This window comes from Streptomyces sp. MMG1121 (assembly GCF_001280015.1).
GTDB lineage: Bacteria > Actinomycetota > Actinomycetes > Streptomycetales > Streptomycetaceae > Streptomyces.
Genome location: NZ_LGDV01000189.1, coordinates 56,591 through 170,288, shown reverse-complemented (window position 1 = coordinate 170,288; position 113,698 = coordinate 56,591). Strand labels below are relative to the sequence as shown.

Here is a 113,698-nt window from a genome sequence, read left to right as displayed (position 1 = left end):
GCCCACTGAAGAGGAAAGGATCCGGCCACGCCGGGCGACACGGCGACGACGGGTGGTAACCCCACCCGTGCGGCGCAACACACCCTCAGATGCACCCGTACGCCTCCGCCAATCGCTGCACACGCCTTCACATCGGCACGTGTGGCGCGCAACACTCCAAGGCGCATGAACGTAGCCGCCCAAGGCCCGCCGGACCCGCGGAAGTGAGGACACGTCATGTCCGTACACGACGACATCACCTCGGTCCAGCGCTCCCTCGACGAACTCAGCCGGTCGCTGGGGCGCCTGGAGCACCAGCTCGGCGGCGAAGGCCTGGAGATGCGCCGGGTCCGTATGGACGCCGACCATCTGCGCGAGAGCCTCGGGCTGCTCCGGGACGCGGCCGACACCCGGACCGCACCCCGCCGGCCCGACCTCGTCACCATCTCCGACACGCCGTACGACCGCTCCCTGTGGATCGATACGGACGACGAGGGGCTGGGGGCCCGCGACCGCCGCGCCCCCTGAACCGACCCGAACCGACCGGAGTCATCCTTGGCCACTGGTACGGAACCCCAACAGAACAGCGGCGGCGTACGAACCGGTACGCGCGCCGCGATCGCCGCACCGCATCTGCGGACCGACCGCTGGTGGCTGGCGCCCGCCGTCACCGCGGCCGGTCTGTTCGCCTTCGTCGTCTACTCGACCTGGCGGGCCTTCGCGAACGCGCACTACTACGCGGCGCCGTACGTCTCGCCGTTCTACTCGCCCTGTCTGGCGCAGAACTGCAAGACCATGCACGCCGGCCCGAACGCCGACCTCTTCGGGAGCTGGTGGGGCATCTCCCCCGCCGTCATCATCCTGATCTTCCCGCTCGGCTTCCGGCTGACCTGCTACTACTACCGCAAGGCGTACTACCGCAGCTTCTGGGCGTCCCCGCCCGCCTGCGCCGTCGCCGAGCCGCACCGGAAGTACACCGGTGAGACCCGCTTCCCGCTGATCCTGCAGAACGTCCACCGGTACTTCTTCTACGCCGCCCTGCTGGTCGCGGCCGTGCTGACCTACGACACCGTGCTGTCCTTCCGGGACACGCACTACCGCTGGGGCCACATGGGCCTCGGCACCCTCGTCTTCCTGGTCAACATCGTGCTGATCTGGGCGTACACGGTCTCCTGCCACTCGTGCCGGCACATCGTCGGCGGCAAGCTCAAGCACTTCTCCAAGCATCCCGTGCGCTACCGGGCATGGCAGTTCGTCGGCCGGCTCAACGCCCGGCACATGCAGCTGGCGTGGGCGTCGCTGTTCAGCGTGTGGCTGGCCGACTTCTACGTCTATCTGGTCGCGTCCGGGGTCTTCGCCGACCCGCGCTTCTTCTAGGAACAGGTGAGCCGTCTGATGTCCGTGGTGGACCGGCAGGAGTGGGACGTCGTCGTGGTCGGGGCCGGCGGCGCCGGGCTGCGGGCCGCGATCGAGGCGCGCGAGCGGGGCGCCCGTACGGCGGTGATCTGCAAGTCGTTGTTCGGCAAGGCGCACACGGTGATGGCCGAGGGCGGTATCGCGGCGGCGATGGCCAACGCCAACGAGCACGACACCTGGCAGGTCCACTTCCGCGACACGATGCGCGGCGGGAAGTTCCTGAACCAGTGGCGGATGGCCGAGCTGCACGCGCAGGAGGCCCCGGACCGGGTGTGGGAGCTGGAGACCTGGGGCGCACTGTTCGACCGGACGAAGGACGGCCGGATCTCGCAGCGCAACTTCGGCGGCCACGAGTACCCGCGCCTCGCGCACGTCGGCGACCGTACGGGCCTCGAACTGATCCGCACGCTCCAGCAGAAGATCGTCGCCCTCCAGCAGGAGGACTTCAAGGAGACCGGGGACCACGAGTCACGGCTGAAGGTCTTCCAGGAGTGCACGGTCACCAGGATCCTGAAGACCGTGCCCGACGGCGGCTCCGCCGCGGGGGACCGGGTCTCGGGGGTCTTCGCCTACGAGCGCGAGTCGGGCCGTTTCTTCGTCCTGCAGGCCCCCGCCGTGGTCGTCGCGACCGGCGGCATCGGCAAGTCCTTCAAGGTCACCTCGAACTCGTGGGAGTACACGGGTGACGGCCACGCGTTGGCCCTGCTCGCCGGCGCGCCGCTACTCAACATGGAGTTCGTGCAGTTCCACCCGACGGGCATGGTCTGGCCGCCGTCGGTGAAGGGCATCCTCGTCACCGAGTCCGTGCGCGGCGACGGCGGGGTGCTGCGCAACTCCGACGGCAAGCGGTTCATGTTCGACTACATCCCGGACGTGTTCAAGGAGAAGTACGCCGAGTCGGAGGAGGAGGGCGACCGGTGGTACGAGGACCCGGACAACAACCGGCGTCCACCGGAGCTGCTCCCGCGTGACGAGGTGGCCCGCGCGATCAACTCCGAGGTGAAGGCGGGCCGGGGCTCGCCGCACGGCGGGGTCTTCCTGGACGTCTCGACCCGTATGCCGGCGGAGGTGATCCGGCGCCGGCTGCCGTCCATGTACCACCAGTTCAAGGAGCTGGCCGACGTCGACATCACGGCGGAGGCGATGGAGGTCGGCCCGACCTGTCACTACGTGATGGGCGGCATCGCGGTCGACTCCGACACGGCGGCGGTACGCGGGGTGCCGGGGCTGTTCGCGGCCGGTGAGGTGGCCGGCGGCATGCACGGCTCCAACCGGCTCGGCGGCAACTCCCTGTCCGACCTGCTGGTGTTCGGGCGCCGGGCGGGCTGGCACGCGGCGGAACACGCCCAGACGCAGCAGCGTCCGGCGGTGGACGACGCCCAGGTCAACACGGCGTCCGCGGAGGCCCTGCGCCCGTTCTCCGCGGAGGCGGACCGGGCGGGCGAGGCGGGCCCGCCGGAGAACCCGTACACCCTGCACCAGGAACTCCAGCAGACCATGAACGACCTGGTCGGCATCATCCGCCGCGAGGGCGAGATGGAGCAGGCCCTGGAGAAACTCGCCGAGCTGCGGGTACGCGCCCGCCGGGCCGGCGTGGAGGGCCACCGCCAGTTCAACCCGGGCTGGCATCTCGCCCTGGACCTCAGGAACATGCTGCTGGTCAGCGAGTGCGTGGCCCGCGCGGCCCTGGAGCGCACCGAGTCGCGCGGCGGGCACACCCGCGAGGACCATCCGACGATGGAGCGCTCCTGGCGCAACGCGAACCTGCTGTGCGCGCTGGCCGATCCCAGCAGAGGCCTCGCCGCGACCGACCCCGCCCGGGGCCAGATCCGCCTCACCCGGGAGAACACCGACCCCATCCGCCCGGACCTGCTCGCCCTCTTCGAGAAGGAGGAGCTGGTCAAGTACCTCGCCGAAGAGGAGCTGTACGAGTGAGCAGCTACGAGGCCCGCTTCAAGGTGTGGCGGGGTGACGTCGAGGGCGGGGGCCTCACGGACTTCGCCGTCGAGGTGAACGACGGCGAGGTGGTCCTGGACATCATCCACCGCCTCCAGGCCACCCAGGCCCCCGACCTGGCCGTGCGCTGGAACTGCAAGGCGGGCAAGTGCGGTTCGTGCTCGGCGGAGATCAACGGCCGCCCCCGGCTGATGTGCATGACCCGCATGTCGGTCTTCGACCGCGCCGAGACCATCACCGTCACCCCCCTGCGCGCGTTCCCGGTGATCCGCGATCTGGTCACGGACGTCGGCTTCAACTACCAGAAGGCCCGGGAGGTCCCGGCGTTCGTGCCGCCGGCCGGACTGGGCCCCGGCGAGTACCGGATGATGCAGGAGGACGTGGACCGCTCGCAGGAGTTCCGCAAGTGCATCGAGTGCTTCCTGTGCCAGGACACCTGCCATGTCGTCCGCGACCACGAGGAGAACAAGCCGGCGTTCGCCGGCCCGCGCTTCCTGATGCGGGTCGCCGAACTCGACATGCATCCGCTGGACGCGGCCGCCGAGACCGGCCTGGACCGGGGACGTACGGCCCAGGACGAACACGGCCTCGGCTACTGCAACATCACCAAGTGCTGCACGGAGGTCTGCCCCGAGGGCATCCACATCACGGACAACGCCCTGATCCCCCTGAAGGAGCGGGCGGTCGACCGCAAGTACGACCCGTTGGTGTGGCTCGGCTCGAAGATCAGGAGGCGGACGCCGTAGCAGTACGGCCTGGGCGCCGGGCCGGCGTCTGCGGGCCCGGCCCGGCCATGAAGCCGGCCCGGCCGAGCCGGGGCACAGGACCGTACCCGCGGGCGGCGGCCCCCGCATACGTGTACATGACGATCAGTCTCCCGCCAGGTGCCGTCGTGTGCCGGTCACCGGACCCAGTCGTCCTCGTAGGCGCGCCAGTCGGCGTCCGTCGCCGCGAAGTCGACGTACAGGGCGACACCGAAGCGGGCCCGGTCGGCGTCGGTGCGGGACAGGCCGAGGCGCACACCGCGTACGGCGGCCGGGACGGTCTCCGCGTGGGCCCAGTGGCCGAACCGGTTCTCGTGGTAGAAGGGCAGGCCCATGAGGAGGCCGGTGGTGTCGGGGGTGACCTCCAGGGCGAGGCTCGTCTGCTGGGCCACGTAGCCGCCGTACAGGCTCTGCAGCGGCTGCATGGTGTCGTACGACATGACGGCGATCTGGTCCACCCGGCGGGCCACCTGCCCGAAGTAGGCCTGCGACCACCATTTGGGGTGGTTGGTGGTCGCGCCCCAGAAGGCGTGGAACCCGGGCAGCGGGTCGATCTGGTGGGCGGCGACGGACAACAGCGCGTGCCGGGCGTGGGTGAGGGCGTGCAGACGGTCCAGCAGGGAGAGGTAGTGGCGGTCGCCGGAGTGCAGCGGCTCCAGGTCGAAGTGCACGCCGTCGTAGCCGGCGGCGAGGACCCGGCGGGTGCTCGCGACGATCGCCTCGCGCGTGGCGGCGCGTTCCAGGTGCATCCCGTCCGGGCTCTCCGTGGCCAGCTCGTCCCCCAGCCAGGCCTGGACGCGGACGCCGGGCAGCTCCCGGTGCACGGCCGAGATCAGCCAACGGGCCTTCGGATACGCCGAGTCGGGCAGGGTGCCGTCGTCCTCCAGCGGGCCGGAGTGGACGAACAGGTCGCGGATGCCGGTGGTCCTCAGACGCTGGGCGAGTTTCCGGACGTCCTGGTCGGTCTTGCGGCCGTCGACCCAGGTGTGGCCGAGCCAGAGGGCGTCCTGGTGGCGGGTGGTGGTGCCGGGCTTGGGAGTGCCTGTGTAGTTGACACGGAGGGCTGCCTCGGCGGTGAGGAGGGGGAGCAGAAGGAGGGTGAGGGCGGCGAGGACGCAGCGCAGGACGCGGCGGCGGATCCTGCGCTTCTTCCCCTCCGCGTCACTGGTGCGGCTCTCGTCGCCGGGTGCTGCGGATGGCTCCCGCGGGGCGTCCTCACCGCCGGCGGGCTGTGGGGCGAAGGGGCCGTCCGTCCCCGGCTCACGGCCCTCGGATGTGCCGGGCCCCGGCTCGCGCCCCGCTTGCCGGTCGCTTTCGTTGTCCAATTCCTGCCCCCTCTTCCCTCGTCCCCCGCCCGTATCCGTCCCGCTCGCGTGGGGGCCTACCTGCCCATACGCTCCGAAATGTGACGTCCTCCCTGATCCGGGGCCGGCCCCGGCGCGCCAAGGCGCACATACGGGTGCGGGTGACGCATGCCGTGCTGGGTGCCCTGGTCGGGGTCGGGTGGCTGGTGTTGCCGGTGATGACGGTCGTCGCCCGAGATCCGGTTCCCGTGGCGCCGGCCGGGCCGGTCGCGAGCGCCGCCGCGCCGCCGCAGGGCGGTACGTCCGCCGTCGACCTGGTACTGCCCCTCGTCGCCGTGGTCGCGGCCGTGGTGCTGGCCGGCTACGGCTATCTGCGTCGCACCCGCCGCGCCCGCACCCGTACGACCCCGGGAGTCGTCTCCGCCGTCCCGCCCGCCCCCACGCCGGCCGACTCCGAACGCCAGGCCCGCGCCGCGCTGGTGATGGCCGACGACTGTGTCCGTACGAGCCGGGAGGAACTCTTCTTCGTCCAGGAGCGGTTCGGGATACCGGACACCGAGGTCTTCGTACACGCCCTGCGCGCCGCGGAGACCGAGCTGGCGGCCGCGTGCGCGATCTGGCGGCGCTACGAGCAGGGGATACCGAGGGACACCGCGGCCCGGCAGCAGGCGTTGGTGGGGGTGATCGGCCGGTGCGCGGAGGCGGGGCGCCGGCTGGACTCGGAGGCGGCGGAACTGGACGTGCTGCGCGGACTGGAGGGGCCGGGGCTGAGCGGGGCGCTGGAGGTGGCCGAGGGGCGGTTCCGCGAGCTGACGGGGCGGACGGTGGCCGCGCAGGACACGCTGGCGGCGCTGCACGAGCACTACACGCCCTCGGCCCTCGATTCGGTCACCGGGTACGTCGAACAGGCCAAGGACCGGTTGGTGTTCGCCACCGCCCGGCTCAACGAGGCCCGCCAGGCCGCCGACGCGGACGACGGCGAACGGGCCGCCCGGCACCTGCGCGCCGCCGAGGGTGCCGTGGCCCAGGCCGGGGTCCTGATCTCCGGGGTGGAGCGGCTCGCGACACAGCTGCCGGAGGCGGCACGGCTGGTACCGGCCACGCTGACCGGCGCGGAGGCGGAGCTGGCGGCGACCCGGCAAGGGGGTGCGCGCAAGTCTCTGACCAGCGGTGAGCTGCACGCCCGGCTGGCCCACGCGGACACCGTGCTGGCCGGCGTGCGGGACGAGCTGACGGCAGGCCCGTACGACCCGCTGGACGCGCTGCACCGGATCACGCGGGCGGTGCGGCGGCTGGAGGACGGCAGCTCGGGTGCCGTGTCCGCGGCGGCGCTGCTGGTGGCGCGCGGTTCCGTCGCCGGGGCGGAGGAGTTCATCGCCGTGCACCGGGGCGCGGTGGGCCCGGAACCGCGGGCCGGCCTGGCGGAGGCGGTACGCGAACTGGCCGCGGGAGACACCGACCGGTCCGACACGGCGGCCCGTGCGGCCCGCGACCGGGCAGAGCGGGACGTCCGGACCCACGGCAACCCGTACCCGGGCACCGCCGAGTCCTCCCCGGGCCTGGCCGGCGCGGTCCTGGGCGGAGTCCTCCTGGCGGAGAACCAGCACGGAGGCCCTCCGGCAAGCTACGGGGGGCCGGAGACGAGGGGCCGCCACAGCGCACCGCTGCCGCCCTGACCCAGGCCAAGGCGGTGCCTTCCCGGGCGAGCGGGTCGAGTGGGGGCGGGCAAGACGTCTCAGAAGAGGCTCAGCAGTGCCTCCGCCGGGTCCGTCAGCCCCGTCTCGCCACCGGGCAACGGCAGCTCGAACCACACCGTCTTGCCGCGGGGCGTCCGGCGGGAGCCCCACGCCGCGCTGAGCAACCCCACCAGCTGCAGCCCCCGGCCCCCCTCGTCCGTGTCCCGGGCACGTCGTCGCCGAGGTTGCACCAGCCCGGAGTCCCAGACCTCGCAGACCAGCGTGCGGTCCAGCAGCAGCCGTAGCCGGATCTCCCCCTCGCCGTACCGCAGCGCGTTGGTGACCAGCTCGCTGACGAGCAGTTCCGCCGTGTCGACCAGCGCCTCCAGGTCCCAGTCCACCAGCTGCGTCCGCGCGTACTCCCGCGCCCGCCCCACACTGCGCGGCTCGCGCGGCAGCGTCCAGTCACCGACGGACTCGGCCGGCAGCCCCTGCACCCGCGCCATCAGCAGCGCGATGTCGTCCTCGCCGTGGTGGGTGTCGAGGGTGTTGAGGACGTGGTCGCAGACGTCCTCCAGCTGCCGTGCCGGATCGGTGAGCGCGCCGACGAACGCCTGGAGCCCCTCGTCCAGCGGATGGTCGCGGGACTCGACCAGGCCGTCCGTGTAGAGAGCCAGCAACGCCCCCTCCGGCAGCTCGACCTCGACCTCCTCGAAGGGCTCGCCGCCCACTCCGAGCGGCATTCCGGGCGGCACATCCAGCATCAGCGCCGGTTCACCGGGCTCGACCAGGACCGGAGGCAGATGCCCGGCGTTGGCGAACGTACAGCGTCTGGTGACCGAGTCGTACACCGCGTACACGCACGTCGCGAGGTACACCTCGGACAGATCGGCGTCACGCGACTGCCGCGCCGTACGCGTCGCCTGCTGGACGCCCCCCGGAGTGCCGAGGCCCCGCGCGATCTCGTCCAGCGCCGAGAGCACCTCGGCCGGTTCGAGATCCAGCAGCGCCAACGTCCGTACCGCCGTGCGGAGTTCACCCATCGCCACGGCCGCCCGCAGACCCCGCCCCATCACATCGCCCACGACCAGCGCCGTACGGTGACCCGGCAGTTCGATCACGTCGAACCAGTCGCCGCCCACCTCGGTGGCCGCGTTGCCCGGCAGATAACGGCAGGCGATGTCCAGCCCGGAGGCCTCGGGGTCGCCGGGCGGGAGCAGGGACCGCTGCAGGATCAGCGCCCGCTCGTGCTCCCGGCGGTACAGCCGTGCGTTGTCGATACAGACGGCCGCACGCGCCGCCAGCTCCACCGCCAGGTCCCGGTCGCGGTCGCCGAAGGGCTCGCTGCCCTTGGTGCGGGCGAACCGGGCGAGCCCGACGACGGTGTCGTGGGCGACCATCGGCACGGCCAGCGTGGACTGCACGAGGCCGCCGTCCTGCGCGGGCACGTGCTGCGGCCGGGCGGTGCGCAGCGCGTCGGCGCTGGGCGAGGCGAAGGGGAAGTGGTGGACGGCGCCGACGGCGACGGGTTCGCCGCTGCCGCCGAAGGGGACGTCGGAGACCGCGCTGGCGAAGGCGACGCGGCGCAGTGCGGCACTGCCGTCCGCGCGGCCGGGCGGCGTCTCGTCGCCGGTGAGCAGTCCCTGGTAGAGGTCGACGGTGGCGAGGTCGCAGAAGCCGGGGACGACGACGTCGAGGAGTTCGCGGGCGGTGGTCTCCAGGTCCAGGGAATTCCCTATGCGGGCCCCGGCCTCGTTGAGCAGGGCGAGATTGCGCCGGGCGGCGGCGGCCTCACGGGCGGCGGCCCGGCGGGCGGTGATGTCGGTGCCGAGCCAGGCGATCCCGATGGGCCGGCCGCTGCCGCCGTGCACACGGTAGAGGTTGACCGACCAGTGCCGGCGCTCGGCCGAGTCCGGGACGTGTCCCGTGACATGCATGTCGGTGATGGTCTGGCCGCTCTCCAGCACCCGCCGCAGCGTGGCCGAAACCCGCTCGGCCTCACCGCGCGGCAGATAGTCGTGCACGCCCCTGCCCCGGTGGTCGTCCGGGCTGCCGCCGAAGATGGAGGCGAAGCGCTCGTTGGCCCGACGGACCCTCAGATCGGTGTCGATCAGCAGGAATCCGAACGGGGACTGACCGAAAATCGCCTGGGACGCGGCGAGGTCGGTCTCGATGGTGCGGAGCGTGCGGACGTCTACGACGATGCACACGGCGGCCTTGTCGCCCTCGGCGGTCCGGGTGGGCATGACGTAGACCTCGGCCAGCCCCTCCTCACCGCGCGTACCGTCGGGCCCGTCCGGCATCCGGAAGGGCACGACCCCGGTCCACTCGCGCCCGTCGAGGATCTCGGCCATCTTGCGCTGACCGCGCTCGCGCAGGTCGGGATCGATGAAAGCCTCTATGGGATCCATGCCGACGGCACGTTCGGCGGAGATGCCGAAGAGCTGCTCGGCGCGCAGGCTCCACTGGTCGACCAGGCCGCCGGGACTGATGGAGAAGGACGCGACCCGGATGTAGTCGTAGATCGAACCGGGCGGACTGCTCTGCCACATGGCGTCGCCGGGCACCGCGGCAGCCTCCGCGGCCTGGTTCCTCGCGCCGTCCGACGGGTCCTCGGACTCCGTGGCCTTCGCTGGTATCTCGCTCACGCGAACCGTCCCCTCCAGCTCACCGCGCCCGGCACCGGTCACCGGGGGCGGCTGCCCGCAGTATCCAGCACTACGGCGCCGCACGACACGGTGTTCACGATCACAGCATGGTCCAGGTGTTTTTCGGACCACTCCGTGACAACACTTCCACTCTTCTAACCAGGGAACACGCCCTCGAATCACGCGCTCCGGGACAGGCCGCGTGACCGGGGCGCACGTTGGGCGGTCCGTCGTCCGATGTACACCCCTGCGCCCCCTCCCGTGCTTCCGTGTCACCCTGGCCCCGCCGGTTCGTCACCCCGGCACCGCCAGTTCGAACCAGACGGTCTTTCCGCTCGCGCCGGGCCGGGTGCCCCAGCGGCGCGTGGAGCCGGCGACCAGTTGCAGGCCGCGCCCGTTCTCGTCCTCGGGGCGGGCGACGCGCTCGCGCGGCGGGTCCGGGAGCGGGTCCGAGACCTCCACCAGCAGCGTTCCGTCGAGTTTGGCGGGACGGACCAGCCGTACGCCGATGGGGCCGGTGGCGTGCCGCAGCGAGTTGGTGACCAGTTCGCTGACGAGCAGCGCGGCGAGATCGGAGACACAGTCGAGGTCCCAGCCGTGCAACTGACCGCGGACCGCGGCGCGCGCGGTGCGCACGGCACCCGGTTCCGCGGGAAAAGTCCACTCGGCGCAGTCACCATCGGTGTCGATCACGCCGATCACTTCCCAGGCCAGTGAGCCGCCTACCCATGTCCGATTTCATGGGGTTAATGGGCACATACCCGATATCGAGTCGGCAGTACCGTGCGACGGGGCGCACAGTGGCACGAACGGCGTACGCGGGGCCCGAGGGATGCAGGCGAGGGCGTACGCGCGGCTCAATGGATACCTACGGTCGGCGTACGCGCGGTCGGTGGATACCGGCACTCGGTGCATGCGCGGCTCAATGGATCCCGGCCACCGACGCATGCGCGGCTCAATGAGTCCCGCGCGATCGGCGTGTGCGCGGCCCAGCGGTTCACGACGGTCGGCGTGTGCGCGGCTCAGTGGATCCCTGCGGTGAGGTGCGGGGCGACCGCGCGGACGGCGGGAACGTCCTGGTCCAGCCAGGCGACGTCCCAGATCTCGGCGGGGGCCAGCCAGCGCAGTTCGTCATGGTCCTGGAGGGGCCGGGGTTCGGGCGAGCCGGGGCACAGACGGGCGGTCCACACCCGCAGGACGTACGGCGCCCGCAGCGGCCACTCCCCCGGCACACGCTCGACCGGCTCGGCGTCGATGCCGAGTTCCTCGCGCAGCTCGCGCACCAGGGCGTCCTCGGGGCCCTCGCCCGGCTCGACCTTGCCGCCGGGCAGTTCCCAGCGTCCGGCCAGATCGGCGGGCGCGCTGCGGCGTGCGGCGAGCAGCCGGCCGCCGTCGAGCAGGGCGGCTCCCACCACCACGATCCGGTCCGTCCTGGGTGTCATGGGTGCGCTGCGCGTCATGAGACGGAGCCTACGGGAGGCCGCCGAGGGTCAGTTGCGCGTGCCGTCCCCGTTCTGGCCGATGCGCTCGACCCAGTAGACCTGCCTGTGCCCCCGGTCGTCGAGGCTGTCGGCGATCTTCTCGGCCTCGGCCCGCGTCGCGTACCGGCCGACGCGGTAGCGATTGCCGCTGTCGTCCTGCCGTATCACGATCCAGGGCAGAGAGACCGTCCCCTCACTCATGGCCCCCGCCGCCCCCGACACTCCTTCTCGCACCGCCCCACCTGCTTCCCGTCTCGGGCCCCCGCCGCGCCCCGCCTAAGGAAACCGCAATCCGCATATGCCCGAGCGTACGCCCAACCTTTACGCAGCGAATACGCCTTTTCACAAAGAGGTACGCAACCAGCCAGAACGCCGGGGGCGCACGGATGCAAACGCGCCGTCGTGAGCGCCGCCGTCGCACGTCGGGGGGATACCTGAGTGACCCCTGACCACCTGGGAAAACGGCCGGATCGCGGCGGCACGCCAAGGGCCGACGGCGGGCGCACGGCCGGGAACCCGCTCACACGGAGCGCCGAGGGTGTGCGCTACCTCACGCGAAGGGGCGCACACGCGGGCCCGGAGTGCCACTGCCGGGCCGTTGCCGGGCCGCTGTCATGTGACGGGCAGCCATTCACGAGGGCGCCGTACACCGCCACTTGAGCGGCAGCCGCACACGTGACCGTACGCCGTCACCTCACCGGCAAGTGGTACGCCACCCGGTACCGGTCCGCCGGGATCACCACGTCGGCGGTCTCCACCGGGCGGCCGGAGGCGTAGTAGGTGCGCTGGATGACGAGGACGACATGGCCGGGAACACCGCCGAGCAGGTGCAGTTCCTCCGCGAGGCCGGGGCGGGCGCCGACCTCCTCGGTGACGTTGTCCACGATGACGTCGATGGCCCGCATGCGCTCGGCCACGCCCATGCCGCCGAGCGGTCCCTCCTCGGGCAGCATCACGGGCGTGCGGCCGGTGACGACGAGGGGCTCCCAGGAGGTGGAGAGCATCATCGGCTCACCGGCCTCCCGGAACAGGTACTTGGTGCGCATGACCCGGTCGCCGGCCTGGATCGCGAGCCGCTCGGCGATGGCGGCCCCGGCCTGGGCCTGCTCGCTGCTGGACTCCCACGTGCCGCGCGCCGAGGCGTCGGCCTGCTCCTGCCGGAAGGGCGTGGCGCCGCCGGTCGGGCGGTATCCGGAGCGGGACACCCGGCGCGGCACCGGCCGCTCGCGCACATACGTCCCCGAGCCGGAGCGGCCCTCGACCAGCCCCTCGGCCATCAGTACCTTGCGGGCCTCCAGCGCGACCGTGTCCGAGACGCCGTACTCCTCGCGGATGCGGGCCTGCGAGGGGAGGCGGGTGTGGGGCGGCAGTGAACCGTCGACGATCTTCTTGCGGAGATCACCCGCGACGCGCAGGTACGCCGGCTGCTCACCGAAAGTCACTGGCCGCTCCCATCAGGTTGTACAGACAGCAACAGCCTGGCAACCGTGGGTTGTGCCTTGCAAGCAAAGGCCAGAGAATCACTCGATGTGATGACATGAGGCGGGGGAGGGCTTTACCCAGGCACTTTCTCCCCCGTATAGGCGCGCTCACACCTCGGCCGGGCACGCTGCCACCCCGTCCGGGCGCGTTCGTCACCTCGGCCGGGGCGCGGGAGCCGGGCGCCGGCACCGGTACGGTGCTCCTGGGCCGGGGAAGTGACGCAACGGGGGCGGAATGACGGGGACGACCCTGACGGGGAGTCGGGCGGGCGCGGAGGCCGTCCGGGCGGTGAACCGGCTCACCCGGCGGTGGGCGGCGGCGAGCGCGCAGGACGGCACGGTCTTCTCGGCGGCGGGTGTCTGGCCCCTGCTGGCCTTCCTGGCCGAGGGTGCGGCGGGCCGGGCGCGCGCGGAGCCGGCTGGTGCTGGCGGCGGGGTGGGTGACGGATCCGCTGCGTTTCCCGACCACTCGGGCGACGCAGACCCCAACGGCGCGTACCCGGACAACGAATACCCGGACAACGAGTACGCGAACGACGCGGGGGAGAGCGACAAGCAGTGAGCAAGGTGAACGCCGAGACGGTGCGGCGGGTGAACGGCCTGACGGCCCGCTGGGCACAGTCCCTGCCCGAGGGCACGGCCCTGTCCGCGCCCGGGGTCTGGCCCCTGCTGGCCTTCCTGGCCGACGGAGCGGCGGGACCGGCGCGGGCGGAGCTGAGCGAGGCGCTGGGCGTGCCCGCCGGTCAAGCCGCGGCTGCCGCACGGGAGTTGCTGGCGGCGCTCGCGTCGGTGTCCGGCCTGGACGCGGCGCTCGGTCTGTGGACGCACCAGGGGCTGGCCCTGCGCGAGGAGTGGCGGGCCGGGCTGCCGGCCGGAACGTACGGGGTGTTCGGGGACGACCTCGTCACCGCGCAGGAGCGGCTGGACGCCTGGGCCGTCGAGCGGACCGGCGGGCTGGTCGAGCGGATGCCGGTGACGCTGACCCGGGACGCGCGGATGGTGCTGGCCAGCGCCCTCGCGCTGCGCACGACCTGGCGGCAGCCCTTCGACGAGCAGTCGCTCCGGCCGGACACCGGCCCCTGGCAGGGCCGTAGCCTGCGCGGACTGCGCAGGCGCGGCCCACGGCCCGACCGGGTGGGCGTGACGGGCACGCCGGACGGTTTCGTGACGGCGCTGACGGTGCCCGGCGACAACGGCATCGACGTGCATCTGGTGCTCGGCGAGGACCACATGACGCCGGGCCAGGTGCTCGCGGCCGGGGTGGGGATCGTGGAGCGGTCGCTGCCGCTCACCGGGGGCGGCTCGCTGCCGCACGGGCATGTGGGGCCGGGCCTGTACGTGGAGCAGCAGCCGGCCGTCGAGCCGGCGCCGTTGACGCTGGACGTGCGGACGGTGGCGTACGAGGTGCGCGCCGATCACGATCTGCTGGCCCTGGCCCCGCTGTTCGGGCTGACGACGGCATCGGACGCGGGCCACGGCCACTTCCCCGGCATCAGCGCCTACCCGCTCGCGATCGGCCAGGCCCGCCAGTCGGCGCTGGCCCAGTTCGGTCCGCTGGGCTTCCGGGCCGCGGCGGTGACCGCCGTGGCTGCGCGGTACGGCAGCGCGCCGCCGCAGTACCGCTACGAGTCGACGGTCGTCCGGGCCGTCTTCGACCGCCCCTTCGCCTTCCTCGCCGTCGACCGCGAGTCCCGGCTGGTGCTGGTGGCGGGCTGGGTGACGGATCCGGCGCCGGAGACGGTCACGAGCTTCCCGGGCGCTGTTCCTCCAGGACTCTGACGCAACGGGCGATCAGCCCGGTCAGGGTGTCCCGCTCGGCGTCGGTGAACTCGGCGCCGAGGGCCCGCTCGACGCGTACGGCGGCGGTGTCGGCCTCGGTCATGACGGCCCGGCCCTCGTCCGTGAGGCGGGTCTCGAGGACGTTGCGGTGCCACTCGTGCGGGCTGCGCATGATCAGGCCACGATCCTGGAGGTTCTTCAGGACCGTGTTCATGGTCGGCGGGGTGACCCCGCACAGCCGGGCGAGGGCGGCCGCGGAGATGCCGGGGTGCTCGTCGAGGTGGAGCAGCGCGGCGTACTGGGCGACGGTCAGGCCCGCCGGTTTCAGGACCGCCGTCTTGGTCGCGTTGAGGGCCTGCTCGGCCCGCTTGAGGTGGGAGCCGAGGCGCTCGGAAGCGGGCATGGAGGTCACCGCCCCAGATTAGTGCCCCCTCCCCCGGCGAGGATTCACACGCTGGCGACGATCAATGCACAGCCGAAGATTAATGCACTGGCGATGATTAGAGTCCTAATCTAGATTAGGCATCCGTCATACAGTGAGTAGCCGAACCGAGAGGCACCGCCGTGTCCCGTTCGATCCACCGCCGCACCTTCCTGACCGGCGCGGCCGCCACGGCCCTGGCCGTGGCCGCACCGAGGGCGGCCGCGGCCACCGGTCGCCGTATCAGCACCGCCTTCACCCTCCCCGACGACCGGGCCTACCCCGAGGGCATCGCACTCGATCCGCGCACGGGCGACGCGTACGTCGGCTCCTTCACTACCGGCGCGGTCTACCGGGCCACGGCCGGCAGCCGCGCCGCCCGAGTCTTCCTGCCGGCGGGCACGGACGGCCGTACGACGGCCAACGGCCTGAAGGCCGACCGGGCGGGCCGCCTGTGGGTCATCGACCACACCGCCGGCATCGACGTCTACGACCTGCGCGACCGTTCCCTGCTGGCCCGTTTCGAGGTGCCTCAGGGCGAGGCGCGCTTCCTGAACGACCTCGTGATCACGGCGGACGGCACGGTGTACGCCACCGACAGCGTCCGCCCCGTCGTCTACCGCGTCACCCCGGCCGACCTGACCCGCGCCCACGGCGGCCGCGCACCGCTGACCGCGCACTTCGACCTGAGCGGATCGGTCCCCCCGCACGCGCCGGACGCCTTCACCCTGAACGGCATCGCCGCCGACCCCACCGGACACCTGCTGTTCGTGGTCGACATGACCGGCGGCGGGCTGTACCGGGTCGACGTACGCGACGGCTCGGTCCGCCAAGTAGCCCTGCACGGAGGCGACTTGACGCACGGGGACGGCCTGGTCCTGTCCCACCGCACCCTGTGGGCCGCCCACAACGCGACCAACACCCTGACCCGCTGGCACCTCTCCCCCGACGGCACCACCGCCCACCTGGCCCGCACCCTGACCGACCCGGCCCTCCAGATCCCCACCACCCTGGCCCACGACCACCACGGCCTCCTCGTCGTCCGCTCCCAGTTCGACAAGGGCGGCCCGATGGGCCCGGGGACACCGACACCGCCGTTCACCGTGGCGCGGGTGACGGGGATGTGACCTCGCGGTCGGGGCATCGCCAAGTCGCCACGGTCGCAGCGTGACCGCGCACCCCGGCCGGGTGCGCCCGCCTCGCTACGAGGGCTTGCTCGCGAAGGCGGAGGCCGGCATCCAGCACACCGGCACACCGAGCGCGAGAGCGGCGCCCTGAAGTGCCCGGTGCCGTCCGAGACCAGCCTCGACCTCGACAATCCCGCCCCTCGGCAGGGCACGTACCGAAAGGGGGCCGAGCCCCGCCAGGCCCGGCCCCCCTTTCGGCCGCTTGCGCGGGTGTTGGTCACACGTTGAACCGGAACTCCACCACAACCCGTTTGACCTGCGGAAATGCGAAGTCATCCCAGCACCATCCCAGCACGGGATTCGCGACAAAGTACGAGAAGGCTCGGGACCGCCAACACTGCACAACAGCGTTGGCAAGAGATCGAGGTCGATGGACTTCTCCGCGACGCCCTTTCAGCACAGCGGCCAGGCTGTCAGCAAATGGCCGGGGCCGTAGGCGGCGTCGAGCCCCGGACAGTCGACTCCGCTGCGCGAGACCGCCACGATGGGAACAGGTTCATGGGTGAGGGCGACCCGGTGTCGATGGAGGGCGGCCAGGTCGTGCCGGTCGAAGGGCGACTGCTCTAGCCACTTGATGGAGCCCACGAAAAGCAGCTCCTTGGCAATGGGGGCGCGGTCCGCCCCGACGATATCGATTTCGACATCGTTGGTGCGCGTCCAGTAGCCGCCCACCGCGGAGGCTGCGGGCAGTTGGCCGTCGGGCAGTATCCGGGCAAGCGCCTCGCGGATGAGCGGCTCGATCGCCCGGCCGCGCCAGCTGGTCCAGTTCTCCCGGATGCGCGCCAAGGTCAAATCGCCCCGCCCTCGCTCGATCTCTTGCATGGACGGGCCGAGCAAGTGCAGCCAAAATCGCAGGTAGGGATCTGTCACCCGGTAGCGGCGATCCTTCGACGAACGCAGCGATACAGGCAGTTCCCCAGCGACGATCCGTTTGTCCGTAAGCAGCTCCAGAGCTCGCTGCAGCGGCGTAGCCCCAATCCCGCCGGCTGCACGGGCGATGTTGGTGAAGGTCCGCTCGCCACTACCGATGGCCGCCAGCACCGTACGCGCCTGCGCCTGCGGGGGGAATTCGGCAGCCAGCGAGCGCTCGGCCGACACAAGCAGGGCTGAGACCGGATCACTCAATGCCTCACCGAGGAAGTCCCACAACCCTGCGCCGCGCGGCCACTCAGCGCAGATCAGCGGCAGCCCGCCAGTGACCAGCGCAGCGTCGAAAGCTTCCGCCGGATCCAGCCCAAGCATCTGTCCCACCTCGGCGGGGTTGAGGGGCCCCAGCACCATCTCCCGGCCGCGCTGATGGAAGGGTCGCCCGTAGCTATTCAGTGCCTCCATCATCGACAGATCAGAGCCGATGAGGACCAGCAGCACCGGCTTGGTCTCCAGCACCCGGTCCCAGGCCCGCTGCAGCATCCCCTCAAAGGCGCCATCGGTATCCATCAGGTACGGCAATTCGTCGATGACCAGCACGCTCGCCCGGTCGGCGGGCAGCGCCGCAGCCAGGACATCGAAGGCGGCATCCCAGCTCTCCGGCCGCGCGGCGGCCACCAGCCCCGCCAACGGCAGCGTCGACGCCTGGGCGTCCCGAGCCAGCCGCGCCAGATCATCTCTGGGGGACGCACCGGTCGCCGCGTAGAACAAGAACGGGGCCCCGGAGCGCTCCGCAAACCGCTCGACCAGTCGCGATTTGCCCACCCGGCGCCGCCCACGCAACATCACGCACCGACCGGGCCGCTCCCCACCAACCCCTGCCGCGACCTTCTGCAGCTCTCGCTCCAACGTCGCCAGTTCCTGCCGGCGGCCTACGAAGTCCACCATGCCTACCCACCTCCCCATAATACTAACTTGAATGTTAGCAACATTGACGTTAGTGCGGCACCTTTACCGGTGTCGCTCACGGTCACGAGTCGTGGATCCGACGTCCCTCCGCGTGCGGCACCGGGCCGGTCGTGCCACGCAGGGGCAAAGGCCGCATCGAAGCCGAGTAGCGCGGCCGTCGAGCCGCACGTCGAGTGGCCCGGGGAGGCGCGTGTCCGCTCGGCGACCAGACGGCAGACGGGATGCGTCCAGGCCGTCGCGCCGGGCGATGCGCGCAACCGAGGTCGTAGCGGCTGAGAGCGGCGGGGCCGGCAAGGTGGAAGAGGCCGGACCCATCCGATCGCGTGAGTTCCCACAAGGCGGCCAGGTCCTTGACGTGCACGGGGCAGCGCACGTCGTCGGTCACGAAGTATCGCGGTCGGCACTACGTGGAGGTATGGCTCGTGATGGACGGAAGGGTCATCGCCAGCGATCACCATGACGTCGAGGTCCGCTGACCCCATGGTGGTCTCCCGAGCAGGAATCCGATGAGCGCACCCTCGATGGCATCCCACGCGGCCCAGCCGGGACACTGCCGGCACGGCCACCAGGATGCCGCCCCGCCTCTAGCATCGCGACGGGTACGTCTAGGGTCTGAAAGTCCGGAATCGGTCCCCAAAGATGGTGCCTGCTGGGCCCGTTAGTGGACGCGCCCCTGGCCGCCAGCCTCAAGCGGGATGGGTCCACCGACTTGGGGACGATGCTGGCCGCGCTGCGGGGAGCAGAAGGCGTCAGTCAGCGCTCCGGGGTCCATCTGTGGATCAGCTCGTGCTGTGCCAGGTCCTTGAAGTAGCGGTGTCGCGACCAGGCATCGAAGTCGCCGATGACGATGAGGCGCCGACGGGCGCGGGTGACCGCGACGTTGAGGAGGTTGGGCTTTTGAGCGGCCCAGTTCCGAGACCCCACCTGGCCGGCACCGGTGCCCAGGACCAGGATCACGACGTCCGCTTCCTTGCCTTGCGTGGTGTGCACCGTGCCGTAGCGCTTGGAAGTGAGAGTCCTGCCCACAACCTTGCCGAGGCCATGGACGACGTCGCGGAACGGGCTGATGACAAAGACAGAATCGTTCAGACGGCGCTTTCGCGCTGCGTCATGGTCGCCTCCCAGGGCCTCGCCGGGGAATGCCTCGCCGGTGTGCAGGCGCTCCTGCCGGATCGCCTCGTCAATACGGGTGCGGATCCGGTCAAGGGTGACTTCCAGGGCCCTTCCTTCCTCGGGGTTCCACTTCTCCTCGCCCGGCAGGGCGCGGACGTCCCACCACACACTGCGCTGCGCCAGCGGGAAGTCGTCCTGATCCCGATGCACTCCGTAGACCATCATCCCGTCGTAGGCGATCTTGTTGCTGATGTCGAACATCAGGCGATCGCAGCGGCGGTGTACCCGCAGGGGCGAGCCGAGCCAGATGTCCTCGCCGTCCTGGTCCTTCAGCCAGGTGCCGTACGGGTTGAGGCGGTCGGCGAGGGCCTGGACGGAAGCGGCGGCCGGGGCCCACTGCCGGTCCACCGCGAAGTGTCCGGCCAGGCGCTGCTGGCCGGTCCACGGGAGAGTGACCACAGGTTCGAGCTGCAGCGGGTCACCGACGACGACGGCGCGGCGGGCTCGCCACAGGGCGCCGACCACCTCCTGCGGGGCGGCTTGGCCGGCCTCGTCGACGAACAGCCAGCCCAGGGCCTCGCTGCCCAGCTGCGCGAACATACGGCCCATCGAAGCGAAAGTCGTCGAGACCACAGGGACAACCAGGAACAGCAACTGCCAGGCGGCCAGCACTGTTTCAGCGTCCAGATCTGCCGGCGCGTGGCCTTTGACCACCTCCATCACGGCCTGCAGATTTCTGCGCATGCGCTCGGGCGCGGTAGCCAGCAGCGCGCGGTGCAGATCCAGGGCCGCGAGGAAGAGTTCCGAGCGTGCCTCGGCGAATGCGGCGTCCATCCAGGGCGCTGACTGCTCGCGCGCCTCCATCGCCTCACGGTCATCGAGGGCCGCCTGCCATTCGGCTCCCGGCACCCGGTCGCCCCACCGCTCCTTGGCCGTGGCCAGCCGGCGTTGCTCGGCTTCCCGCTCGCGGCGTCGTCGGGTCACCTGCTGTCCGGCCTCAGCGGTAGTCGTGACCTGTCGCGCGCGGGCCTGCTCGCAGGCGGTCAGCCATGCCTGGGCGCGCACAATGGCAGACAGTGCCTGGTCCAGATGTCCCTGGGCGGTGCGCAAAGCGGCGTGCCGAGCGGCCCGTACGGATTGCAACTCGGCGAGACGCACGTCCGCAGCGTCCAGATCCGCCTGGAGGGCGAGACGCCCGGCCTCAAAGCGGCGCATGGGCTCGCGGGTGACCAGTCTTCTGATCAGGCCGGGTTTGGCCGCGTCGTAGGCGTGGAGTGCCGACTCCGCTGTCCTGACGCCCTCCTCGCCGTGGCGGACCGCGGCTTCGGCCAGGTCGAGCCGCGTTCGCTCGGCGGACATCGCTTCCTGGCACCGGGCATGCTCCTCCCGGTGGCCGACAAGTTCGACTTCGATACGCTGCTGCTCCTGTTGCAGGAGCAGCAGCGCGTCACGGGCTCCGGACTCCCGGGCCACCAGCTCATCCAGGAGGGCATCGGGGCCGGCGAGCCGAGTGAGCAGATCCGCGATCTCCTGCCGCTCTGCGGCCAGCGCGCGCACGTGGTTGCGGGCTTGGGTGAAGCGCTGGACCGCCTGCGCCCAGGTCTCTCGTCCCAACGGCGGCGCCGTGTCGGCATCAGGGCTCGTGCCCTGGGCGCTCTGTGAGGAGGCAGAAGGGTGGTTGCCCTGCAGCTGCAGAATCTTGTGGAGGCCCAGGAGTGGGCGGTCCTCGCTCGCTTCCGGTCTTGGCCGGCTGTTGCCCTTGGGCTGCTCGCCCCACCAGAAGCGCTGGACGAAGTCTGAGCGGTTGCTGCGCCGCCCCAGGCGCGCGGCGATCGCACCCCAGGCATCTTCCTCCAGCGCCAGGCTGGCTGGGCCAGCAAGGTAGTCGGCGCGTCCTTGCCATGCGCCGCCGATTGCGCGTGCTCCGGGAACTTCCAGAGTGACGTTCTCCACCGCTCCGTTGTTGGACGAAGCGATCACGATCTCGAAGCCGGTGAGTTCGGGGATCAGGGGATGGATGGTGCGCGGGTAGGTCTTGCCGGCGGTCTCCTCCGTGCGCCAAGTGCGCGGTTTTCGGGCGAAGGCGTCCTCCGGCCGCTCCAGGGCCGCCAACCGTTCGGCCCGCTGGACCACCAGGGCCGCGATCAGGTCACGCAGCATGGTCGTCTTGCCGGTTCCGGGTGGTCCGTTGACCGCGTAAAGGCCGCGGCCATCATCCTGCCCGAGACTTGCCAGGATGCGGTTGACTGCAAACTGCTGGCTGAGCACCAGCGGCTTGTCGGCATCCGCCAGCCATCGGCCCAAGGGCATGCTCGACGGCTGCACGCTCTCCAGCACGATCTCGGGCAGGCGTCGCACGTCAAAGCGGTTCATGGCATCCAGATCCGCCTCAGCCCGCAGGTAATCCAGCAGGGCGGTGCCGGCCTGGCCGGCCTCAAGGACACCGGCGACCCGTTCCAGATCGTCGGCGTAGAAGCTGTTGAGGAAGACATCACCGCCCGCCTCATCCGCATGCCGGGCCGCAACCTGATAGCTCTTGATACGGATCGCGTTGGGTGTGAGGGCCTCGGCGACGCCGAGCTGCTCGACCGCCCACCGAGTGATGGCCGCCAGGTCGAACACATCCAGGACCTTTGTGCCCACCTCGGGCGGAGGTCCCTCCGGCTCCGCCTCGTGCTGCTCCGCTTCCTCCACTTCACCGCTGCCCAGACCTTGGCCGGGTACTGCGCTGTCGCCCGGGGTGTGGTCGGTGAGCCGGGCAGCAGCGGAATCGATCAAGTCACCGCCGACCTGCTCGATCACCTTCGCGGCCACCGCCCCCGCCACAGGCCCCAGCCCGGCACCCACCGCACCGGCCGCCGCTCCCAGCCCACCCTTCGCCGCGCTGACGACGAGGCGGGACATCAGCCCCGCGACCGGACCAAGCCCCGACTGTGGCGACTCAGGCCCGACCACGGGCCGGTGATCGACTTCGATCTTCCCGTCGCCAAGGTCCAGCAGCTGCTGCAGCAGAACCGTGCTCTGCTCGTCGAAGCCGGTCAGCCACTGGTCGCTGTGCGGCCCGGGGTCCAGGGTCTGCCCGACTGCCCAGGCGCACGAGGACAGGGTGACACTGTCCTTGATCAGCAGCCCGTCTTGGTTCACGGTGCAGCACAGCACGGCGCTGTCCCCGCCGATCCGGCCATCGAAGTCCCGTTCGGACTCCGGAGCACGGAAAGCCTGTAGCAAGACGTCACGCACCTTGTCGACCGCGAAGATCCCGGCGTAAACCGTGTGCTGCCACACAAGGCTCGGCCGGGACTGAGTCCGGCTGATCGCGGAGTCGAGCTCCCAGGGCAGTGGGCGATGCGACCCCACAGCGAAGAGGTTCTTACGCGGATTTACCGGGTCGACCTTCGGCGGGCTGAAGTACTCAACGGCGCGCCAAAAGCGCAGGATCTGCGCTTGACGCTGCCGCTCAGCCTTCGACCGATTGACCGCACCCATCCGCCCCCCTGTGGTCGTCAATCAAAAGGCACCGTAGCAGAGGCCAGGGAAGGCAATCGCGGTTGCCCACATGGTCGTTGCGATACGTCCGCCGGGCACCGGGCGAGGCGCGCCATCGCTGCAAAAGCTATGGCGCGCAACCCCGACGCCTGCGGCAGGGTCAGAAACCGGACCGGGCGGCTTGGATGCTCTCACCGAGTGCGTCCTGGAGTTGGCCTACAACCTGTTCCGGCCCTCCCGGGTGACGGGCTGATCGCGTCCCCCGTCAAACATCGCCAAGGAAGGGGTGCTGGTCCATACACTCCCTGCTGCCAGGCACTGGACAGTGCGCGACCCAGCACCGGCGTCCCCGTAACGTCCCAGCACGATCCCAGCACGGGGGAAAAGCAAAGGGTCCGACTCCCAAGAGCCGGACCCTCCCTGACCTGCATGTTTCCCAGATCAGCGACGTGGTGATACGTCAGTCGCTACACGTTGAACCGGAACTCCACCACGTCCCCGTCCTGCATCACATAGTCCTTGCCCTCCATCCGCGCCTTCCCCTTAGCGCGGGCCTCGGCCACCGAACCCGTTTCGACCAGGTCCTCGAAGGAGATGACCTCGGCCTTGATGAAGCCCTTCTGGAAGTCGGTGTGGATCACGCCGGCCGCCTCGGGGGCCGTGGCGCCCTTCTTGATCGTCCAGGCGCGGGACTCCTTGGGGCCGGCGGTCAGATAGGTCTGCAGGCCGAGGGTGACGAAGCCGACGCGGGCGAGGGTGGCGAGGCCGGGCTCCTCGGCGCCGACCGACTCCAGCAGCTCCAGCGCGTCCTCCTCGTCCAGCTCGGCGAGGTCCGCCTCCAGCTTGGCGTTGAGGAAGATCGCCTCGGCGGGGGCGACCAGGGCGCGCTGCTCGTCCTTGAACGCGTCGTCCGTCAGCTCGTCCTCGTCGACGTTGAAGACGTAGAGGAAGGGCTTGGTCGTCAGAAGGTGCAGGTCGTGGAGGAGCTCCGCGCGCTCGCTGCCCTGGACGATGCCCTGGGAGAACAGCGTGTCGCCCTTCTCCAGGATCTCCTTGGCCTCCTCGACCGCCTTGACCTTGGGGGCCACGTCCTTCTTGATGCGCGACTCCTTCTGGAGGCGCGGGAGGACCTTCTCGATGGTCTGGAGGTCGGCGAGGATCAGCTCGGTGTTGATCGTCTCGATGTCGTCCTTCGGCGAGACCTTGCCGTCGACGTGGACGACGTTCTCGTCCTTGAAGGCACGGATCACCTGGCAGATCGCGTCGGACTCACGGATGTTCGCGAGGAACTTGTTGCCGAGGCCCTCGCCCTCCGAGGCACCGCGCACGATGCCGGCGATGTCGACGAAGTCGACCGTGGCCGGAAGGATGCGCTCGGAGGAGAAGATCGAGGCCAGCTTGGCCAGGCGGGCGTCGGGGACGCCGACCACGCCGACGTTCGGCTCGATCGTGGCGAACGGGTAGTTGGCCGCCAGCACGTCGTTCTTGGTCAGGGCGTTGAACAGGGTCGACTTGCCGACATTGGGCAGGCCGACGATTCCGATCGTGAGCGACACGTTGCGACTTCCCGTAGATGAGTGGGCCAGGATTGCCATTGCCAGGGGCCAGAGACTGGCACTGACCGATCCCCCAGTTTACGGCGTCCCCGCACCGCCGCTCGCGGGAGCGTCGCACCCCCGGCCGAGCACTTCTCACCGGCGTGTCTGAGGAGTGATTCGGCACATAAACAGACCTAAGTTGGTCCAGTGGAGCAACGCAGAACACGACCCCCGAACGGCGGCCCGCGACGCGGCAAGCAGCCCCCGGCACAGCTGCCCCCGCAGGCCCGGCACAGGCCCGGGCCGGGAGCGGACCGCGGCGTACGGCAGCCTGGTGCCGCCCGGCCGGCATCGCCTGGGCCGTGGCTGCCGAGCCCCCGGCTCACCGGGCTCGGCAGTGGGCTGTTCTGCCTCGTCGTGATGTTCCTCCTCGGCTGCCTGGACCACTTACTGTTCGGCGCCTCCATGACGGTGTACGGCGTGCTGTTCGTGCCGGTGTGTGTCCTGACCGCGCTGTGGGTGCGCGGCGGGGATCTGCTGACCGCTCCCGTCGTCGTACCGATCGCGTTCGCCGTCGGGCTCCTCCCCGTCGCCGACGGCAAAGGGGGGCTGCTCGGCCGTCTGATGGGGCTGTTCACGGGGCTCGCCACGCAGGCCGGCTGGCTGTACGGCGGGACGCTCGTCGCGGGGGTGATCGTGCTCGTACGCCGGGTGCGCTGGGTACGGCGGCGCCGGCGCCGGATCTGAGGGGCCGGCCCCAGCGCCGGACCGGGTACGGCTACCGGTCCGCTCTCATCGCCGCGCCCACGATCCCCGCGTCGTTCTGCAGCTGCGCGGGGACGATATCGGCTCTGATGCCCTCGATGAGATGCAGGAACTTGTCCGCCTTGCGGCTGACCCCGCCACCGATGATGAACAGCTCGGGCGAGAAGAGCATCTCCACATGGGCCAGGTACTTCTGGACCCGATGCGCCCAGCGCTCCCAGGTCAGCTCGTGGTCCTCCTTGGCCTTGCTGGAGGCACGCTTCTCGGCGTCGTGGCCGTTCAGCTCCAGATGGCCCAGCTCCGTGTTCGGCACGAGGACGCCGTCGACGAAGACGGCGCTGCCGATGCCGGTGCCGAAGGTGAGCATGATGACCGTGCCCTTGCGGTCCTGACCGGCGCCGAAGCGCATCTCGGCGACACCCGCCGCGTCCGCGTCGTTGATCACCGTCACCGGCAGCCCGCCCAGTCTGCCGCCGAACAACACGCGCGCGTCCGTGTCGATCCAGCTCTTGTCGACGTTCGCCGCCGTACGGACCATGGCGCCGCCCGTGACCACTCCGGGGAAGGTCAGGCCCACCGGGCCGGTCCAGCCGAAGTGGTCCACGACCTGCTTGACCCCGTCGGCCACGCCGTCGGGCGTCGCCGGGTGCGGGGTGAGCACCTTGCAGCGCTCCTGGGTCAGGTCGCCCCTGTCCAGGTCCACAGGGGCGCCCTTGATCCCGGATCCGCCGATGTCCACACCGAAGATCTCCATGGCACTACGTTACGACGGACCACTGACAGTCACGCCTCGGTAGCACCGCTCCCGCCGCGCTCGGCGACCAGCGTGGCCGCCTCTTCGCGCAGGTCACGGCGGAGTTCCTTGGGCAGCGAGAACGTGATGGATTCCTCGGCCGCCTTGACCAGCTCCACGTCGCCGTAGCCGCGCTCGGCGAGCCGCTCCAGCACCTGCTCGACCAGGACCTCCGGGACGGAGGCGCCGGAGGTGACCCCGACCGTGGTGACGCCCTCCAGCCAGGCCTCGTCGATCTCGTCGGCGAAGTCCACCAGGTAGGCCTCGCGGGCGCCGGCCAGCTTGGCGACCTCGACCAGCCGCTTGGAGTTGGAGGAGTTGCGCGAGCCGACGACGATGACCAGCTCGGCCTCGGCGCCCATCTGCTTCACCGCGAGCTGACGGTTCTGCGTGGCGTAGCAGATGTCGTCGCTCGGCGGGGAGACGAGCCCCGGGAACTTGGTCTTCAGGGCGTCGACGGTCTCCATGGTCTCGTCCACGGAGAGGGTGGTCTGGGAGAGCCAGACGACCCTGGAGGGGTCGCGGACCTCGACCTTGGCGACATCCTCGGGGCCGTCGACCAGCTGGATGTGGTCGGGGGCCTCGCCGGAGGTGCCGATGACCTCCTCGTGGCCCTCGTGGCCGATCAGGAGGATGTCGTAGTCCTCGTTGGCGTAGCGGACGGCTTCCTTGTGGACCTTGGTGACCAGGGGGCAGGTGGCGTCGATCGTGGCGAGGCGCCCGCGCTCGGCCTCCTCGTGCACGACCGGGGCGACACCGTGGGCCGAGAACATCACGATGTTGCCGGGCGGCACCTCCTCCGTCCGCTCGACGAAGACGGCACCCTTCTTCTCCAGGGTCTGCACGACGTACTTGTTGTGGACGATCTCGTGCCGGACGTAGATCGGGGCCCCGTACTGTTCGAGGGCCTTCTCGACGGCGATCACGGCGCGGTCCACGCCCGCGCAGTAGCCACGGGGGGCGGCGAGCAGGACACGGCGGCCAGTCGAAGAGGTCATGGGTCCCATCGTAAGGCCCTTGTTCGGCCGCGTTCGGCCGTGCAGAGATCGCGTGCCGACGACCCCGCGGGGAAGACTGGTTGCCATGTCCGACACGGAGACGTCGGCTTCCCCGACCGACGAGCGGCACCGGCTGCGACGCAGCCTCGGCTTCCGGGACCTCGTGGTCTACGGACTCCTCTTCATCGCCCCGATGGCACCGGTGGGGGTGTTCGGCACGCTGGACGCCAGGTCGCACGGCGCGGTGGCACTGGTGTACGTGGTGGCGACGGTCGCCATGGCGTTCACCGCGTTCAGCTACGCGCAGATGGTGCGGGTCGTACCTCAGGCGGGGTCGGTGTTCGCCTACGCGCGCGCGGGGCTCGGCAGGGGGGCCGGGTTCATCGCGGGCTGGATGGCGATGCTGGACTACGTCCTCATCCCGGCCGTCGCCTACCTCTTCTCCGGCATCGCGATGAACGCGCTGGTCCCGGAGGTGTCCCGCTGGGTGTGGACGGCGCTCGCGGTCGTCGTCACGACCCTGCTGAACCTGTGGGGCGTACGGGCCGCCGCGCGCGTGGGCTTCCTCGTGCTGGCCCTGGAGGTCGTCGTCCTGCTGGTCTTCGTGGTGGCGGCGGTCGTCGTCCTCGCACGGGACGGGGCGGCGCGGGGCGTGCTGTCGCCGCTGTCGGGTGACGGCACGCAGGGCGCGTTCGCGTGGTCGGCGGTGCTCGGCGCCGTGTCGGTGGCCGTGTTGTCGTACCTGGGCTTCGACGCGATCGCGACCTTCGCCGAGGAGGTCACCGGGGGCTCGGCGAAGGTGGCGCGGGCGCTGCTGTTCTGCCTGGCGCTGGCCGGTGTGCTGTTCGTGGCGCAGACGTACCTGGTGGCGCTGCTGGAGCCGACGACGTCCGCGCGGCTGGCCGCCGATCCCGGCAAGCAGGGCGCGGCCTTCTACGACGCCGTGGACGTCTCCGTCGGCGGCTGGCTGCACGACCTGGTGGCCGCGAGCAAGGCCGTCGGGGCGGCGTTCGCCGCGTTGGCGGGGCAGGCGGCGGCGGGACGTCTGCTGTTCGCGATGGGCAGGGACCGCCGGCTGCCCCGGGCCCTGTCCCGCACGGACGCCGGGGTGCCGCGGGTCGCTCTGCTGTGCGCCGCGGTGATCACGCTGCTCGCCGCGGGGTGGGCGGCGCGCCGCGACGACGGGCTGGACAAGCTGGTCTCCGTGGTCGACATCGGCGCGCTGACGGCGTTCACGCTGCTGCACGCGAGCGTGGTGGGCTTTTTCGCGGTGCGGCGGCGGGGACGGGAGCGGGTGAGCTGGTGGCGGCATGTGCTGGTGCCGGTGGCCGGGGCGGCGATCACAGTGGCGGTGATCGTGGAGGCGAGCGGGGTGGCTCAGGTGGTGGGCGCGGTGTGGCTGGTCATCGGGGTGCTGGTGCTCGTGGGACAGCGGGGGCGGGTGGCTGTTCCCGGGTAGCGGGGCGCCCCGACGGGGCGCACGGCCGTATCGATGGGCGGGTCCCCGCGCGGGCGCGCGCGACCACGACGCGGCCGCGGCCGAAGGACGGCCCGCGGACCAGCCGCGAGTTGTCAGTACCGGCCGTTAGTCTCGACCGCATGGCTGTGAACACCTCTCCCGAAGCGCCGCTCCCCGTCGGTGAGGTCTCCCGGCTGATCGGGGGGTGGATCGACCGGCTCGGGGCGGTGTGGGTCGAGGGGCAGATCACGCAGCTGTCGCGGCGGCCCGGCGCCGGGGTCGTGTTTTTGACGTTGCGGGATCCGTCGTACGACATCTCCGTGAGCGTCACCTGTTATCGGCAGGTGTTCGACGCCGTCGCCGATGTGGTCGGCGAGGGCGCCCGTGTCGTCGTTCTGGCGAAGCCCGAGTGGTACGCCCCGCGGGGGCAGCTGTCGCTGCGGGCCGCCGAGATAAAGCCGGTCGGAGTCGGGGAGCTGCTGGCCCGGCTGGAGCAGCTGAAGAAGGCGCTGACGGCCGAGGGCCTGTTCGCGCCGGAGCGGAAGAGGCCGCTGCCGTTCCTGCCGCAGTTGATCGGGCTCGTCTGCGGCCGGGCCTCCGCCGCGGAGCGGGACGTGCTGGAGAACGCCCGGCACCGCTGGCCCGCCGTCCGCTTCGAGGTGCGCAACGTCCCCGTGCAGGGTGTGCACGCCGTCCCGCAGGTCGTGCAGGCGGTGAAGGAGCTGGACGCGATGGAGGACGTGGACGTCATCGTCGTCGCCCGGGGCGGCGGCAGCGTCGAGGACCTGCTGCCGTTCTCCGACGAGCAGCTGGTGCGGGCCGTGGCGGCGTGCCGTACGCCCGTCGTCTCCGCCATCGGGCACGAGCCCGACACCCCGCTGCTGGACTACGTCGCCGACCTGCGCGCGTCCACGCCGACCGACGCGGCCAAGAAGGTCGTGCCGGACGTGGGCGAGGAGTTCGAGCGGGTGCGGATGCTGCGTGACCGGGCCCGGCGGTGTGTGCACGCGTTCGTGGAGCGCGAGGAGCGCGGGCTGGCGCACGCGCTGGCCCGGCCGGCGATGGAGGATCCGCACCGGATGCTCGACGAGCGGGCCGACCACGTGGCCGCGCTCACGGACCGCGGCCGGCGCACGCTCGGCCATCTCCTGGACCGCGCGGACTCGGAGCTGACGCACACGCACGCGCGCGTGGTGGCCCTCTCCCCCGCGGCGACACTCAGACGCGGTTACGCGGTGCTGCAGAAAGCGGACGGGCACGTGGTGCGCGACCCGGACGAGGTGACGGCGGGCGAGGCGCTGCGGGCCCGTGTCGCCGACGGCGAATTCACGGTGAAGGTGGGCGAATGACGAGCAAGACGGAAGAGGCTCTCTCCTACGAGCAGGCGCGGGACGAGTTGATCGAGGTCGTACGGCGCCTGGAGGCGGGTGGTACGACGCTGGAGGAGTCCCTGGCGCTGTGGGAGCGCGGTGAGGAGCTGGCCAAGGTGTGCCGGCGCTGGCTGGAGGGGGCGCGGGCCCGGCTGGACGCGGCGCTCGCCGAGGAGGAGGAAGAGGCCGAGGGCGGCAGGGGGTAGCGGGGACCCGCGCCTGTGAAGCGAATCACCACGCATCGGCTTTTGTTGAAGGTTAAACCTCACCTGGCGTATGGTCGCTGACGTCAGCCGGTCCAGCCACCCCCGGACCGGACGCGCACGTCCAGGAAGTCCACGCATGTCTCTCGTTCTTGACCCCGCCGCCCAGGACCTGCTGTTCCGCGAGGCCCGTACCGCGAACACCTTCACCGACGAGCCGGTGACCGACGAGCAGGTCCAGGCGATCTACGACCTGGTCAAGTACGGCCCGACCGCCTTCAACCAGACCCCGCTGCGCATCACCCTGGTCCGCTCCCCCGAGGCCCGCGAGCGCCTGGTGCAGCACATGGCCGAGGGCAACCAGCCCAAGACGGCTGCCGCCCCGCTGGTCGCGATCCTCTCCGCGGACAACGAGTTCCACGAGGAGCTGCCGGGCCTGTTCCCCGCCTTCCCGCAGGCCAAGGACGTCTTCTTCGCCGAGCGCCCGGCCCGTGAGGGCTCCGCCGCGCTGAACGCCGCCCTGCAGGCCGCGTACTTCATCGTCGGCGTCCGCGCCGCGGGCCTCGCCGCCGGCCCGATGACCGGTTTCGACTTCGAGGGCGTCCGCAAGGAGTTCCTGGACGACGACCACACCCCGCTGATGGTCGTCAACATCGGCAAGCCGGGCGCGGACGCCTGGTACCCGCGCTCGCCGCGCCTGGCCTACGAGGACGTCATCACGACCGTCTGAGCCGGACGGCGCGACACGGAAGAGGCCCCCAGCACCGCCGGGGGCCTCTTCCGCATGTCGTCCGGGTGTCGGGCCGGGCTCACTTCGTGCGCAGCGCCGTCGCCATCTTCGTCAGCTCGTCGAAGGACCCCGTGCCCGCGACCACCGTCGTGGAGCCGTGCGTGCCCTCCAGGACGAGGGCGTCGTAGCGGCCGCCGGTGTAGCGGGTCCAGGTGCGGCCGTCGATCGTCTCGGTCTTCTGCGTCGCCGAGGCGCCCTGGCTGGCGTCGTCGATGAAGTCGGCGGGCTTCTGCGTGGACTGCTCGACCTGTACGTACTGGCCGTCCGGGGTCTGGAAGCCGATGTGCCAGCGCTGGTCCTTCTCGCCGTCGTACGTGACGGAGGTCGCCTTCCAGGTGCTCGGCAGACCCTCGGGAGCCGCGACCGGGTAGCTCGCCACCCGGCGGGCGCCGATCAGCTCGACCCGGTAGTCCACCCGCTTGAGGTCGGGAGCGTGATCGTCGTGCGGGATCGTCACGAAGTAGACGACCAGCGCCGCCATGCCGACCAGAGCCAGGGAGAGGATCATGTCCCGGGCCGTCTTCTGCTTGCCGTTGGAACCTGCCACGCCCCCTATCGTCGCAGGTGCCCCAACCGCTCATCCGTGGGGGCCCCTGCTCATTTTGTCTGCCTAACGATAGAGTCGTGGCCAACACCCTCATCCGGCCGTCGTCGTATCAGAAAGGTGCGCTCCGATGACCGAAAATCATCATCTTCCGTCCGAGCTCGATGTTCCCTCCGAGGCTCCCGACCGCAACCTCGCCCTGGAGCTCGTCCGGGTGACCGAAGCCGCCGCCATGGCCGCGGGCCGCTGGGTGGGGCGTGGTGACAAGATCGGCGCCGACGGTGCCGCGGTGCGCGCCATGCGGACCCTCGTCTCCACCGTGTCGATGAACGGCGTCGTCGTCATCGGCGAGGGCGAGAAGGACGAGGCCCCGATGCTCTTCAACGGAGAGCGCGTGGGCGACGGCACCGGTCCCGAGGTCGACATCGCCGTCGACCCCATCGACGGCACCACGCTGACGGCCAAGGGCATGCCGAACGCGATCGCCGTCCTGGCCGCCGCCGAGCGCGGCGCCATGTTCGACCCGTCCGCCGTGTTCTACATGGACAAGCTGGTCACCGGCCCCGAGGCCGCGGACTTCGTCGACATCGACGCGCCGGTCGGCGTGAACATCCGGCGCATCGCCAAGGCCAAGCGGTCCGCGCCCGAGGACGTCACCGTCGTCATCCTCGACCGGCCGCGGCACGAGGGCCTGATCAAGGAGGTCCGGGAGGCCGGCGCGCGCATCAAGCTGATCTCCGACGGCGATGTCGCCGGCTCGGTGTACGCGCTGCGCGAGGGCACCGGCGTCGACCTGCTGCTCGGCATCGGCGGTACCCCCGAGGGCATCATCTCGGCCTGTGCCGTGAAGTGCCTCGGCGGCACCATCCAGGGCAAGCTGTGGCCGAAGGACGACGCGGAGCGTCAGCGGGCGATCGACGCCGGGCACGATCTGGACCGGGTGCTGACGACCGACGACCTGGTGTCCGGGGAGAACGTGTTCTTCGTGGCGACCGGCATCACCGACGGGGAACTGCTGCGGGGGGTCCAGTACCGGTCGGAGACCGCGCTGACCGAGTCGATCGTGATGCGGTCGAAGTCGGGAACGGTGCGGAGGATCTACTCCGAGCACCGGCTGAGCAAGCTGCGGGCCTACAGCGCGATCGACTTCGACAAGGCCAAGTAGTTCCGTCGGCCGGCAGCACCTGAGGGCAGGGGGCTGCGCGTCCGCGGGCGAGTGCGGGTCGCCCGCGGACGGTCGCGCCCACGCGGCGGAGCCGCACATCGAACGCGGCCCCGCGCCCCTTCGGGGCGCTCAGCCCGCCATGCGGTCCGGCGTCGCCGTCCTTGTCGCCTTCTTCAGTTCCATCTCCCTGCGCCGGCGCCGGGCCAGGACCACGCGGCGTTCCGCTGCCGTGAGGCCGCCCCAGACGCCGTACGGCTCGGGCTGGAGCAGGGCGTGTTCGCGACACTCGACCATCACCGGGCAGCGGGCACAGACACGCTTGGCCGCTTCCTCCCGGGACAGCCGTGCGGCGGTCGGCTCCTTCGACGGCGCGAAGAACAGGCCGGCCTCGTCACGCCGGCACACCGCCTCGGTGTGCCAGGGTGCGTCTTGGTCCCTGTCTCGCACTGGCACCCGCTGGGCCGGAACGGCAGCGACCTGCAGGGACGAATGCGGCGGTTGCAGCACGGTCTACTCCTGACGACGGCTTCGCGAGCGAGAGACGATGCAGCAAGGCCTACCCGCTGTGCGCGTGCCTATGCACTGCGTTCCCAACAGCGGGCGTGCGGCGGCTCGTTCACGCCCCCGGGCTCGCCGCGCGGGAGGGCCGATTCGCGACTGTCAACGGTCCAGGTGTTTGCGCAGCTTCCTGTCGACCTTGTCCTGAACCCGCTCCAGCTTCCGGTCGACCCTGCCCTGGACCCGGTCCAGGATGTCGCCTATGCGCTTGCCGCGCTTGGGCCGCGCCTCCACGTTGCCGAGGACGGCCCAGCCGTCGACGTAGACCACGGGGGCGTCGTCGTCGACCGAGTCCAGCGTGTCCACCTCGAAGTTGCCGAGGACGCCGCCGCCGGTGCCGCGCAGCGACACGTTCTCCGGGACGCGGATCTGGACGTCGCCGAAGACCGAGACGGCCTTGATCACGACCTGCTGGTACTCGAAGATCGCCTCGCTGAGGTCGATCTCGACGCTGCCGAAGACCGAGTACGCATGCAGTCGGCGCCCGGCGCGCCAGCGGCCACGGCGCACGGCGCTGCTGAAGACGGCGACCACGTTGGCGTCCGCCTCCTGCGGTATCGCGCCCGGGGCGGGGCGGGGCGGAACGGGCTCGTAGGCGCGCGCGGCCTGCTGGTGGGCGGCGGGCAGGTCCCGGATGAAGACCTCCAGGTCACCCACCGTCTTGGCGTGCAGCACTCCCTCGACGCGCTCGGCGTGCTCGTCGGCGGTCAGCCGGCCCTCGGCGAGGGCCTCGCGCAGGATGTCGGCGACCCGGTCGCGGTCGGCGTCCGAGGCGCGCAGTTCGGTGACGCTCGGTGCGGCGTCCTGGGTTCGGGCGGGCTTCTGAAGGTCCACGGGAGCAGGGTACCGAAACGCGATAGATCGCGACTAGGGGTGTGGACAACTCCGGGCGTGTCGCCGCTGAGCCCCACCTCACACGTGCTGAGCCCCACCTCACACGTACTGAGCCTTACCTCACAGGTTCCGTGTCGGTGGCAGGTTCTACGCTGGTGGAGCCCGCCAGCGTCGGCGGGCGGCCGTCCGTCACAGTGAGGAATGGGCTGAGATGCCTGAGTTCGCGTACACCGATCTGCTCCCCCAGGGAGAGGACACCACCCCGTACCGGCTGGTGACCTCCGAGGGCGTGTCCACCGTCGAGGGACCGGACGGGCGGACGTTCCTCACGGTGGAGCCGGAGGCGCTGCGCAAGCTGGCCGAGGAGGCCATCCACGACATCCAGCACTACCTGCGGCCCGCGCACCTGGCCCAGCTGCGACGCATCATCGACGACCCCGAGGCGTCGAACAACGACAAGTTCGTCGCGCTGGACCTGCTGAAGAACGCGAACATCGCGGCGGCGGGCGTGCTGCCGATGTGCCAGGACACCGGCACGGCGATCGTCATGGGCAAGCGCGGCCAGAACGTGCTGACCGAGGGCGGCGACGAGGCGGCCCTCTCGCGCGGCATCTACGACGCGTACCTGAACCTCAACCTGCGCTACTCGCAGATGGCTCCGCTCACCATGTGGGAGGAGAAGAACACCGGCTCCAACCTGCCGGCACAGATCGAGCTGTACGCGACGGACGGCGGCGCCTACAAGTTCCTGTTCATGGCGAAGGGCGGCGGAAGCGCCAACAAGTCCTTCCTCTACCAGGAGACGAAGGCGGTCCTGAACGAGGCCTCCATGATGAAGTTCCTGGAGGAGAAGATCCGTTCGCTGGGTACGGCCGCCTGCCCGCCGTACCACCTGGCGATCGTCGTCGGCGGTACGAGCGCCGAGTACGCGCTGAAGACCGCGAAGTACGCCTCCGCGCACTACCTGGACGAGATCCCGGCCGAGGGTTCGGAGCTGGGCCACGGGTTCCGGGACAAGGAGCTGGAGCAGAAGGTCTTCGAGCTGACGCAGAAGATCGGTATCGGCGCGCAGTTCGGCGGCAAGTACTTCTGCCACGACGTCCGCGTGGTCCGGCTGCCGCGGCACGGCGCGTCCTGCCCGGTCGCGATCGCCGTCTCCTGCTCGGCCGACCGCCAGGCCGTCGCGAAGATCACCGCCGAGGGTGTCTTCCTGGAGCAGCTGGAGACCGACCCGGCGCGCTTCCTGCCGGAGACGACCGACGAGCACCTGGACGAGTCCTCGGACGTGGTGAAGATCGACCTGAACCAGCCGATGGACACGATCCTCGCCGAGCTGACCAAGTACCCGGTCAAGACCCGGCTGTCCCTCACCGGCCCGCTGGTCGTGGCCCGTGACATCGCGCACGCCAAGATCAAGGAGCGGCTGGACGCGGGCGAGGAGATGCCGCAGTACCTGAAGGACCACCCGGTGTACTACGCGGGTCCGGCGAAGACCCCCGAGGGCTACGCCTCCGGTTCCTTCGGTCCGACGACGGCCGGCCGCATGGACTCCTACGTGGAGCAGTTCCAGGCGGCGGGCGGCTCCAAGGTGATGCTCGCGAAGGGCAACCGCAGCAAGCAGGTCACCGACGCGTGCGACGCCCACGGCGGTTTCTACCTCGGCTCCATCGGCGGCCCCGCCGCCCGTCTCGCCCAGGACTGCATCAAGAAGGTCGAGGTCCTGGAGTACGAGGAGCTGGGCATGGAGGCCGTCTGGAAGATCGAGGTCGAGGACTTCCCGGCGTTCATCGTCGTGGACGACAAGGGCAACGACTTCTTCCAGGACCCGGCCCCCCAGCCGACGTTCACCTCGATCCCGGTGCGGGGTCCCGGCCTCGCCTGACCCGTCGTGGACCACCCGAGGAGCCCCCGGCCGGCGGCCGGGGGCTCCCGTGCGTTGGGGCCCGGATCGGAAGCGCATCGGAAGCGGTGAAACCGGCTCCAGCCCGGTGGTTGTCGGGCAAGGTGGCTGCGTTCGTACCGAAGAGACGCGCGAGACCCGGCGGTCTGCCGGGAGCTGCGAGGAACCATGGACCACACCCACAGGCCGCCGAGCCTGTTACCCGCTGCCGGCCAGGAGCGGACGTACGCGCTGATCATCGCCGGTGTCCCGCTTCTGCTGATCCTGCTGGCCGGCTTCGTGCCCCGACTCGCCTCGGACGGCGCCGGATCCGGGGGCACCGCCGTGGACGGTCAGGGCGGCTACTCGTACCAGCCCTCCGCCCAGCCCTCCTACCAGCCCTCGTCCGAGGCCTCCGCCACGGATCCGGTGACGCCGGACGCCACCACGGCACCCACCTCCGGCACCGACCTCTCCCCGAGCCCGGCCGACACCGGGAGCGCGACGGGCCCAGCAGGTGCGGACGATCCCGCCACGACCGTCGACGACTACTTCACGGCCATCAACGACCGTGATTTCCGTACCGCCTGGAACCTCGGCGGCAAGAACCTCGACTCGTCCCACTCCGCGTTCGTCTCGGGCTTCGGCACGACCGAGCGGGACGACGTCACCGTCGGCTCCGTCGACGGCACGACCGTCTCGGTGAGCCTGGTCGCCACGCAGACGGACGGCACACAGAAGTCGTACAGCGGCCGGTACACGGTGGTGGACGGGGTCATCACCGACGCCTCGGTGACCCCTACCGGCTGAGCAGAGCGGAGCAAAGAACATGGCGAGTGACATCCTTTCCCTCCCCGCTCCACCGCCGGAGCCGACCGGTCCGTCCCCGGACCGCCCGCCCTCGGACGGCACGAGCGACGCCACCCGGCTGCTGTGCGCCGGCACCTATCTCGACCCGGTGTACCGCGCCACCGTCATCCGCGAGCTGCTGACCCACCGGTTCCGGGTGGTGGCACCGTCGTACGGGTACGACGCGGTTCCCGTGCTCGCGCACGCCCTGGCGGCACGCCGGCTGCACCGCGCCCGGCTGGCCGTTCTCGGTGCGGGCCTGGTCGTCACGTTCGTCCTCATGGGCGTCGGCGTCCTGAACGCGGTCGCCGGGTGGCTGACGGCCCTGTGGCTGGTGTGGGTCACCGCGTATCTGCGCCGGGTCGTCACCCTGCAGACCCTGACAGCCCGGCTGCGCGGCCGTACCGACGCGGCGGGCCGGACGAGCGGGTTCGACGGCTCCTATCCCGAACACCCCCTGCTGACGGCCGAGTTGGTGGCCAAGATCGACCGGGAGCAGACGTCGGACGGCAGTCTGGTCCGCTACGGCGGCTACAAACCGTTCGTCGGCGCGGGCGAGCCGGTGCGGCGCTGGTCCACCGCCGAGCTGCTGATCGGAGCCCCGGCCACCACGTTCGAGCACCAGCGCGTACCCGGCATACCCCCGGCCGCCACCGCGAGCGGCCGGGAGCCGAAACGGAAGGAGGTCGTCGCCTTCACCGCCGAGGAGATCACCGCCTGCGTCGCCGAGCGCATGACCGCGCAACTGCGCGACCAGGCACGCCGTTCGGAGCGGATCGACGGGCTCGCCGTCGAGCGGAGCACGTTCACCACGGCCGTCACGACGCGTCTCGGTGTGCGGGAGCCGGAGCGGGACGACCGCGACGGCCACTGGGCGGACGGCTACGACGCGCAGCGCACGTACCTGTGCGTCCGGGTGGGCTCGTGGAACCAGGAGCTGGTCACCACGGCCTTCGTCGGCTTCGACCTCAAGGGGAACACCCTTCACACCGAGTTCTACTCGTACGTGCTGGCGCCGATCCGGGCGAGCTTCCACCTGGTGGACCGGCTGCCCGCCGCCCTGGACGGCCGGCTGCTGCTCAGGGTCGCGTGGCACACCCTGCGCGGTACGCCCGAGGCCGCTCTGCGCGCCTTCGTCACCCGGCTGGCCGACGTCCTGCCCCGGTGGGGGAACACGACCCGGATCCGGGTGCTCCAGGCGCCCGACACCAGTGAGTTCCGCCTCGGCCGCTACGCGGACACCGTGCTGAACCGCGGGGCGCTCACCAGCATCCGGGAGATGGCGACCAGCGCCGGCTTCCACGTCTTCTTCCAGGAGACGGACACGATCAAGTACACGCAGATCGTGGAGCGCCAGCTGCTCCAGGTCGTCCGTGACTTCCTGCACGAGCACAACGTGGACGTGGCGGAGCACGAGGCCCGGCAGACGAACATCCTCAACGACTACGGGCGCAACAACAGCTTCGTGAACGAGAACAGCGGCACCGTCAACTCGGGGACGCAGAACATCCAGCGCGGCTCCGACGGCGGGCAGGGAGGGGGACCCTCATGACCGGCGGCGACTACGGGCACAACAACAACTTCGTGAACAGCAACACGGGCACGGTCAACTCGGGGACGCAGAACTTCCACGGCGGCGCCCCGGCCACCGCTGACCCCGCCGCCACACCCCCGGCCGCCACCGCCCCGGCCACCGCTCACCCGGGCCGGTTCCAGGGCGGCACCGGTCCCGCCCCGGACCGCGGCCGCAACGTCTTCGTCGTCCACGGACGGGACGAGGAGGCGCGGATGAAGGTGTTCGACCTGCTGCGCCTGCTCGATCTGCGTCCGCTGGAGTGGGAGGACCTGGTCAGAGCGACCGGGAAGACGGCGCCGTTTCTCGGCGAGGTCATCGCGCAGGCCCCCGCGCAGGCCCAGGCGGCGCTGGTCCTGCTCACCCCGGACGACGTCGTCCAGCTGCATCCGGAGCTGCGGGGCACGAACGAGCCGCCCTACGAGACCGAGCCGACCGGTCAGCCCCGGCCGAACGTGCTGATCGAACTGGGCATGCTGCTGATGGCCTGCCCGGAGCGCACGCTGCTGGTGGAGATCGGCGCGCTGCGCACCATCTCCGACATCGGGGGCATGAACGTCATCCGGTTCGACGGCTCGGCGACCGCCCTGGGCAAGATCGTCGAACGGCTGAAGCTGGCCGGCTGCAAGGTCAACGACACCGGCTCCGACTGGCGCCAGACCTGGCCGTACCGCCATCTGTCGGCGTACGCCCGCACGGGGCGAGGCGTGCCGCCGACCCGCTGAAGCCGCGGTACGGGCCCGATGACAGGGGGAGGGGCCCGTACCGCTCCCCTGGCGGGTGCCCGGCGTCACACGTGACGGCGGGCACCCCCCGCCAGACCAGCCAGCAACCCGCCAGGCTCCGGCAGGCCGATCCCCCCCAGCTCCCCCCGGCGGACCACCACCCGCAGTTCGCGGCAGACCAGCCGCTCCCACGAGTGCGCGACGAACGACAGCAGGATCAGCCGCAGCAGGCTGTCCTCGTCGAGATCGTGCAGCCGGGCCAGCCCGGCGCCCGTCAACGGCATGGTGACGCGCTCCAGTTGGGCATGGCGGTGGACCGCGTCCCACAGCCGGTCCAGGCCGAACCACAGGTCGTGGACGCTGGAGGAGGCCACGCAGTCGTTGCCCATCCGGCTGTAGGCGACGGCGAAGACCAGCCGTGGCCGCTCGCCGAGGACGGCGACGGTCCCGACCGGATACCGGTCGCGCTTGCCTCGCGGCTTGTCCCGCGCCCGCTCCCGTCTCACCGGGGCCGCCCCGTCCAGCGCGGCGGCCAGCTCCGCGTCCAGTCGCCGGGCGTCGCCCGCGTAGCGACGGGCCAGCAACTGTCCCTGCACGCTTTCGTCGTTGATGACGACACCGCCGTCCACGAGGGTGTCGAAGGTGTCGGTGAACCCCACCACCAGGTGGCCCGGCCGGTCGAAGAGGTCGCCCTCCTCGACCACCACCGTCATACCGGGGCGCCCGAACTCCTGCCGCACCGCGGACTGGGGCCGTGCCCGGGCGATTCCCCAGGCCAGGCACAGGGCGACGGAGCCGGCCAGGACCGGTCCGGGCCGGGACACGGCACCCGGGAACAGCTGCCCGACGAACTGCACGACGGCCGAGACGGCGCCGAAGGCCGCCAGCACGCTGCCCGCGAACATCCGCTGCCCGCGCCGTGACCACGGAACCCGGAATCGCCAGGTGCGCGGCGACGGGGGCGAACCGGTCAATCGCATGCTGCCCTCCGGGCCCCCTTGGTACGCTGACGCACAGTCACGCGGCGGAGGGGGCGAAGCGCGTGCAGACCGGCACCTCGTGCGTTCGCGTGAGCGTCCTGGGCCCCGTACGGCTGGACGTGAACGGCACTCCGGTACGCCTCACGCCGCTGACGGCCCGGCTGCTGGTCCGTCTGGTCGCGGCCCAGGGCGAGGCCGTGACCGCGCGCCGGCTGTACCGGGACGTGTGGCAGCAGACCGTCGAACTGCCGCGCCAGGAGGTGCGCAACCGCAACGAGGTGCAGAAGCGGATCCTGGAGCTGCGGCGTGCGTTCGACCTCGCCGGGCCGGGTCACGGCGCCCGGATCATCCGTACCGGGCAGCTGCCGTCCGCACGCGGCGCGCAGAGCACCTATCAACTGGATCTCGCGGCAGGCGAGTTGGACAGCACGGAGTTCGTCCGCCTGGTCGGCGACGCGCTGCACGCGGCACCTGCCTCGGCCGTCCGGCTGCTCGCGGACGCGCTGCGGCTGTGGCGCGGCCGGCCGCTGGCCGAGGTGCACGACGAGGAGTTCGCGAGCGCGCCGGTCCGGCGGCTGGCCCAGCTCCGGGAGACCGCGCTGCGGGAACTGGTGGGCGGTCACATCGCGCTGGGCCGCTACGACCTCGCTCTGCCGGTGGCCGAACAGACGGTCCTGGAGCGGCCCGACGACCCCGAGGCCGCCGCCGTCCTCACCCGCCTGAACGCCCGGCTGCGCGAGCGGCACGGCGCCGAACTGCTGCGGCACACCCTGCGGGGGCTGCGGGTGGACGTCGTCGTGGTGCGCGGCGACCTGTTCGACCAGGCGGACGCCAATCTGGTCGTGGGGTTCTCCGACACGTTCGACACCTTCGCCGACGATGTCGTGATCAGCCGGGAGAGCGTGCAGGGCCAGCTGGTCGAGCGTCTCTTCGAGGGCCGGCACCGGCTCCTGGACGCCGTGCTGCGGCGCGGTCTGGGGGAGTTCACCCCGCTGTCCACGGAGAGCGCCCGGGGGAAACGGCGCGGTCGGCGTACCCGCTTTCCCATCGGTACGGTGGTGGCGGTGCCCGTCGGCCGACGCCGGGTCTTCGCCGTGGCCTACTCCCGTCTGGGCAACGATCTGCGCGCCCGGTCCGGCCCGGCGGACCTGCGTCTGAGCCTGGAGCGGCTGTGGCCGTCGGTGGCCCTGCACGGGCTGTTCAAGCCGGTGGCGATACCGCTGATCGGCGCGGGTCTGTCCCGCATCGTCGAACTGGACCGCACCCAGCTCGTGCTGCTGATCGTGGAGACCTTCACCCAGAGCCTCCGGCAGGATCCCGCGGTCTCCCCGGAGCTGCGCATCGTCATCCGCGCCGACGATCTGGAACGCACCGACCTCTCGGCGGTCGAGGCGTTCCTGCGCGGCGTGGACGAGCGCGGGCCGGCCTCCCCGCCGGCCACGGTGCCTTGATCTGTTCACTCCCCCAGCAAAGGTCCGCTCCCGCTTCCGCCGACAGCCGTCTGCCGCTTCCGGAACGCTTCCGATCCGCCCGGGTTCCGCGTCCCCCATGACCGCCTTCGGGGCCGCCCCGTCGGCACGGGCCTGCCGGCCGGCGGGAACCCCGCGTCAGGGGGCAGGGGCCGGGTCCGCCGGCCGGGGCCCCGTACGCCATCCCCCCACCCCCGCTGGTACCCGGCCCACAACGGCCCCCCAGCCAGCGCCAGCGCCTCCCCCACCGCGTTCATGAACACGTCTGCCCCCTCGGGCGTCCCCGTGATCGCCTCGGTCGCGCCCCCGGTCAGGCGGCTGTGCAGACCGGGCTCGGCCTCGGCCAGGCGTCGGGAGAGCCACTTGCCGCCGCCCAGCCAGTGCCCGCCCGCCAGCAGCGCCAGCTCGGAGGCGCGCCGTAGCAGGTCGGCCACCAGATAGGTGCGCTCCAGCGGGTCGGCGCAGCCGCGGAAGTCGTCCAGGGCGTCGGTCAGCTCGTAGCGCCGGTCCTCCAGCTCGGCGGCAGGCACCGCGGGCGGCCCGGCGGCCAGCCGCTCCCGTGGCTCGGCCTGCAACGCCGCCCCCAGGCCGTCCGCGTCGGCCAGCAGCACCCCGTCCGCGCACATGGCCAGCAACGGCGACTTGCGCTCGGCGCTCTCCCGGGCCGCGAACCCCCGCCAGTCGGCCTCGGTCTGCACGAACAGCTCCACCGGCCGGCCCTCGTGGACGAGGCTCTCCCGGAAGGGGGCGGGTGGCCCGGTGAGCAGCACCACGATGTCGAGGTCGGAGGTGGGCGTACGGCGGTCGGTCAGGATGCTTCCGGCGAGGAACGCGGCCCTGGCCCCGGGGAAACGGTTCCGCACCAGGTCCCGGGCGATCGTCAGGTAATTCATCGGCACAGTGTGCCGACGACGCGCCCACCCACCCGGCCCAACCCCGGAACAACCCCACCCCCTGGACCGCTGTACCGGACATGAGCGAATACCGCATCGAGCACGACTCCATGGGCGAGGTCCGGGTCCCGGCGCAGGCCAAGTGGCGGGCGCAGACGCAGCGGGCCGTGGAGAACTTTCCGGTGTCCGGGCAGCGGATCGAGCGGGCGCACATCGAGGCGCTGGCACGGATCAAGGCGGCGGCCGCGAAGGTGAACGCCCGGCTCGGGGTGTTGGACAAGGACGTCGCGCAGGCCATCGAGGAGGCGGCCGGGGAGGTCGCCGCGGGACAGTGGGACGAGCACTTCCCGGTGGACGTGTTCCAGACCGGGTCCGGGACCTCGTCCAACATGAATGCCAACGAGGTCATCGCGACGCTGGCCGGCGAGCGGCTCGGGCGGGATGTGCACCCCAACGACCACGTCAACGCCTCCCAGTCGTCCAACGACGTCTTCCCGTCGTCCCTCCACATCGCCGCCACCGGCGCCGTCACCCACGACCTGATCCCCGCGCTGGAGCACCTCGCCGCGTCCCTGACCCGCAAGTCCGAGGAGTTCGCCGATGTCGTGAAGTCCGGGCGGACGCATCTGATGGATGCCACGCCCGTGACCCTCGGCCAGGAGTTCGGCGGGTACGCGGCCCAGGTGCGGTACGGGATCGAGCGGCTGAGGGCCTCCCTGCCGCGGCTGGCCGAGCTGCCGCTCGGCGGTACGGCGGTCGGGACCGGGATCAACACCCCGCCCGGGTTCTCCGCCGCCGTGATCGAGGAGGTCGCCCGGGCCACCGGGCTGCCGCTCACCGAGGCCCGCGACCACTTCGAGGCGCAGGGGGCCCGGGACGGGGTCGTGGAGATCAGCGGGCAGTTGCGGACCATCGCCGTAGGGCTGACGAAGATCGCCAACGATCTGCGCTGGATGGCGTCGGGACCCAGGACCGGACTCGCCGAGATCCGGCTGCCCGACCTCCAGCCCGGGTCGTCCATCATGCCCGGCAAGGTCAACCCGGTCGTGCCCGAGGCCGTGTTGATGGTCGCCGCCCAGGTCATCGGCAACGACGCCACCATCACCACCGCCGGAGCCGCCGGCAACTTCGAGCTGAACGTCATGCTCCCGGTCATCGCCAAGAACGTCCTGGAGTCGGTCCGGCTGCTCGCCAACGTCTCCCGGCTGCTGGCCGACCGGACCATCGACGGCGTCACCGCCGACCGCGAACGGGCCCGCGAGTACGCCGAGTCGTCGCCCTCCGTGGTCACCCCGCTCAACAAGTACATCGGCTACGAGGAGGCCGCGAAGGTCGCCAAGAAGTCCCTCGCCGAACGGAGGACGATCCGGGACGTGGTGCTGGAGAGCGGGTACGTCGAGCGCGGCGACCTGACCCTGGAACAGCTCGACGAGGCGCTGGATGTCCTGCGGATGACGCGCCCGTAACCGCGAGCGAACCTTTCCGGCCACCGGCACACCACCGTGACGTGCACCGCAGCGTCGTGTGCCCACGGCACCTAATATCTGTCCATGACGGACGGCGGAGCGATGAGACGCGCGGCAGCGGGACCTGCGAGTTACTGGACCCCCGGGACCCCGATCCTGTGGCGCTACCGGGAGAACGCGGGCGAGCACGTCCACATCGCCCGGCCCGTCACCGTCGTACGCGACGACGCGGACCTGCTCGCCGTGTGGCTGGCGCCCGGCACCGACTGCGTGAAGCCGGCCCTGGCCGACGGTACGCCCGTCCATCTCGAACCGCTGGAGTCCCGCTACACCAAGCCGCGTACGGTGCAGCGGGACCACTGGTTCGGCACGGGCGTGCTGAAGCTCGCCCAGCCCGGCCGGCCCTGGTCGGTGTGGCTGTTCTGGGATCCGGGCTGGCGGTTCAAGAACTGGTACGTCAACCTCGAACAGCCGCTGGTCCGTTGGGCGGGCGGGGTGGACTCCGAGGACTACTTCCTGGACATCTCCGTGCACCCGGACGGCAGCTGGCACTGGCGCGACGAGGACGAGTTCGCGCAGGCCCAGCGGGACGGGCTGATGGACGCGTCGACCGCCGAGCGGGTGCGGGCGGCGGGCCGGGAGGCGGTCGAGGTCATCGAGTCCTGGGGGCCGCCGTTCTCGGACGGCTGGCAGCACTGGCGCCCGGATCCGTCCTGGGCGGTACCTTCTCTGCCCGGGGACTGGGACCGTACGCCCGCGCACGTGTCCTCATGAGACCCTTGATGCGCCCCCGGGCAATAAACGTAGGATCGTCCTCCGCAAGGGCGCGCAAGAGCGCGTGAGAGCAACTCCCGGAGCATGCGCCGGGCTTGATCGATCGTCACCGAGGGGCGGCAGGACGTGAGCGAGGGGCACCAGGGCACCACCACCGCCGGCCCGCCGGGCCTCGCCGGTGACACAGGAAGAACCTCTGAGCACGCGGGAATTCCGTTCCTGGGGCACGTATTGCGGGTATCGGGATTTCTGCGGGACCAACTGCGCGCCCGGCGCGCAGCCCCGGACGGATGGATGCGACACGCGTGACGGAGCAGCCCACCTCCTTCGAGCGCCCCCAGGGCGCCGACCCCGCGGAGGCCCGCGGGGCGCTCCTGCGTACCCAGAAGTCGCCCGGCAACCCCGCCTTACCGGTGCAGGCCCGGGCCGACGGCCCGCCGTCGGGACCGGGGACGGCCGCGCCCTGCGGCAAGGGAAAGGACGGCAAGGGGACCCAGCCCCCGGTCGGCAAGGGGAAGGAGCCCCCAGTCAACGGCCCCGAGCACTCCCAGTCCGACGCCGCGGAGCCCATGGGGACACCTCCCGCGCGAGCGAAGCCGAACGTGGGGGAGCACCGTCCCCGCCCGGCGCCGGAGGGCATTCCGCCACAGCCCGGTGCCGAGCAGGAGCGGGCGCAGGGCGGCCAGGACCGCCGTACCGGCCGCGGACTGCCGCCGGGCCGGCCGATGCCGATGCGGCGCGACGGGGACCGGCTCAGGTTCGTGGGCGCGGCCACCCGGCGCATCGCGCGCGGCCTCGATCTCGACGAGATCGTGATGGGGCTGTGCCGGGCCACCGTGCCGACGTTCTCGGACGCGATCCTGGTCTATCTGCGCGACCCGCTGCCGGTCGGCGACGAGCGGCCCACGGGTCCGGTGGTGCTGCGGCTGCGTCGTACCGACCGGATACCGGAGGAGCGGGACACCGACGGTGTGCTGCTGCCGCCGGCCTTCGACCCGGAGCCGGAGCCGAGCGCGCTGGCCGATCTGTCCTCGCTCACCACCGAGCTGTGCGAGGTGCGCCCCGGCGGCGCGCTGAACGAGGTGCTGCGCGGGGTACGGCCGGTGTTCGCCGACGCGCCCGCCGCCCGCTCCGCGCTGCCCGAACTGCTCGGCGACGGCAGCGAGGCGCTCGTGCCGTCCGGGCAGCACGCGATCCTCGCCCCACTGCGCGGCCGGCGCCGGGTGATCGGCGCGGCCCTGTTCCTGCGCCGCCCCGAGCGCCTGGCGTTCGAGGCGGACGACCTGCTGGTCGCGGCCCAGCTGGCCACCCACAGCGCGCTCGGCATCGACAAGGCGGTGCTCTACGGCCGGGAGGCCTACATCGCCGACGAGCTGCAGCGCACCATGCTGCCCGAGACCCTGCCCCGCCCGACCGGGGTGCGGCTGGCCTCGCGCTATCTGCCGGCCGCCGAGACGGCGCGGGTCGGCGGCGACTGGTACGACGCGATCCCGCTGCCCGGCAGCCGCGTCGCGCTGGTCGTCGGTGACGTCATGGGCCATTCCATGACGTCGGCGGCCATCATGGGCCAGCTGCGCACGACCGCGCAGACCCTGGCCGGTCTCGACCTGCCTCCGCAGGAGGTGCTGCACCACCTGGACGAGCAGGCGCAGCGGCTCGGCACCGACCGCATGGCGACCTGTCTGTACGCCGTCTACGACCCGGTCACGCACCGCATCACGATCGCCAACGCCGGCCATCCGCCGCCCGTGCTGCTGCACCTGGGCGGCCGGGCCGAGGTGCTGCGGGTGCCGCCGGGCGCGCCCATCGGGGTCGGCGGGGTCGACTTCGAGGCCGTCGAGCTGGACGCGCCCGCCGGGGCCACGCTGCTGCTCTACACCGACGGCCTGGTGGAGTCCCGGCTGCGGGACGTGTGGACCGGTATAGAGCAGCTGCGGGAGAAGCTCGCGGCCACCGCCCAGTTGACCGGCCCGGACCATCCGCCGCCGCTGGAAGCCCTGTGCGACGAGGTGCTGGACATGCTCGGGCCGGGTGACCGGGACGACGACATCGCGCTGCTCGCGGCCCGCTTCGACGGGATCGCGCCGAGCGATGTGGCGTACTGGCGGCTGGAGCCGGAGGACTCCGCGCCGGGCCAGGCCCGCCGGCTGGCCCGCCGCGCGCTCGCCCGCTGGGACCTGGAGGACCTGACGGACTCGGTGGAGCTGCTGGTCAGCGAGGTCGTGACGAACGCCGTACGGTACGCGTCCCGGCCGGTGACACTCCGGCTGCTGCGCACCGATGTGCTGCGCTGCGAGGTCGGCGACGACGTGCCGCAGCTGCCGCGGCTTCGGCAGGCCCGGGCCACGGACGAGGGCGGGCGCGGCCTGTACCTGGTCAACAAGCTGGCGCGGCGCTGGGGCGCGACCCGGCTGAGCACCGGCAAGGTGGTCTGGTTCGAGCTGAACCGGGGCTGAGGCCCGGCGGTGTGCGAAGGGCGCCCGGGGAGTCCCCGGGCGCCCTTCGCATGTGCGCTGCTACTGGCCGAAGTTACGGTCGCCGCCCGGATCGAGCGGATTGTCCGTGATGCCGTCCGTCGGTGTCTGCGTCGGCGACTGCGTGGGCGACTGGGTCGGGGACTGCGTGGGCGACTGGGTCGGCGTGTGCGACGGCGTGTGCGACGGGGGCGTGGACGTCGGCGGCTTGCTGCTCGGGCTCTGCGACGGCGTGTTGGACGGCGTCGAGGGGACCGTCGGCGTGTAGGACGGCTGGACCGCCGCGCCCTGCGTGGTGTCCAGGTCGAACTTGCTGACGTCGCCCATCGCGTCGAAGGTGTACGCGGCCCAGATCTTCGCCGGGTAGCCACCACCGGCGACCCGCCCGCTGCCCGGGATGAGGCCCGTGGCGCCCGTCAGCGGGACCTGGGCGTGGGACTTGTGGTCCTCGCCGAACAGGCCGACCGAGGTGACCAGGCCGGGCGTGTAGCCGGTGAACCAGGCCGACTTGTTGTTGTCGGACGTACCCGTCTTGCCGGCGACCTGCTGGCCGTCGCGCGCCGGGTTGTCCGCCACCGACTGGCTGGCCGTACCGTCGTCGACCACGCCGGTGAGCACCGAGGTGACGGTGTCGGCGGCCTGCCGGCTGATCACCTGGCCGCCGACGGGGTCCGGGAGGTTGACGGTGCGGTCCTTGTGCTCGGCCGACTTGATGATCGTCGGGGTGACCTTCTTGCCGTGGTTGTCGAGGGTCGCGTAGATGCCGGCCATCTCCAGCGGGCTCGCGCCCATGGAGCCCAGCGTCTGCGCGGGGACCGCCTCCATGCCCTTGGTGTCCATGCCGAGCTTGCCGGCCGTGGCCATCACCTTGTCCATGCCCACGTCGACGCCCATCTGCGCGAAGACGGAGTTGACGGACTGGTTCATCGCCGTCTGGACGGTGATGTTGCCGTAGTCGTGGTCGTCCTCGTTGGGCGGGCCGAAGCCGACCTTGGAGCCGTGGTCCACGGCCTGCCGGCCGCTCGTGCCGTCGTAGATCGTGTTCGCCGTGATGACCCGGCCGTCCTGCGTCGTGGCGCCCCCGTCCAGGGCGGCGGCGAGGATCACCGGTTTGAAGGTGGAGGCGGGCTGGTAGTCACGGCGGGTGGCGTTGTTGGTGTAGTGCTTGAAGTAGTCCGTGCCGCCGTACATGGCGAGGACCTTGCCGGTCGTCGGGTCGACGGACACGGCACCGGGCTGGACGTCGGCGTCGACGGAACGCGCCTTCGCGTTCAGCTTGCTGGTCAGCTGTTCCTTGACGGCCTGCTCCAGCCGGCTCTGCTTCTTCTTGTCGATGTTGAGGGTGACGGTCCAGCCGCCCTTCTTCACCAGCGCCTCGGCGTCACCGACGGTGGCGGCGTCGCCCTGGGACACGAGCTGCTTGTACAGCGCCGCGTTGGCCGCGTCCACCAGGTAGCCGGTCTGCCCCTTCATACCGGGCGCCGCCTTGGGCCCCTTCGGCACCGGGAAGTGCATGGCCTGGCGCTTGCCCGCGTCCAGCCAGTGCTGCTTGACCATGTTGTCCAGGACGTAGTTCCAGCGGGCCTGCGCCAGCTTCTTGCCCGTGTCGGTCGCGAGGCTCCAGTCGTACTGGTTCGGCGCCTGGAGGAGCGCCGCGAGGTAGGCGCCCTCCTGGACCGTGAGGTTCTTGGCGTCCTTGTGGTAGTACGCCTGGGCGGCGGCCTGGATGCCGTAGGCGCCGCGGCCGTAGTAGCTGGTGTTGATGTAGCCCGCGAGGATGTAGTCCTTGGACTTCTGGCGGTCCAGCTTCAGCGAGATGACCAGTTCCTTCAGCTTGCGCGTGACGGTCTGGTTCTGGTCCAGGTAGTAGTTCTTGACGTACTGCTGGGTGATCGTCGAACCGCCCTGCGTACCGCGTCCCATGGCGGTGTTGAGCAGACCGCGGGCGGTGCCCTTCAGGTCGACACCGGAGTCCTGGTAGAAGCTCTTGTTCTCGGCCGCGACGAAGGTGCGCTGGACGTCCTTGGGGACTTCGGCGAGGTCGACGCTCTCCCGGTTGAGTTCGCCGGTGCGGGCGAGGATCGTGCCGTCGCTGTACTTGTAGATGTTGCTCTGCAACTGGGCGGTGGCGTTCCCCGCCGGGATGTCGATCGTCATGTACAGCGCGACGAAGGCGCCGACGACGAGCAGCACGAGGCCGAAGAAGGTGCCGACGATCTTCTTCCAGGTGAAGAGCCTGCGTATTCGGCCCTTGGGCGGCTTGCCGCCGGCCGGGGCGGACGGCGAACCGGTGACGGCCTCCGTGGGCGTGGAGCGGCGGCGCTTGGGCGCCGCGCGGCGGCCACCGCGCTGTCGCGCTCGTCTCTCTTCCGCTCGTCCCATCGGTCCCTACGCTCGCTTCCGTCTCGGGGTCAGCTCCGAAAGCTAACACCCGTCTATATGACAAAGGGCGTCCGATCCGTTCTTTTACGGACGTGACAATCAGCACCCGCCCCAAGGGAACCGACGAATCTGGAGGCCGCGAGGTTGCCTCGGTGGCCACTCCGGGAGTAAAAGTGATATCACTTAGATAGACCGAAGTGAGCACGACCAGAACGGGGATCGCCCATGACCGCGAACGACTCCACGCCCGACGTACCGGAGATGCCCGCGCCACGCGTGCGGGAGTTCACCGCCCACAGCATCGGCGGCGGGCTCGCCCTGCTGCTCGGCCTGCTCGGGCTCGGCGCCACCGCCGCGCTGATCGCCGGCGCCTCGGCCGTCTCCGCCGACGGAGCCAAGGCCGGGCTGATCATCGCCGCGATCGTCGTCTTCCTCGCCGCGGTCATCTCGCTGCGCGGGCTGAACACCGTGGCGCCGGGCGAGGCCCGGGTCGTACAGCTCTTCGGGCGCTACCGGGGCACGATCCGGCAGGACGGGCTGCGCTGGGTGAACCCCTTCACCTCGCGGAGCCGGATCTCCACCCGGGTGCGCAACCACGAGACCGCCGTACTGAAGGTCAACGACGCCTACGGCAACCCGATCGAGCTGGCCGCGGTCGTGGTCTGGAAGGTGCAGGACACCGCGCAGGCCACCTTCGAGGTGGACGACTTCACCGAGTTCGTCGCCACCCAGACCGAGACGGCCGTGCGGCACATCGCGATCGAGTACCCCTACGACGCCCATGACGAGGACGGCCTGTCGCTGCGCGGCAACGCCGAGGAGATCACCGAGAAGCTGGCCGTCGAGCTGCAGGCGCGGGTGGAGGCGGCCGGCGTGCGGATCATCGAGTCGCGCTTCACGCATCTCGCGTACGCTCCCGAGATCGCGTCCGCGATGCTCCAGCGGCAGCAGGCCGGTGCGGTCGTGGCGGCCCGCCGGCAGATCGTGGACGGCGCGGTCGGCATGGTGGAGGCCGCGCTCGCCCGGATCGCCGAGCGCGACATCGTGGAACTGGACGAGGAGCGGAAGGCGGCGATGGTGTCGAACCTGATGGTCGTGCTGTGTGGTGACCGGGCCCCGCAGCCCGTGCTCAACACCGGGACGCTCTACCAGTGACGGACCCTTCGCAGACCCCGAAGCGACGGCCGCAGCAGCGCAAGCAGGTGCTGCTGCGGCTGGACCCGTCGGTGTACGAGGCGCTGGCCCGCTGGGCCGGGGACGAGCTGCGCTCGGCCAACGCGCAGATCGAGTTCCTGCTGCGCAAGGCACTGGCCGAGACGGGACGGCTGCCGAAGGACACGGGGCCCCTGCCGCGACGAGGCCGCCCGCCTGTCGCGGAACCGTGACAATCGGCCCTCACCCACGTCTCACCTGCACTGTCACACCCCCCGTGCACACCCCGCCATGATCTACACACGCCGCGTATACACACCACGTATACACCGTGTGTAGAGTGCTCTGCATGTCCATCGGTCACACCCTCCTAGGGCTCCTGGAGTCCGGCCCGCGCCACGGCTACGACCTGAAGCGGGCCTTCGACGAGAAGTTCGGTCACGACCGGCCGCTGCACTACGGCCAGGTCTACTCCACGATGTCCCGGCTGCTGAAACACGGCCTCGTGGAAGTCGACGGCATCGAGGCCGGCGGCGGCCCCGAGCGCAAGCGGTACGCCATCACCGACGCCGGCATCACCGACGTCGAGCGCTGGCTCGCCACCCCGGAGAAGCCCGAGGAGTACCTCCAGTCGACCCTGTACACCAAGGTCGTCCTCGCGCTGCTGACCCACCGGAACGCGGCCGGCGTCCTCGACACCCAGCGCTCCGAGCACCTGCGCAGCATGCGGATCCTGACCGACCGCAAGCGCAAGGGCGACCTCGCGGACCAGCTGATCTGCGACCACGCGCTGTTCCACCTGGAGGCCGACCTGCGCTGGCTGGAGCTGACCGCCGCGCGTCTGGACAAGCTCCGTGCGGAGGTGGCCCGATGACCCCTCCCGCCGGCTCCCTGCTCGCCGCCGACAACCTGCGCAAGGTCTACGGCCCCACGGTCGCGCTCGACGGCGCCGAGTTCTCCATCCACCCCGGCGAGGTCGTCGCCGTCATGGGCCCCTCCGGCTCCGGCAAGTCGACCCTGCTGCACTGCCTCGCCGGCATCGTGCCGCCCGACTCCGGGTCCATCCTCTACGACGGCCGGGAACTGGCCGGGATGAGCGATGCCCAGCGCAGCGCCCTCAGGCGCTCCGAGTTCGGGTTCGTCTTCCAGTTCGGCCAGCTGGTGCCCGAGTTGACCTGCGTGGAGAACGTGGCCCTTCCGCTGCGGCTGAACGGCACCTCGCGCAAGCAGGCCGAGCGGGCCGCGCTGACCTGGATGGAGCGGCTCGAGGTGGACGACCTCGGGGGCAAGCGGCCCGGTGAGGTCTCCGGCGGCCAGGGCCAGCGCGTCGCGGTGGCGCGGGCGCTGGTCACCGGGCCCCGGGTGGTCTTCGCCGACGAGCCGACCGGCGCGCTGGACTCCCTCAACGGCGAGCGTGTGATGGAGCTGCTGACCGACGCGGCCCGCTCCTCCAACGCGGCCGTCGTCCTCGTCACGCACGAGGTCCGGGTGGCCGCCTACTCCGACCGCGAGATCGTCGTACGCGACGGCAAGTCCCGGGACATGGAGCGCGCCCTGTGAACGCCCGTCAGTGGTCCAGGGATCTGGGCATGGGGGTCCGGTTCGCCTTCACCGGCGGGCGCGAGGGCTGGATCCGGGTGCTGCTGACGGCGGTCGGCGTCGGCCTGGGCGTGGCGCTGCTGCTGCTGACGACCGCGATCCCGAACGCGCTGGCTGTACGGCACGACCGCGACGAGGCCCGTCTCGACTACACCTACGGCTCGCAGCGGCACAAGGCCGCGAACACCCTGGTGATCTCGGACTCCGACACCACGTACCACGGCGACGACGTCCGGGGCCGGCTGGTGGAGCCCGAGGGCCCGCGAGCGCCGATCGCCCCGGGCCTGACGAAGTACCCGGCACCGGGCGAGATGGTCGTCTCCCCCGCGCTGAAGGAACTGCTCGGCTCCGATGCCGGGAAGCTGCTGCGCGAGCGGCTGCCGTACCGGGTCGTCGGGACGATCGGCGAGAGCGGCCTGGTCGGCGCGCGGGAACTGGCCTACTACGCCGGCGCGAAGAACCTGTCCGCGCGCATCGACGGCTATCGGACGGCCCGGATCAGCGCGTTCGGGCACCCGGAGGGAACGACCTCGTCGAACTCGATGGACCCGGTCCTGATCCTGCTGGTGCTGGTCGTCTTCGCCGTGCTGCTGATGCCGGTCGTGGTGTTCATCGCCACCGCCGTACGGTTCGGCGGCGAGCGGCGCGACCGCCGGTTGGCCGCGCTGCGGCTGGTGGGCTCCGACACGCGGATGACCCGGCGGATCGCGGCGGGCGAGGCGCTGGCAGGAGCGGTGGTCGGGCTGGTCTTCGGCACCGTCTTCTTCCTGCTCGGCCGGCAGCTCGCGGGCTCGGTCGACGTCGTGGGCATCAGCGTGTTCCCCAGCTACCTCAACCCCTCCCCCGCGCTGGCCGCCCTGGTCGCGGTCGCCGTGCCGGCAGCGGCGGTGCTCGTCACGCTGCTCGCACTGCGCGGAGTGGTCATCGAGCCGCTGGGCGTGGTCCGTACGGCCAAGCCCACACGTCGTCGGCTGTGGTGGCGGCTGCTGCTGCCGGTGGGCGGCCTCGGGCTGCTCGTCCCGATGATCGGCCAGGGCCGTTCGAACGGCGACTTCAACCCCTACATGGTGATCGGCGGCGTCCTGCTGCTGCTCGTCGGCGTGACGACACTGCTGCCGTGGGTCGTCGAGGCCGTGGTGGCCCGGCTGCACCGAGGTGGGATCGCCTGGCAACTGGCCGTGCGCCGACTGCAGTTGAGCAGCGGCTCGGCGGCACGCATGGTGAACGGCATCGCGGTCGCGGTGGCCGGGGCGATCGCCATGCAGATGCTGTTCGCGGGCATCCAGGGCGATTACACCAAGAACACCGGCCAGAACACCGAACGCACCCAGATGCAGGTCAACCTGTCGCAGGGCACCGGCTTCCTCCCGGCCGCCGCGAAGTTCTCCGCGACCGAAGGGGTACGGAAGGCGACCGTGCTCGCCAGCACCGAACTGGGCGACCGGGACTGGCAGAGCGGCCCCACGGGCACGGCGCTCGTGACCGTGGGCACCTGCGAGGCCCTGCGCGAGGTGGCCAGACTGACGTCCTGCCACGACGGGGACGCCTTCGTGGCCAAGGGCGGGGACAACGACGAGGACGTGACGAAGCTCGTCCGGCCGGGCCGCACGCTGCACATCGACACCGTCAACGGCACGGGCCGGGGCCCGGACGTCCAGTGGACCGTACCGAGCCACCTGAAGCAGGTCAGCGCGATCACCAGCCCCGGCGGAACCCGGGACAGCGGTGTGCTGCTGACCCCGGCCGCCGTGCCCGAGCGGATGAGCCGGCTGCTGCACGGGGCCGTCTTCCTCTCGGTGAACGAGTCGGTGCCGGACGTGGAGGAGCACGTCCGCAACACGGCCGCGCGGATCGACCCGTTGGCGGACACGATGGTGTGGACGTCCACCCAGCGGTCGAAGCAGTTCAGCTCGATCCGTACCGGTACGTTCGCCGGCGCCATCTGTGTGCTGGCGCTGATCGGCGCGAGCCTGCTGGTCTCGCAACTGGAGCAGTTGCGCGAGCGCAGGAAGCTGCTGTCGTCGCTGGTCGCCTTCGGCACCCGGCGGCGCACGCTGAGCCTGTCGGTGCTGTGGCAGACGGCGATCCCGATCACCCTGGGCCTGCTGCTCGCCTCGGCCGTCGGTCTGACGCTGGGCGTGGTACTGCTGAGGATGGTGGGCGTGACCGTGGGCGTGGACTGGACCGACGTGCTGTCGATGACCGGCGCCGGCGCGGTGGTGGTCCTCACGGTCACCGCACTGAGCCTGCCGCCGCTGATCCGCATGATGCGCCCGGAGGGCCTGCGCACGGAGTAGGCGGCGCAGCCGCCGCCTCCCGGGCCCCGGGCGACAGGCCCTAGTCCGCCCTAGTCCAGCACCCGTACCGGCAGCGGGCGCAGGGCGCCTCGCAACGCCTCGGCCAGCTCCTCGTACTCCGCCGAGCGCGCCGCCCCCGCCCGCATGGTGAGAGCGATCCGGCGGCTGGGGGCGGGCTCGGCGAAGTACCCGGTGAGCAGCTGGCTGCTGCGGGCGGTCTCCAGCTTCAGCGCCGTACGCGGCAGCAGTGTGCACCCGAGGCCGCCAGCCACCAGCTGGACCAGCGTCGAAAGACCGGCGGCCGTCGTGGTGACCGGTGCGTCCTCGCGGCCGGCCTCGCGACAGATGTCCAGGGCCTGGTCGCGAAGGCAGTGGCCCTCGTCCAGGAGCAGCAGATTCAGCTCCTTCAGCGCCTCGCGCGGGATGCCCTCGCGCCCGCCGAGCCAGTGGTCGAGCGGGGTGACGAGCGTGAAGTCCTCGTCGAACAGGGGGAGTTCGACGACTCCGGGCACGCCGAGCGGCACCGCCAGCAACAGCAGGTCCAGACGGCCGGAGTGGAGGCCGTCGAGCAGGCTGGCGGTCTGCTCCTCGTGCACCTGGAGGTCGAGCTGCGGATAGCGCTCGTGCACGAGCCGCAGCACGGTCGGCAGGAGGTACGGCGCGACCGTCGGGATCACCCCGAGGCGCAGGGCGCCCGTGAACGGAGCCCGGACCGCCTCGGCCTCCTCCAGCAGCGCGCCGACCGCCGCCAGCACCGCCTTCGCCCGCACCGCGAGGCGCTCACCGGCCGGCGAGAGCAGCACCTTGCGCGTCGTACGCTCGAGGAGGGTCACCCCGAGGGTCTCCTCCAGCGCCGAGACCGCGCCGGACAGGGCGGGCTGGCTCATCCCGATCGCGGCGGCCGCGTCCCGGAAGTGCAGATGCTCGGCGACGGCCGCGAAGGCACGCAGCTGCGCAAGGCTCGGCTGCCTCCGCTTGCCGTTACTGATGGTCACTGATAACTACCTCCGATCAATCCGACCGAGTGTAGCTATTTCCCTAATCAATGCACCATGTGCCACGATCGATCACGTCCAACCCATACGGGAAACACCCTCAAAAGGGGTGTTTCTTCGCTGCAAGGAGAGCGTGTGCTCACTGTCGGTGACAAGTTCCCCGAGTTCGAACTGACCGCCTGCGTCTCGCTGGAGAAGGGCGCGGAGTTCGAGCAGATCCACCACAAGTCCTACGAGGGCAAGTGGCTGGTCGTGTTCGCATGGCCGAAGGACTTCACCTTCGTCTGCCCGACCGAGATCGCCGCGTTCGGGAAGCTGAACGACGAGTTCGCCGACCGTGACGCCCAGATCCTCGGCTTCTCCGGTGACTCCGAGTTCGTCCACCACGCCTGGCGCAAGGACCACCCGGACCTGACCGACCTGCCGTTCCCGATGCTGGCCGACTCCAAGCACGAGCTGATGCGCGACCTCGGCATCGAGGGCGAGGACGGCTTCGCCCAGCGCGCCGTCTTCATCGTCGACCCGAACCGCGAGATCCAGTTCACGATGGTCACCGCCGGTTCCGTGGGCCGCAACCCCAAGGAGGTCCTGCGGGTGCTGGACGCCCTGCAGACCGACGAGCTGTGCCCGTGCAACTGGAGCAAGGGCGAGGACACCCTGGACCCGGTCGCGCTGCTGGCCGGTGAGTGACCCATGTCGCTCGACTCGCTGAAGTCCCGCGTCCCGGACTACGCCAAGGACCTGAAGCTCAACCTGGGCTCGGTCATCGGCAACTCCGACCTGCCGGCGCAGCAGCTGTGGGGCACGGTGCTGGCGACCGCCATCGCCTCCCGTTCCCCGATCGTGCTGCGTGAGCTGGAGCCGGAGGCGAAGGCGAACCTCACGCCCGAGGCGTACACGGCCGCCAAGTCGGCCGCCGCCATCATGGCGATGAACAACGTCTTCTACCGGACGCGTCACCTGCTGTCCGACCACGAGTACGGCACCCTGCGCGCGGGTCTGCGGATGAACGTCATCGGCAACCCGGGCGTGGACAAGGTCGACTTCGAGCTGTGGTCGTTCGCCGTCTCCGCGATCAACGGCTGTGGCATGTGCCTGGACTCGCACGAGCAGGTGCTGCGCAAGGCCGGCCTGGAGCGCGACGTGATCCAGGAGGCGTTCAAGATCGCCTCCGTGGTTCAGGCGGTCGGCGTCACGCTGGACGCGGAGGCCGTGCTGGCCGAATAGGCCGCACGGCCCAGGCCCCGCTCACCCTTGGTGGGCGGGGTCTTCCGCGTTCTGCTCCACGATGTCGTCGGCGGGCGGAGCGGCGGCCTTCTGCTGCTGGAGCTCCTCCGAGTACTGCCGCAGGTACCCCACCACCGTGTTGGTCACCGCCACCAGCGGTACGGCCACCACCGCGCCGCCGATGCCCGCCACCATGCCGCCGGCCGCCACGGTGAGGACGACCGCCAGCGGGTGCACGCGCACCGCGCGGCCGAGGATGAACGGCTGCAGGACGTGGCCCTCGATCTGCTGGACGGCGAGGACGACCACTAGGGTCATGACGGCCGTGAAGACGCCCTGGGTGACCAGCGCCACGATCACCGCGAGCGCACCGGAGGCGACGGCGCCGACGAGCGGGATGAACGAGAACAGGAAGATGAAGACCGCCAGCGGCACGGCCATCGGCACGTTCAGGAAGTAGATGCCGATACCGATGAAGGTGGCGTCTATGAGGGCGACCAGGACCGTGCCGCGGACGTAGGCGGTCAGGGTGCGCCAGGCGCGCGGGCCGGCGCCGGCCACGCCCGGACGGGCGGCGGAGGGCACCAGCTTGAGGAACCACTCCCAGATGCGCTTGCCGTCGTAGAGCAGGAACAGCGTCGAGAAGAACACCAGCAGGATGCCGGTGAGGGTCTCGACGATGACCTGAACGCCCTCCAGACCGGCGGAGGTTATCTGGTCGGCGTTGGCGCCGATCGCCTCGCGCAGGTTCTTGGCGATCTGGTTGATCTGCTTGTCGGTGACGTGGAAGGGGCTCTTCAGCAGCCAGTTGCGCAGGTCGTCGATGCCGGACTGGATCTGGTTGGAGAGCGTGTCGATGTTCTCCATGACCTGCCAGGTCACGAACCAGCCCATCAGCCCTATGACGACGAAACCGCTGATGGCGGTGAGCGCGGTGGCGATTCCGCGCGGCACCCCGCGCCGGGTGAGCCGGGCGACGGTGGGCTGGAGCAGCGCGGTGACGAGCAGGGCGATGACGAAGGCGAACACCACCAGCTGGACCGAGCTGATGACCTTCATCAGGATCCAGACGGTGCCGGCGAGCACCAGCAGCCGCCAGCCGGCCTCGGCGGCGACGCGTACACCCCAGGGAACGGCCTCGGCGGGGTCGGGGCGGGGGCCGGACCGCGGCGCGGGCGTGCGGACCGGGGGCGGCGTGTCGGCGGCCGGCTCCGGGGCCGGGGCGGCGGGTTCGGGCACGGTGAGCGGGGCGTCCGGGTCGTTCTCCTGCTCCACCTCCGCGCGGCGCTCGTCCAGGCGCTCACCCATCTCCGTGAGACCGGCGCCGAGTTTGCCGAGCCACCCTGGCACTCGCGACATGATCCGTCCTCTTCCCCCGCGTCCCCGCGTGCTCGCCACCTCTCCTCCCCCTGGAGGTATTCGGGTACGACCGTACAGTGCGAAAGCCCCTCCCCTAAGGACGGGGAGGGGCTGCGCGAGGTTGAGAGCGGCAGCGGCCGGGCCTCAGTAGTTGCCGTTCGCCTGCCAGTACGTCCAGGCGTCACAAGGACTGCCGTAACGCTGGTTCATGTAGTTCAGGCCCCACTTGATCTGGGTGGCCGGGTTGGTCTGCCAGTCGGCACCCGCGGAGGCCATCTTGCCGGCGGGCAGGGCCTGGACGAGGCCGTAGGCGCCGGAGGAGGCGTTGACCGCCTGGTAGTTCCACGTGGACTCGTGGTCCACGATGTTGCTGAAGCACTGGAACTGGCCGGCCGGCACGATCTGCCGCGCGATGGCCTGGACCTGCGCCACCGTGTACGAACTCTGGACGGGGAAGCTGGAGGAGTCGTCACGGGCGCTGTCACGGCTGGCCGCGGCCTTCGCCTCGATACGCTCCTTGGCCTCCTTGGCCGCCTTCTCCGCGGCCGCCTTCTTCGCGATGGCGGTCTCGGCGGCTGCCTTGCGGGCGGCCTCCTCGGCGTCCTTCTTGGCGCTCGTGTCCGCAGCGATGGCCTGGGCGTCGGCCTGCTGCGTAAGGGACGCGGACTGTACCTGGGCCTGCTGACCCTCGGGTATGTCCGCGAGGAGCGTGGTGTCGGCTGCCGTCGCCTCGGCGTCGTTGTTGTTCTGCGCGACGCTGCCCGAGGCAACTCCGACGACGCTTCCGACGGCGGTGACCGCGGTGGCCGAGGCCACTGCGAATCCCCGGACCGAAATCCGGCTCACACGGTTTCCTTCCAGCATCGCCCGCTTCGGTGACCCTGGCGGACGCAATCGTGCCCCTGACACTGGCCTCCCAACTGCGGGGTCACGGGAGGCACGGGCCCGGTGGGCAACTCTCCTGAAGGGAGCGCCGCGTGGTGCTCGGGCGGCATACGACGAACTCTATGGAGTTGATGGTGCTTCTGTGGTGCCGTACCGCTGGGGGTACAGGTGTGTCGTATGCGGGGCCTGACAGGAATGAGACTCTGCCGTAACCCGACGCCGTGTGGCAATTCTGTGTTGCGTGTGAAAGCTCACATCCCGTTTGGCCCTGGGGGTTTCGGGAAAGCTCCACGCGCGAAGGCGCCGTCCGGCTAGGCTCTTGGCCTTTACCGGACGGCGCCAACGGGCCTGTCAGATATGACCCTCTTCGAGCATTTCGGTCACGAGAGCCGCGATCTGGGACCTCTCGGACCGCGTCAGCGTGACATGGGCGAAGAGCGGGTGCCCCTTCAGCTTCTCCACGACGGCGACCACACCGTCGTAGCGACCGACCCGCAGATTGTCCCTTTGCGCCACATCATGGGTCAGAACAACCCGCGAATTGGCGCCGATCCGGGACAGAACGGTCAGCAGGACGTTCCGTTCGAGCGACTGCGCCTCGTCCACGATCACGAACGCGTCGTGCAGCGAGCGGCCCCGGATATGGGTGAGCGGGAGCACCTCCAGCATCCCGCGCGCGGTGACCTCCTCGATGACCTCACGGCTGGTGACCGCCGAGAGCGTGTCGAAGACGGCCTGCGCCCACGGGCTCATCTTCTCCGCCTCGGTGCCGGGCAGATAGCCCAACTCCTGCCCGCCGACCGCGTACAGCGGCCTGAAGACCATCACCTTCTGGTGCTGGCGGCGCTCCAGGACCGCCTCCAGGCCCGCGCACAGCGCCAGCGCCGACTTGCCGGTGCCGGCCCGGCCGCCCATCGAGACGATCCCGACGTCCGGATCGAGCAGCAGATCGAGCGCGATGCGCTGCTCGGCGCTGCGGCCCTTGATGCCGAACACCTCCCGGTCGCCGCGCACCAGCCGGACGTTGCCCTCGGCGGTGATCCGGCCGAGCGCCTTGCCGCGCTCGGACTGGATGGTCAGACCCGTGTGCACCGGGAAGTCGGAGGCCTCCGGGACGTACACGTGCCCTTCCTCGAACAGGATGTCCACCTGCTCACCGGACAGGGCGAGTTCGGACATCCCGGTCCAGCCGGAGTTCTCCGTGATGGCGAGTTCGGCCCGGTACTCCTCGGCGAGGAGGCCCACGGACGAGGCCTTGATCCTGAGCGGCAGGTCCTTCGACACGACGGTGACGTCGTACCCCTCGGCCTGCAGGTTCCGGGCCACCGCGAGGATGCGGGAGTCGTTGTCCCCCAGGCGGTAGCCGGTGGGCAGCACGCTGGGGTCCGAGTGGTTGAGCTCGACACGGATCGTCCCGCCCAGTTCCCCGATCGGGATGGGGGCGTCGAGGCGACCGTTCTTCACCCGGTAGTCGTCCAGCAGGCGTAGGGCCTGCCGGGCGAAGTAGCCGAGTTCGGGATGGTGCCGCTTGGCCTCCAGCTCCGTGACCACCACGATCGGGAGCACGACCTCGTGCTCGTCGAAGCGGGTCAGGGCGTTCGGGTCGGCCAGCAGGACGCTGGTGTCGATGACATAGGTGCGCCGGTCTGGCTTGTGGCGCTTTGTGCTGGTCACCACGGAAGGACGTACCCCCTCGGATGAGGTCGGGGAGCGACGAGGTGGAAGCAGGGCCGGGAGGACGGGACAGACCAGGCCGGTCGGCGGCCCCCGCGCGCGGCGGGCCGAGAACCGGCCCTCCACGGCTGCTTCCGTGCGGTGACCGCACGGTCGGGCTGGTGCAAAGGGCCTCCCGGGCGGACGGCCCCGTGCCGCCCGCTGAGATCCGACGCCCGTGGTTCGGGCGTCAACCTGTCTGGCTTATGCCCTCGAACATGCGCCGCCATGCAATTGCGGCCAACAGCGCGCCGGTGAACTCCTCGTGACGTCCGCCCGAACGGGGGTGCACGACAACGCCCCGTCACCGGGCGGCGACGGGGCGTATGACGAAGGTCAGCCGCCGTAACGGCGGTGACGTGCGGCGTAGTCGCGCAGGGCGCGCAGGAAGTCGACCTTGCGGAAGGCCGGCCAGAAGACCTCGCAGAAGTAGTACTCCGAGTGAGCGGTCTGCCAGAGCATGAAACCGGACAGCCGCTGTTCGCCGCTGGTGCGGATGACGAGGTCCGGATCGGGCTGGTGACTGGTGTAGAGATGACGGCCGATCATGTCGACGTCGACGGACTCGGCGAGGTCCTCCATCGACACGCCCCGGTCGTGCGCGTCGAGCATCATGGAGCGCACGGCGTCGGCGATCTCCTGCCGGCCGCCGTAGCCGATGGCCACGTTGACCACTATTCCGTCGATGTCGGCGGTGGCCTCCTCGGCCTCCTTCAGCGCGATCCGCATCGGCGTGGGCAGCAGATCGGGATTGCCGACGTGGTGCACGCGCCAGCGGCCGTCGGCGGCGAGGGCGCGGACCACGTTCTCGATGATGCCGAGCAGGGGGACGAGCTCCTCCTGCGGCCGGTCGAAGTTGTCCGTGGACAGCAGCCACAGGGTGACGACCTCGACGTCCGTCTCGGTGCACCAGCCGAGGAACTCCTCGATCTTCTCGGCGCCGGCCCGGTGGCCGTGGACGGTGGTGGAGCCGGACGCCTTCGCCCAGCGGCGGTTGCCGTCCATGATGACGCCGATGTGCTTGGGCACCTGAGCGTGGTCCAGGTGACCTTCCACCCGGCGTGCGTAGAGCCTGACGAGCAGGCTGCGCAGGTTGTCGCGCAGGTTCACGTGGCCCTCCGGGGGTTTGGCGCGGGGGTATGGGTGCCGGAGCCGTTGAGCCTACCGTTGCTCGAGGCTTGCTAGGGGCCCGGGGTTTGGGGGGTGGGAGGTTCGTTCCCCACGCCCCTTTTGATGGGGACGGCGGACCTGGGCCGAGAGGTTCCGGAGCTCGTCACAAAAAAACGGGCCGGTCCGTGGGGGGGAGACGGACCGGCCCGAGGGGGGGTTTCCACCATAACCCTTCGTAAGGGATGGCGCGCGCATCAGCGTGCAACAACTACTCTCCGGAATCGCCCGGCGACGCCTCGGTGGCCGCGGAAGGCTGGATTCAGGAGCGACTCATGGCTGATTCACAGCGGAATCCCAGGGAAAATCGATCCAATGCGAAGGGATTCGGAAAGTTTCGGGTGGATTGCTCCATCTTGAGGACTCTTCGGCGAGTTGCCCCGAGGGTCCCTCCGATGGGCTACGCGGCCCGCGAACGTTGACTTGACGGTCCCGCCACGGCGCCGCACGGCGATCGCCCGGCTCCACAGCACCGCGCAGCCCCCTCCACTGCGCGGTACCGGCCGCGCGGCTTTGCTCACGCGAATTACCTTGGTCTGAACTTACGTGACAGGTGAGGCTGATGTGAACCGCAGCCGATAACAATGTGGAAACCGCGAGCAGACTTCGGATGAAGCGCTGCCGCCCGCTTCCCGTTCTGCGAAGTTCATCCGTTTCGTCAGCGGGCCGGCTTGCGGGCGTCGAAGAGGTGCCGGGTGCTGTGCGCGACGAACGGGCCCTCCCGCTCGATCCGCTCGTGCAGCGCACGGAGTTGGGGCTCGTAGGCCTCCACCGTGAAGCCCGGGACCATCCACACCACCTTGCGCAGGAAATGGACGACGGCGGCGATGTCGTGGAACTCCATCCGCAGCCGCTCCGCCCGCAGCCCGACGATCTCCAGCCCCGCCGCCTCGGCGTCGGCCCGCTCGCCCTCGGGGTCACGACCGGCGCGCACCTGCGCGGGCAGCGGCCCGAGGAAGTACTCGACGAGCTCGAAGACGCTGGCCGGCCCGACGTGCTGGGCGAAGTACGTCCCGCCGGGGAGCAGCACCCGGGCGATCTCGTCCCAGTACGGGCGCACCGGGTGCCGGCTGAGCACCAGGTCGAAAGCCTCGTCGGCGAACGGCAGCGGCGCGTCGTCCGGGGCCGCGACGACCACTACACCGCGCGGCCGCAGCAGCGCGGTGGCCTTGGCCACGTTCGGCGGCCAGCCCTCGGTCGCGGCGGCGAGCACCGGCCGGGCCGGTTCGGCCCTGCCCAGAGCGAAGTCCAGCACCTCACCGCCGCCGGTCTGGATGTCGAGCGCCGCTTCCGCCCCGCCCAGCCGCTGCGCCGCCGACACGGCGTACCCCCACGAGGGCCGCTCCTCGCTGGCCCGCCCCGCGAACCACGAGAAGTCCCACCCCTCGGTCGGCACGGCGACGCCCGCGGCCACGAGATCCTCGAAGGAACGGTTCACTGCCATGCCCTCCATGATCGCAGGGCATTGTCGGAGCGGCCTGCTATTTTCCGCCCGTATGACGCCATACACCGCCGGGGAGAAGCAGACGCTGCGGGCGAGCCTCGACCGGCACCGGGACGCCGTGCTGTGGAAGCTGGAGGGCCTCGACGACGAGCAGCTGCGCCGGCCGATGACACCGACCGGCACCAGCCTGCTGGGCCTGGTGAAGCATCTGGCCTCGGTCGAGTACGGCTGGTTCGTGGAGACCTTCGGCGGGCGGGCCGAGCCGCGGTGGTTCGACCCGTACGACGACATGCGGGCCACCCCCGACGAGACCACGCAGCGGATCGTCGCCTTCTACGGCCGCGCCCGCGCCGCCGCCGACGCCGTGATCACCGAGCTGCCGCTGGCCGCGCAGGGCCGCCCGGCCTGGCGGGACATCACCGTCAGCCTGCGCTGGACCCTGGTGCACATGATCGAGGAGACCGCGCGGCACGCCGGGCACATGGACATCCTGCGGGAGCTGGCCGACGGCGCGACCGGCGACCACCCGCGGCTCACCGGCACGGGCTGACCAGGTCCGCACCGGCCGGCTCGAAGGGAAGCCGCCGGCGGGCGGGGTCTGCCGTCATGAGCGGATCCCGCCGCGCTGCCCGCCGAGGACGAGCAGGAGCCGCTCGTCCGCTCCATCGCGGTCAGGGCGACGTTCCGGAGCGGGACGGGCAGCAGTCCGACACCGGCCCGCACCCGCTCCGTCCAGGCGAGCGCGGCGACGGCGGTCGAGATCGCGCCCTCCCGGAAGCATTCCTCCCACCGTCACAGTTCTTCGATCCCCGCGTCGTCCGCGGCCCGGGCGGCGGCGCGCAGCCGCTCGGAGGGAAGCCGAGGGCGGAACACGGCACCGAGTCCAGTCATATCGGCCTTCCTGGTGGGGAGGAAGGGAGACGGCAACGTGTGTACGGATCGGGCGTGTTGAGCGGTCTGAGCGGGAGGGCGGGCGGGACATGGGACGACGACGCTGGCGGGACGGGCGGGGCAGGCTGGTCGTGGGGGCGGACTCCGCCGATACGGTCGCGGCCGTCGTGCCCCTGGAGATCGCGGCCTCCTACCGGGCCCGGACGAAGGGGCTGCTGGGCCGGGACGCGGTCGACGGGGCGATGCTGTTGTCACCGGCGAGCGGGGTGCACACGTTCGGGATGCGGATCCCGATCGACGTCGCGTACCTGAACCGCCGGCTGACCGTGATCGCCGTCCGCACGATGCGCCCGGGCCGCATGGGCCTGCCCCGGCTGCGGGCCCGGCACGTCCTGGAGGCCGGGGCGGGGACGATGGCGGGGGGGGGAGTGGAGGTGGGCGTTCGGGTCACCGTCGAGCCCGGCCCACGGCGCGCATGACGCGTGACCACCCCGGCGCAGGTCGCCCGGGACATGAACCGTCCTCAGTTCTGCGTGCGGGGGAACGACACCTCCACGCGCCGGTTCTTCCTGCGGCCCTCCTCCGTGGAGTTGTCGGCGATCGGGTACTGCTCGCCGTAGCCGCGGACCTCGAAGGTGACGTTCGGGTCGTTCAGGTCCTGGTCCAGGACGGCCTGGACGGCGTTGGCGCGCTGCTTGGACAGGATGTCGCCGTGGGCGGCGGAGCCGAGGTTGTCGGTGAAGCCGAAGACGCGGATCTGGTTCGCGTTCTGCTTCCTGATCTCCTCGGCGATGGTGGCGATCCGGGCCTTCGCGTCGTCGCCGAGCTTGGCACTGTCCTTGCTGAACAGGACCTCGGCCTGGAGCGCGAAGGTGACGTCGGCGTTGGTGTCCTCCCGCCGCTCGTCCCCGCTCTGGTCCTCCACGACCGACTTGATGTCCAGCACCTTGGGCGCGGCGAGGGTGGCGCCTTCGGGGAGCTTGAGGTTGGGGTCGGTGGGGTCGATCTTCACGGGGGCGGCGGCGGAGGGGGCGGTGTCGGGGGGCTGACTCGGGTCCGTGCCGTCCGCCTGGGCCGGGGTGGCGGCGAGGAGGAGGGTCACTGCGGTGAGGGTGAGCGCGAGGCGGGTGGTGGTCACTGCTGCCTCATCCGGAGATCTTGATGGTGGCGGAAGTGAAGGTCGGCAGCTGGAGATCCACCTCGGACGTGTTCGCCGGCGGTGCCGGGAACTGCATGAACACCGCCAGGGTGTCGCCGGCCTTGAGCGTCGAGAATCCGGTGGTGGTCAGCGGGCGGCCCTCGGTGTCCCGCAGTACGTAGTACCGCTTCTTGCCCACCGGATCGACCAGCGTGGCCCCGCCGAGGGACTTGCCGTTCTTGATGATCTCGGTTTCGTTTCCGCTCAGGGCGGAGGGGATCACCAAGGTCTGCGCGCCGTCGTTCTTGATCGTGCCGTTGACGGTGACGAATCCACCCGAATCCCGTTCAGCGGAGGTGATCTGAAGGGTCAGGCCGTCCGACCCCCTCACCTCGGCCAGGGGCTGGTCCGACTGCCCCTCCTGGGTGGTCGGACCGGAGTCGGTCGTCCTGGAGGCGGACGGCGAGCTGTCCGGCTTCTTGGCATCACCGCCACTTCCACCGCAACCGGCCACACCGACGGCCAGACCGACCGCGAGAGCCCATGCGGCCATCCCCCTGCGGGCCTTCGCAGTGAACCGAATGCTCATCGCTCCGCTTCCTTCGTCATTCATCGTTCGCTTGTCAGTCGGCCAGGTGGACGTCGAAGAGGTCTTCGGGCTTCGGGAGGAGCCCCGATGGATCGTCCGGCTTCAGATGCCAGACCTTGTCCTTGCAGGCGAGTTGCGGAAGATCGTCACCTTTGGCACCCGCATCGGGGAGCTGGAACGTGCATAGGGGTTCGATCTCGGCAGTGGCGGAGGCCTTCGACCTGACGTTCTCCGTCCCGGGGACGACGGACCGGCCGACGGACTTGTTCGTCTCCACATCGGCGCGGTACTTCAGCGACTCCGGTGAGAAGCAGTCACTCAGCCGGGAGTCGTTCTGCGCGGCGAGTTCTCTGGCCCGCGAGCACGGAGCATTCGGGTCAATGATCGCCGACCTGCCGTCAAGGATGTCCTGCCACTTCGTCGGATCCAGCAGGACTTTCACCCACGCGCCCGTGAGCTGGTCACGCGTGTTCTGGGCCGCCGCGAGGGCCGCCGCGTCCGCGGCCGTCTGCGCTCCTCCGCGGTTGACCGAGGCCTGGCCGACCGCGAGGTAGGCCAGGGCGAGAAAGAGCAGGCCCGCCACCACCGTGATGTAGATGGGGAAGGCCTGCCCTGCGTCGCTGCGTGGCGGGATCAGCCTCCGGTGACCTCGGAGATCTTGTTCGTGATCGCATCGAAGATCGTCTGCCCGATACTCGTGCCCGTGATCGCCAATACGATCGCCACGACCACCGCGATGATGCCGAGGTACTCCACCGCGGTCTGCCCCCGGTCGCTGCGAGCAGCGCGGGTCTGCAGATACGCGACGGTGGTGTTGAACCATTTGCTCACGGTCTTCCCCTCCAGCTTCGCCTCCGATCCGCGCACCGTACGGCCGGACGCGGCGGTCGCCGAAGGGCCCCAGGACCCAACCCCAGGCCCATTTCCCGCCCCGGTCCCTCCCCCGCGCCTCCACTTCAGGCCACCCCCAGCCACTTCGCGGCCGCCTGTGATCTGGTGGTGCTCTGGAGTTTGGCGAAGATGCGGTTGATGTGGTTCTTGACCGTCTTCTCGGTGATGAAGCAGGCGGCGGCGATCTGCTGGTTGGTCATGCCGGACGCGATGAAGTCCATGATCTCCGCCTCCCTCGTACTCAGCCGGTACCGGGACCGGGACGACTGTCCCATAGATGATTGCATATGCGAAAGCTCTTGGCGCGTGCTTTCCTTTAAAATTGGCGGGAGTTGAGGGTTCTCGTGTGCAGGTGCATCCATGCGGAGAGCTTCCAGTAACGCCTTCGTCGCCCCCGGCGTCACATGCGGCCGCCCCTCCCGTACGTCGCGCACGGCTCGCACCAACTGCTCCGCGGTGAACTCGCCGTGCACCAGGTATCCCCCCGCCCCCAGCCGCAACGCCTCCCGTACGGTCTCCGTCTCGTGGCTGTAGGTCAGCATCATGACCGGGGCCAGCCGTACCAGGTGCGGCAATGCCGAGATTCCGTCGACTCCCGGCATGCGGACGTCGAGGAGGATGACGTCCGGGCGATGCCGTAGCGCCGCCTCGTACGCCTCACGTCCGTCCGCCGCCTCCGCCACCACCGTGGTGTCCGCCCGCCCGGTCAGCAGGGCCGTCAGACCCGCGCGGACCACGGGGTTGTCGTCGGCGACCAGCAGTCGCAGCGGGGGTGGCGGCGGCGCGGGGGCCTCCGGCCAGGGGTGGGCGTGCTGCATGGTGCCTCCTCTCAGGTTTCCCGGGATGCGGGGGCGGAGCGGTTCGGGGCCAGGGCCGAGACGGGGAGTTCCACGCGCACCTCCGTGCCCCGTTCGTGGCCACCCCTGCCGATGCGGATGCGGGCGCCCGCCTGGGCCGCCCGCTCCACCATGCCGAGCAGGCCGAAGTGGCCGGACGCGCGGAGCCGTTCGAGCGTGGTGCCGGGCGGCAGGCCCCGGCCGTCGTCGTGGACGGAGAGGCGCAGCAGCTCACCGTGGACCGACACGCGTACCTCCACGTGGGTCGCGGACGCGTGCCGGTGGACGTTCTCCAGCGCCTCCGCCGTGATGGAGAGGAGGTGGCGGGCCAGGGGGACGGGCAGGGCGAGGGTGTTCGGGGGCGGGAGTGCGCAGGTGACCTTCAGCCCCGTACGGGAGGTGAAGTCGCCCGCGCATGACTCCAGTTCGAGGCCGAAGGCCGTGCCCTCCGCCTCGCGTCCGTCCCCCTCCCGTCCGCCCGTCTCCCGTCCGCCCGTCTCCCGTCCGTCCCTCTCCCGTCCGCCCGTCTCCCGTCCGTTCGCCTCCCGTCCCTCCGGATCCGTCGTCCGTCTCAGGTCCCGCAGCAGTTCCCTCGACTCCGCCGCCGCCCTGCGCGCCGAGCGGGAGACCAGTTCCGCCTGGTCTCTGACCCGGGCCGGGTCGGGAGCCTGCGTCGCGGCCGTGGCCGCCAGGCCGTCCGCCGCCAGCGCCACGCCGTAGAGGGTCTTGGCCACGGAGTCGTGCATCTCGCGGGCCAGCCGGGCGCGTTCCGCGCTGACCGCCTCCGTCGCCGCGAGGCGTGCCTGGACCGTCGTCAGGGCCTGGGTCGCGGCGCCGAAGCGGAGCATCAGGCCGCGCAGGGTCGAGCCCATGGCGCCGGCGATGACGCACAGGCCGGGCAGGAGGAGGGTCTCGGCGACGGGGGCGTGCCGGTCGGCCTTCAAGATGGCGTGGACCAGCAGCAGGATCAGGGACTGGAGGGAGGCGAAGCAGGCCGCGCCGCGCCAGCTGTAGACGAGGCCGGCCAGCAGGGGGGTGCAGACGCTGACGTAGGCGAGGGTGGTGTCCGGGCCGGCCGAGACCAGGAGGAGGGAGCCGAAGAGGGTGTCGGCCGCGAGGAGGCTCGGGTGGCGCAGGAGGAGGGGGCCGAAGCGTTCCCAGTCGCGGAAGAGGACGTAGGACACCATGAAGGTGACGACCACGGCCGCGCCCACCAGGCGGACGCCCAGTCCCGGGGCCGCGTTGAGCAGGGCGGCCGGGGCCGCCAGGGCGATCATGGCCAGCCGGAAGCCGAAGACCTGCCGGCACATCGCCTGCAACGCGCTGACCTGGATCCGCACGGAGGGTTCGGCCGAAGCGGCGGCCGTGACGGCCGTGGTCCTCGCCCGGCGTACCCGTACGAACCAGCCGGTGATCCCCTTCAGCCACTCACCGAAGGATCCCCCGCTCCGCCCCGTCACCCCGGCCACCGTCACCCCCGCCTCACTTCCCCGTCAGTGAGCCGAAGTCCACCCCGGAGCCCAGGATCAGGCCCGCGCCGAGCAGGAGCATCGTCGCCGGGACCATGAACGTGGTGATCATCAGCGTGGCCTTCGGCACCGCGCGGGCGGCCTTGCGGCGGGCGTTCTGGGCGTCGGTGCGGCGCATGTCCTTCGCCAGGGAGACCAGCGTGTCCACGATGGGCGCGCCCAGCTCCTCCCCCTGCTGCAACGCCGTCACGAACATCGCCACCTGCTCGGAGTCATTGCGCCGCCGAAGCTCCGCGAAGGCCTGGCGGCGGCTCATGCCGAGGTCCATCTGGCGCAGGGTGATGCGCAGTTCGTCGGCCCACGGGCCCTCGTAGTGGGAGGCCACCCGGTCCAGGGCCTGGCGGAAGCCGAGCCCGGCGCTGACCACCACCGCCAGCACGTCCAGGAAGTCCGGCAGGGTGCGCTCGATGACGTCCTTGCGGACCCGGATCGCCGACCAGATGCCCACCTCCGTCCAGAACGCGCCGAACAGCAGCAGGAGCAGGGCCACGAACCACTGGCCGCGCAGGAGGAAGACCAGGAAGCCGACGCCGCCGAGTGCGCCGTAGACCGCGCGGCGGGCCGCGTAGCGGTCGATCGTCAGGCCGCCGGGGTTGCCCGCGAGGTCGATCCTGCGGCGGTACCTGGCGACCAGGCGCGGGCCCATCAGGCGCAGCACGGCGGGGGCGTAGCGCATGCCCATGCGGTCGATGACCGAGCCGACCGCGCCGGTGCGGGTGGCGCCGACCTCCAGGGCGACGGCGAGGTCGCCGGGGAGCTTGGCGTCCGCGCGGTACATGCGCACGCCGGCGAAGGCGCCCCATACGGCGAGGCCCATCAGCAGGGCCAGCAGGAATGCCATGGAGTCAGAGCCCCCTCACACGTCGATCCGGCTCAGGCGCCGGATGAGGACGAAACCGACGGCGTACATCGCGAACGCGATGATCACGCAGGCCTGGCCGACCGGTGAGCCGGTCATCCGCTCCAGCGCGCCGTCCTTGACGCCGTTCATGAGGAACAGCGCGCCGACACCGAGGACGGGGACGGCGTACGAGGTCATCGTCACCTGGGAGAGCTGGGTGCGGACCTCGCGTCTCGTCTCCTTGCGCTCCTCCAGCGTCTCGGTCAGGTTCCGCAGGGCCGAGACCACCTGGCCGCCGGCCCGGTTCGACAGCACCAGGGTGGTGACCAGGACGACCAGTTCGCGTGACGGGAGGCGGCCGGCGAGTTCGCCGAGCGCGTCGTCCAGGGAGTGGCCGATCGCCAACTGGTCGGCGACCTTGGCCAGTTCCTCGCCGGCCGGGGCCTCCAGTTCCTCCGCCGCCATGCCGATCGCGGTGCGCAGGGCGAGCCCGGCCTGGGTGGCGTTGGCCAGGATGCGGGCCAGTTCGGGGAGTTGGCCGATGAAGCGTTCGATGCGTTTCTGGCGCTGCCAGTTGAGGAACTGGACCGCCGCCCCGATGCCCAGCAGACCCGCGAGCGGGCCGAAGAAGGGGGCCAGGGTGGCCTGGCCGATCAGCCAGAGCGCGGCGACCGCGGCGAGCATGTAGACGAAGAACTCGCCCGGGGTGACGTCCAGTCCGGTCGCCGCCAGCCGCAGTTCCAGCCATCGGCCGAGGCGGGTACGGCGCAGCCGCCGGTCGAGGTCGCGGAAGCGGCGCGTGCGGCCGCCGGTCGCGAGCGGGCCGGTGTGGGTGAGCCGGTCCACGAGCGCGGCGCGCTGGGCCCGGCCCGAGGCGTAGGCGCGCAGCCCGGCCACCGCCAGGACGCAGGCCAGCAGCGTCACGCCGGTGGTGAGCTGGACGAGGGTGTGGAGTTCCATGGTCCTACCTGGCTTCTCGGGTGGCGAGCTGGTCCGCCGTGTGGGCGACGCCGAAGGCCTGCGGGACGGGCTGGCTCGCCATGTAGAGGCGGTCGGCGGTGCGGCGCGGGAGCGGGAAGTACTGGAAGCCGCCGTAGACGCGTCCGTCGGCCGTCATCGGCTGCGCGTCGAACCGGGCCACGGTGGCCAGCCGGTACGGCTCCCCGCCGTGGCTGTCGAGCAGGGCGATCTCGGTGATGCGGCGGGCGCCGTCGGCGAACCGGGTGAGCTGGACGATGACGTCGACGGCACTGTTGATCTGGTCGTGCAGGGCGACGAAGGGCACCTCCACGTCCGACATCGACGCCAGGGTCTGGAGCCTGGTCAGCGCGTCCTCCGCGCTGTTGGCGTGCACGGTCGCCAGCGATCCGTCGTGGCCGGTGGACATCGCCTGGAGCATGTCGAGGGACTCGCCGCCGCGGACCTCGCCCACCACGATCCGGTCGGGGCGCATGCGCAGCGAGTTGCGGACCAGGTCGCGGATGGAGACCTGCCCCTTGCCCTCGACGTTCGGCGGGCGGGACTCCAGGCGGACCACGTGTGTCTGCTGGAGCTGGAGTTCGGCGGAGTCCTCGATCGTGATGATGCGCTCGCGCGGCGGGATCAGCCCGGAGAGCGCGTTCAGGAGGGTCGTCTTGCCGGTACCGGTCGCGCCGGAGACGATGATGTTGAACTTCGCCTGGACCAGGCCCGCCAGCAGATACACCATGTGCTCGTCGAGCGAGCCGAAGCCGATCAGCTCCTGGAGGGTGAAGGAGCGCGGGAAGCGGCGGATGGTGAGGATCGGGCCGGTCAGGGACAGCGGCGGGATGATGACGTTGACGCGCTCGCCCGAGGGGAGGCGGGCGTCGACCATCGGGTTCGACTCGTCCACCCGGCGGTTGACCGTCGACACGATCCGCTCGATGGTCTGCATCAGCTGGTCGGCGGAGGCGAACCGGAGCGGCAGCTGCTCGACGCGCCCGCCTCGCTCGACGAAGATCGCGTCGGGGCCGTTCACCATGATCTCGGTGATCGACGCGTCCTCCAGGAGCGGCTCCAGGATGCCGAGGCCCAGTGCCTCGTCCACCACCCGGCGGATCAGCTGCGAGCGCTCCACCGTCGACAGCACCGGGCCCTCACGGCTGATGATGTGCCCGAGCACCCGCTCCAGGCGCGCCCGGCGTTCGGCCGCCGCGAGCGAACTCATCTCCGCGAGGTCGATCTCCTCCAGCAGCTTGGCCCGGTAGGAGGCGACCAGGTGCCCGTCCTCGCCCCGGCTGCCGTGCTCCTCCGGAGTGCTGATGCGTGCCCGCAGACTCATCGCTTCTCCTGGCTCAGTGGTCGGTGGTCGAGGTCGGTGGTCAAGGTCGGTGGTCAAGGTCAGCGGCCGAGGTCAGCGGCCCAGGGGCATGGTCGGGGTCGGTGGTCGAAGTCAGTAGTCGAAGTCGGTGGTCGGAGTCAGTGGTCGAGGGGCATGGTCGCGGTCTTGGTGGCGTCGCCGAGGTCCCAGACGATCTTCGGGATGTGCACGGTGGCCGTGACGGTGACGGAGTCGCCGCCGCCTCCGGACGAGCAGCTGACCGTGATCCCCCCGCTCACCGCCTGCGCGCACGCCTGCTGGGCGTCCTGCCGCAGGGACGCGGCCCGCGCCCCCGCCCGGGCCGCCGTACCGGCCTGCTCGGCCGCGTAGGCGACGGCGCCGATCTGGATGCCGGCCAGCCCGACGATCAGCAGGACGGGGATGAATCCGAGGTACTCGATGGCCACTTGGCCCCGGTCACGACCTCTTCGGCACCGGTACGGCATCTCAGTGCTTCACCTCCTCCACGGCACCGGCATGGCCGTGCACGGTGAGGGGGAAGTCGACGGAGCCGGGGAAGAGGACGGGGACCTTGATGCCCACGTCCACGGTCACATAGCCGGTCTGGTCACACCCGCTCACGCTCGCGCCCCCTCGCCACGCCCCCGACAGATGCTTCAGCGCCGCCTGCCGGCACACCCCGGACCGCTCCCCCCGGGGCGCCGCCGTCCCCGCCCGCACCCCCTCGTCCGCAGCATTCCCCGCGAGCGTGAAGGCGTACCCCACGAGCACGGCCTGCCACATCAGCACCAGCGTCAGGATGATCAGCGGCGTCATCCCCAGGAACTCGATGCTCACCTGTCCCCGGTCCCCACCCGGCCGTCTCATGGCCCGCTCACTCCTTCCGCCGCCGGAAGCCGACCGCGCCACGACCGCCGCCGCGATGGGCACCCTCGGGTGCCTTCACCAGGCCCAGCTCCCCGGCGAGCGCCCACAGCGCCTGCTTCACGGTGCTCCTGCTGTCCAGTTCATGGACCCGCCCGGCGTCCACAACACCCTGCAGCTCCTTGAAGTTGGCGGGTACGGCCGTACGCGCGAGCGCCGTTCCGGTGATGCGCTGCACCAGCGGCGGCTGGATCTCCGCACTCCGCGTGTGCCGGTTGACGACCGCCGTCGTCTCCTCGGCCTTGCGGATCTGCAGCCGGTCCCACATCCGTACGGTCCGCTTGGCGGCGCGTACGGCGATGACGTCCGGGGTGGTGACCAGCAGGGCGGTGTCGGCCATCTCCACGGCCACCGCGCCCGCGCCGCTCAGCTGGGCGCCGCAGTCCACCACGACCACCTCGTAGCGGGAGCGCAGGGCGCTGACGATCTGGCGGGCGGCGCGGTCGGTCACCTCCTCGCCGCGTTCGCCCTCCGCAGGGGCGAGGAGCAGGGCGAGGCCGGTGTCGTGGCGGAAGACGGCGTCGGCGAGGACGCGCGGGGAGATGTCGGTGATGGCGGCGAGGTCGGCCACGGAGCGGCGGAACTGGATGTCCAGATAGGAGGCGATGTCCCCGGTCTGCAGATCCAGGTCGACCAGCGCCGTCGCCCGCCCGGAGGCCTGGGCGGCGAGGGCCAGCTGGATCGCGGTCAGGGTGGCGCCCGTGCCGCCCTTGGCACCGCTGACCGTGACGAGCGTTCCGCCGACCCCGCCGAGGAGTTCGGTGGCGCCGTGGCCCAGATGGCGCCGTACGCCGGTGGACCACTGGGCGACGGCCTGGACGCGGCTGGCGAGTTCCTCGTACGACAGCGGGAGCGCGACCAGGCCGCGGGCGCCGGAGTCCATGGCGGCGGCGAACAGGCCGGGGCTCGCGTCGGTGGTGACGAGGATGACGCCGACGGCGGGGAAGCGCAGGGCGACCTCGCGGATCAGCTCCAGGGCCGGTACCGGCCCGATCCGCTCGTGGACGACCACGACCTCGGGCAGTTCGTCGACCGACTCGGCGGCGAGGCGGGCGAGGCCGTCGACGAGCTGGGTGGAGTCACCGACGGGCGGCTGTGGTTCGGCGTCGGGGAGCTGGCTGAGCAGCGTGACGAGGGAGCGGACGGCGTCTGGGTCCGCACCGGCCGGGAGGATCCTGGTAGGCATGCGGGCCGCCTCTCACTTGTCCGTAGCGAGTTCGTAGGTGCGGTCCTTGTCCGGGACGCTGGTCTCGCTGCCGGGGGCCACCAGCGCGAGCCGGACGCGCTGGGCGAAGGACTCGGCGTAGGTGATGCGCTGGGCGTCGAGGGTGGACAGCGCGAAGGTGATGGGGACGGCCTCGCTGGGCTGCTGCTGGTTCTTGCTGCTGTCGGGGTCGAGGGCGGTGATCCGGCCGACGTCGAGGACCCGGGCGTTGGTGACGATGATCTTCGACTGGTCGGGATCGCCGTTGTTCTTCCCGGCGAAGGTGGCGTAGACGTTGACCCGCGAGCCGGGAGTGATCTTCCCCGCGACCCCCGTCGCCGCGTCGATCATGATGGCGACCTCCTGCTGGCCGGGCTGGAGGGCGGGCTGGTCCACGATCATGTCGGTCTGGAGCAGGGAGCCCGCGCGCAGCGTGGTGACGGCGATCTTGCCCTGGATCTGGCGCAGATCGGTGACGGCGTTGCCGGACAGCCACCGCTCGGGCATCTTGATCTTCTCGAACTGGCCGGTGTCCAGGGCGGTGTACGGCTGCACGTCGGACTTGACCCGGTAGGCGCTGACCTCGGGCCCGACCTTGGAATTCGCGTCGTGGACGACGGAGAGCACGCCGGCGAACGCGCCGAGAGCGCACAGGACCGACAGGATCAGCAGTATCACGCCGCGGCGCTGACGGGAGTTCATGAACCGTGCAACCTCATTGGGGGAATCGGTCGAGCGGGATGTGGACGTACCGGTCTGGTCAGGCGGGCGTGCGCTGTTCCAGGGCGCGGGGTGGTGCGGGTTCGCGGACGGGCGGGGTGGCGGAGCAGAAGACGCAGCGGTCGCCGATGACGTCCAGGCCGCACCAGTGACAGCTGGTCTGCCGTACGGAGGTGACCAGTTGGTAGAGGACCGACAGATCGGCGAGGTAGCCGCAGAACTCGACCATGCGGCCGGTGCCCCACCACGCCGGGGACTCCGCGGGCAGCGGGACCTCGCGCAGTCCGTGCACGCTCCACCGTCCGCCGAGCCCGGCGACCCACTCGCTCTGCAACTGTCCCTTGGCGACGAGCATCCAGGTGTTGAACTCGGGCCCCTTGAGGGTGGCGCCGGGCGCGACCTTGACGAGCTGCGGCTCGGGGTGGGCGAGCACGGCGAACTGGCTGCCGGGCATCCAGGACTTGGCGTGCGTCTTGAGGCCGACGGGCACCCGGTCGAGCCTGGCGACGGAGCCCAGTACGGCTCCGGCGTGCAGATAGTGGGTGAGCAGCCGCCCGGCGGAGGCGAGGACCCCCGGGCTCAGATCGCAGGAGGCGAGCTGGCGCAGCTGCCGGGCGAGGACGGCGATGCCGAGCGGGGGCAGATCGGGCCGGAAGAGGGCGATGCGATCGCTCTCCAGCAGCGACCGCAGGGTGTACAGCCGCCGTACGACGGGCTCGGGGGTGGCGCCCGAGCAGACCACGACCAGATATCCGTACTGCTCGATCAGGGTGTGGAGTTCGGTGAGCGCGTGCTCCAGCGGCCGCTGGTGGAGGCCGCTCAGCACGACGGCCGGCATGGTCCGTTCGTCCTGCGCCGGCAGCGCCATGTCGGCGCTGGTCACGGCAATGGCAGTTGGCACGCGCAGCTCCCCGCTCTTCACACCCGCCGGCCGTCCGGGGTAACTCCCGTAGGCCGGGACGACTTCACTGCGTGACTACCTGAGCACTGTATCCACGGCCGTCTGACCGGAGAACAGCGTTTGTGAAGCTCGAGTGGAAGTCTCTCGGTACAAGTACCGCCAAATCCGGACAGGTTGAGCGGGTGACCGAAAACGATTTTGGTCTGGACCTCTTGACACCCGAATTGGTCTGGACCAACTTGTACGCACAGCGGTGGCCACCGCCCCTCCCCCTCCCCCTTCCCCTTCCCCTTCCCCTCAGGCTCCCCCGCCGAACTCCCCTTCCCGGAGGCCCCAGTGAACCGCGCACCAGGCATACCCAGACCCAGAGGACGGCGCCTCACCCTGTGGTCCGCCGCCACAGCCCTGGCCCTCTCGGTGGCGGGGCTCGCAGCCGCCTCCCCGGCATCCGCGGCGGACGTCAACAACGTCACGAACGCGGGCTTCGAGTCGGGCCTGACCAACTGGACGTGTACGGCGGGCAGCGGCACGACCGTCTCCTCCCCGGTGCACGGCGGAACGGCCGCACTGAAGGCGACCCCGTCCGGCCAGGACGACGCCCAGTGCACCGAGGCGGTCGCGGTCCAGCCCAACTCGACGTACACCCTGAGCGCGTGGGTCCAGGGCGGCTACGCCTACCTGGGCGTGACGGGCACGGGCACGACGGACGTCTCGACCTGGACCCCGGACTCCTCGTCCTGGAAACAGCTGTCGACGACCTTCACGACCGGGTCGTCGACGACATCGGTCACGATCTACACGCACGGCTGGTACGGCCAGGCGGCGTACTACGCGGACGACGTCTCGGTCTACGGCCCCGACGGCGGCGGAGGCGGCGACCCGGCCCCGACGGTCCCGGCGACACCGACGGGCCTCACGGCCTCCTCCGCGACCTCCTCGTCCGTGTCGCTGTCCTGGTCCCCGGTGTCGGGCGCGACGGGCTACAACGTCTACCGGGACGGCACGAAGGTGACGGCGGTGACGGGCACGTCGGCCACGGTGACGGGGCTGTCGGCGTCCACCTCCTACTCCTTCCAGGTGACGGCGACGAACGCGGCGGGCGAGTCCGCGAAGTCGGGGTCGGTGACGGGCACGACGACCTCCTCCGGCACCGGTGGCGGCGGAGGCTCGCTCCCGAAGCACGCGGTGACCGGCTACTGGCAGAACTTCAACAACGGCGCCACGGTCCAGAAGCTGTCGGACGTCCCGTCGTCGTACGACATCATCGCGGTGGCCTTCGCGGACGCGGCGTCGACGCCCGGAGCGGTGACCTTCAACCTGGACTCGTCCGGCCTCGGCGGCTACACGGTCGACCAGTTCAAGGCGGACATCAAGGCGAAGCAGGCGGCCGGCAAGAAGGTCGTCATCTCGATCGGCGGCCAGAACGGCACGGTGTCGATCAGCGACTCGGCATCGGCCACGAACTTCGCGAACTCCGTCTACTCCCTGATGCAGACGTACGGCTTCGACGGCGTCGACATCGACCTGGAGAACGGCCTGAACGCGACGTACATGACCCAGGCCCTGCGCGCCCTCTCCGCCAAGGCGGGATCGTCCCTGGTCATCACGATGGCCCCGCAGACGATCGACATGCAGTCGACGTCGAACTCCTACTTCCAGACGGCCCTGAACGTGAAGGACATCCTCACCGTCGTCAACATGCAGTACTACAACAGCGGTTCCATGCTGGGCTGTGACGGCAAGGTCTACAGCCAGGGCTCGGTCGACTTCCTCACGGCCCTGGCCTGCATCCAGCTCCAGGGCGGCCTGGCCCCGTCCCAGGTGGGCCTGGGCCTCCCGGCCTCGACGAGCGCGGCGGGCAGCGGCTACGTCTCCCCTTCGGTGGTCAACAACGCCCTGGACTGCCTGACGGCGGGCACGAACTGCGGCTCCTTCAAGCCGTCGAAGACGTACCCGGACCTGCGGGGCGCGATGACCTGGTCGACGAACTGGGACGCGGCGTCGGGGAACGCCTGGTCGAACTCGGTGGGGGCGCATGTGCACGCGCTGCCCTAGCGTGAGAGGTCTGTGAAGTGCGGCGCCCGGGCCCTTGGGGGGGGTCCGGGCGCCGCTGGTTGCCTAGGCCACCCCCAGTTCGCACCACACGTACTTCCCTCGATCCCCGAGCCGTACTCCAGCTCCGCACTGTGTTCCAGCGGACGCGGCGGATCCGGCGGCGCCGGGTCGCTGTCCCACGCCCCGATCCACACCACCCCCTGCGGGGTGCGACGGACCCTGAGCGCGGCGGGCCCCTTGGTGTGCCGTACGGCGTTCGAGACCAGCTCCGCCGCCAGCAACTCCGCCGTGTCCACCAGGCCGATCAACCCGTGCAGGGTCAGAATCAGACGCAGGGTACGGCGACAGACCGTGACCGCTCTGAGGTCGTTGGGAACGTAGAGCGTGTAGTCCCAGGTTTCGGGCATGCCTGATCAACTCCGTTGAAGCGAAGGGGATTTCGCGCGCGGTGGCATTGCCGCAGCCGTCGTGGCAGGGCGAAGCGGTGCGGTGCACTTCCGCTGCGTGTGCGGTACATCACTGACGGTAGAGCAAAAATTTTTCCTTGCGCAAGCCGGTCGCGTAATCTGCCCCCTAACGGGGCACTGCGACACGGTGGTTGAGGATCTGGAGGGCACATGGCTCCGAGAAGCCAATCCACGGCACGGCAGGTGCGCCTGGGTACCGAGCTGCGCAGGCTGCGGGAGTCGGCCGGCTTGAAGGCCCGAGAGGTGGCGGCGTTGCTCAGTTCGACCTCGGCCCAGATGAGTCAGGTCGAAGCAGGCTTAGCAGGCGTGAGCGAGGAGCGGGTCCGGCGTCTCGCCGCCCACTATGCCTGCGCCGACGAGGCGTTGATCGAGGCCCTGGTGGCGATGGCCAACGACCGCACGCGGGGATGGTGGGAGGAGTACCGCGGCGTACTCCCACCGGTGTTCCTGGATGTCGCCGAGACCGAGCACCACGGCACGTTCCTGCGCGAGGTCGTCACCAGCCACGTTCCGGGGCTGCTCCAGACTCCGGACTACGCCCGCGCCGTCTTCGGCTACATGGTCCCGGAGCTGCCGGAGAGTGAACTGAATCCCCGGGTGGAGCACCGGACACGGCGCAGGTCCGTACTGGAACGTGGTGTCCCGGTCCCCTACGAGACGATCATTCACGAGGCCGCGCTGCGCATCCTCGTGTCGGACCGCGCCACCGCTCGGGCTCAACTGCTCGAGGTTCTGCGGGCGATCGAGAACGGCCGCGTCACGGTACGCGTCATCCCGTTCGCAAGAGAAGGGTTCGCCGGCGCGGGCATCGAGATGATGTACGTGGGCGGTCCCCTTCCCCGGCTGGACACAGTGCTGCGTGACGCCCCTCACGGCACCGCCTTCATCGATGCCGAATCCCAGCTGGCGCGCTTCCGGGTGCTCCTCAATAAGGTGGGGAAAGCAGCACTGCCACCCGTGGAGTCACGGGACTTCGTGCACCACATGACCAAGGAACTGTGAGGCGCCCGCATGACCCAGGCCGTCCGCTGGCAGAAGTCGTCGTACTCCGGCGGAGGCGACGGCAACACTTGCGTGGAGATCGCGAAGCTGGACACCCACACAGCCGTCCGAGACTCAAAGGCCCCGGCCCGGGCGACCCTCACCTTCCCCGCCGGCGCCTTCGCCTCCTTCGTCGAGGCGCTGAAGGAGGCTCCCCCCGTGCGGACGTCCCGCTAGGCCGACTCCTCCTCGAAGTACGCGTCCAGCACCGCGTCCAACTGCTCGTCCCACTCCTTGAAGAGGGACTTCGCCGTCGCCTCGATCTCGATCGGGTACCAGCGGCGGTCCGGGGTGTGGACCGTGATCGTGTAGCGCTTGCCGAAGCGGGGGGACTCCGTTTCGACCGCTGCGATCTCGTCCCAGCCGAACTCGCAGGACTCCTCGTCCAGGCGGAGGCGGACCCCCTTGCGGTCGGCCACTATCCTCGCGCGGCGGTCGGACGCCTCGAAGACCGGGCCGTCGGCCGCGCCCTCGTCCTCTTCGGTCTCCTCCGGCTGTGCCGACGCCTGCGCGTCCTCCGGCTCCGGCTCCGGTTCCGCCGCTTGCGGCTCGGCGGCCGTAGCCGCCTGCTCCTTCGCCGGGGCCGTGAGGCCGGGGATGAAGGCCGGGTCGAAGCCGGCGCCCGTCACGGGCTCGGACTTCAACGGCTCGGACTTCGACGGCTTGCTGCTCGCTCCTGTGCGCTGCTCCACGGCGGCAGTATGGACGACTTCCCTGTGCCGGAACCAGTCAGACCGCTCATCTCACGGCCAACATCCGTCACCTTCACACGAACACGCTCACCGCAGCCGCCACCGCGAACCCGGCCACCGACAGCACCGACTCCAGGACCGTCCAGGTCCGCAGCGTGTCGCGTTCGCTGATGCCGAAGTACTTCGCCACCATCCAGAAGCCGCCGTCGTTGACGTGCGAGGCGAAGATCGAGCCCGCCGAGATGGCCATGATGACCAGGGCCACGAAGGGCTGGGAGTGGTCGCCCTCCGTCAGGAGAGGGGCCACTATGCCTGCCGTCGTGACGATCGCCACGGTCGCCGAGCCCTGCGCCACCCGCAGGACCAGGGAGATCAGGTACGACAGCACGATCACCGGCAGACCCACGCCGTGGAAGGTGTCGGACAGGGCCTGGGCCACGCCGCTCGCCTTCAGTACCGCGCCGAAGATGCCTCCCGCGCCGACCACCAGCAGGATGTTGCCGACCGGCTTCAGGGAGGAAGTCGACACGGCCTCCAGGGACTTGCGGGACCAGCCCCGGCGGATGCCGAGCAGGTAGTAGGCGAGGAGCAGGGCGATCGTCAGGGCCACGAAGGGGCTGCCGAAGAACGCCAGGACCGAGCGGGTGGGGGACGGGTCCAGGGCGATCGAGGAGAAGGTCGCGGCGAGGATCAGGATCAGGGGCGTGCCGATGATCGCCAGCACCGTGGCCAGCGGTACCGGCGTCTCCTGCGGCTCCACGCCCTGCGCGCGCTGCTCCGCGATCACCGCCCGCTTCGCCTCTTCCGCCGCCTCGACCATGTCCTGCGGTACGGGGACGAAGATCCGCTTGCCTATCCAGGCGGCGTAGGCCCAGGCGGCGAGCACGGCGGGGATGCCGCAGACGATGCCCATGAGGATGACCCAGCCGAGCTGGACGTGGAGGAGACCGGCGGCCGCGACCGGGCCGGGGTGCGGGGGCAGGAAGGCGTGGGTCATCGACAGGCCCGCGAGGAGCGGGAGGCAGTAGAGCAGGATCGACTTGCCGCCTCGCTTCGCCGCCGCGTAGACCAGCGGGGCCAGGACGAAGATGCCCACGTCGAAGAAGACCGGGATGCCGAAGATCAGGCCCGTCAGGCCCATGGCCAGGGGGGCGCGTTTCTCGCCGAAGAGGGTCAGCAGGCGCGACGCCAGTACCTCCGCTCCGCCGCTCACCTCCAGGATCGCGCCCAGCATCGTGCCGAGGCCGATGATGATCGCGACGTGGCCGAGGATGCCGCCCATGCCGGACTCGATGGTGGAGACGGCGGTGGAGCTCTGGACCGTGCCGAAGAGTTCGGTGACCGAGAGGCCGGCCAGCAGGCCCACGGATATCGAGACGGCGAGCAGGGCCACGAAGGGCTGGAGCCTGACCTTGATGATCAGGAACAGGAGCAGGGCTATGCCGATTCCGGCGACCGTGAGGAGGCCGGGAGTGCCGTCGAGGAGGAGGAGCAGACCTCCGGTGTGGGGTGGTGGGGCGGTGGGGGCGGTCGCGGCCAGGGAGAAGGGCATACGGGGGGCCTCTACTTAAATGCATGGTGCTTTCGGGCAGGGGGGATCGCGGCACGGCGCCCCGGGGGTGAGGGGCCGCCGTGCCGTGTCGGTGTGCGGGAAGTGAGGCGACGTCAGCTCAGCACGGCGAGCGCGTCGATCTCGATGAGGAGGCCGGCCGGGAGACCGACGTAGACCGTCGTCCGGGCGGCGGGCGGCTGGGTGAGGCCCTGCTCCTCGAAGTAGGTGTTGTAGATCTCGTTCATCTCGGCGAAGTGGGCCGTGTCCGTCAGATAGACGCGGATCATCATCACGTCGTCCCAGCTCGCGCCGCCCTCTTCGAGGATCGCCTTGACGTTGGCGAGGGTCTGGAGGGTCTGCTCGCGCAGGGTGGGACCGGCCGGCGTCGGGGGCTTGCCCTCCTCGGCGGGCAGGAAGCCGACCTGGCCGGCGACCTGGAGGATGTTGCCCTTCTTCACGCCGTGCGAGAACTTCGCGGGCGGGGTGGTGTGGGTCTTCGGGGTGAGGGCGATCTTCTCGGTCATGCGGGGTCCTTGTCGGTCATGATCGGTTGTGGCCGGTCATGACGGGTCCCTCGTGGGGTCCGTCACCGGCGTCCTTCCGGAGTACTCGCCGCTGATCGCGTCCGCCGTACGGCGCACCAGCGGGAGCAGGGTGAGGAGTTCCTCGGCGGTGACGACGACGTTCGGCGCGGACACCGACATCGCGGCGACCACCCGGCCGTCGGCCCCGCGGATGGGCGCGGCGACGCAGTTGATGGACTCCTCGTGACCACCGAGGTCGGTGGCCCAGCCCTGTTCGCGCACCTGCTCCAGCTCCCTGAGGAAAGCCGGGGCGTTGGGGGTCGAACGGGCCGTGTACAGGGGGTAGTCGAGCTTGTCCGCGAGGGCGCGGCGCTCGGGTTCGGGCAGATCGGCGAGGAGGAGCTTCGCCACGGCCGCGACCGTGATGGCGACGGGCTTGCCGATCCGCGAGTACATGCGGACCGGGTAGCGGCTCTCCACCTTGTCGATGTAGAGCACCTCGTGCTCCTCGTAGACGGCGAGGTGCACGGTGTGACCGCAGGTCTCGTTGAGCCCTACGAGATGGGAGTGGGCGATCTCCCGGATGTCGAGGTTCTCCATCGCCTCCTGGGCGAGGGCGAAGAGCCGCGCGCCGAGGCGGTAGCGCTGGTCGGACTGGCGGTAGACCAGGCCGTGTTCGTGCAGCGTGCGCAGGAGGCGGAGCGCTGTTGATTTGTGGACGCCCAGGCGGTCGGCGACCTGGCCGAGGTCCGCGGGGCCCTCGGCCAGCAGCGGCAGGATGCTCAGGGCGCGGTCGACGGTCTGACTCATGGGGTGTTCGCCTCCTCCGTGGCCCGCTCGGCTTGCGTCCAGCCGGGGCCGAGTCGAAGTCTCCCCCATGCGGTGTCGTTCAGGGCGGTCAGCCGGTCGGCGTGGTCCCGGGCGGGGGGCGGGGCCAGGTCGCCGGGGGTGGCGAGGGCGGCGGCGGCGAAGAGGTGGCCGTGGCGCAGGCGGGCCGCCGGGGGGAGTCCGCGCAGGGTGCCGGAGAGGAAACCCGCGGCGAAGGCGTCGCCCGCGCCGGTGGTGGCCACGACGTCCACGTGCAGAGCGGGTTCGAAGGCGGACGACTCGCGCGCGAACGCCGTCGCCCCCCGCGCACCCTGCTTCACCACCAGCACCGCCGGCTCCGGCAGCGCCTCGCGGATCGCCTCCGGGCCGCCCGTGACGCCCCAGGCCTCCTCCGCCTCGTCCTCGCCGACGAAGACGACGTCCGCTCGCCGGGCCAGGTCCAGCAGGACCAGCGGGCCCTGCGCCGTCCGCCACAGCCCCGGGCGGTGGTTCACGTCGAAGGAGAGGAGAGGGCGGCCCGGGTGGGGTGCCGTCAGCGTGTGCAGCAGCGCGCGGCAGTCGTCGGACAGTGCCGCCGTGATCCCCGACAGGTGCAGCACCCGCCCTGCCCGCACCGCCGTCAGATCCACATTGGTCACGCTCATCGCCGACGCCGCCGAACCCGCCCGGTAGTACGCCACCTCGTGCGCGCCCGTGCCCCGGTCGCCGGCGGTGCGGAAGTAGATGCCGGTGGGGCGGGCCGGGTCCCTGGGTATGGACGAGACGTCGACGCCGTACCCGGCGATCCGCTCGACCAGGTGCTGGCCGAATCCGTCCGCCCCCACCCGGCTCACCCACCGCGCGGTGTGCCCGGCGGCCGCCAGTACGCAGGCCACGTTGGACTCGGCGCCGCCGATCGCGCGGTCGAAGGAGGGCACCTCCGCGAGGCGGCCCGGTCGGCTGGGCAGGAAGGTGACCATGGACTCGCCGAGCGCCACGACATCCACAGCGTCGGGGGCGTTGCGGGATCCGGTGACGGTCACGATCGTCGTAGCTCCTCGATGGTGGGAGTCCGTTGACCCCGCGTTGGCCGAGATGTTAGACAGCAGTGAGCGACATACGCAATGGACGTTGCAAGACATGCAACGCTTGCAGATCAGGGAGGCTCCATGGCTCGCGAAGCCGGTAGTGAAGCACTCGCCCACCTCGCCGAGGAACGGGTCGACCACCGCTTCAAGGGCCTCCCGCCCGACGCCGACGGCCTCACGGTCGGCGAGCTGGCCGCCCAGCGTCGCAACCTCTTCCGCGAGGCCGACGGCTTCACCTCGCCCGTCCTCGCCCTGTCCGCCGAGCGCCTGGAGCACAACCTGGCGCTCATGGAGACGTACACCGTGCGCCACGGGCTCGCCTTCGCCCCGCACGGCAAGACCTCGATGGCCCCGCAGCTCTTCCACCGCCAGCTCCGGCACGGCGCCTGGGGCATCACGCTGGCGGTGCCCCACCAGGTGCGGGTCGCCCGGGCGTTCGGCGTCCCGCGGATCTTCCTCGCCAACGAGCTGGTGGACGCCGCCGCCCTGCGGTGGATCGCCGCGGAACTCACCGCCGACCCCGCTTTCCGGTTCGTCTGTTACGTCGACTCCGTGCGCGGGGTCGAGCTGATGGACTCGGCACTGCGCGACAGCGGCTCCGCCCGGCCCGTGGACGTCGTCGTCGAGCTGGGCGCGGGCGAGGGCGCGCGGACCGGGGTGCGCACGCAGGCCGGGGCCCGGGCCGTCGCCGACGCGGTGGCCGGGACGCGGACGTTGCGGCTGGTGGGCGTGGCGGGGTACGAGGGCGAGGTGCCGCAGGCCGACCCGGAGCGCGTGCGGTCGTATCTGCGACGGCTGGTGGCGCTCGCCGCCGACCTCGACAAGGGCGGGCTGTTCGGCAGCGCGGAGGAGATCGTGGTGAGCGCGGGCGGCAGCGCCTGGTTCGACGCGGTGGCCGAGGCGTTCGAGGAGATCCCCGCCCTCTCCCTGCCCGTGCTGAAACTGCTGCGCTCGGGCGCGTACGTCTCGCACGACGACGGCCACTACCGAAGGCTCACCCCCTTCACCCGGGTCCCCGAGGAGGGCGCCCTGGAACCCGCCTTCCGGCTGTGGGCGCAGATCGTCTCCCGGCCCACCCCCGAACAGGCCTTCGCCAACGCGGGCAAGCGCGACGCGGCCTACGACCTGGACCTGCCCGCCGCCCAGGTGGTACGCCGCGGCGGTGTCGAGCGGGCGGCGGACGGGATCACCGTGACCGGGCTGTCCGACCAGCACGCCTGGCTGCGCACGGAGCCCGGCGCCGACGTCGAGGTGGGCGACTGGGTCGGGCTCGGGCTGTCCCACCCGTGCACGTCCTTCGACAAGTGGCAGCTGATCCCGGTGGCCGAGGCGGACGGGACGGTCGTCGACTACATCCGTACGTACTTCTAGGGCTACGGGGAGGCCGGCATGGAGGACCTGGTCATCCGGGACGCCGACGTCGTCGACGGCAGCGGCGAGCCGTCGTACCGCGCCGACGTGGTGCTCGACGGCGGGCGGATCGTCTCGATCGTCAAGGAGGCGGTCGCCGCGGGCTGCCAACGGCCGCGTGCCGTGCGCGAAGTGGACGCGGAGGGCCTGGTCCTCTCCCCCGGCTTCATCGACATGCACGCCCACTCCGACCTCGCCCTGCTGCGCGACCCCGACCACAGTGCCAAGGCCGCGCAGGGGGTCACGCTGGAGGTCCTCGGCCAGGACGGGCTGTCGTACGCGCCGGTGGACGACCGCACGCTGCAGGAGGTGCGGCAGGCGATCACCGGGTGGAACGGGTACGGCGACGACCTCGACCTCGACTGGCGCTCGGTCGGCGAGTACCTGGACCGGCTGGACCGGGGCATCGCCGTCAACGCGGCCTATCTCGTCCCGCAGGGCACCGTCCGCGCGCTCGCCGTCGGCTGGGAGGACCGCGCGGCGCGTCCCGAAGAGCTGGACCGGATGCGGCGGCTGGTCGCGGAGGGGATGGAGCAGGGCGCGGTCGGGATGTCCTCCGGGCTCACCTACACGCCCGGCATGTACGCCCCGGACGCCGAGCTGACCGAGCTGTGCCGGGTGGTGGCGTCGTACGGCGGCTACTACTGCCCGCACCACCGCTCCTACGGCGCCGGCGCGCTGGAGGCGTACGCCGAGATGGTGGACCTCACCCGGGAGGCCGGCTGCCCGCTGCACCTCGCGCACGCCACGATGAACTTCGGCGTGAACAAGGGCCGGGCGCCCGAGCTGCTCGCCCTGCTCGACGAGGCGCTGGACTCCGGCGCGGACATCACGCTGGACACCTATCCCTACACGCCCGGCTGCACCACCCTGGCCGCGCTGCTGCCGAGCTGGGCGAGCGCGGGCGGTCCGGAGGAGATCCTGGCCCGGCTCGGCGACCCGGCGACGGCCGAGCGGATCCGGCACGGCCTGGAGGTGACCGGCTCGGACGGCTGCCACGGGGTGCCGGTGGAGTGGGAGACGATCGAGATCTCCGGCGTCGCCGACCCCGCGCTCGGTGATCTCGTGGGCCGTACGGTCCGGGAGGCGGCGGACCTGCGCGGGGAGCCGGCGTGGGAGACCGTCCGCCGTCTCCTGCTGTCGGACCGGCTCGGTACGACGATCCTCCAGCACGTCGGGCACGAGGAGAACGTCCGCGCGATCATGCGGCACCGCGCCCACACCGGCGGCTCGGACGGCATCCTCCAGGGTACGAAGCCGCACCCGCGCGCGTACGGCACCTTCCCGCGCTATCTCGGCCACTACGTAAGGGAGTTGGGGGTGCTGACGCTGGAGGAGTGCGTCGCCCGGCTCACGTCCCGGCCCGCGGCGCGGCTGCGACTGCCGGACCGCGGGCTGGTGCGCGAGGGGTACCGGGCCGACCTGGTGCTGTTCGACCCGCGGACGGTGGCGCCGGGCGCCACCTTCGCCGATCCCCGCAGGCTTCCCACGGGGATCGCGTACGTCCTGGTCGACGGCCGGTTCGTCATCGAGGACGGGAGGCGGACGGACGTGCTGGCGGGCCGATCCGTCCGCCGTACGCCCCGGTGACCGGCCCCGGCCGCCCCTACGGCTTGGGCAGGGTGCAGCCGGACGCGCTCAGGTTCAGCTTGTTGCCGGTGGTGAAGCAGGCCGGGATGATGTACGTCTCCTCGGCGTAGTTGATGCCCTGGCGGACGGTGACGTTGCCGTTCTGGTCGACCTCGCAGGGGTTGTTCTCGGTGCAGCGCTCGCCGTCCTCGTTGCCGGTGTTGTTGACGGCGACGACCTTGCCGGTGCTCGTGTCGATCACGGGCGAGCCCGACGTGCCCCCGATGGTGTCGCAGGCGGAGGTGTAGCGGACGGAGTCCTTCCAGGTCCAGTCGCCCTCCTTGAGCCGGTAGACGAAGCCGTCGACGTCGCAGCTGTAGATCTTCTTCCAGTAGCCGGAGACGACCTTGATGGCGGAGCCGGCGGCCGGGTGGGTGTCCTGCACGGTGAGCGGGCTGATGCCGTAGGAGCTCTTGATCGCCGCGTACGTCGTGGTGGTGCGGTAGATCGTGATGTCCGTGTCCGTCATGGTCGAGTAGACGACCTGGTTGGCACGGAGGGTCGCGACCTTGCTGCCGGCGGAGTTCAGCAGGCCGAAGGTACGGCTGGAGGACTGGCCGGTGATGACCTCGCCGGCCGCCGGGAAGCCGGTCTCCAGGCAGTGGCCGTTGGTCAGCACGAGCGCCGGGTCGGTGTCCGCGGAGCCGGGGAAGCGGATGACCGAGCCGGAGCAGTTGCTGAGCGAGACGGTGCCGGCGAAGTCGACCGTCACCGCGGCCTTCTTCGCGGTGTGCGGCGCGGTGTGCGGCGCGGCCATCGCCGGGGTCGCACCCAGCCCGGCCAGGGCCACGGAGGAGAGCACGGCAAGGAGAGGCTTGTTCATGTGGGGGTCCCCTCTTACGACTTGGGCGACCGGAGATCTTCCGGCCGCCCTTCATGCTTGTCATGCGCATTCTCAATGCGGGAGGGGGGTGCGAACAAGAAGGCGGGGCCGGTCGTAGGGGTTTCCCTGTGTGCCGGGCCTCCACGTGGCGGCAGAGGGGCGTATTCGGACAAACCTCCGCGTCTCACGTGGCGGAAAACACGACCCGCGAGGCGATACCGGGCCGTAAGCTCACGGACATGCAGGTGATCCAGTCGACCAAGCTCGCCAACGTCTGTTACGAGATCCGGGGCCCGGTGCTCGAGGAGGCGATGCGGCTCGAGGCGGCGGGGCATCGCATCCTCAAGCTGAACACCGGCAACCCTGCCGCCTTCGGCTTCGACTGCCCGCCGGAGATCCTGGAGGACATCCTCCGGAACGTCTCGACGGCCCACGGCTACGGCGACGCCAAGGGCCTGCTGGCCGCCCGGCGCGCGGTCGTCATGCACAACCAGACCCTCGGCATCGAGACGGACGTCGAGCACGTCTTCATCGGCAACGGCGTCTCCGAGCTGATCGTGATGGCCATGCAGGGCCTGCTCGACGACGGCGACGAGGTCCTCGTACCGGCGCCGGACTACCCGCTGTGGACCGCCGCCGTCTCCCTCGCCGGTGGCACCGCCGTCCACTACCGCTGCGACGAGCAGGCGGACTGGACGCCCGATCTCGCCGACATCGAGCGCAAGGTCACCGACCGCACCAAGGCGATCGTGATCATCAACCCGAACAACCCCACGGGCGCGGTCTACGACGAGCCGGTGCTCAAGGGGCTGACGGACATCGCCCGGCGGCACAACCTGCTGATCTGCTCCGACGAGATCTACGACAAGATCCTCTACGACGGCGCCACGCACACCCCGACCGCGAAGGTCGCCCCCGATCTGCTCACCCTCACCTTCAACGGCATGTCGAAGGCGTACCGGGTGGCCGGGTACCGGGTGGGCTGGATGTCCATCTCGGGCCCGCGCGCCCACGCCGACTCCTACATCGAGGGTCTGACGATCCTGGCGAACATGCGCCTGTGCGCCAACATGCCGGGGCAGCACGGCGTGGTAGCCGCGCTCAGCGGACGCCAGTCGATCAACGACCTGGTGCTGCCGGGCGGCCGGCTGAAGGAGCAGGTGGACACCGCCTACGAGCTGCTGACGCAGATCCCGGGCGTGAGCTGCGTACGGCCCAGGGGCGCGCTGTACCTCTTCCCGCGGCTCGACCCCCAGGTCTTCAAGATCAAGGACGACCGGCAGATGGTCCTGGACCTGCTGCGCAAGGAGAAGATCATGGTCGTCCAGGGGACGGGCTTCAACTGGCCCGAGCCCGATCACTTCCGGGTGGTGACGCTGCCGAGCGTCGGCGACCTGCGCGACGCGATCACCCGGATCGGGAACTTCCTCGACGGCTACGGCCAGCCGTAGAAGATCAGACTCAACTTTAGACGAAATCCAAGCTAGGATGGTTTCCTGTCAGAGCACAGGAGGCCATCCCCCATGTACGAACCGATCCGCACCAAGTCGGTCCACCGCACACGGGCCGACGTCTCCTCCGACTTCCCTCACCGCTCACGCGAGGAGGAGCTGGACATCCAGCTCGCGGGCCACCTCGCCGCGCTGCTCGCGGTCACCGACGAACTGCGCGGGCTGGCCCCGTCCGCGGAGCTGGAGACGGCCGCGGACCGCCTCGCCGGCGAGGTGAGCCGGCTGCGCGGCGGCCGGACACCGGCCCGGGCCGTAGCGGCCTCGGCCGCTGACCCCACGGAGCTGCACCGGCGCGCCCACGCCCTCGCGGGCCGGGCCCTCGTCGTCGCCGCGTCCCGCGCGGACACCTCGGCGGCGATCCTGGCGGCGGAGCGGATGGACGCGCACGGTTCTGCGCTGGCGCTCAGCACCGCGTGATCACTGCGTTGGTGTGAGCCGTGGCGGCGGAGAAGGTCCTCTCCGAGACCCCGGTGATGTCCAGCCCGGTCGCCGTCGGCATCAAGCCCGCCACCGTCAAGGCCCTCGGCTGGCGGCCCGGGCAGGTCACCTGGGGGCAGATCGAACAGGCCGTGCAGGACGGCAGGCTGACGTACGGGATGACCGACCCGGCCCGCTCCAACTCCGGTTTCTCCACGCTGATCTCGGTGGCCTCGGCCCTGTCCGGCGCCCAGTCCGCGCTCACCGACGCCGACGGCGCCAAGGCCACTCCCAGGCTGAAGGAGTTCTTCAAGGGCCAGAAGCTGACCTCGGGCTCCTCGGGCTGGCTGGCGACGGCGTACAAGCGGCGCGGCACCGTCGACGCCCTGCTCAACTACGAGTCGGTCCTCAAGGGCATCCCGGGGCTGACCGTGATCCGCCCCGCCGACGGCGTCGTCACCGCCGACTATCCGCTCCCCTCGCTCACCGCCACGGACTCCCGCACCCGCGAGGAGGTCCGCAGGACGACCGAGGACCTGCGCACCGACGCCGTGCAGAAGCTCATCACCGACACCACCCACCGCCGCCCGGTCGTCGCCTCCGTACCGCCCGCGTCCGGTCTCGACACCGGCCGGCGCCACGAACTGCCGTTCCCCGGCACCCGCTCGGTCGCCGACGGCCTGCTGAACGCGTACGAGAACGAGCTGCGCCGCCCCTCCCGCACGGTCTACGTCCTCGACACCTCCGGCTCGATGGCGGGCGGGCGGCTGGCGGCGCTCAAGCAGGCGCTGACCGGTCTGACCGGCGACTTCCGCGACCGCGAGGAGGTGACGCTGATGCCGTTCGGCTCGCAGGTGAAGAGCGTGCGCACCCACGTCGTCGACCCCAGGGACCCGAAGGCCGGGCTGACCGCCATCCGCGAGGACACCGACGCGCTCAGCGCCGACGGCGGCACCGCGATCTACACCTCGCTGGAGAAGGCGTACGACCAGCTCGGCGCCGGCCAGGACACGTTCACCTCGATCGTGCTGATGACCGACGGCGAGAACAACGGCGGCGTCAAGGCGGGCGACTTCGACGGCTTCTACCGCTCCCTGACCGGCACCCGGTGGGACACCCCCGTCTTCCCGATCCTGTTCGGCGACTCCTCCCGCACCGAGCTCCAGCACATCGCCGACCTGACCGGCGGCCGCCTCTTCGACGCCCGCGGCGGCTCGCTGGACGGCGCCTTCGAGGAGATCCGTGGCTACCAGTAAGGTCCTCGGCTATCTGGAGTCCCGCAAGAACCTCACCGGCGCCGCCTGCGGGATCGCCGGCCTGGTGCTGACCTTCACCGGGGTCGCGGGACCGTACTGGCCGGTCGTGGTCGCGGGGCTGTACGGCGCGGGCGCGCTGATCGCCCCGCCCGAGCGGCCCGCGCTGCCGGACTTCCCGAGCCCTTGGGAGCAACTGGAGTCCGTCCGGGCCGACTTCGGGACGCTGCGCACGTACCTCGCGGGCGTCGACCTGCCGTCCGAGGCCGTCGGCCGGCTCACCGCCCTCACCGAGCTGCTGGCGGCACTGCTGGAGCCGGGCTGGGTCGCCGAGGCCCTGGCGCAGGACCCGGAGGCGTGCACACGGTGCCCCGTGCGGTGCGGCAGGACGTCCCGGAGGCCGTCGACGCCTACGTCCGCACCCGCTGGTGGACCCGGCTCGCCCCGGGCACGCAGCCGCCCGAGCGCCATCTGGAGCACCAGCTCGGCCGGCTCCACGAGGAGGCCGAACGACTGGCCTCGGCCCTGCGGGACGCGGAGGCGCTGCGGCAGGAGTCGCACTCGCGCTACCTGGACGAGCGCAACCAGTGAGACGACGGGTGCCCCGCACGCCGTTGTGCGGGGCACCCGGGGTCGTCCCACGGCCGGTCGTGACGATCGCTGGTCAGGGCACGGCGACCGGCCGTGGAGTCTTGGGCGGGACTAGCCGAGGCGCTCCACCAGCGCGCGGTACTCGTCCCACAGCTCCTTCGGGGTGTGGTCGCCGAAGGTGTTGAGGTGCTCGGGGACCAGGGCGGCCTCCTCGCGCCAGACCTCCTTGTCGACCGTGAGCAGGAAGTCCAGGTCGGAGTCCGACAGTTCGAGCCCGTCGGTGTCCAGCGCGCCCTTGGCCGGCAGCACGCCGATCGGGGTCTCGACGCCCTCGGCCTTGCCGTCGAGGCGCTCCACGACCCACTTCAGGACGCGGGAGTTCTCGCCGAAGCCGGGCCAGACGAACTTGCCCGCGTCGTTCTTGCGGAACCAGTTGACGTAGTAGATCTTCGGCAGCTTGGCCTGGTCCCTGCCCTTGGCGACGTCGACCCAGTGGCCCATGTAGTCACCCATGTTGTAGCCGCAGAACGGCAGCATCGCGAACGGGTCGCGGCGCAGCTCGCCGACCTTGCCCTCGGCCGCGGCGGTCTTCTCGGAGGCCACGTTGGCGCCGAGGAAGACGCCGTGGTTCCAGTCGAAGGACTCGGTCACCAGCGGCACCGCGGAGGCGCGGCGGCCGCCGAAGAGGATCGCCGAGATCGGCACGCCCTTGGGGTCCTCCCACTCGGGCGCGATGATCGGGCACTGCGAGGCGGGGACGGTGAAGCGGGCGTTGGGGTGGGCGGCCGGGGTCTGGGACGCCGGCGTCCAGTCGTTGCCCTTCCAGTCGGTCAGGTGGGCGGGCGACTCCTCGGTCATGCCCTCCCACCACACGTCGCCGTCGTCGGTGAGCGCGACGTTGGTGAAGACCGCGTTGCCCCACAGCGTCTTCATCGCGTTGGCGTTGGTGTGCTCACCGGTGCCGGGCGCGACGCCGAAGAAGCCGGCCTCGGGGTTGATCGCGTAGAGGCGGCCGTCCTCGCCGAAGCGCATCCAGGCGATGTCGTCGCCGATGGTCTCGACGGTCCAGCCGGAGATCGTGGGCTCCAGCATGGCGAGGTTGGTCTTGCCGCAGGCGCTCGGGAAGGCGGCGGCGACGTACTTCGACTCGCCCTGCGGCGGGGTGAGCTTGAGGATCAGCATGTGCTCGGCCAGCCAGCCCTCGTCACGGGCCATGACGGAGGCGATACGCAGCGCGTAGCACTTCTTGCCGAGCAGGGCGTTGCCGCCGTAGCCGGAGCCGTAGGACCAGATCTCGCGGTCCTCGGGGAAGTGCGAGATGTACTTGGTGGAGTTGCACGGCCACGGAACGTCCTGCTGGCCCTCCTCCAGCGGGGCGCCGAGCGTGTGCACGGCCTTCACGAAGAAGCCCTCGTCGCCCAGCTCGTCCAGGACCGCCTGGCCCATGCGCGTCATCGTGCGCATGGAGACGGCGACGTAGGCGGAGTCGGTGATCTCCACGCCGAGCGCCGAGAGCGGGGAGCCCAGCGGGCCCATGCAGAACGGGACGACGTACATGGTGCGGCCGCGCATGGAGCCGCGGAACAGGCCCTTCTCGCCCGCGAAGATCTCCCGCATCTCGGCGGGGGCCTTCCAGTGGTTGGTCGGGCCCGCGTCCTCCTCCTTCTCGGAGCAGATGAAGGTCCGGTCCTCGACGCGTGCGACGTCGGTCGGGTCGGAGGCGGCGTAGTAGGAGTGCGGGCGCTTGATCGGGTCGAGCTTCTTGAACGTTCCCCTGGCGACCAGCTCTTCGGCGAGGCGCTCGTACTCGGCCTCGGAGCCGTCACACCAGACCACGCTGTCCGGCTGCGTCAGTTCGGCGATCTCGTTGACCCACGAGATCAGTTCCTGGTGGTTGGTGGGAAGGCTGGGAGCCGCGATGTCGCGCGCCACGATTGCTCCTAAGTGAGGGATTTTTGTCTTGTCGCCCCGTGGGGGCTGCGACCCGGACGCTTCGTAGCCGCTCATCCGGTGCCGACCGCACTCATTTGATCATCCGACGCTGATGCCCATCTGTCCAGGGGGTGTCACAGGTGAGCGGAGTGAGGAATGCCACGATTTCCGTGATTCTTTGCGTCCATGTTGGATTCAGCTGAAGGTTCTTTTGCGTTCGCCCTGGTCACCACCAGGCGCTGACGGACGACTTACGGTGTCGTAGGTACCATTCGCGCATGACTGCGTCCGTCCCCGACGCGCCCACGGACACGGCGGCCGACGGCCGCGGTCCCGCCGCGCTTTCCCTGCCGCAACAGGTCAAGCCGAAGCTGCGCGGCTGGCTGCACCTCGGCATGTTCCCGGCCGTGCTCATCGCGGGCCTCGTGCTCACCGCTCTCGCCGACTCGACCCGGGGCCGCATCGCCTGCGGCGTCTACGTCCTGACCGCCTGCCTGCTCTTCGGCGTCAGCGCGCTGTACCACCGGGGCAACTGGAGCCCCCGGATGGACGGCGTCCTGCGCCGCCTCGACCACGCCAACATCTTCCTGATCATCGCGGGCACCTACACCCCGCTGACCATGCTGCTGCTGCCCGGCGCGAAGGGGCAGTGGCTGATGTGGGGGATCTGGGCCGCCGCCGCGGCCGGCATCGTCTTCCGCGTCTTCTGGGTCGGCGCCCCACGCTGGCTCTACACGCCCTGCTACATAGCGATGGGCTGGGCGGCCGTCTTCTTCCTGCCCGACTTCCTGCGCACCGGCGGCATCGCCGTCCTGGTCCTGGTCGTCGTCGGCGGCCTGCTCTACAGCGCCGGTGGCGTGATCTACGGCATCAAGCGACCCAACCCCTCACCGCGCTGGTTCGGCTTCCACGAGGTCTTCCACTCCTTCACCCTGGCCGCGTTCGTCGTCCACTACGTCGGCATCTCGCTGGTGGCGTACCAGCACGCCTGACCCCCACCCGCCCACCACGGCCACAGCTCACCCGGGCTGTGGCCGTTTTCTGACAGCTGCCTCCCCTTTCACGGCTGCCGTCGCGGCGACGGAGGATGGCCGACAATGAACCGCATGACGGCCGCACGTTCCCCCCTCCCATCCGCCGACCGACCCCGGCCGGGCCTGCGCGAACGCAAGAAGATCAAGACCCGGGAGGCGATCCGGGCCGCGACGTACGCGCTGATCAGGGAGCAGGGGTACGACGCCACGACGATCGAGCAGATCGCCGAGCGCGCCGAGGTGTCGCCGTCGACCGTCTTCCGGTACTTCCCGACCAAGGAGGACATCGTCCTCACGGACGAGTACAACCCGCTGATGGTCGAGGAACTGCGCACCCGGCCCGCCGACGAGTCGTGGACGGACTCGATGCGCCACGTGATGCACAAGGCGCTCGACGCGAGCATGGGCGAGGACCCGGAGGTGCTGCGCATGCGCGCGCACCTCGGGGTGCAGGTCCCCGCGGTCCGTTCCCGGATGTTCGAGAGCATGTCGCAGACCGGCCGCCTGGTCCGCCGGGCCCTCGCCGAACGCTCTGGGCTGGACCCCGACGGCCTCGAGGTCCGCGTCTACGCGATGTCCCTGATCGGCGGCCTGATGGAAGCCAGCATGTACTGGGCGGAGAACGACTTCGAGGGCGAGCCGCGCGATCTCGTGGACCGGGCCCTCGACGTCGTGCAGCACGGCCTCCCCCGCGAAAACCGCTGAGGCGCGGGGGTCCGGGCATGCGATGCTGACGAGGTGAACGGAGTCGAGATCCACGTCGAAGTCGTCCCCGCGCTCCATGTGTTCGTGCCACGGTCCCGGCGCGGCGGTACGACGCCCCTGGCCACGGACGGCGTCTCGACCCTCGGTCATGTCATCGAGTCGCTCGGCGTCCCGCTGACCGAGGTCGGCACACTGGTGGTGGACGGCCGCGCGGTGCCGGTGGCACACATCCCGGCGGCCGGTGAGCGGGTGGAGGTCCGCGCGGTGGAGCGCCCCCAGCAGGTGCCCGGCGCCCCGCTCCGCTTCCTCCTCGACGTCCACCTCGGCACCCTGGCCCGCCGGCTGCGCCTGCTCGGCGTCGACACGGCGTACGAGTCGACGGACATCGGCGACCCGGCCCTGGCGACCCGCTCGGCGGCCGAGAAGCGAGTGATGCTCAGCCGCGACCGGGGCCTGCTGCGCCGCCGCGAGCTCTGGGCCGGCGCCTTCGTCTACAGCACCAGCCCCGACGACCAACTCCACGACGTCCTCGACCGCTTCGCCCCCGACCTCCGCCCCTGGAGCCGCTGCACCGCCTGCAACGGCCTGCTGCAGGAAGCCACGAAGGACCAGCTGTCCGACCAGCTCAAGTCCGGCACCCAGCGCTCCTACGACGTCTTCGCCCAGTGCACGTCCTGCGGCCGGGCGTACTGGAAGGGCGCGCATCACGAGCAGCTGGAGGCGGTTGTGGAGCGGGCGCTGAGCATGCGTACCCAGGGGCGTTGAGTACGGGACCCGATCGGCGTCGCGGGGCCGTCGGCGTGGCGGCCGGGTGGGGCCTGGGACTGCTCCTGCCGATGATCATCTTCAGCTTCGTCGCCACCCTCGCCAGCGAGCGCGCCTCCCGGTGTGCGCCCTGACCCTCAGCTACGCCTGACGTCCCCCTTCCCGCACGCCACCCCGTCCCGGTCCGGGTCCAGCCCCAGCGGATCGTCCCCGCCGTTGACCTTCAGCCGGCCGTAGTTGTTCTGCTGCAGCCAGGCACACCGCGCGGCCGTCGTCCTCTTCACCTCGGGCGGGAACACCGTCGGCACGCACACGTTGACCGAGCCGTAGTGCCGGTCGCAGCCGGAGACGGTCGGGGAGACCGGCTGGGCGGAGCGCTTCTTGGCGGGGCCCGAGACCTTGCCGGACAGGGAGTCGGCGAAGGAGTGGACGTGCGGGGACGCCGCGGTCATGGCCGCCGGGCCGGTCAGGTGGACCCACTGGGCCACCGACGGGACACCGTTGGCGTCGACCGCGAAGAGCATGTACCAGCCGGGCGGCGCCAGGTCGGGGTTGTTCGTCACGTTCAGGTCGACGTTGTCGCCGTCCACGCTCAGGGGCAGATCCACGAACCGCTGGTTCGGGTCGGACGAATGCGTCACCGCGGCCGGGCGGATCAGCTCGGCCTTCGCGACGGGCCGGTCGACCGTGATCCGCTGGGTGTCGCCGTACTTCCACTCCTGGCTGATCACCGAGGTGATCGTCGGCCGGGGCCCCTTGAAGAGATAGGGCGGGGTGTAGACCGACACGTTGTGGTTCCAGCCGCCGTTGCCCGGGTTGTCGCCGGTGGCCATCACCCGGCCGTCGGGCAGCAGGAACGCCGAGGAGTGGTAGCCGCGGGACTCCGGGTCGGCGGTCACCGGGTCGAAGGTGTTGGTGCCGGGGTCGTAGAGCGAGGACTCGTACACCGGGTTGGCCCGGTTGTGCAGGGCGCCGCCCGTCTCCAGCACCTTGCCGTCGGGCAGCAGCACGGCGGAGACGTACATCTTGCCCTGGTCGCCGGTCTCCGGCTGGGGCCCGTTGCCCAGGTCGACCGTGCCCTGCGGCAGCGGCGGACCGGCGACGTACGACGGGTTCGCCTGCTTGAGGTCGATCACGTCGGTGAGGCGGTTCGCGTCGGGGTTGGAGTCGATGTTGCCGCCGCCGACGGTGAGGACCTTCTGGTCCTGTGCCGGGGGCAGCAGCACGGACGCGGACTGGTCGCGCTGGTCCTTGTTCTGCAGCCCCGGGATCTGGGTGATCGTGTTGGCGTCGTAGTCGTAGACCGCCGAGCCCGTGCCGGGGATGTTGTTGCCGAAGACATGGCTGCCCGTGTAGAAGAGGCGGCCGTCCTGCATCAGGATCATCGCCGGGTACAGGCCCCAGTACGACCAGGTCTGGTTGACCTGGGACGTCGGCAGCCACCGGTTCTGCGCGGACGAGAACCGCTCCGCCGTCACCGAGCCGGTGGAGTCCTCGCGCAGCCCGCCGAAGGTGATGACGTCACCGTCGCCCAGCTCGGTCGCCGACGGGTACCAGTGGCCGTCGTTGAGATCGTTGGTCTTCGTGTACGTCTCGGTCTTGGGGTCGAAGGTGTACGAGTCCTTGAACCCCTCGTACCCGTGGGTGCCGTTCGGGTCCGGATAGGCCTGGTTGCCGCTCAGGACCAGCACGCGCCCGTCCTGGAGCTGGACATGGCCCGCGCAGAACATGTCCTTCGGGGTGGGGATGACCTTGTAGGTGCCGTTCGCCGGGTCGTACACCGCGCTCGTGAAGGTGCCCGCGTTGAAGGCGTCCTCGCTGTTGCCGGAGCCGGCGATCAACAGCACCTTGCCGTTGTTCAGGACGACGGAGTGCATGGAGCGGACCGGGTTCTGGGTCGGCAGGACCGACCAACTGCCGTTCGCGCACTGGTCGTTCGTGCCCGTGCACTGTGCGGGCGGGACCGTGTCGGGCACCTGGTCCATGGTGTAGTCGTCGGTGGTCGCCGACCCCGTGCCGTACACCGAGACGCCCCAGGTGATGCGGTCGGTGCCGGCCGGGACCTCGGGGGTGCGGACGGTGGCCCGGGTCCATGCCGACGCCATGTCCAGCGTCTTGACGTCGGTCCAGTACTGCCAGCCGGCGCTCGCGTCGTGCCGGAAGAGAGTGATGTTGGCGTCCGGGGTCGTGGTCTTGTACCAGAGTCCGAGGTCGTACTGCTTGCCGACGGTCACGACCGGCGCGCAGTCGGTGGACTCCGTGATCATCGCCTTGCGGTCGCCGTCGGTGCGCCGGGTCAGCGTGACCTTCATGGCCCTGGCCCCGGAGTGCGCGTCCGAGGTCGTCTCGAAGCCGAAGTCGTTGTCACCCCAGCCGGACTTCTCCCAGCAGTACGGCATGTCGTCCGGGCCGGCGGTCTCGAAGCCGGGGTTCTTGATCAGGTTGGCTGCCTCGGCCGGCTGGGGCGCGGTCAGGAGCAGACCGGCGGTCAGGGCGCCCACCCCGGCCAGCGCGGCGGTCCGTCTGCGGTATGTGCTCACACGGCTCTCCTTGCTCGGCTCCCCCGACGGCGGGGGAGGTAGACCAGCGCTTCGGTCCCGGCGAAGCGCACGACGAACGTCATGACCAGCGCGAGCGCGGTGGCGGGCAGGGCACCCATGCCGAACCGGTCGACGAGGAGGGCGATCAGCGGGATGCGCAGCACCAGGTCGGCGTTGGCGAGCAGCGCGAACCGGCCGATCCGGTCCCACCAGCGGCGATGGGCGCGCCGGTCGCGGAACAGCAACTGCTCGATGAGCAGGAAGTTCCAGGCGACGCCGAACTGGTTGGCGAGGATCTCGGCGGGCAGGTAGTGCATGCCCAGCGCGGTGAGCGCCCACAGTCCGACCAGGTTGGGCACGAAGCCGCTCGCACCGATCAGCCCGAAGCCGATCATGCGGGCGACCGGCGAGGCGGTGCGCAGCCCGGCCAGATGGCGCAGAAAGCGCAGGCCCTCCCGCGCGGTCGACTTGGACTCCCCCGCGAACCGGTCCTGGAAGACGAACGGCACCTCGGCGATCTGCCGGGGGCGGCTGCGGACGGCCAGCTCCAGGAGGATCTTGTAGCCGAGCGGCCTGAGCACCTCGGCCGTGACCGCGCTCCGCCGGATGGCGAAGAAGCCGCTCATCGGGTCGCTGATGCCGTGCAGGGTGCGCGGGAAGAGGGCCTTGGTGAGCCAGGTCGCGGTGCGTGAGACGGCCACGCGGTAGCCGCCGGCGAGCCCGGCCCGGCTGCCGCCCTCGATGTACCGGGAGGCGACGACCAGCGCGGCGTTCGCGCGCCCGCCGGTGGCGATCAGCTCCGGTACCAGGGACGGCGGATGCTGGCAGTCGCCGTCCATGACGACGATCCACTCCGAGGCCGCCGCCCGCAGCCCCTCGACCACCGCCCCGCCGAGCCCGCCGACGGGTTCGTCCCGGTGCAGTACGGCCACCGGGTACGGGCAGTCCTGGGCGGCCTCGCGGATGACCTCGGGGGTGTCGTCGGTGGAGTCGTCCACGAAGAGGACCTCGCAGGGCATCCGCGCGGGCACCGACTCGGTGATCCGGTGCAGCAGCCGCCGGATGTTCGCGGACTCGTTGAAGGTCGGTACGACGATGGTGACGGCCCCGGGCTCCGGGACCTCTGCGGCGTCGAGGCCGGCGACGGGGGCGGGGAACTCGTGTCCGCTCATCGGGGGCCTCCCGTGGCCTGGATCCGCCGGATCTCGATGCGGTCGTCCCCGGTGCCGAAGGTGGCGACCGGTGCGGAGTGCTGGACGGCGGCCCGGACGTTGGGCAGGTCCTTGGCGTCGCGGCGGACGGTCGGCGAGGCGACGACGTAGTCGATGTCGCGCCAGCCGTGCGGCATGGTCCTGGTGACGGCCGGGTCGAGGTCGGCCTTGTAGAACCAGATGGCGCCGAGCCCGGGCCGGTACCCGGCGTGCACGAGGTCCAGCCACAGGGCGTCGTCGACGAGGACCCGGGTGTCCTTCGGGTCGGCCACCTTCGTGCTGAGCCAGTGGGACGCCTGCCGGTAGGGCTTGTTGGCGTCGGCGGTGACGGCGGTGCGGTCGCCGTCGTACCAGTGCGGCACGACGTAGGCGCCGGCGGCGAGGGCGAGGACGGCGGCGAGCGCGTACCGGCCGCCGGTGACGTAGCGCCTCTCGCTCTCGGCCCGCCATCTGCGCAGCACGGCGTGCGCGACGCAGGCGGCGGAGCCGGCCAGGACCAGGGCGAGGAAGGGCAGCGCGCCGATGACGTACATGGCGGGCAGATAGCCGTTGGGCCGCAGGGCGACGGCGGCGAGGATCGCCACGGTCAGGGACGGTCCGGCGAGCGCGCGGGCGGTGACCGACCAGCGCCAGGTGACGATCAGCAGCAGGGCGCCGACGAGGCCGCCCAGGGGCAGCACCCGGTCGTAGTACAGCCAGGAGTGCAGCACGCCGTACGAGCCGGATCCCGCGTCCAGGATGAAGCCCGAACCGGGCCGGGACATCTGGTACGTGATGCCGTCCCACAGGGACACGTGCCCGGCGCCGGGGAACAACTCGCCCTTCAGCAGCGCGAAGAGCGGATACGAGAGGCCGATCAGGGCGCAGGCGGTGACGGCTCCGGTGAGGGCGAACTTACGGGTGTCGCGGTGGCTGTGCCGCCACATGGTGACGAGCAGGGCGGGCAGGACGACGAGCATCGTCTCCTTGGTGAGCACGCCCGCGGCGGCGGCGAGGCCCGCGCCGAAGTGGTGCCACAGGTGGCGGCTGGGCGAGGCGGCGAGGCAGAACGCCAGCAGCAGCCACATCACGGCGATGTTGTCGAGGAAGATCTCCCGGCTGAGCACGACCGCGAGCGGGGAGAGCCCGAACAGGGCCATGCCGAGTCCGGCGGCCCAGCGGGGCAGGGAGAGCCGGCGGCCGAGGACGTAGACGAGGACCGCGCTGACGCCGCTGATCGCGAGCATGGCGATGCGCATGGTGGCGACGGTCATCGAGCCGGGACTGAGCGCCGAGGGGATCCAGCCGAGCAGGGCTATCTGGATCCAGCCGAGCGGCGGATGGTCGTACCAGTAGGTGTAGTGGGCCAGGCCCCGGCCCTGCTGGACGGCCCAGGCCTGGGCGAGGTAGGTGCCCTCGTCGTCGCTGAGGGTCGGGTAGTCGGCGATGTTCCAGCCCTGGACGACGAGGATCGCCGTGAGCAGGGCGCCGCAGAGCAGCAGGTCGGGGCGGGAGGAGCGGAGTCGTACCGGAGGCCGCGTTCGACCGGTCGAACGGGTCGTGGGCGCAGCCTGGCGCTGCGCGGGGACCGTCGCTGCGGTCACCGCGGGAAGAGTGGAGGTCACGCGGGAACGTCCTCTCGGAGGGGCTCGGCCGCGGTGAGGTGCGCGCCGACGTGCGAGGTCAACTCCCAGTCGTTGCGCCCGCGTTGCTCGCGCCACACGGCACGGATCGCGGCACCGGCGAGGAGGACCTGGTAGAAGGGGCCGCCCACGATGAGTTTCACGTAGTGGACGAGGCGGACCTTCAGGCCGTACTGCCTGCCGAAGTCGTGCAGGCCGACCACCTCGAAGACGAAGGTGACGGCGGCGGTGACCAGGGGCAGGAAGGTGAGGAAGGCGACGCCGACGGGCACGTCGAGGAAGAGCGCGACGGCCGCGTTGAGCGGGATGACGACACCGGAGAAGGCCTGCAGGAACGGGGTCATCAGGGTGTACCGGGCGAGCAACCGCTGCCCGAATCCCGGAAGTTGGCGCCAGTCCCTCTTGCGGTACACCTGCAGGAAGCCCTGGTTCCAGCGAGTGCGCTGCTTGAGCAGCGACATGAGGCTTCCCGGTGTCTCCTCACGGGTGACCATGTCGGAGTCGTAGGCGACGACGACCTTCTTGCCGACGCTGGAGAGCCGGACGCCCAGATCGCAGTCCTCGGCGAGGCAGTCGGGATCCCAGCCGTCCGCGTCCCTGAGGACACCGGTGCGGACGAAGACGGTGTTGCCGCCGAGCGGGATGAACCCCTTCTGCGCGTGCAGGTGCAGCCGGGAGCGGAACCAGAAGAAGTACTCCAGGCAGTTGCGCAGGCTGTACCAGCTGGAGTGGAAGTTGATGAGCTGGACGCCGCCCTGGACGACGTCGGCGCCGGTGGTGCGGAAGGCGTGGTCGACGTGGGCGAGCAGCTCCGGATGGACCTGGTCCTCGGCGTCGAAGACCCCGACGACGTCGCCGCGGCAGTGCGGCAGCGCCGTGTTCATGGCCTTCGGCTTGTTCTTCTTCTCGTGGGTGTCGACGACGACGCGTACGCGCGTGTCCCGTGCGGCGGCCTGCTCGGCGACGGCCGTGGTCTCGGGGTCGTCGTGCCCGACGATGACGATGATCTCGAAGTCGGTGTGCGTGGACTCCAGCAGCCGCTGGATGGTGTGGTCGAGCACCGCCTGCTCGTGGCGGGCCGGCAACAGCAGCGAGAACGACACGTGTTCGTCCCCGTCCGGTCTGCCGAACCGGGTGGAGGCGAGCACCTCGGGCGTACGCCACGCGTGCATCTGCCACCACAAGGTGAAGGCCGCCATCCAGAAAAGGGCAAGCGAAACGGCAGCGATGAAGACAGACGTCAGCAAAAGATCCCCCCAGATCCCCCTGAAACCCCCTGGGCGCGCGACGGTGAGTGATGCCTGTCGCACGCGCTGTGGAGAGCGTAGGGGGGAACTGTGAAGCGCGGGAGCTCTTCCGATAAATAGCTTGTTTCGGAACGGGGGTGCTTTAAGCGGTAACTATCCGAACACCTGCTCAGTTTCGGACAGTTGCCACTTTCCGCCTTCCGTGCGTTTGCGCCGCTCAGCGCCCGTTCAGTGCGGTTCGCAACCGCTCCGGATCGGTCGTCGGCGCGTCGCAGGTGAAGTTACGGCAGACGTAAGCCGCAGGTTGACCGGCGACGAGCGGCCGGTCGGCGAGGAGCGGGAACTCATCACTCCCCGCAGCGCCCACGGCGACGACAGCACCCGGGGCCGTGCCCAGAAGTGCCGTGCGGTGCAAGGCGGTCGTGTGCGCGTCGGCCGCCGTGCCGGGTCCGACGACGGCGACCTCCTTCGGCCCGTCGAGGAGGGCCTCGGCCACGGCGAGACCCCAGCCGATGAACCGCGGCACGCGCGGCCCGAGCGTGGTGACGACGCCCAACGCCCGCTCGGCGGCGGTCCGGTGAGGCTCGGATCCGGTGTGCGCGGCATAGCCGAGCAGCGCGCCGGCCGCCGCGGTCCAGCCGGAGGGGGCGGCGTTGTCGGTGGGGTCCTGCGGCCGGCGGATGAGCTGCTCGGCGTCGGCGGCCGCGTCGTACAGGGCGCCGGTCCCGGGGTCGGCGAACCGGGCGAGCACATGGTCGAGGAGCAGTCCGGCGAAGTCCAGCCAGACGCCCTCGCCCGTGACGGAGGCGAGCGCGAGGAAGCCCTCGGCGACGTCGCCGTAGTCCTCCAGCACTCCGGCGTTGGGGCCGACGCGGCCGTCCTTGCTGGTCCGGGCGAGCCGGGCGTGCTCGTCGAGATGCACGCGCACGAGGAGGTCGGCGGCGCCGAGGGCGGCCTCGATCAGGTCGGGGCGGCCGAAGTAGGCGCCGGTCTCGGCGAGCGCGGCGACAGCGAGCCCGTTCCAGGCGGCGACGACCTTGTCGTCCCGGCCGGGGGCGGGGCGTTCGGCGCGCTCGGCGAGCAGCCTCTGCCGGACCGAGACGACCTTCTCGGCGTCGAGGACGCCTTCCGTCTGCGGGAGTTGGAGCACGGACTGGCCGTGCTCGAAGGTACCCTCGCCGGTCACGCCGAAGTACTGGGCGGCGAGGTCGCCGTCCGCGTCCCCGAGGACGGCGCGCAGCCGCTCGGGCGTCCAGACGTAGTACGCCCCCTCGACGTGGCGCCCGGTTCCGTCGTCGCTGTCGGCGTCGAGCGCGGAGGCGAACCCGCCCTCGTCGGTGCGCAGTTCACGCACGAGGAAGTCGGCGGTCTCCAGGGCGACGCGCCGGGCGAGGTCGGAACCGGTGGCCCGCCAGAGATGAGCGTAGACCCGGCACAGAAGGGCATTGTCGTAAAGCATCTTCTCAAAGTGGGGCACGACCCAGTCACGGTCGACGGAGTAGCGGGCGAACCCACCGCCGAGCTGGTCGTAGAGGCCGCCGCGGGCCATGCGCTCACAGGTGTCCTGGGCCATCTGGAGCGCACCGTCGGAGCCGGTCCGCGCGTGGTGGCGCAGCAGGAACTCCAGGACCATGGACGGCGGGAACTTCGGCGCCCCGCCGAATCCGCCGCGCTGCGGGTCGTACTCGCGGGTGAGCCCGAGCAGTGCCTGCGCCAGCTCCGGCTCGCCCGGGGCCCGGTCGCCCTGGTGGCTGATCTCCCGCTGGGCCAGATCGCGCACGATCTTTCCGGCGACCTCGCCGACCTCGTCGCGCCGGGTGTCCCAGGCCTGCCGGACACCCTCCAGCACCTGCCGGAAGGCGGGCATGCCGTGCCGGGGCGCGGGCGGGAAGTAGGTCCCGAAGTAGAAGGGCTCGGCGTCCGGGGTGAGGAAGACGGTCATGGGCCAGCCACCCTGCCCGGTGGCCGCCTGCACGGCCTCCATGTACACGGCATCGACGTCCGGCCGCTCCTCGCGGTCGACCTTGACGCTGACGAAGTGCTCGTTGAGGTAGTCCGCGGTGCCCTGGTCCTCGAAGGACTCGTGAGCCATCACATGACACCAGTGACAGCTGCTGTACCCCACGCTCAGCAGAACGGGCCTGTTCGTCTTCCGAGCCTCGTCGAAGGCCTCGGCCGACCAGGGCCACCAGTCGACGGGGTTGTCGGCGTGCTGGAGGAGATACGGGGAGGTCTCATGCGCCAGTCGGTTCACCGTTCCACTCTCCCACGGGCTCGGAGACGGCGTAGAAACGCATGCTGACCGGGCGCGCCCCGTCGGGCGCCGCCTCGCGCGCGTGCCCGTACCGCTTCAGCAGCGCGTGGTACTCCCGCATGAAATCGAGGAGTTCCTCCCGGGTGAGCCAGGTGCCGTGACGCTGGATCTGGGCCCAGCCCTCGGGGCCGCGGTACTCCTGGTGGGCACGCCGGTACAGGGCGGTGTCGACCTCGATCTTGAGGTGGGCCAGCTCGGCGACTGCCGCGTACTCCTGCGGGGGCATCGTGGCGGGGTCGGGCGTGGTGTGGCTGAACGGCAGCGAGCGCCACCACCGCTCACGCCCGCCGGACTTCTCCGGGATCTCCTCGACGAGCCGTTGCTCGGCGAGTTTGCGCAGGTGGTAGCTGGTGGTGCCGGAGCTTTCGCCGAGTTCACGGGCGAGGACGGTGGAGTTCGCCTCGCCGTGTCGGCCGAGGTATTCGAGGATCCGGCGGCGCAGCGGGTTGCCGAGGGACTTGTAGAGGGCGGTGCGCTCCAGGCTGGTCATCTCGGGCATGCCGTCGGTCATGCCGCCACCGTAACCCTGAGAACCCTGAGGCGTCCCTGATGTCTGCCGAATTTTCTTTGCAGAATTTTCTCTGCGTTCTACGGTGGAGGCGGTCGGATCAGTCGGATCAGTCGGAGGCAGCTCGCGGAGGCTGCGGGAAGGGGGCGGCGATGAGCAGGAAGTGGGCGCTGATGGCCCTGGGGGCGGTGGCGGTCCTGCTGGTGCCGTGGATGGCGGTGCTGGCCGTGACCCTGCCGGGCAGCACCCGGGTGGACAACTGGCCGCTGCCCTGGATCGGCCTCGACGTCCTCCTGGCCACAGGCTGCGCCACCACCGCCTTCCTGGGCCTGCGCGGCGACCCCCGAGCCCGCCTCACCGCCTCCGCGACAGCCTCGACGGCCGTCCTGGACGCCTGGTTCGACATCACCACCGCCCACCCGGGCAGCGCCTTGCTCCAGGCACTCCTGTGCGCGGTGGCGGAGGGAGCGCTGGCCGGGGCTTGTGTGTGCCTGGCGGCGGGGAGGGGGCGCAGCAGACCGGCGAGAGCCGGGGGCGACGGCGGTCGCCGTGCTCTCGACACGGCCTCGGGACCGCGATGACCTGCGTGTAGCCTCGCCCCATGTCCCGCGCCCCTTTCGCCTGCCGCTGTGTGCTCTGCCACGACTACGGCGACCGTGACGCGGCGGACCGGGCCGACCTCGGGATCATCGAGAACGTCCGGCGGCACGGCTGGCACGTCGTCATGGTCCCCGAGGACGAGATCGGTCCCGGGTTCGCCTACACGATCGGCCTGTCCCACACGCACGGCGTCCCCGAACTCGCCCTGTTCGGGCTGGACGTGCACACCATGCACCGCATGCTCAACGCGCTCGGGGACCGGGCCGCGGCCGGCGCCGTACCGGCGGACGGGCAGGAGCACGAGGGCATCGCCGAGGGGCGGCGCGTCGCCCTCAGGAACGTCGACCTGCGCTGGTACCGAACCTTCTTCGGCCGTGCCATCCGGTTCTACCGGCGGCCGCCCTTCCCGGTCCTCCAGGTGACGTGGCCCGACGCGCAGGGCCGCTTCCACGGGGAGGAAGGGGCCGGGGACGAACACCGGGAATCCCAGCCCCAGCTGTGGCTGCCGCCGGACGAACACCCCGCGGGTGTCTGGACCGTCGAGCTCTGACACCGGGCGGCTGGGTGCCCGGTCCGGCGCCGATCGTCGCGCCCGGCTTGCCGAAATCCCTCGCCATCCCTCGCCCGGCCGGGCGTTGGCACGAAATCCTCACCCCTCCACTGATCGTCGCCCCCTCGCCATCACGTGCGGCGCGAAGGACACTCATGGGCAAGGACGTTGCCGCCGGAGGGGACAGGACATGCGGGAGAACCATCGGGCGGAGGCCGAGCGGCTGCTGGTGCGGGCCGTGGAGGAGGAGGCACGGCGGTCGGGCGGGCGGGTCGACGGACAGGTCCTGCTGTCGCGGGCCCGCGGCGCGCTGGACGCGATGGCGGGCGCGGCCGGTGAGGAGTACGAGGTGTACACCCGGGCGCTGGATGAGGCCGAGGCGGGCCGGCTGACCTTCGGGCAGCGCTACGCCCGCGCCGGTGCCGGAACCGCCCTGCTGGTGGCCGTGGTTGCCGCCGTCGCCGCCGCGGTGGCCGATCTGTCCCTCGGCACCGGCACCGGTACGGCTGTCGGCGCGGGTGTGGCCGCCGGCGTGGCCGGTGCCGCCGCCACGGTGGTGAAGGTGGCCGGCACCCATCTGCCGGCCGCCCATCACCGCGCCGGCGCGGCAGGCCAGCCCGGCGGTCCGGAGCAGTTGCGGTTGCAGTGGCTGACCGCGCTGGAGGTGCGCGGCATCCGCCCGTTCCTCGACCAGCAGCGGATGCTCAGCGCCTCCACGGGCCCGAAGAAGTCCACGAGCCCCACGCTGCGCGGCGCCGACAAGAGCGCGGCGGCCCGCAGGCGCTCGGTACTGGAGCAGTCCTTCGGCCAACTGCCCGAGCCGGACGGCCGGTTCGCGGGGCGCAGGGCCGAGCTGGCGCGGATCAGGCAGTGGGCGCAGTCGGCCCGGGCGGCCACGGAGACCCGTCCCACGGTGGTCGTCCTGCACGGCGAGCCCGGCTCCGGCCGGACCACGCTCGCGGTGCGCGCGGCGCACGATCTGCGGGACCACTTCCGTGGCGCGGTGGTCGTGGACCTGCGCGGCGGCAGCCGGGAGGAGGCGCCGCTGTCCACCCGAGACGCCCTGCTGCATCTGCTCAACCGGCTCGGCGCGCCCCGCGAGCAGTTGCTGTTCCGGGAGCGCTCCTCCCCCGACCAGCAGGTCAAGCGGCTCGGCGAGCTGTACCACCAGCAGCTGACCGGTCTGCCCGTGACGATCGTGCTGGACGACGCCTCGGACCCGGAGCAGGTGCGGGCCCTGGTCCCCGAGCACTCCGACAGCCTGGTCCTGGTCACCGCCCGTACGGCCCTCGACCTGCCCGCGGACCTCCCGGCCTGGGTGCACCACCTGCCGGTCGAGGAACTGGACGCGGCGGGCGCCGAGGACCTGCTGAGCGCCGCCGCCGAGGACGCGTCGGGACCGTACGACGCCGAGTCCGCCGACCGGATCCGGGACCTCACCGGCGGACTGCCGCTGGCGCTGCGGGTCGCGGGCTCCGCGCTCGGTCCGCGCTCGCCCCGGCAGCTGGCCGCGGACCTGGGCGCGTACGGCCCGGTGGAACCGGTGGAGCGTGCCCTGTGGCTGCGCTACACCGACCAGCCGGAGCCCTCGCGCCGGCTGCTGAGAAGGCTCGCGCTCGCGGGCCGGGCCTCGCTGGGAGCCGCGGCGGCGGCCGCGCTGCTCGCCACGGACGAGGCCGAGGCCACCCGCCATCTCGTCGCCCTCGCCCGGGCCGGTCTGCTCGACCACGTGCGCGGCAGCCGCTACCGGCTGCACGACCTGGTGCGCGCGTTCGCCCAGGCCCGGCTGCTGGACGAGGAGGATCCGGCCGAGCGCACAGCGGCACAGGAACGGCTGATCGTGAACTACGCCGAGCTGGCCGACTCGGTACTGCGCCTGGTCGACGGGAACATGTCGACGCGCTCGCACCAGTTCGGCTCGCACGGCTTCACCTCGCTCGACGAGGCGCTGCGCTGGCTCGACGACGAGTCCAGCTTCATCACGGCGGCCCTGCGCCAGGCGGAGGGCGTGAACCGGTCGGCGGTGCTGAACCTGCTGGGTGCGCTGTGCGACTACTGCCTGCTGCGCGGCGACCTGTACCGGCTCGGCGAGATCAGCGAGCTGGCGCAGGCCGTGGACGAGGGCCTGCTGGTGCGCTCGGTGCAGTGGCGCACCGGTATCGCGGCCCGGCAGCTGGGCGAGCTGGACAAGGCGCGCACCACCCTCGCCTCGGTGGTGGACCTGTACCGCGACGCCCACCACGACGCCGGTGCGGCCCGCGCCCTGTGCTCGCTCGGCATCACCCTGCACCACCAGGGCAACCTCACCGAGGCCGCCGCCAGGCTCCAGGAGGCGCTGGACCTGCAGGCGGCGCCGGAGCTGGCGACGGACCGGGCCTGGACGATGCACGCCCTGGCCGCCGTCCAGCGCGACCGCGCCCGGCTGTCGGAGGCGCTGGAGCTGCTCACCCGCTCCCTGGTCCTGCACCACGAGGGCGGCTCGGTGCACGGCGAGGCCTGGGCGCACTTCCAGCTCGGCCAGCTGGCGCTGCGGATGGGGGACGTACCGCGCGCGGAGACGGAACTGCGGGCCGCCCTGGAGCGGTACGGCCGCACGCACGACGCGCGCGGGGAGGCGTGGGCGCTGACCCAGCTGGCCCGGGCCCGCCTGGTGGCCGGCGACCCCGCACCGGCCGCCGAAGGCCTCAGGCAGGCCGCGGCCCGGCACCGGGAGAACGAGGACGCGCGCGGCGAGGCGTGGACGCTGTACTACCTGGGTCAGGCGCTGGAGGAACGGGGCGAGCTGGACCAGGCGGTCCGTGACCTCGAACGGTCCCGCACGATGTTCTCCCGGATGCGCGACGTCTACGGCCTGGCCTGCGCCCGGCACCACTCGGCCCGGGTCACCCGCGACCAGCGGGCCGCGCAGACCGGCTCACTGCGCAACTCCGGCTTCGCCCGGCAGCTCCTGGTGGACGCCCGCGCCGACTTCCAGCGCATCGGCGTCGCCCACGGCGAGGCGTGGACCTGCCTGGAGCTGGCCGTGGTCGACGCGGGCAACGCGCGGACCCAGCAGGCACAGGCCCTGTGCGACGAGGCACGGGACCTGTTCGCCTCCTACGGCGACCGGCGCGGCGAGGACTGGGCCCGCTTTCTGCGCTGCACCCTGCTGCCGTACGCGGCGCCGGGCGGGGTGGAGGTGGGCACGGCGGTCGCCCAGGAGGAGCTGGCCCAGCTGGCCCGCGCCACGCATCCGCTGCGGGACGAGAAGCTGACGGACGGCCTCGCGGCCTACGCCCTGCTGCTGGAGCGGGGCATCAGCCTCGAGGCCGGCTGGCAGGCCTGGCGGCTGCGCATGACTCCGGACCGCCACGCCCGGGAGCTGATGGGAGTGGCGGTGCCGGCGGCGCGCTGACGCCCCGGATCAGCCCCGCTGTGCGGCGGAGTCGGCCTTGTCGGGCTGCTCCGCCCCGGTCTGGGGGGCCTCCTTGAAGTCGACCTTCCCCATGTGCTTGCTCATCGACTTCATCAGTCCCCACACGGCCAGGGCCATCACCGCGAAGACGATGAAGCCGAGGACACCGGGGGTGACCTTGTTCTCGTCGATCTCCTTGGCGAGGGGAACGAGGTGCGTCACTGCCAGGCTCACGCTTGCGCTCATGTCAGGCATTGTCGCGGATGCCCGCGAAGAGGTCGTCCTCGGGGAGGGAGGTGTCGACGAGAGACTTCGCCAGCTCGTACTCCTCCGTGGGCCAGACCTCCTTCTGGAGCTCCATCGGGACCTTGAACCAGCCGCCCTCCGGGTCGATCTGGGTGGCGTGCGCGATCAGCGCCTTGTCCCGGATCGCGAAGAAGTCCGCACACGGAACGTGCGTGGTCAGCGTGCGCTCGGTGCGCTCGAACTCGTTCCAGCGCTTGAGCCAGTCCCCGTACGGCGACTCCAGGCCGCGGTCGAGCATCGCGTGGTGCAGCGCCTCGGTGCGCGGGCGGTTGAAGCCCTGGTTGTAGTAGAGCTTCTGCGGCTGCCAGGCGGGCCCGAACTCGCTCTCGGGGTACTTCTCGGCATCCGCCGCGCCCTCGAACGCCACCATGGAGATCTTGTGGGTCATGATGTGGTCGGGGTGCGGGTAGCCGCCGTTCTCGTCGTAGGTGGTGATCACCTGCGGGCGGAAGGCGCGGATCTTCCGGACCAGCTCGCCGGCCGCCTTGTCGACGTCCTCCAGGGCGAAGCAGCCGTCGGGCAGCGGGGGCAGCGGGTCGCCCTCGGGCAGACCGGAGTCGACGAAGCCGAGCCACTCCTGCCCCACGCCGAGGATCTCGCGGGCCTCGTCCATCTCCTTCTTGCGTACCTCGTGGATGTGCTCCTCGATGTACGTGTCTCCCTGGAGCTTGGGATTGAGGATGGACCCGCGCTCTCCGCCGGTGCAGGTCACCACCAGCACGTCCACCCCCTCGGACACGTACTTCGCCATGGTGGCCGCGCCCTTGCTGGACTCGTCGTCGGGGTGCGCGTGTACGGCCATCAGTCGCAGCTGGTCAGTCAAGACTCAATCCTTGGTTAAGTCGGCGCCCCGCGGCTTGGGGTGCGTTCGGCGGCTTCTATAGTGACCGAATCGGGGGGCGAATAATTCCGCGGAGAGGACGATCATGAGTACGGCGAGCGCGCGGCTACCCGAGGGCCGCTACGGCCGTTCCTCGGACGAGCGTGCCGACCGCAAGCTCCGGATCGCCGCCATGGTGCTCGGCGCGTTCCTGCTCGTCCTGGTCGGCTACTTCGCCTACCACTACGTCGTCGAGACGAAGATCAGTGCCCAGGTGATCACCTTCGAGGCCACGGACAACGCGGTCGAGGTGCATCTGGAGGTCCACAAGGACTCCGGCACCGACGGCTACTGCACCCTGCGCTCCCAGGCGGCGGACGGCTCCGAGGTGGGCCGGGCCGACTTCCGCTTCGACGGCAAGGCCACGCGGATCGACCAGGTCGTCACGCTCCGTACGACGGCCAAGGGCACCACGGCCGAGCTGCTCGGCTGCCACACGGGCTGATCCGTCACCTCCACCACCCGGAACGGGTACACGCTGACCTGCGTTGATGTGATTCTGATGGCTTATGTCCTCCCCCTTTCGCCCGTGAATTGTTAGGCTCGTGGTTTCGCCCATCCATGAGGGAACATTCTTCTGGGTAGGGCGATGCTTTGTATTCCCAGTACCGACGAGGAGCACCCTGTGACCCAGACCAGCGAGAACGTCACCTGGCTGACCCAGGAGGCGTACAACAAGCTCAGGGTCGAGCTTGAGTACCTTACTGGTCCTGCGCGCACGGAGATCGCCGCCAAGATCGCGGCCGCGCGCGAGGAGGGCGACCTGCGCGAGAACGGCGGGTACCACGCGGCCAAGGAGGAGCAGGGCAAGCAGGAGCTGCGTGTGCGCCAGCTGACCCAGCTTCTGGAGAACGCCCAGGTGGGCGAAGCTCCGGCCTCCGCGGACGGTGCCGTCGCGCCGGGCATGGTCGTCACGATCGCCTTCGACGGTGACGAGGACGACACGATGGAGTTCCTGCTCGCTTCCCGCGAGTACGCGAGCACGGACATCGAGACGTATTCGCCGCAGTCCCCGCTCGGCTCCGGCGTCATCGGCCACAAGGTCGGCGAGGACGCGGAGTACGAGCTGCCGAATGGCAAGAAGGCCTCGGTCCGGATCCTGAAGGCCGAGCCGTACTCGGGCTGACCCCCCACCCCTGTCCGACATCGAGCCCCCGGTGTCCGCCGGATCCCGCGGACACCGGGGGCTTCGTCATGCCCGGAGCGTGCGTGCCGGGTGCGTGCCCAGGAGCCGTCAGGCGGTGGCCGACCGGTACTTGCGGACCGCGAGGGCGCGGAAGACGACGATGATCAATATCGAGTAGATCAGCGAGGCCCAGACCGGGTGCTCCATGGGCCAGGCGTGCGAGGTGGACCGACCCGGGTTGGCGAAGAGCACCCGGCAGGCCTGCGCGGTGGCGCTGAAGGGGTTCCACTCGGCCACGTGCCGCAGCCACGGGGTCATATGAGCGGGATCCACGAAGGCGTTGGAGATGAACGTGACCGGGAAGAGCCAGATCAGTCCGCTGGACGTGGCCGCCTCGGGCGTGCGGACGGACATGCCGATCAGCGCGCCGATCCAGGTGAACGCGTAGCCGAGCAGAAGCAGCAGACCGAAGGCGGCGAGCACCTTGCCGACGTTCGTGGAGCCCTCGGACCCCACGCGCCAGCCGACCAGCGCGGCGACCACGGCGAGCACGACCAGGGTCACGGCCGTCTGCACCAGATCGGCGAGCGTACGCCCGGTCAGCACCGCACCCCGTGCCATCGGCAGGGAGCGGAAGCGGTCGATGAGCCCCTTGTGCATGTCGTCGGCGATACCGGCGCCGGAGCTGGCGGTCGCGAAGGTGACGGTCTGCGCGAAGATGCCCGCCATCAGGAAGTTCTTGTAGTCGACGGCGCTGGTGCTGCCGCCGATCTGCATGGAACCGCCGAAGACGTAGGTGAACAGCACCACGAACATGATCGGCTGGATCAGCCCGTAGATGATCATCTCGGGGATCCTGGACATGCGGATCAGGTTGCGCTTCGCGACGACCATCGAGTCACGGACGGAGCGGCTGACGGCATTGCCCGGCGGTGCCACCCGCACGGCCTCGGTGACGGCACTCATTTCACGGCCTCCTTGCTGCTCTCCGCGTAATTCGCGTCCTGGTCGGCCTGCGTTTCGGCCTCGGCGACGTGACCCGTCAGGGACAGGAAGACGTCGTCGAGGGTGGGGCGGCGCAGCCCGATGTCGTCTATCTCTATCCCGCGGGTGTCCAGCTCCCGGATGATCTCGGCGAGGAGCTTCGCGCCGCCGGTGACCGGGACGGTGAGCTTGCGGGTGTGCTCCTCGACGGTGATCTCGCCCTTGCCGAAGGCCCGCAGCACCTCCGCCGCGGTCGCGATGAGGTCCCGCTCGTGGACCACGACCTCGACGCGCTCGCCGCCGGTGCGGGCCTTGAGCTGGTCGGAGGTGCCCTTGGCGATGACCCGGCCCTGGTCGACCACCGCGATGTCGTGGGCGAGGTGGTCGGCCTCCTCCAGATACTGCGTGGTCAGCAGCAGGGTCGTACCGCCGGAGACGAGCTGTTTGATGACCTCCCACAGCTGCTGGCGGTTGCGCGGGTCGAGGCCGGTCGTCGGCTCGTCCATGA

General features: G+C 70.8%; 105 protein-coding genes and 3 pseudogenes (1 of these 108 only partly in view). 50 read left to right on the top strand and 58 right to left on the bottom strand.

Going from position 1 to position 113,698, the window contains the following annotated elements; all coding sequences use genetic code 11:
* Positions 1-216 precede the first annotated feature (216 nt).
* The 4 genes from ADK64_RS19420 to ADK64_RS19405 are packed head-to-tail and all read left to right on the top strand — an operon-like array spanning position 217 to position 4,097.
* Entirely contained in the window at positions 217-507 is a 291-nt protein-coding gene (locus ADK64_RS19420; protein WP_053660653.1) for a hypothetical protein, read from the top strand.
* A gap of 27 nt (positions 508-534) precedes the next feature.
* Positions 535-1,356: a hypothetical protein gene (locus tag ADK64_RS19415; RefSeq protein WP_053660652.1), complete on the top strand. Its 822-nt coding sequence runs from the start codon at positions 535-537 to the stop codon at positions 1,354-1,356.
* 18 nt (positions 1,357-1,374) lie between these two features.
* Complete coding sequence (locus ADK64_RS19410) at positions 1,375-3,330, top strand: fumarate reductase/succinate dehydrogenase flavoprotein subunit (RefSeq protein WP_053660650.1); 1,956 nt, start codon at positions 1,375-1,377, stop codon at positions 3,328-3,330.
* Positions 3,327-4,097 carry a succinate dehydrogenase/fumarate reductase iron-sulfur subunit gene (locus ADK64_RS19405; RefSeq protein ID WP_053660648.1) on the top strand — a complete coding sequence of 257 codons (771 nt, stop codon included), beginning with the start codon at positions 3,327-3,329 and terminating at the stop codon, positions 4,095-4,097. Before ADK64_RS19410 ends, ADK64_RS19405 begins: the two co-directional genes overlap by 4 nt.
* Before the next feature lie 155 nt (positions 4,098-4,252).
* Here the strand turns inward: ADK64_RS19405 and ADK64_RS19400 are convergent, their stop codons facing one another.
* Positions 4,253-5,440: a glycosyl hydrolase family 18 protein gene (locus ADK64_RS19400; protein ID WP_053660646.1), complete on the bottom strand. Its 1,188-nt coding sequence runs from the start codon at positions 5,438-5,440 to the stop codon at positions 4,253-4,255.
* A gap of 80 nt (positions 5,441-5,520) precedes the next feature.
* Between ADK64_RS19400 and ADK64_RS19395 the strand changes: the two genes are divergently transcribed.
* Entirely contained in the window at positions 5,521-7,095 is a 1,575-nt protein-coding gene (locus ADK64_RS19395) for a hypothetical protein (protein ID WP_053660644.1), read from the top strand.
* Between the two features lie 59 nt (positions 7,096-7,154).
* On the opposite strand, the gene ADK64_RS19390 is transcribed toward ADK64_RS19395, so the two are convergent.
* The 5 genes from ADK64_RS19390 to ADK64_RS19370 form a co-directional block, all read right to left on the bottom strand.
* The gene (locus ADK64_RS19390; protein WP_053660642.1) at positions 7,155-9,743 is read right to left on the bottom strand and encodes a SpoIIE family protein phosphatase; all 2,589 of its coding nucleotides are present in this window, start codon (positions 9,741-9,743) and stop codon (positions 7,155-7,157) included.
* 294 nt (positions 9,744-10,037) lie between these two features.
* The gene (locus ADK64_RS19385) at positions 10,038-10,445 is read right to left on the bottom strand and encodes an ATP-binding protein (protein WP_199829649.1); all 408 of its coding nucleotides are present in this window, start codon (positions 10,443-10,445) and stop codon (positions 10,038-10,040) included.
* 320 nt (positions 10,446-10,765) lie between these two features.
* Positions 10,766-11,203, bottom strand: a complete 438-nt coding sequence (locus ADK64_RS19380) for a (deoxy)nucleoside triphosphate pyrophosphohydrolase (protein ID WP_053660638.1) — start codon at positions 11,201-11,203, stop codon at positions 10,766-10,768.
* Positions 11,204-11,233: 30 nt separating this feature from the next.
* On the bottom strand, positions 11,234-11,425 hold the full coding sequence (locus tag ADK64_RS19375) for an SPOR domain-containing protein (RefSeq protein WP_053660637.1): 192 nt from the start codon (positions 11,423-11,425) through the stop codon (positions 11,234-11,236).
* Positions 11,426-11,913: 488 nt separating this feature from the next.
* A complete protein-coding gene (locus ADK64_RS19370) occupies positions 11,914-12,666 on the bottom strand; it encodes a GntR family transcriptional regulator (RefSeq protein ID WP_053660635.1) in 753 nt (250 codons plus the stop codon).
* Positions 12,667-12,940: 274 nt separating this feature from the next.
* On the opposite strand from ADK64_RS19370, the gene ADK64_RS49060 reads away from it, so the two are divergent.
* Both ADK64_RS49060 and ADK64_RS19360 read left to right on the top strand, forming a co-directional pair.
* The gene (locus ADK64_RS49060; protein ID WP_053660634.1) at positions 12,941-13,267 is read left to right on the top strand and encodes a hypothetical protein; all 327 of its coding nucleotides are present in this window, start codon (positions 12,941-12,943) and stop codon (positions 13,265-13,267) included.
* Positions 13,264-14,484 (top strand): serpin family protein, encoded by a 1,221-nt coding sequence (locus ADK64_RS19360; RefSeq protein ID WP_053660632.1) that lies wholly within the window; start codon positions 13,264-13,266, stop codon positions 14,482-14,484. Before ADK64_RS49060 ends, ADK64_RS19360 begins: the two co-directional genes overlap by 4 nt.
* Here the strand turns inward: ADK64_RS19360 and ADK64_RS19355 are convergent.
* Positions 14,447-14,887, bottom strand: coding sequence for a MarR family winged helix-turn-helix transcriptional regulator (locus tag ADK64_RS19355; RefSeq protein ID WP_053660699.1), 441 nt, complete (start codon positions 14,885-14,887; stop codon positions 14,447-14,449). The genes ADK64_RS19360 and ADK64_RS19355 overlap by 38 nt on opposite strands.
* A gap of 161 nt (positions 14,888-15,048) precedes the next feature.
* Between ADK64_RS19355 and ADK64_RS19350 the strand changes: the two genes are divergently transcribed.
* Positions 15,049-16,032 carry an SMP-30/gluconolactonase/LRE family protein gene (locus ADK64_RS19350; RefSeq protein WP_078992723.1) on the top strand — a complete coding sequence of 328 codons (984 nt, stop codon included), beginning with the start codon at positions 15,049-15,051 and terminating at the stop codon, positions 16,030-16,032.
* A gap of 453 nt (positions 16,033-16,485) precedes the next feature.
* On the opposite strand, the gene ADK64_RS19345 is transcribed toward ADK64_RS19350, so the two are convergent.
* Positions 16,486-17,907 carry an ATP-binding protein gene (locus ADK64_RS19345; protein ID WP_053660630.1) on the bottom strand — a complete coding sequence of 474 codons (1,422 nt, stop codon included), beginning with the start codon at positions 17,905-17,907 and terminating at the stop codon, positions 16,486-16,488.
* A 63-nt stretch (positions 17,908-17,970) separates the two neighbouring features.
* A pseudogene (locus ADK64_RS47430) lies at positions 17,971-18,310 on the bottom strand (hypothetical protein); the annotation flags it as partial.
* On the opposite strand from ADK64_RS47430, the gene ADK64_RS49055 reads away from it, so the two are divergent.
* Positions 18,252-18,404, top strand: a complete 153-nt coding sequence (locus ADK64_RS49055) for a nucleotide-binding domain-containing protein (RefSeq protein ID WP_159046296.1) — start codon at positions 18,252-18,254, stop codon at positions 18,402-18,404. The pseudogene ADK64_RS47430 and the gene ADK64_RS49055 overlap by 59 nt on opposite strands.
* A gap of 277 nt (positions 18,405-18,681) precedes the next feature.
* On the opposite strand, the gene ADK64_RS19340 is transcribed toward ADK64_RS49055, so the two are convergent.
* Together ADK64_RS19340 and ychF are read right to left on the bottom strand one after the other, a co-directional pair.
* On the bottom strand, positions 18,682-22,527 hold the full coding sequence (locus tag ADK64_RS19340) for a DEAD/DEAH box helicase (protein ID WP_159046295.1): 3,846 nt from the start codon (positions 22,525-22,527) through the stop codon (positions 18,682-18,684).
* Positions 22,528-22,994: 467 nt separating this feature from the next.
* Positions 22,995-24,083, bottom strand: coding sequence for a redox-regulated ATPase YchF (gene ychF, locus ADK64_RS19335; RefSeq protein ID WP_053660626.1), 1,089 nt, complete (start codon positions 24,081-24,083; stop codon positions 22,995-22,997).
* Between the two features lie 189 nt (positions 24,084-24,272).
* Between ychF and ADK64_RS19330 the strand changes: the two genes are divergently transcribed.
* The gene (locus tag ADK64_RS19330; RefSeq protein WP_199829648.1) at positions 24,273-24,812 is read left to right on the top strand and encodes a DUF6542 domain-containing protein; all 540 of its coding nucleotides are present in this window, start codon (positions 24,273-24,275) and stop codon (positions 24,810-24,812) included.
* Between the two features lie 31 nt (positions 24,813-24,843).
* On the opposite strand, the gene ppgK is transcribed toward ADK64_RS19330, so the two are convergent.
* Together ppgK and ADK64_RS19320 are read right to left on the bottom strand one after the other, a co-directional pair.
* Entirely contained in the window at positions 24,844-25,584 is a 741-nt protein-coding gene (gene ppgK, locus ADK64_RS19325; protein ID WP_053660624.1) for a polyphosphate--glucose phosphotransferase, read from the bottom strand.
* A gap of 29 nt (positions 25,585-25,613) precedes the next feature.
* The gene (locus ADK64_RS19320) at positions 25,614-26,630 is read right to left on the bottom strand and encodes a 4-hydroxy-3-methylbut-2-enyl diphosphate reductase (RefSeq protein WP_107093019.1); all 1,017 of its coding nucleotides are present in this window, start codon (positions 26,628-26,630) and stop codon (positions 25,614-25,616) included.
* Positions 26,631-26,706: 76 nt separating this feature from the next.
* On the opposite strand from ADK64_RS19320, the gene ADK64_RS19315 reads away from it, so the two are divergent.
* From ADK64_RS19315 to ADK64_RS19300, 4 genes are all read left to right on the top strand, one after another.
* Positions 26,707-28,080, top strand: a complete 1,374-nt coding sequence (locus ADK64_RS19315; RefSeq protein ID WP_053660620.1) for an APC family permease — start codon at positions 26,707-26,709, stop codon at positions 28,078-28,080.
* A 140-nt stretch (positions 28,081-28,220) separates the two neighbouring features.
* Positions 28,221-29,429 (top strand): exodeoxyribonuclease VII large subunit, encoded by a 1,209-nt coding sequence (xseA, locus tag ADK64_RS19310; protein WP_053660617.1) that lies wholly within the window; start codon positions 28,221-28,223, stop codon positions 29,427-29,429.
* The gene (locus ADK64_RS19305) at positions 29,426-29,656 is read left to right on the top strand and encodes an exodeoxyribonuclease VII small subunit (protein WP_053660615.1); all 231 of its coding nucleotides are present in this window, start codon (positions 29,426-29,428) and stop codon (positions 29,654-29,656) included. The genes xseA and ADK64_RS19305 overlap by 4 nt, the downstream gene beginning before the upstream one ends.
* Positions 29,657-29,792: 136 nt before the next feature.
* Entirely contained in the window at positions 29,793-30,383 is a 591-nt protein-coding gene (locus ADK64_RS19300; RefSeq protein ID WP_053660613.1) for a malonic semialdehyde reductase, read from the top strand.
* A 79-nt stretch (positions 30,384-30,462) separates the two neighbouring features.
* Here ADK64_RS19300 and ADK64_RS19295 read toward each other — a convergent pair whose 3' ends face one another.
* A complete protein-coding gene (locus tag ADK64_RS19295; protein ID WP_053660611.1) occupies positions 30,463-30,990 on the bottom strand; it encodes a DUF4245 domain-containing protein in 528 nt (175 codons plus the stop codon).
* A gap of 127 nt (positions 30,991-31,117) precedes the next feature.
* On the opposite strand from ADK64_RS19295, the gene glpX reads away from it, so the two are divergent.
* Positions 31,118-32,152: a class II fructose-bisphosphatase gene (gene glpX, locus ADK64_RS19290; protein WP_053660609.1), complete on the top strand. Its 1,035-nt coding sequence runs from the start codon at positions 31,118-31,120 to the stop codon at positions 32,150-32,152.
* A 129-nt stretch (positions 32,153-32,281) separates the two neighbouring features.
* Here glpX and ADK64_RS19285 read toward each other — a convergent pair whose 3' ends face one another.
* Complete coding sequence (locus tag ADK64_RS19285; RefSeq protein WP_078992722.1) at positions 32,282-32,659, bottom strand: WhiB family transcriptional regulator; 378 nt, start codon at positions 32,657-32,659, stop codon at positions 32,282-32,284.
* 153 nt (positions 32,660-32,812) lie between these two features.
* On the bottom strand, positions 32,813-33,544 hold the full coding sequence (locus ADK64_RS19280) for a DUF1707 SHOCT-like domain-containing protein (protein ID WP_053660605.1): 732 nt from the start codon (positions 33,542-33,544) through the stop codon (positions 32,813-32,815).
* A gap of 211 nt (positions 33,545-33,755) precedes the next feature.
* Here ADK64_RS19280 and ADK64_RS19275 point away from each other — a divergent pair, with 211 nt between their 5' ends.
* The 4 genes from ADK64_RS19275 (at position 33,756) to ADK64_RS19260 (ending at position 38,570) form a co-directional block, all read left to right on the top strand.
* Complete coding sequence (locus tag ADK64_RS19275) at positions 33,756-35,426, top strand: fumarate hydratase (protein ID WP_053660603.1); 1,671 nt, start codon at positions 33,756-33,758, stop codon at positions 35,424-35,426.
* A gap of 186 nt (positions 35,427-35,612) precedes the next feature.
* On the top strand, positions 35,613-36,233 hold the full coding sequence (locus ADK64_RS19270) for a hypothetical protein (protein WP_053660601.1): 621 nt from the start codon (positions 35,613-35,615) through the stop codon (positions 36,231-36,233).
* Positions 36,234-36,252: 19 nt separating this feature from the next.
* Positions 36,253-37,824: a hypothetical protein gene (locus ADK64_RS19265; RefSeq protein ID WP_053660599.1), complete on the top strand. Its 1,572-nt coding sequence runs from the start codon at positions 36,253-36,255 to the stop codon at positions 37,822-37,824.
* On the top strand, positions 37,821-38,570 hold the full coding sequence (locus tag ADK64_RS19260; RefSeq protein WP_053660597.1) for a TIR domain-containing protein: 750 nt from the start codon (positions 37,821-37,823) through the stop codon (positions 38,568-38,570). The genes ADK64_RS19265 and ADK64_RS19260 overlap by 4 nt, the downstream gene beginning before the upstream one ends.
* A gap of 65 nt (positions 38,571-38,635) precedes the next feature.
* Here the strand turns inward: ADK64_RS19260 and ADK64_RS19255 are convergent, their stop codons facing one another.
* Positions 38,636-39,550, bottom strand: a complete 915-nt coding sequence (locus ADK64_RS19255; RefSeq protein ID WP_234384639.1) for a macro domain-containing protein — start codon at positions 39,548-39,550, stop codon at positions 38,636-38,638.
* An 89-nt stretch (positions 39,551-39,639) separates the two neighbouring features.
* On the opposite strand from ADK64_RS19255, the gene ADK64_RS19250 reads away from it, so the two are divergent.
* Positions 39,640-41,001: a macro domain-containing protein gene (locus ADK64_RS19250; RefSeq protein ID WP_234384638.1), complete on the top strand. Its 1,362-nt coding sequence runs from the start codon at positions 39,640-39,642 to the stop codon at positions 40,999-41,001.
* A gap of 5 nt (positions 41,002-41,006) precedes the next feature.
* Here the strand turns inward: ADK64_RS19250 and ADK64_RS19245 are convergent, their stop codons facing one another.
* Complete coding sequence (locus ADK64_RS19245) at positions 41,007-41,912, bottom strand: nucleotidyltransferase domain-containing protein (protein WP_063789922.1); 906 nt, start codon at positions 41,910-41,912, stop codon at positions 41,007-41,009.
* 80 nt (positions 41,913-41,992) lie between these two features.
* On the opposite strand from ADK64_RS19245, the gene ADK64_RS19240 reads away from it, so the two are divergent.
* The 3 genes from ADK64_RS19240 to ADK64_RS19230 all read left to right on the top strand — a co-directional run bounded on the left by ADK64_RS19240 (position 41,993) and on the right by ADK64_RS19230 (position 46,608).
* Positions 41,993-43,378 carry a class II fumarate hydratase gene (locus tag ADK64_RS19240; RefSeq protein WP_053660593.1) on the top strand — a complete coding sequence of 462 codons (1,386 nt, stop codon included), beginning with the start codon at positions 41,993-41,995 and terminating at the stop codon, positions 43,376-43,378.
* A gap of 84 nt (positions 43,379-43,462) precedes the next feature.
* Positions 43,463-44,152, top strand: coding sequence for a DUF402 domain-containing protein (locus ADK64_RS19235; RefSeq protein WP_053660591.1), 690 nt, complete (start codon positions 43,463-43,465; stop codon positions 44,150-44,152).
* Positions 44,153-44,457: 305 nt separating this feature from the next.
* Positions 44,458-46,608 (top strand): SpoIIE family protein phosphatase, encoded by a 2,151-nt coding sequence (locus tag ADK64_RS19230; protein ID WP_053660589.1) that lies wholly within the window; start codon positions 44,458-44,460, stop codon positions 46,606-46,608.
* A gap of 60 nt (positions 46,609-46,668) precedes the next feature.
* On the opposite strand, the gene ADK64_RS19225 is transcribed toward ADK64_RS19230, so the two are convergent.
* On the bottom strand, positions 46,669-49,008 hold the full coding sequence (locus ADK64_RS19225) for a transglycosylase domain-containing protein (RefSeq protein ID WP_053660588.1): 2,340 nt from the start codon (positions 49,006-49,008) through the stop codon (positions 46,669-46,671).
* A gap of 225 nt (positions 49,009-49,233) precedes the next feature.
* Here ADK64_RS19225 and ADK64_RS19220 point away from each other — a divergent pair, with 225 nt between their 5' ends.
* From ADK64_RS19220 to ADK64_RS19200, 5 genes are all read left to right on the top strand, one after another.
* Positions 49,234-50,163, top strand: a complete 930-nt coding sequence (locus ADK64_RS19220; RefSeq protein ID WP_053660586.1) for an SPFH domain-containing protein — start codon at positions 49,234-49,236, stop codon at positions 50,161-50,163.
* Complete coding sequence (locus ADK64_RS19215; protein ID WP_053660584.1) at positions 50,160-50,393, top strand: hypothetical protein; 234 nt, start codon at positions 50,160-50,162, stop codon at positions 50,391-50,393. Before ADK64_RS19220 ends, ADK64_RS19215 begins: the two co-directional genes overlap by 4 nt.
* 116 nt (positions 50,394-50,509) lie before the next feature.
* Entirely contained in the window at positions 50,510-51,034 is a 525-nt protein-coding gene (locus ADK64_RS19210) for a PadR family transcriptional regulator (RefSeq protein WP_053660582.1), read from the top strand.
* Positions 51,031-51,720: an ABC transporter ATP-binding protein gene (locus tag ADK64_RS19205; RefSeq protein ID WP_053660579.1), complete on the top strand. Its 690-nt coding sequence runs from the start codon at positions 51,031-51,033 to the stop codon at positions 51,718-51,720. Before ADK64_RS19210 ends, ADK64_RS19205 begins: the two co-directional genes overlap by 4 nt.
* Positions 51,717-54,056 (top strand): FtsX-like permease family protein, encoded by a 2,340-nt coding sequence (locus ADK64_RS19200; RefSeq protein ID WP_053660577.1) that lies wholly within the window; start codon positions 51,717-51,719, stop codon positions 54,054-54,056. Before ADK64_RS19205 ends, ADK64_RS19200 begins: the two co-directional genes overlap by 4 nt.
* 50 nt (positions 54,057-54,106) lie before the next feature.
* Here the strand turns inward: ADK64_RS19200 and ADK64_RS19195 are convergent, their stop codons facing one another.
* Positions 54,107-55,051 (bottom strand): LysR substrate-binding domain-containing protein, encoded by a 945-nt coding sequence (locus ADK64_RS19195; RefSeq protein WP_053660575.1) that lies wholly within the window; start codon positions 55,049-55,051, stop codon positions 54,107-54,109.
* A 135-nt stretch (positions 55,052-55,186) separates the two neighbouring features.
* Between ADK64_RS19195 and ADK64_RS19190 the strand changes: the two genes are divergently transcribed.
* A complete protein-coding gene (locus ADK64_RS19190) occupies positions 55,187-55,741 on the top strand; it encodes a peroxiredoxin (RefSeq protein ID WP_053660573.1) in 555 nt (184 codons plus the stop codon).
* Between the two features lie 3 nt (positions 55,742-55,744).
* Positions 55,745-56,278, top strand: coding sequence for an alkyl hydroperoxide reductase (locus tag ADK64_RS19185; protein ID WP_053660571.1), 534 nt, complete (start codon positions 55,745-55,747; stop codon positions 56,276-56,278).
* A gap of 21 nt (positions 56,279-56,299) precedes the next feature.
* On the opposite strand, the gene ADK64_RS19180 is transcribed toward ADK64_RS19185, so the two are convergent.
* The 5 genes from ADK64_RS19180 to ADK64_RS19160 all read right to left on the bottom strand — a co-directional run bounded on the left by ADK64_RS19180 (position 56,300) and on the right by ADK64_RS19160 (position 62,846).
* Positions 56,300-57,637 (bottom strand): AI-2E family transporter, encoded by a 1,338-nt coding sequence (locus tag ADK64_RS19180; RefSeq protein ID WP_053660569.1) that lies wholly within the window; start codon positions 57,635-57,637, stop codon positions 56,300-56,302.
* 144 nt (positions 57,638-57,781) lie between these two features.
* Positions 57,782-58,483 (bottom strand): transglycosylase SLT domain-containing protein, encoded by a 702-nt coding sequence (locus ADK64_RS19175; RefSeq protein WP_199829647.1) that lies wholly within the window; start codon positions 58,481-58,483, stop codon positions 57,782-57,784.
* A 390-nt stretch (positions 58,484-58,873) separates the two neighbouring features.
* Positions 58,874-60,199 carry a PhoH family protein gene (locus tag ADK64_RS19170; protein ID WP_053660565.1) on the bottom strand — a complete coding sequence of 442 codons (1,326 nt, stop codon included), beginning with the start codon at positions 60,197-60,199 and terminating at the stop codon, positions 58,874-58,876.
* Between the two features lie 372 nt (positions 60,200-60,571).
* Entirely contained in the window at positions 60,572-61,345 is a 774-nt protein-coding gene (locus tag ADK64_RS19165; RefSeq protein WP_053660563.1) for an isoprenyl transferase, read from the bottom strand.
* A 715-nt stretch (positions 61,346-62,060) separates the two neighbouring features.
* Positions 62,061-62,846 (bottom strand): methyltransferase domain-containing protein, encoded by a 786-nt coding sequence (locus tag ADK64_RS19160; RefSeq protein WP_078992719.1) that lies wholly within the window; start codon positions 62,844-62,846, stop codon positions 62,061-62,063.
* 52 nt (positions 62,847-62,898) lie between these two features.
* On the opposite strand from ADK64_RS19160, the gene ADK64_RS19155 reads away from it, so the two are divergent.
* Positions 62,899-63,396, top strand: a complete 498-nt coding sequence (locus ADK64_RS19155; RefSeq protein WP_053660557.1) for a DinB family protein — start codon at positions 62,899-62,901, stop codon at positions 63,394-63,396.
* 110 nt (positions 63,397-63,506) lie between these two features.
* Here the strand turns inward: ADK64_RS19155 and ADK64_RS43155 are convergent.
* A pseudogene (locus ADK64_RS43155) lies at positions 63,507-63,737 on the bottom strand (LLM class flavin-dependent oxidoreductase); the annotation flags it as partial.
* An 89-nt stretch (positions 63,738-63,826) separates the two neighbouring features.
* Here ADK64_RS43155 and ADK64_RS19150 point away from each other — a divergent pair.
* Positions 63,827-64,216, top strand: a complete 390-nt coding sequence (locus tag ADK64_RS19150) for a DUF192 domain-containing protein (protein WP_053660555.1) — start codon at positions 63,827-63,829, stop codon at positions 64,214-64,216.
* Between the two features lie 44 nt (positions 64,217-64,260).
* On the opposite strand, the gene ADK64_RS19145 is transcribed toward ADK64_RS19150, so the two are convergent.
* From ADK64_RS19145 to ADK64_RS19080, 14 genes are all read right to left on the bottom strand, one after another.
* Positions 64,261-64,875: an OmpA family protein gene (locus ADK64_RS19145; protein WP_053660553.1), complete on the bottom strand. Its 615-nt coding sequence runs from the start codon at positions 64,873-64,875 to the stop codon at positions 64,261-64,263.
* 7 nt (positions 64,876-64,882) lie between these two features.
* Positions 64,883-65,464 carry a hypothetical protein gene (locus tag ADK64_RS19140; protein ID WP_053660551.1) on the bottom strand — a complete coding sequence of 194 codons (582 nt, stop codon included), beginning with the start codon at positions 65,462-65,464 and terminating at the stop codon, positions 64,883-64,885.
* Between the two features lie 34 nt (positions 65,465-65,498).
* Positions 65,499-66,101: a pilus assembly protein TadG-related protein gene (locus ADK64_RS19135; RefSeq protein WP_053660691.1), complete on the bottom strand. Its 603-nt coding sequence runs from the start codon at positions 66,099-66,101 to the stop codon at positions 65,499-65,501.
* Entirely contained in the window at positions 66,098-66,295 is a 198-nt protein-coding gene (locus tag ADK64_RS19130; protein WP_053660549.1) for a Flp family type IVb pilin, read from the bottom strand. The genes ADK64_RS19135 and ADK64_RS19130 overlap by 4 nt, the downstream gene beginning before the upstream one ends.
* 125 nt (positions 66,296-66,420) lie before the next feature.
* Positions 66,421-67,173, bottom strand: a complete 753-nt coding sequence (locus ADK64_RS19125; protein ID WP_053660547.1) for a response regulator — start codon at positions 67,171-67,173, stop codon at positions 66,421-66,423.
* 11 nt (positions 67,174-67,184) lie between these two features.
* Positions 67,185-68,501, bottom strand: coding sequence for a sensor histidine kinase (locus tag ADK64_RS19120; RefSeq protein ID WP_053660689.1), 1,317 nt, complete (start codon positions 68,499-68,501; stop codon positions 67,185-67,187).
* 172 nt (positions 68,502-68,673) lie between these two features.
* Positions 68,674-69,561 (bottom strand): DUF5936 domain-containing protein, encoded by an 888-nt coding sequence (locus ADK64_RS19115; RefSeq protein ID WP_053660545.1) that lies wholly within the window; start codon positions 69,559-69,561, stop codon positions 68,674-68,676.
* Positions 69,562-69,576: 15 nt separating this feature from the next.
* Positions 69,577-70,521 carry a type II secretion system F family protein gene (locus ADK64_RS19110; RefSeq protein ID WP_053660543.1) on the bottom strand — a complete coding sequence of 315 codons (945 nt, stop codon included), beginning with the start codon at positions 70,519-70,521 and terminating at the stop codon, positions 69,577-69,579.
* Positions 70,522-70,525: 4 nt separating this feature from the next.
* Positions 70,526-71,863: a CpaF family protein gene (locus ADK64_RS19105; RefSeq protein WP_053660542.1), complete on the bottom strand. Its 1,338-nt coding sequence runs from the start codon at positions 71,861-71,863 to the stop codon at positions 70,526-70,528.
* A 137-nt stretch (positions 71,864-72,000) separates the two neighbouring features.
* Positions 72,001-72,348: a TadE/TadG family type IV pilus assembly protein gene (locus ADK64_RS19100; protein ID WP_053660540.1), complete on the bottom strand. Its 348-nt coding sequence runs from the start codon at positions 72,346-72,348 to the stop codon at positions 72,001-72,003.
* 1 nt (position 72,349) lies between these two features.
* The gene (locus ADK64_RS19095; RefSeq protein WP_053660538.1) at positions 72,350-72,730 is read right to left on the bottom strand and encodes a TadE family protein; all 381 of its coding nucleotides are present in this window, start codon (positions 72,728-72,730) and stop codon (positions 72,350-72,352) included.
* A gap of 7 nt (positions 72,731-72,737) precedes the next feature.
* Positions 72,738-73,973, bottom strand: coding sequence for an AAA family ATPase (locus ADK64_RS19090; protein WP_053660536.1), 1,236 nt, complete (start codon positions 73,971-73,973; stop codon positions 72,738-72,740).
* Between the two features lie 12 nt (positions 73,974-73,985).
* Entirely contained in the window at positions 73,986-74,693 is a 708-nt protein-coding gene (gene cpaB, locus ADK64_RS19085) for a Flp pilus assembly protein CpaB (RefSeq protein ID WP_053660534.1), read from the bottom strand.
* Between the two features lie 58 nt (positions 74,694-74,751).
* Complete coding sequence (locus ADK64_RS19080; protein WP_420713001.1) at positions 74,752-75,579, bottom strand: hypothetical protein; 828 nt, start codon at positions 75,577-75,579, stop codon at positions 74,752-74,754.
* Positions 75,580-75,948: 369 nt separating this feature from the next.
* Here ADK64_RS19080 and ADK64_RS19075 point away from each other — a divergent pair, with 369 nt between their 5' ends.
* Positions 75,949-77,667, top strand: a complete 1,719-nt coding sequence (locus tag ADK64_RS19075; RefSeq protein ID WP_053660531.1) for a chitinase — start codon at positions 75,949-75,951, stop codon at positions 77,665-77,667.
* Here ADK64_RS19075 and ADK64_RS19070 read toward each other — a convergent pair.
* On the bottom strand, positions 77,664-78,074 hold the full coding sequence (locus ADK64_RS19070) for an ATP-binding protein (RefSeq protein WP_053660529.1): 411 nt from the start codon (positions 78,072-78,074) through the stop codon (positions 77,664-77,666). The two genes, ADK64_RS19075 and ADK64_RS19070, sit on opposite strands and share 4 nt — an antisense overlap.
* Positions 78,075-78,284: 210 nt before the next feature.
* On the opposite strand from ADK64_RS19070, the gene ADK64_RS19065 reads away from it, so the two are divergent.
* Positions 78,285-79,136, top strand: a complete 852-nt coding sequence (locus ADK64_RS19065) for a helix-turn-helix domain-containing protein (protein WP_053660527.1) — start codon at positions 78,285-78,287, stop codon at positions 79,134-79,136.
* 9 nt (positions 79,137-79,145) lie between these two features.
* On the top strand, positions 79,146-79,352 hold the full coding sequence (locus ADK64_RS19060; RefSeq protein ID WP_053660525.1) for a DUF397 domain-containing protein: 207 nt from the start codon (positions 79,146-79,148) through the stop codon (positions 79,350-79,352).
* On the opposite strand, the gene ADK64_RS19055 is transcribed toward ADK64_RS19060, so the two are convergent.
* From ADK64_RS19055 to ADK64_RS19035, 5 genes are all read right to left on the bottom strand, one after another.
* On the bottom strand, positions 79,349-79,867 hold the full coding sequence (locus tag ADK64_RS19055; protein WP_053660523.1) for a hypothetical protein: 519 nt from the start codon (positions 79,865-79,867) through the stop codon (positions 79,349-79,351). The genes ADK64_RS19060 and ADK64_RS19055 overlap by 4 nt on opposite strands.
* A 73-nt stretch (positions 79,868-79,940) precedes the next feature.
* A complete protein-coding gene (locus ADK64_RS19050; RefSeq protein WP_053660521.1) occupies positions 79,941-81,419 on the bottom strand; it encodes a GntP family permease in 1,479 nt (492 codons plus the stop codon).
* Between the two features lie 113 nt (positions 81,420-81,532).
* Positions 81,533-81,943 (bottom strand): RidA family protein, encoded by a 411-nt coding sequence (locus ADK64_RS19045; RefSeq protein ID WP_053660519.1) that lies wholly within the window; start codon positions 81,941-81,943, stop codon positions 81,533-81,535.
* A gap of 36 nt (positions 81,944-81,979) precedes the next feature.
* A complete protein-coding gene (locus ADK64_RS19040; RefSeq protein WP_053660517.1) occupies positions 81,980-82,753 on the bottom strand; it encodes an IclR family transcriptional regulator in 774 nt (257 codons plus the stop codon).
* Positions 82,750-83,793: a sugar kinase gene (locus ADK64_RS19035; RefSeq protein ID WP_053660515.1), complete on the bottom strand. Its 1,044-nt coding sequence runs from the start codon at positions 83,791-83,793 to the stop codon at positions 82,750-82,752. The genes ADK64_RS19040 and ADK64_RS19035 overlap by 4 nt, the downstream gene beginning before the upstream one ends.
* A gap of 126 nt (positions 83,794-83,919) precedes the next feature.
* Here ADK64_RS19035 and ADK64_RS19030 point away from each other — a divergent pair, with 126 nt between their 5' ends.
* Together ADK64_RS19030 and ADK64_RS19025 are read left to right on the top strand one after the other, a co-directional pair.
* The gene (locus tag ADK64_RS19030) at positions 83,920-85,209 is read left to right on the top strand and encodes an amino acid deaminase (protein WP_053660513.1); all 1,290 of its coding nucleotides are present in this window, start codon (positions 83,920-83,922) and stop codon (positions 85,207-85,209) included.
* Between the two features lie 18 nt (positions 85,210-85,227).
* The gene (locus ADK64_RS19025) at positions 85,228-86,838 is read left to right on the top strand and encodes an N-acyl-D-amino-acid deacylase family protein (RefSeq protein WP_053660511.1); all 1,611 of its coding nucleotides are present in this window, start codon (positions 85,228-85,230) and stop codon (positions 86,836-86,838) included.
* A 16-nt stretch (positions 86,839-86,854) separates the two neighbouring features.
* Here the strand turns inward: ADK64_RS19025 and ADK64_RS19020 are convergent, their stop codons facing one another.
* Positions 86,855-87,700, bottom strand: a complete 846-nt coding sequence (locus tag ADK64_RS19020) for a trypsin-like peptidase domain-containing protein (RefSeq protein ID WP_053660509.1) — start codon at positions 87,698-87,700, stop codon at positions 86,855-86,857.
* Between the two features lie 239 nt (positions 87,701-87,939).
* Here ADK64_RS19020 and ADK64_RS19015 point away from each other — a divergent pair, with 239 nt between their 5' ends.
* The 4 genes and pseudogenes from ADK64_RS19015 to ADK64_RS19000 all read left to right on the top strand — a co-directional run bounded on the left by ADK64_RS19015 (position 87,940) and on the right by ADK64_RS19000 (position 91,472).
* The gene (locus ADK64_RS19015) at positions 87,940-89,151 is read left to right on the top strand and encodes a pyridoxal phosphate-dependent aminotransferase (RefSeq protein WP_053660507.1); all 1,212 of its coding nucleotides are present in this window, start codon (positions 87,940-87,942) and stop codon (positions 89,149-89,151) included.
* A 72-nt stretch (positions 89,152-89,223) separates the two neighbouring features.
* Entirely contained in the window at positions 89,224-89,628 is a 405-nt protein-coding gene (locus ADK64_RS45090; protein WP_053660505.1) for a hypothetical protein, read from the top strand.
* 56 nt (positions 89,629-89,684) lie between these two features.
* A complete protein-coding gene (locus ADK64_RS19005; RefSeq protein WP_420713000.1) occupies positions 89,685-90,884 on the top strand; it encodes a vWA domain-containing protein in 1,200 nt (399 codons plus the stop codon).
* A pseudogene (locus tag ADK64_RS19000) lies at positions 90,871-91,472 on the top strand (hypothetical protein). The gene ADK64_RS19005 and the pseudogene ADK64_RS19000 overlap by 14 nt, the downstream one beginning before the upstream one ends.
* A gap of 111 nt (positions 91,473-91,583) precedes the next feature.
* On the opposite strand, the gene ADK64_RS18995 reads toward ADK64_RS19000, so the two are convergent.
* Positions 91,584-93,404 carry a phosphoenolpyruvate carboxykinase (GTP) gene (locus ADK64_RS18995; protein ID WP_053660503.1) on the bottom strand — a complete coding sequence of 607 codons (1,821 nt, stop codon included), beginning with the start codon at positions 93,402-93,404 and terminating at the stop codon, positions 91,584-91,586.
* Positions 93,405-93,682: 278 nt separating this feature from the next.
* On the opposite strand from ADK64_RS18995, the gene trhA reads away from it, so the two are divergent.
* The 4 genes from trhA to ADK64_RS45995 all read left to right on the top strand — a co-directional run bounded on the left by trhA (position 93,683) and on the right by ADK64_RS45995 (position 96,042).
* Positions 93,683-94,396: a PAQR family membrane homeostasis protein TrhA gene (trhA, locus tag ADK64_RS18990; protein ID WP_053660501.1), complete on the top strand. Its 714-nt coding sequence runs from the start codon at positions 93,683-93,685 to the stop codon at positions 94,394-94,396.
* 105 nt (positions 94,397-94,501) lie between these two features.
* Positions 94,502-95,143 (top strand): TetR/AcrR family transcriptional regulator, encoded by a 642-nt coding sequence (locus tag ADK64_RS18985; RefSeq protein WP_053660499.1) that lies wholly within the window; start codon positions 94,502-94,504, stop codon positions 95,141-95,143.
* A 33-nt stretch (positions 95,144-95,176) separates the two neighbouring features.
* Complete coding sequence (locus ADK64_RS18980; RefSeq protein WP_053660497.1) at positions 95,177-95,908, top strand: Mut7-C RNAse domain-containing protein; 732 nt, start codon at positions 95,177-95,179, stop codon at positions 95,906-95,908.
* Complete coding sequence (locus ADK64_RS45995; protein WP_159046294.1) at positions 95,905-96,042, top strand: hypothetical protein; 138 nt, start codon at positions 95,905-95,907, stop codon at positions 96,040-96,042. Before ADK64_RS18980 ends, ADK64_RS45995 begins: the two co-directional genes overlap by 4 nt.
* 3 nt (positions 96,043-96,045) lie before the next feature.
* Here the strand turns inward: ADK64_RS45995 and ADK64_RS18975 are convergent, their stop codons facing one another.
* The 6 genes from ADK64_RS18975 to ADK64_RS18950 all read right to left on the bottom strand — a co-directional run bounded on the left by ADK64_RS18975 (position 96,046) and on the right by ADK64_RS18950 (position 105,353).
* Complete coding sequence (locus ADK64_RS18975; RefSeq protein WP_053660495.1) at positions 96,046-98,448, bottom strand: galactose oxidase-like domain-containing protein; 2,403 nt, start codon at positions 98,446-98,448, stop codon at positions 96,046-96,048.
* Positions 98,445-99,620: a glycosyltransferase gene (locus ADK64_RS18970; RefSeq protein ID WP_053660493.1), complete on the bottom strand. Its 1,176-nt coding sequence runs from the start codon at positions 99,618-99,620 to the stop codon at positions 98,445-98,447. Before ADK64_RS18970 ends, ADK64_RS18975 begins: the two co-directional genes overlap by 4 nt.
* Positions 99,617-101,263 (bottom strand): ArnT family glycosyltransferase, encoded by a 1,647-nt coding sequence (locus tag ADK64_RS18965; protein WP_053660491.1) that lies wholly within the window; start codon positions 101,261-101,263, stop codon positions 99,617-99,619. Before ADK64_RS18965 ends, ADK64_RS18970 begins: the two co-directional genes overlap by 4 nt.
* The gene (locus tag ADK64_RS18960) at positions 101,260-102,528 is read right to left on the bottom strand and encodes a glycosyltransferase (protein ID WP_053660489.1); all 1,269 of its coding nucleotides are present in this window, start codon (positions 102,526-102,528) and stop codon (positions 101,260-101,262) included. The genes ADK64_RS18965 and ADK64_RS18960 overlap by 4 nt, the downstream gene beginning before the upstream one ends.
* 217 nt (positions 102,529-102,745) lie before the next feature.
* Complete coding sequence (locus ADK64_RS18955) at positions 102,746-104,782, bottom strand: thioredoxin domain-containing protein (RefSeq protein ID WP_053660486.1); 2,037 nt, start codon at positions 104,780-104,782, stop codon at positions 102,746-102,748.
* Positions 104,763-105,353 carry an ArsR/SmtB family transcription factor gene (locus tag ADK64_RS18950; RefSeq protein ID WP_053660484.1) on the bottom strand — a complete coding sequence of 197 codons (591 nt, stop codon included), beginning with the start codon at positions 105,351-105,353 and terminating at the stop codon, positions 104,763-104,765. The genes ADK64_RS18955 and ADK64_RS18950 overlap by 20 nt, the downstream gene beginning before the upstream one ends.
* A gap of 149 nt (positions 105,354-105,502) precedes the next feature.
* Here ADK64_RS18950 and ADK64_RS18945 point away from each other — a divergent pair, with 149 nt between their 5' ends.
* The 3 genes from ADK64_RS18945 (at position 105,503) to ADK64_RS18935 (ending at position 109,894) form a co-directional block, all read left to right on the top strand.
* Positions 105,503-105,931 carry a hypothetical protein gene (locus ADK64_RS18945; protein WP_159046293.1) on the top strand — a complete coding sequence of 143 codons (429 nt, stop codon included), beginning with the start codon at positions 105,503-105,505 and terminating at the stop codon, positions 105,929-105,931.
* 20 nt (positions 105,932-105,951) lie between these two features.
* Positions 105,952-106,500, top strand: coding sequence for a DUF4262 domain-containing protein (locus tag ADK64_RS18940; protein ID WP_053660480.1), 549 nt, complete (start codon positions 105,952-105,954; stop codon positions 106,498-106,500).
* 190 nt (positions 106,501-106,690) lie between these two features.
* Positions 106,691-109,894 (top strand): tetratricopeptide repeat protein, encoded by a 3,204-nt coding sequence (locus ADK64_RS18935; protein ID WP_053660479.1) that lies wholly within the window; start codon positions 106,691-106,693, stop codon positions 109,892-109,894.
* A gap of 9 nt (positions 109,895-109,903) precedes the next feature.
* Here ADK64_RS18935 and ADK64_RS18930 read toward each other — a convergent pair whose 3' ends face one another.
* Together ADK64_RS18930 and mca are read right to left on the bottom strand one after the other, a co-directional pair.
* Positions 109,904-110,149 carry a hypothetical protein gene (locus ADK64_RS18930; protein ID WP_078992715.1) on the bottom strand — a complete coding sequence of 82 codons (246 nt, stop codon included), beginning with the start codon at positions 110,147-110,149 and terminating at the stop codon, positions 109,904-109,906.
* Positions 110,142-111,023 carry a mycothiol conjugate amidase Mca gene (gene mca, locus ADK64_RS18925; protein ID WP_078992714.1) on the bottom strand — a complete coding sequence of 294 codons (882 nt, stop codon included), beginning with the start codon at positions 111,021-111,023 and terminating at the stop codon, positions 110,142-110,144. Before mca ends, ADK64_RS18930 begins: the two co-directional genes overlap by 8 nt.
* 103 nt (positions 111,024-111,126) lie before the next feature.
* On the opposite strand from mca, the gene ADK64_RS18920 reads away from it, so the two are divergent.
* Together ADK64_RS18920 and greA are read left to right on the top strand one after the other, a co-directional pair.
* On the top strand, positions 111,127-111,525 hold the full coding sequence (locus ADK64_RS18920; protein WP_053660472.1) for a DUF4307 domain-containing protein: 399 nt from the start codon (positions 111,127-111,129) through the stop codon (positions 111,523-111,525).
* A 180-nt stretch (positions 111,526-111,705) separates the two neighbouring features.
* Entirely contained in the window at positions 111,706-112,206 is a 501-nt protein-coding gene (gene greA / locus ADK64_RS18915) for a transcription elongation factor GreA (protein WP_053660470.1), read from the top strand.
* Positions 112,207-112,314: 108 nt separating this feature from the next.
* On the opposite strand, the gene ADK64_RS18910 is transcribed toward greA, so the two are convergent.
* Positions 112,315-113,172 carry an ABC transporter permease gene (locus ADK64_RS18910; RefSeq protein WP_053660469.1) on the bottom strand — a complete coding sequence of 286 codons (858 nt, stop codon included), beginning with the start codon at positions 113,170-113,172 and terminating at the stop codon, positions 112,315-112,317.
* Positions 113,169-113,698 carry the 3' portion of an ATP-binding cassette domain-containing protein gene (locus ADK64_RS18905; RefSeq protein ID WP_053660466.1) on the bottom strand. 472 nt of this gene lie beyond the right edge of the window, so only the last 530 of its 1,002 coding nucleotides appear in the window; its start codon lies off the right edge, out of view — the gene reads right to left on this strand; it ends in the stop codon at positions 113,169-113,171. Before ADK64_RS18905 ends, ADK64_RS18910 begins: the two co-directional genes overlap by 4 nt.

Coding starts and splice junctions, on each gene's coding strand:
- ADK64_RS18940 (WP_053660480.1), top strand. CDS start 105,952: ATGTCCCGCGCCCCTTTCGCCTGCCGCTGTGTGCTCTGCCACGACTAC.
- ADK64_RS19045 (WP_053660519.1), bottom strand. CDS start 81,943: ATGACCGAGAAGATCGCCCTCACCCCGAAGACCCACACCACCCCGCCC.
- ADK64_RS19275 (WP_053660603.1), top strand. CDS start 33,756: ATGCCTGAGTTCGCGTACACCGATCTGCTCCCCCAGGGAGAGGACACC.
- ADK64_RS19420 (WP_053660653.1), top strand. CDS start 217: ATGTCCGTACACGACGACATCACCTCGGTCCAGCGCTCCCTCGACGAA.
- ADK64_RS19235 (WP_053660591.1), top strand. CDS start 43,463: ATGACGGACGGCGGAGCGATGAGACGCGCGGCAGCGGGACCTGCGAGT.
- ADK64_RS19410 (WP_053660650.1), top strand. CDS start 1,375: ATGTCCGTGGTGGACCGGCAGGAGTGGGACGTCGTCGTGGTCGGGGCC.
- ADK64_RS19065 (WP_053660527.1), top strand. CDS start 78,285: ATGGCTCCGAGAAGCCAATCCACGGCACGGCAGGTGCGCCTGGGTACC.
- ADK64_RS18910 (WP_053660469.1), bottom strand. CDS start 113,172: ATGAGTGCCGTCACCGAGGCCGTGCGGGTGGCACCGCCGGGCAATGCC.
- ADK64_RS19160 (WP_078992719.1), bottom strand. CDS start 62,846: ATGGCAGTGAACCGTTCCTTCGAGGATCTCGTGGCCGCGGGCGTCGCC.
- ADK64_RS19315 (WP_053660620.1), top strand. CDS start 26,707: ATGTCCGACACGGAGACGTCGGCTTCCCCGACCGACGAGCGGCACCGG.
- ADK64_RS19115 (WP_053660545.1), bottom strand. CDS start 69,561: ATGGCATTCCTGCTGGCCCTGCTGATGGGCCTCGCCGTATGGGGCGCC.
- ADK64_RS19375 (WP_053660637.1), bottom strand. CDS start 11,425: ATGAGTGAGGGGACGGTCTCTCTGCCCTGGATCGTGATACGGCAGGAC.
- ADK64_RS18950 (WP_053660484.1), bottom strand. CDS start 105,353: ATGACCGACGGCATGCCCGAGATGACCAGCCTGGAGCGCACCGCCCTC.
- ADK64_RS19265 (WP_053660599.1), top strand. CDS start 36,253: ATGGCGAGTGACATCCTTTCCCTCCCCGCTCCACCGCCGGAGCCGACC.
- ADK64_RS19305 (WP_053660615.1), top strand. CDS start 29,426: ATGACGAGCAAGACGGAAGAGGCTCTCTCCTACGAGCAGGCGCGGGAC.
- ADK64_RS19080 (WP_420713001.1), bottom strand. CDS start 75,579: ATGGCGCTGCCGGCGCAGGACGAACGGACCATGCCGGCCGTCGTGCTG.
- ADK64_RS19125 (WP_053660547.1), bottom strand. CDS start 67,173: ATGCAGCACGCCCACCCCTGGCCGGAGGCCCCCGCGCCGCCGCCACCC.
- ADK64_RS19340 (WP_159046295.1), bottom strand. CDS start 22,527: ATGGGTGCGGTCAATCGGTCGAAGGCTGAGCGGCAGCGTCAAGCGCAG.
- ADK64_RS19185 (WP_053660571.1), top strand. CDS start 55,745: ATGTCGCTCGACTCGCTGAAGTCCCGCGTCCCGGACTACGCCAAGGAC.
- ADK64_RS19210 (WP_053660582.1), top strand. CDS start 50,510: ATGTCCATCGGTCACACCCTCCTAGGGCTCCTGGAGTCCGGCCCGCGC.
- ADK64_RS19015 (WP_053660507.1), top strand. CDS start 87,940: ATGCAGGTGATCCAGTCGACCAAGCTCGCCAACGTCTGTTACGAGATC.
- ADK64_RS19300 (WP_053660613.1), top strand. CDS start 29,793: ATGTCTCTCGTTCTTGACCCCGCCGCCCAGGACCTGCTGTTCCGCGAG.
- trhA (WP_053660501.1), top strand. CDS start 93,683: ATGACTGCGTCCGTCCCCGACGCGCCCACGGACACGGCGGCCGACGGC.
- ADK64_RS19220 (WP_053660586.1), top strand. CDS start 49,234: ATGACCGCGAACGACTCCACGCCCGACGTACCGGAGATGCCCGCGCCA.
- ADK64_RS19120 (WP_053660689.1), bottom strand. CDS start 68,501: ATGTGCCGGCAGGTCTTCGGCTTCCGGCTGGCCATGATCGCCCTGGCG.
- ADK64_RS19110 (WP_053660543.1), bottom strand. CDS start 70,521: ATGGAACTCCACACCCTCGTCCAGCTCACCACCGGCGTGACGCTGCTG.
- ADK64_RS19070 (WP_053660529.1), bottom strand. CDS start 78,074: ATGCCCGAAACCTGGGACTACACGCTCTACGTTCCCAACGACCTCAGA.
- ADK64_RS19150 (WP_053660555.1), top strand. CDS start 63,827: ATGGGACGACGACGCTGGCGGGACGGGCGGGGCAGGCTGGTCGTGGGG.
- ADK64_RS19205 (WP_053660579.1), top strand. CDS start 51,031: ATGACCCCTCCCGCCGGCTCCCTGCTCGCCGCCGACAACCTGCGCAAG.
- ADK64_RS19270 (WP_053660601.1), top strand. CDS start 35,613: ATGGACCACACCCACAGGCCGCCGAGCCTGTTACCCGCTGCCGGCCAG.
- ADK64_RS19155 (WP_053660557.1), top strand. CDS start 62,899: ATGACGCCATACACCGCCGGGGAGAAGCAGACGCTGCGGGCGAGCCTC.
- ADK64_RS18935 (WP_053660479.1), top strand. CDS start 106,691: ATGCGGGAGAACCATCGGGCGGAGGCCGAGCGGCTGCTGGTGCGGGCC.
- ADK64_RS19380 (WP_053660638.1), bottom strand. CDS start 11,203: ATGACGCGCAGCGCACCCATGACACCCAGGACGGACCGGATCGTGGTG.
- ppgK (WP_053660624.1), bottom strand. CDS start 25,584: ATGGAGATCTTCGGTGTGGACATCGGCGGATCCGGGATCAAGGGCGCC.
- ADK64_RS18930 (WP_078992715.1), bottom strand. CDS start 110,149: ATGCCTGACATGAGCGCAAGCGTGAGCCTGGCAGTGACGCACCTCGTT.
- ADK64_RS19345 (WP_053660630.1), bottom strand. CDS start 17,907: ATGGTGGACTTCGTAGGCCGCCGGCAGGAACTGGCGACGTTGGAGCGA.
- ADK64_RS19020 (WP_053660509.1), bottom strand. CDS start 87,700: ATGAACAAGCCTCTCCTTGCCGTGCTCTCCTCCGTGGCCCTGGCCGGG.
- ADK64_RS19030 (WP_053660513.1), top strand. CDS start 83,920: ATGGCTCGCGAAGCCGGTAGTGAAGCACTCGCCCACCTCGCCGAGGAA.
- ADK64_RS19180 (WP_053660569.1), bottom strand. CDS start 57,637: ATGTCGCGAGTGCCAGGGTGGCTCGGCAAACTCGGCGCCGGTCTCACG.
- ADK64_RS19005 (WP_420713000.1), top strand. CDS start 89,685: ATGTCCAGCCCGGTCGCCGTCGGCATCAAGCCCGCCACCGTCAAGGCC.
- glpX (WP_053660609.1), top strand. CDS start 31,118: ATGACCGAAAATCATCATCTTCCGTCCGAGCTCGATGTTCCCTCCGAG.
- ADK64_RS19255 (WP_234384639.1), bottom strand. CDS start 39,550: ATGCGATTGACCGGTTCGCCCCCGTCGCCGCGCACCTGGCGATTCCGG.
- ADK64_RS19050 (WP_053660521.1), bottom strand. CDS start 81,419: ATGCCCTTCTCCCTGGCCGCGACCGCCCCCACCGCCCCACCACCCCAC.
- ADK64_RS45090 (WP_053660505.1), top strand. CDS start 89,224: ATGTACGAACCGATCCGCACCAAGTCGGTCCACCGCACACGGGCCGAC.
- ADK64_RS19105 (WP_053660542.1), bottom strand. CDS start 71,863: ATGAGTCTGCGGGCACGCATCAGCACTCCGGAGGAGCACGGCAGCCGG.
- ADK64_RS19245 (WP_063789922.1), bottom strand. CDS start 41,912: ATGAATTACCTGACGATCGCCCGGGACCTGGTGCGGAACCGTTTCCCC.
- ADK64_RS19095 (WP_053660538.1), bottom strand. CDS start 72,730: ATGAGACGGCCGGGTGGGGACCGGGGACAGGTGAGCATCGAGTTCCTG.
- ADK64_RS19090 (WP_053660536.1), bottom strand. CDS start 73,973: ATGCCTACCAGGATCCTCCCGGCCGGTGCGGACCCAGACGCCGTCCGC.
- ADK64_RS49060 (WP_053660634.1), top strand. CDS start 12,941: ATGACGGGGACGACCCTGACGGGGAGTCGGGCGGGCGCGGAGGCCGTC.
- ADK64_RS18920 (WP_053660472.1), top strand. CDS start 111,127: ATGAGTACGGCGAGCGCGCGGCTACCCGAGGGCCGCTACGGCCGTTCC.
- ADK64_RS19140 (WP_053660551.1), bottom strand. CDS start 65,464: ATGAGCATTCGGTTCACTGCGAAGGCCCGCAGGGGGATGGCCGCATGG.
- ADK64_RS19225 (WP_053660588.1), bottom strand. CDS start 49,008: ATGGGACGAGCGGAAGAGAGACGAGCGCGACAGCGCGGTGGCCGCCGC.
- ADK64_RS19260 (WP_053660597.1), top strand. CDS start 37,821: ATGACCGGCGGCGACTACGGGCACAACAACAACTTCGTGAACAGCAAC.
- ADK64_RS19355 (WP_053660699.1), bottom strand. CDS start 14,887: ATGCCCGCTTCCGAGCGCCTCGGCTCCCACCTCAAGCGGGCCGAGCAG.
- xseA (WP_053660617.1), top strand. CDS start 28,221: ATGGCTGTGAACACCTCTCCCGAAGCGCCGCTCCCCGTCGGTGAGGTC.
- ADK64_RS18985 (WP_053660499.1), top strand. CDS start 94,502: ATGAACCGCATGACGGCCGCACGTTCCCCCCTCCCATCCGCCGACCGA.
- ADK64_RS18970 (WP_053660493.1), bottom strand. CDS start 99,620: ATGAGCGGACACGAGTTCCCCGCCCCCGTCGCCGGCCTCGACGCCGCA.
- ADK64_RS19025 (WP_053660511.1), top strand. CDS start 85,228: ATGGAGGACCTGGTCATCCGGGACGCCGACGTCGTCGACGGCAGCGGC.
- ADK64_RS19320 (WP_107093019.1), bottom strand. CDS start 26,630: ATGGGACCCATGACCTCTTCGACTGGCCGCCGTGTCCTGCTCGCCGCC.
- ADK64_RS18945 (WP_159046293.1), top strand. CDS start 105,503: ATGAGCAGGAAGTGGGCGCTGATGGCCCTGGGGGCGGTGGCGGTCCTG.
- ADK64_RS19240 (WP_053660593.1), top strand. CDS start 41,993: ATGAGCGAATACCGCATCGAGCACGACTCCATGGGCGAGGTCCGGGTC.
- ADK64_RS19100 (WP_053660540.1), bottom strand. CDS start 72,348: ATGCCGTACCGGTGCCGAAGAGGTCGTGACCGGGGCCAAGTGGCCATC.
- cpaB (WP_053660534.1), bottom strand. CDS start 74,693: ATGAACTCCCGTCAGCGCCGCGGCGTGATACTGCTGATCCTGTCGGTC.
- ADK64_RS19040 (WP_053660517.1), bottom strand. CDS start 82,753: ATGAGTCAGACCGTCGACCGCGCCCTGAGCATCCTGCCGCTGCTGGCC.
- ADK64_RS19060 (WP_053660525.1), top strand. CDS start 79,146: ATGACCCAGGCCGTCCGCTGGCAGAAGTCGTCGTACTCCGGCGGAGGC.